The organism is Sinorhizobium sp. KGO-5 (assembly GCF_036245905.1).
In the GTDB taxonomy this organism is placed as follows: Bacteria; Pseudomonadota; Alphaproteobacteria; order Rhizobiales; family Rhizobiaceae; genus Sinorhizobium; species Sinorhizobium meliloti_A.
This window is the reverse complement of the sequence record NZ_BDIZ01000002.1, coordinates 109,386-222,361: the sequence shown is the minus strand read 5'-3', so window position 1 is coordinate 222,361 and position 112,976 is coordinate 109,386. Positions and strand designations below refer to the sequence as shown.

The 112,976-nt window shown below is 62.0% G+C and carries 108 protein-coding genes and 2 pseudogenes (2 of these 110 cut by a window edge); 73 read left to right on the top strand and 37 right to left on the bottom strand.

Annotation, left to right across the window (positions count from 1 at the left end; translation table 11 throughout):
• Positions 1-610, top strand: partial view of an NADH-quinone oxidoreductase subunit NuoG gene (gene nuoG / locus BHD07_RS10270; RefSeq protein ID WP_338279708.1) — the final stretch only. The gene continues 1,952 nt to the left of window position 1, outside the view; only the last 610 of its 2,562 coding nucleotides appear in the window; its start codon lies beyond the left edge, outside the window; it ends in the stop codon at positions 608-610.
• A gap of 90 nt (positions 611-700) precedes the next feature.
• On the opposite strand, the gene BHD07_RS10265 is transcribed toward nuoG, so the two are convergent.
• From BHD07_RS10265 to nuoH, 3 genes are all read right to left on the bottom strand, one after another.
• Positions 701-1,141: a CBS domain-containing protein gene (locus BHD07_RS10265; protein ID WP_338279706.1), complete on the bottom strand. Its 441-nt coding sequence runs from the start codon at positions 1,139-1,141 to the stop codon at positions 701-703.
• A 42-nt stretch (positions 1,142-1,183) separates the two neighbouring features.
• Positions 1,184-1,750 (bottom strand): NADH-quinone oxidoreductase subunit I, encoded by a 567-nt coding sequence (locus tag BHD07_RS10260; RefSeq protein ID WP_338279705.1) that lies wholly within the window; start codon positions 1,748-1,750, stop codon positions 1,184-1,186.
• A 68-nt stretch (positions 1,751-1,818) separates the two neighbouring features.
• Complete coding sequence (gene nuoH / locus BHD07_RS10255) at positions 1,819-2,805, bottom strand: NADH-quinone oxidoreductase subunit NuoH (protein ID WP_338279703.1); 987 nt, start codon at positions 2,803-2,805, stop codon at positions 1,819-1,821.
• A gap of 276 nt (positions 2,806-3,081) precedes the next feature.
• Here nuoH and BHD07_RS10250 point away from each other — a divergent pair, with 276 nt between their 5' ends.
• Positions 3,082-3,273 carry a DUF6494 family protein gene (locus BHD07_RS10250; RefSeq protein WP_275598251.1) on the top strand — a complete coding sequence of 64 codons (192 nt, stop codon included), beginning with the start codon at positions 3,082-3,084 and terminating at the stop codon, positions 3,271-3,273.
• Positions 3,274-3,319: 46 nt separating this feature from the next.
• Here BHD07_RS10250 and BHD07_RS10245 read toward each other — a convergent pair whose 3' ends face one another.
• The 5 genes from BHD07_RS10245 to BHD07_RS10225 form a co-directional block, all read right to left on the bottom strand.
• A complete protein-coding gene (locus tag BHD07_RS10245) occupies positions 3,320-4,240 on the bottom strand; it encodes an ABC transporter permease (RefSeq protein WP_338279701.1) in 921 nt (306 codons plus the stop codon).
• The gene (locus tag BHD07_RS10240) at positions 4,240-5,304 is read right to left on the bottom strand and encodes an ABC transporter permease (protein ID WP_275598253.1); all 1,065 of its coding nucleotides are present in this window, start codon (positions 5,302-5,304) and stop codon (positions 4,240-4,242) included. The genes BHD07_RS10245 and BHD07_RS10240 overlap by 1 nt, the downstream gene beginning before the upstream one ends.
• Positions 5,288-6,823, bottom strand: coding sequence for an ABC transporter ATP-binding protein (locus BHD07_RS10235; RefSeq protein ID WP_338279698.1), 1,536 nt, complete (start codon positions 6,821-6,823; stop codon positions 5,288-5,290). The genes BHD07_RS10240 and BHD07_RS10235 overlap by 17 nt, the downstream gene beginning before the upstream one ends.
• Positions 6,824-6,908: 85 nt before the next feature.
• The gene (locus BHD07_RS10230; protein ID WP_338279696.1) at positions 6,909-8,003 is read right to left on the bottom strand and encodes a BMP family ABC transporter substrate-binding protein; all 1,095 of its coding nucleotides are present in this window, start codon (positions 8,001-8,003) and stop codon (positions 6,909-6,911) included.
• Positions 8,004-8,057: 54 nt separating this feature from the next.
• Positions 8,058-8,828 (bottom strand): GntR family transcriptional regulator, encoded by a 771-nt coding sequence (locus tag BHD07_RS10225; protein ID WP_338279694.1) that lies wholly within the window; start codon positions 8,826-8,828, stop codon positions 8,058-8,060.
• A 475-nt stretch (positions 8,829-9,303) separates the two neighbouring features.
• Between BHD07_RS10225 and BHD07_RS10220 the strand changes: the two genes are divergently transcribed.
• From BHD07_RS10220 to BHD07_RS10210, 3 genes are read left to right on the top strand one after another with little or no spacing between them, the layout of a single operon-like run.
• Positions 9,304-10,209, top strand: a complete 906-nt coding sequence (locus tag BHD07_RS10220; protein WP_100673271.1) for an aromatic ring-hydroxylating oxygenase subunit alpha — start codon at positions 9,304-9,306, stop codon at positions 10,207-10,209.
• Positions 10,210-10,233: 24 nt separating this feature from the next.
• Positions 10,234-12,000, top strand: a complete 1,767-nt coding sequence (locus BHD07_RS10215) for a Rieske 2Fe-2S domain-containing protein (RefSeq protein ID WP_338279691.1) — start codon at positions 10,234-10,236, stop codon at positions 11,998-12,000.
• A gap of 10 nt (positions 12,001-12,010) precedes the next feature.
• Complete coding sequence (locus BHD07_RS10210) at positions 12,011-12,658, top strand: glutathione S-transferase family protein (protein WP_338279689.1); 648 nt, start codon at positions 12,011-12,013, stop codon at positions 12,656-12,658.
• Between the two features lie 78 nt (positions 12,659-12,736).
• Here BHD07_RS10210 and BHD07_RS10205 read toward each other — a convergent pair whose 3' ends face one another.
• The 3 genes from BHD07_RS10205 to BHD07_RS10195 form a co-directional block, all read right to left on the bottom strand.
• Entirely contained in the window at positions 12,737-13,849 is a 1,113-nt protein-coding gene (locus tag BHD07_RS10205; RefSeq protein ID WP_338279688.1) for a pyridoxal-phosphate-dependent aminotransferase family protein, read from the bottom strand.
• Positions 13,850-14,175: 326 nt separating this feature from the next.
• Positions 14,176-14,613, bottom strand: coding sequence for a type II toxin-antitoxin system VapC family toxin (locus BHD07_RS10200; protein ID WP_338279685.1), 438 nt, complete (start codon positions 14,611-14,613; stop codon positions 14,176-14,178).
• The gene (locus BHD07_RS10195; RefSeq protein WP_338279683.1) at positions 14,613-14,858 is read right to left on the bottom strand and encodes a type II toxin-antitoxin system VapB family antitoxin; all 246 of its coding nucleotides are present in this window, start codon (positions 14,856-14,858) and stop codon (positions 14,613-14,615) included. The genes BHD07_RS10200 and BHD07_RS10195 overlap by 1 nt, the downstream gene beginning before the upstream one ends.
• A gap of 360 nt (positions 14,859-15,218) precedes the next feature.
• Here BHD07_RS10195 and BHD07_RS10190 point away from each other — a divergent pair.
• Positions 15,219-15,290, top strand: a pseudogene (locus tag BHD07_RS10190) (VapC toxin family PIN domain ribonuclease); the annotation flags it as partial.
• A gap of 382 nt (positions 15,291-15,672) precedes the next feature.
• Positions 15,673-16,167, top strand: coding sequence for a cupin domain-containing protein (locus BHD07_RS10185; RefSeq protein ID WP_100673276.1), 495 nt, complete (start codon positions 15,673-15,675; stop codon positions 16,165-16,167).
• 82 nt (positions 16,168-16,249) lie between these two features.
• Here BHD07_RS10185 and BHD07_RS10180 read toward each other — a convergent pair whose 3' ends face one another.
• Complete coding sequence (locus BHD07_RS10180; protein ID WP_338279682.1) at positions 16,250-18,670, bottom strand: GcvT family protein; 2,421 nt, start codon at positions 18,668-18,670, stop codon at positions 16,250-16,252.
• A gap of 229 nt (positions 18,671-18,899) precedes the next feature.
• The gene (locus BHD07_RS10175) at positions 18,900-19,787 is read right to left on the bottom strand and encodes a LysR substrate-binding domain-containing protein (RefSeq protein WP_338279681.1); all 888 of its coding nucleotides are present in this window, start codon (positions 19,785-19,787) and stop codon (positions 18,900-18,902) included.
• Positions 19,788-20,014: 227 nt separating this feature from the next.
• Between BHD07_RS10175 and BHD07_RS10170 the strand changes: the two genes are divergently transcribed.
• The 12 genes from BHD07_RS10170 to BHD07_RS10115 all read left to right on the top strand — a co-directional run bounded on the left by BHD07_RS10170 (position 20,015) and on the right by BHD07_RS10115 (position 31,481).
• The gene (locus BHD07_RS10170; RefSeq protein ID WP_338279679.1) at positions 20,015-21,550 is read left to right on the top strand and encodes a trimethylamine methyltransferase family protein; all 1,536 of its coding nucleotides are present in this window, start codon (positions 20,015-20,017) and stop codon (positions 21,548-21,550) included.
• A gap of 7 nt (positions 21,551-21,557) precedes the next feature.
• Positions 21,558-22,550, top strand: coding sequence for a GlxA family transcriptional regulator (locus tag BHD07_RS10165; RefSeq protein ID WP_338279677.1), 993 nt, complete (start codon positions 21,558-21,560; stop codon positions 22,548-22,550).
• A 91-nt stretch (positions 22,551-22,641) separates the two neighbouring features.
• A complete protein-coding gene (locus BHD07_RS10160; RefSeq protein ID WP_026168740.1) occupies positions 22,642-23,946 on the top strand; it encodes a M24 family metallopeptidase in 1,305 nt (434 codons plus the stop codon).
• Positions 23,946-24,626 carry an isochorismatase family protein gene (locus tag BHD07_RS10155; protein WP_338279674.1) on the top strand — a complete coding sequence of 227 codons (681 nt, stop codon included), beginning with the start codon at positions 23,946-23,948 and terminating at the stop codon, positions 24,624-24,626. The genes BHD07_RS10160 and BHD07_RS10155 overlap by 1 nt, the downstream gene beginning before the upstream one ends.
• Positions 24,627-24,774: 148 nt before the next feature.
• Complete coding sequence (locus BHD07_RS10150; RefSeq protein ID WP_338279672.1) at positions 24,775-25,437, top strand: ABC transporter permease; 663 nt, start codon at positions 24,775-24,777, stop codon at positions 25,435-25,437.
• Positions 25,434-26,549 carry an ABC transporter ATP-binding protein gene (locus tag BHD07_RS10145; protein WP_338279669.1) on the top strand — a complete coding sequence of 372 codons (1,116 nt, stop codon included), beginning with the start codon at positions 25,434-25,436 and terminating at the stop codon, positions 26,547-26,549. Before BHD07_RS10150 ends, BHD07_RS10145 begins: the two co-directional genes overlap by 4 nt.
• Entirely contained in the window at positions 26,546-27,301 is a 756-nt protein-coding gene (locus tag BHD07_RS10140) for an ABC transporter permease (protein WP_338279667.1), read from the top strand. The genes BHD07_RS10145 and BHD07_RS10140 overlap by 4 nt, the downstream gene beginning before the upstream one ends.
• A 23-nt stretch (positions 27,302-27,324) precedes the next feature.
• Positions 27,325-28,215 carry a glycine betaine ABC transporter substrate-binding protein gene (locus BHD07_RS10135; RefSeq protein WP_102763212.1) on the top strand — a complete coding sequence of 297 codons (891 nt, stop codon included), beginning with the start codon at positions 27,325-27,327 and terminating at the stop codon, positions 28,213-28,215.
• Positions 28,216-28,352: 137 nt separating this feature from the next.
• Positions 28,353-29,477 carry a mandelate racemase/muconate lactonizing enzyme family protein gene (locus tag BHD07_RS10130; protein WP_338279664.1) on the top strand — a complete coding sequence of 375 codons (1,125 nt, stop codon included), beginning with the start codon at positions 28,353-28,355 and terminating at the stop codon, positions 29,475-29,477.
• Positions 29,474-30,478, top strand: a complete 1,005-nt coding sequence (locus BHD07_RS10125; RefSeq protein ID WP_338279663.1) for an Ldh family oxidoreductase — start codon at positions 29,474-29,476, stop codon at positions 30,476-30,478. Before BHD07_RS10130 ends, BHD07_RS10125 begins: the two co-directional genes overlap by 4 nt.
• A 98-nt stretch (positions 30,479-30,576) precedes the next feature.
• Entirely contained in the window at positions 30,577-30,966 is a 390-nt protein-coding gene (locus tag BHD07_RS10120) for an antitoxin Xre/MbcA/ParS toxin-binding domain-containing protein (protein ID WP_338279661.1), read from the top strand.
• Positions 30,963-31,481 (top strand): RES family NAD+ phosphorylase, encoded by a 519-nt coding sequence (locus BHD07_RS10115; protein WP_338279660.1) that lies wholly within the window; start codon positions 30,963-30,965, stop codon positions 31,479-31,481. The genes BHD07_RS10120 and BHD07_RS10115 overlap by 4 nt, the downstream gene beginning before the upstream one ends.
• On the opposite strand, the gene BHD07_RS10110 is transcribed toward BHD07_RS10115, so the two are convergent.
• A complete protein-coding gene (locus BHD07_RS10110) occupies positions 31,463-32,506 on the bottom strand; it encodes an AraC family transcriptional regulator (RefSeq protein WP_338279659.1) in 1,044 nt (347 codons plus the stop codon). The two genes, BHD07_RS10115 and BHD07_RS10110, sit on opposite strands and share 19 nt — an antisense overlap.
• 120 nt (positions 32,507-32,626) lie before the next feature.
• On the opposite strand from BHD07_RS10110, the gene BHD07_RS10105 reads away from it, so the two are divergent.
• From BHD07_RS10105 to BHD07_RS10095, 3 genes are all read left to right on the top strand, one after another.
• A complete protein-coding gene (locus BHD07_RS10105) occupies positions 32,627-33,394 on the top strand; it encodes an SDR family NAD(P)-dependent oxidoreductase (protein ID WP_338279655.1) in 768 nt (255 codons plus the stop codon).
• 24 nt (positions 33,395-33,418) lie between these two features.
• Positions 33,419-34,609, top strand: coding sequence for an acetyl-CoA C-acyltransferase (locus BHD07_RS10100; RefSeq protein WP_338279653.1), 1,191 nt, complete (start codon positions 33,419-33,421; stop codon positions 34,607-34,609).
• A 239-nt stretch (positions 34,610-34,848) separates the two neighbouring features.
• Positions 34,849-35,967, top strand: a complete 1,119-nt coding sequence (locus BHD07_RS10095) for a branched-chain amino acid ABC transporter substrate-binding protein (RefSeq protein WP_338279651.1) — start codon at positions 34,849-34,851, stop codon at positions 35,965-35,967.
• Positions 35,968-36,071: 104 nt separating this feature from the next.
• Here BHD07_RS10095 and BHD07_RS10090 read toward each other — a convergent pair whose 3' ends face one another.
• The gene (locus BHD07_RS10090) at positions 36,072-36,932 is read right to left on the bottom strand and encodes a LysR family transcriptional regulator (protein ID WP_338279649.1); all 861 of its coding nucleotides are present in this window, start codon (positions 36,930-36,932) and stop codon (positions 36,072-36,074) included.
• Between the two features lie 91 nt (positions 36,933-37,023).
• Here BHD07_RS10090 and BHD07_RS10085 point away from each other — a divergent pair, with 91 nt between their 5' ends.
• The 7 genes from BHD07_RS10085 (at position 37,024) to BHD07_RS10055 (ending at position 45,395) form a co-directional block, all read left to right on the top strand.
• Entirely contained in the window at positions 37,024-38,361 is a 1,338-nt protein-coding gene (locus tag BHD07_RS10085; protein ID WP_338279647.1) for an aspartate aminotransferase family protein, read from the top strand.
• A gap of 12 nt (positions 38,362-38,373) precedes the next feature.
• The gene (locus BHD07_RS10080; protein ID WP_338279645.1) at positions 38,374-38,841 is read left to right on the top strand and encodes a cobalamin B12-binding domain-containing protein; all 468 of its coding nucleotides are present in this window, start codon (positions 38,374-38,376) and stop codon (positions 38,839-38,841) included.
• Positions 38,838-39,839 carry a methylmalonyl Co-A mutase-associated GTPase MeaB gene (meaB, locus tag BHD07_RS10075; protein WP_338279643.1) on the top strand — a complete coding sequence of 334 codons (1,002 nt, stop codon included), beginning with the start codon at positions 38,838-38,840 and terminating at the stop codon, positions 39,837-39,839. Before BHD07_RS10080 ends, meaB begins: the two co-directional genes overlap by 4 nt.
• A complete protein-coding gene (locus BHD07_RS10070) occupies positions 39,827-41,527 on the top strand; it encodes a methylmalonyl-CoA mutase family protein (protein ID WP_338279642.1) in 1,701 nt (566 codons plus the stop codon). The genes meaB and BHD07_RS10070 overlap by 13 nt, the downstream gene beginning before the upstream one ends.
• Positions 41,528-41,538: 11 nt before the next feature.
• Positions 41,539-42,288 carry an enoyl-CoA hydratase/isomerase family protein gene (locus tag BHD07_RS10065; protein ID WP_100673294.1) on the top strand — a complete coding sequence of 250 codons (750 nt, stop codon included), beginning with the start codon at positions 41,539-41,541 and terminating at the stop codon, positions 42,286-42,288.
• A 2-nt stretch (positions 42,289-42,290) separates the two neighbouring features.
• Complete coding sequence (locus BHD07_RS10060) at positions 42,291-43,922, top strand: AMP-binding protein (protein ID WP_338279639.1); 1,632 nt, start codon at positions 42,291-42,293, stop codon at positions 43,920-43,922.
• Between the two features lie 159 nt (positions 43,923-44,081).
• Positions 44,082-45,395: an MFS transporter gene (locus BHD07_RS10055; protein WP_338279637.1), complete on the top strand. Its 1,314-nt coding sequence runs from the start codon at positions 44,082-44,084 to the stop codon at positions 45,393-45,395.
• Between the two features lie 57 nt (positions 45,396-45,452).
• On the opposite strand, the gene BHD07_RS10050 is transcribed toward BHD07_RS10055, so the two are convergent.
• Complete coding sequence (locus BHD07_RS10050) at positions 45,453-46,172, bottom strand: GntR family transcriptional regulator (RefSeq protein ID WP_338279636.1); 720 nt, start codon at positions 46,170-46,172, stop codon at positions 45,453-45,455.
• 200 nt (positions 46,173-46,372) lie between these two features.
• Between BHD07_RS10050 and BHD07_RS10045 the strand changes: the two genes are divergently transcribed.
• The 10 genes from BHD07_RS10045 to BHD07_RS10000 all read left to right on the top strand — a co-directional run bounded on the left by BHD07_RS10045 (position 46,373) and on the right by BHD07_RS10000 (position 55,791).
• A complete protein-coding gene (locus tag BHD07_RS10045; protein ID WP_338279634.1) occupies positions 46,373-47,206 on the top strand; it encodes a substrate-binding periplasmic protein in 834 nt (277 codons plus the stop codon).
• Positions 47,207-47,276: 70 nt separating this feature from the next.
• On the top strand, positions 47,277-48,056 hold the full coding sequence (locus tag BHD07_RS10040; protein WP_324765399.1) for an amino acid ABC transporter ATP-binding protein: 780 nt from the start codon (positions 47,277-47,279) through the stop codon (positions 48,054-48,056).
• A gap of 9 nt (positions 48,057-48,065) precedes the next feature.
• A complete protein-coding gene (locus BHD07_RS10035) occupies positions 48,066-48,728 on the top strand; it encodes an amino acid ABC transporter permease (protein WP_338279631.1) in 663 nt (220 codons plus the stop codon).
• Positions 48,729-48,739: 11 nt separating this feature from the next.
• The gene (locus tag BHD07_RS10030) at positions 48,740-49,405 is read left to right on the top strand and encodes an amino acid ABC transporter permease (RefSeq protein WP_338279628.1); all 666 of its coding nucleotides are present in this window, start codon (positions 48,740-48,742) and stop codon (positions 49,403-49,405) included.
• 28 nt (positions 49,406-49,433) lie between these two features.
• Positions 49,434-50,312 carry a dihydrodipicolinate synthase family protein gene (locus BHD07_RS10025; protein ID WP_338279627.1) on the top strand — a complete coding sequence of 293 codons (879 nt, stop codon included), beginning with the start codon at positions 49,434-49,436 and terminating at the stop codon, positions 50,310-50,312.
• A gap of 128 nt (positions 50,313-50,440) precedes the next feature.
• Entirely contained in the window at positions 50,441-51,676 is a 1,236-nt protein-coding gene (locus BHD07_RS10020) for an NAD(P)/FAD-dependent oxidoreductase (RefSeq protein WP_338279625.1), read from the top strand.
• Positions 51,677-51,715: 39 nt separating this feature from the next.
• The gene (locus BHD07_RS10015; RefSeq protein WP_338279624.1) at positions 51,716-53,191 is read left to right on the top strand and encodes an aldehyde dehydrogenase family protein; all 1,476 of its coding nucleotides are present in this window, start codon (positions 51,716-51,718) and stop codon (positions 53,189-53,191) included.
• A 14-nt stretch (positions 53,192-53,205) separates the two neighbouring features.
• Positions 53,206-54,249: a proline racemase family protein gene (locus BHD07_RS10010; protein WP_338280904.1), complete on the top strand. Its 1,044-nt coding sequence runs from the start codon at positions 53,206-53,208 to the stop codon at positions 54,247-54,249.
• Positions 54,249-55,016 carry an SDR family NAD(P)-dependent oxidoreductase gene (locus BHD07_RS10005; RefSeq protein WP_338279621.1) on the top strand — a complete coding sequence of 256 codons (768 nt, stop codon included), beginning with the start codon at positions 54,249-54,251 and terminating at the stop codon, positions 55,014-55,016. Before BHD07_RS10010 ends, BHD07_RS10005 begins: the two co-directional genes overlap by 1 nt.
• Positions 55,017-55,035: 19 nt before the next feature.
• Positions 55,036-55,791: an SDR family NAD(P)-dependent oxidoreductase gene (locus BHD07_RS10000; RefSeq protein ID WP_338279619.1), complete on the top strand. Its 756-nt coding sequence runs from the start codon at positions 55,036-55,038 to the stop codon at positions 55,789-55,791.
• Positions 55,792-55,960: 169 nt separating this feature from the next.
• On the opposite strand, the gene BHD07_RS09995 is transcribed toward BHD07_RS10000, so the two are convergent.
• Entirely contained in the window at positions 55,961-56,830 is an 870-nt protein-coding gene (locus BHD07_RS09995) for a ferritin-like domain-containing protein (protein WP_338279617.1), read from the bottom strand.
• Positions 56,831-57,081: 251 nt separating this feature from the next.
• Between BHD07_RS09995 and BHD07_RS09990 the strand changes: the two genes are divergently transcribed.
• The 6 genes from BHD07_RS09990 (at position 57,082) to BHD07_RS09965 (ending at position 63,966) form a co-directional block, all read left to right on the top strand.
• Positions 57,082-57,846 (top strand): FadR/GntR family transcriptional regulator, encoded by a 765-nt coding sequence (locus BHD07_RS09990; RefSeq protein ID WP_100673307.1) that lies wholly within the window; start codon positions 57,082-57,084, stop codon positions 57,844-57,846.
• 60 nt (positions 57,847-57,906) lie between these two features.
• Positions 57,907-58,812: a 5-dehydro-4-deoxyglucarate dehydratase gene (gene kdgD / locus BHD07_RS09985; RefSeq protein ID WP_102763196.1), complete on the top strand. Its 906-nt coding sequence runs from the start codon at positions 57,907-57,909 to the stop codon at positions 58,810-58,812.
• A gap of 75 nt (positions 58,813-58,887) precedes the next feature.
• Complete coding sequence (locus BHD07_RS09980; protein ID WP_338279615.1) at positions 58,888-60,396, top strand: ABC transporter substrate-binding protein; 1,509 nt, start codon at positions 58,888-58,890, stop codon at positions 60,394-60,396.
• Positions 60,397-60,472: 76 nt separating this feature from the next.
• Positions 60,473-61,387, top strand: a complete 915-nt coding sequence (locus BHD07_RS09975) for an ABC transporter permease (protein WP_338280902.1) — start codon at positions 60,473-60,475, stop codon at positions 61,385-61,387.
• Positions 61,388-61,399: 12 nt separating this feature from the next.
• Positions 61,400-62,317: an ABC transporter permease gene (locus BHD07_RS09970; protein WP_100673310.1), complete on the top strand. Its 918-nt coding sequence runs from the start codon at positions 61,400-61,402 to the stop codon at positions 62,315-62,317.
• Positions 62,314-63,966, top strand: coding sequence for an ABC transporter ATP-binding protein (locus BHD07_RS09965; protein ID WP_338279612.1), 1,653 nt, complete (start codon positions 62,314-62,316; stop codon positions 63,964-63,966). The genes BHD07_RS09970 and BHD07_RS09965 overlap by 4 nt, the downstream gene beginning before the upstream one ends.
• 306 nt (positions 63,967-64,272) lie before the next feature.
• On the opposite strand, the gene BHD07_RS09960 is transcribed toward BHD07_RS09965, so the two are convergent.
• A complete protein-coding gene (locus tag BHD07_RS09960) occupies positions 64,273-64,617 on the bottom strand; it encodes a hypothetical protein (protein WP_338279611.1) in 345 nt (114 codons plus the stop codon).
• A gap of 248 nt (positions 64,618-64,865) precedes the next feature.
• On the opposite strand from BHD07_RS09960, the gene BHD07_RS09955 reads away from it, so the two are divergent.
• From BHD07_RS09955 to BHD07_RS09935, 5 genes are all read left to right on the top strand, one after another.
• Entirely contained in the window at positions 64,866-66,083 is a 1,218-nt protein-coding gene (locus tag BHD07_RS09955; RefSeq protein ID WP_338279608.1) for an extracellular solute-binding protein, read from the top strand.
• A gap of 63 nt (positions 66,084-66,146) precedes the next feature.
• On the top strand, positions 66,147-67,235 hold the full coding sequence (locus tag BHD07_RS09950; protein ID WP_338279607.1) for a carbohydrate ABC transporter permease: 1,089 nt from the start codon (positions 66,147-66,149) through the stop codon (positions 67,233-67,235).
• On the top strand, positions 67,232-68,632 hold the full coding sequence (locus BHD07_RS09945) for a carbohydrate ABC transporter permease (protein ID WP_338279606.1): 1,401 nt from the start codon (positions 67,232-67,234) through the stop codon (positions 68,630-68,632). The genes BHD07_RS09950 and BHD07_RS09945 overlap by 4 nt, the downstream gene beginning before the upstream one ends.
• 394 nt (positions 68,633-69,026) lie before the next feature.
• Positions 69,027-69,209 (top strand): DUF3606 domain-containing protein, encoded by a 183-nt coding sequence (locus BHD07_RS09940; protein WP_027992259.1) that lies wholly within the window; start codon positions 69,027-69,029, stop codon positions 69,207-69,209.
• Positions 69,210-69,437: 228 nt separating this feature from the next.
• Positions 69,438-69,623 (top strand): hypothetical protein, encoded by a 186-nt coding sequence (locus tag BHD07_RS09935; RefSeq protein ID WP_100673314.1) that lies wholly within the window; start codon positions 69,438-69,440, stop codon positions 69,621-69,623.
• 407 nt (positions 69,624-70,030) lie between these two features.
• Here BHD07_RS09935 and BHD07_RS09930 read toward each other — a convergent pair whose 3' ends face one another.
• Positions 70,031-70,906, bottom strand: a complete 876-nt coding sequence (locus tag BHD07_RS09930) for an MBL fold metallo-hydrolase (protein WP_198516809.1) — start codon at positions 70,904-70,906, stop codon at positions 70,031-70,033.
• Between the two features lie 324 nt (positions 70,907-71,230).
• Here BHD07_RS09930 and BHD07_RS09925 point away from each other — a divergent pair, with 324 nt between their 5' ends.
• On the top strand, positions 71,231-72,034 hold the full coding sequence (locus BHD07_RS09925; protein ID WP_338279603.1) for a helix-turn-helix domain-containing protein: 804 nt from the start codon (positions 71,231-71,233) through the stop codon (positions 72,032-72,034).
• Between the two features lie 447 nt (positions 72,035-72,481).
• Here BHD07_RS09925 and BHD07_RS09920 read toward each other — a convergent pair whose 3' ends face one another.
• Positions 72,482-72,856, bottom strand: a complete 375-nt coding sequence (locus BHD07_RS09920) for a VOC family protein (protein WP_100673319.1) — start codon at positions 72,854-72,856, stop codon at positions 72,482-72,484.
• A 347-nt stretch (positions 72,857-73,203) separates the two neighbouring features.
• Here BHD07_RS09920 and BHD07_RS09915 point away from each other — a divergent pair, with 347 nt between their 5' ends.
• Positions 73,204-74,025 carry a DUF1206 domain-containing protein gene (locus BHD07_RS09915; protein WP_338279601.1) on the top strand — a complete coding sequence of 274 codons (822 nt, stop codon included), beginning with the start codon at positions 73,204-73,206 and terminating at the stop codon, positions 74,023-74,025.
• A gap of 577 nt (positions 74,026-74,602) precedes the next feature.
• The gene (locus BHD07_RS09910; protein ID WP_100673320.1) at positions 74,603-74,866 is read left to right on the top strand and encodes a hypothetical protein; all 264 of its coding nucleotides are present in this window, start codon (positions 74,603-74,605) and stop codon (positions 74,864-74,866) included.
• 189 nt (positions 74,867-75,055) lie between these two features.
• Here the strand turns inward: BHD07_RS09910 and BHD07_RS09905 are convergent, their stop codons facing one another.
• A complete protein-coding gene (locus tag BHD07_RS09905; protein ID WP_338279597.1) occupies positions 75,056-76,240 on the bottom strand; it encodes a LysR family transcriptional regulator in 1,185 nt (394 codons plus the stop codon).
• Here BHD07_RS09905 and bla point away from each other — a divergent pair.
• Both bla and BHD07_RS09895 read left to right on the top strand, forming a co-directional pair.
• Positions 76,154-77,158: a class A beta-lactamase gene (gene bla, locus BHD07_RS09900; RefSeq protein ID WP_338279595.1), complete on the top strand. Its 1,005-nt coding sequence runs from the start codon at positions 76,154-76,156 to the stop codon at positions 77,156-77,158. The two genes, BHD07_RS09905 and bla, sit on opposite strands and share 87 nt — an antisense overlap.
• 126 nt (positions 77,159-77,284) lie before the next feature.
• Positions 77,285-80,260 carry an NAD(P)-dependent oxidoreductase gene (locus BHD07_RS09895; RefSeq protein WP_338279593.1) on the top strand — a complete coding sequence of 992 codons (2,976 nt, stop codon included), beginning with the start codon at positions 77,285-77,287 and terminating at the stop codon, positions 80,258-80,260.
• A 68-nt stretch (positions 80,261-80,328) separates the two neighbouring features.
• Here the strand turns inward: BHD07_RS09895 and BHD07_RS09890 are convergent, their stop codons facing one another.
• The 3 genes from BHD07_RS09890 to BHD07_RS09880 all read right to left on the bottom strand — a co-directional run bounded on the left by BHD07_RS09890 (position 80,329) and on the right by BHD07_RS09880 (position 83,271).
• Complete coding sequence (locus BHD07_RS09890) at positions 80,329-81,555, bottom strand: MFS transporter (protein WP_324765374.1); 1,227 nt, start codon at positions 81,553-81,555, stop codon at positions 80,329-80,331.
• Between the two features lie 38 nt (positions 81,556-81,593).
• Positions 81,594-82,205: a TetR/AcrR family transcriptional regulator gene (locus BHD07_RS09885; RefSeq protein ID WP_100673323.1), complete on the bottom strand. Its 612-nt coding sequence runs from the start codon at positions 82,203-82,205 to the stop codon at positions 81,594-81,596.
• A gap of 178 nt (positions 82,206-82,383) precedes the next feature.
• The gene (locus tag BHD07_RS09880) at positions 82,384-83,271 is read right to left on the bottom strand and encodes a LysR family transcriptional regulator (RefSeq protein WP_324765372.1); all 888 of its coding nucleotides are present in this window, start codon (positions 83,269-83,271) and stop codon (positions 82,384-82,386) included.
• 189 nt (positions 83,272-83,460) lie between these two features.
• Here BHD07_RS09880 and BHD07_RS09875 point away from each other — a divergent pair, with 189 nt between their 5' ends.
• From BHD07_RS09875 to BHD07_RS09830, 10 genes are all read left to right on the top strand, one after another.
• A complete protein-coding gene (locus BHD07_RS09875; protein ID WP_324765371.1) occupies positions 83,461-84,633 on the top strand; it encodes an NAD(P)/FAD-dependent oxidoreductase in 1,173 nt (390 codons plus the stop codon).
• Positions 84,630-84,893, top strand: a complete 264-nt coding sequence (locus BHD07_RS09870; protein WP_324765370.1) for a 2Fe-2S iron-sulfur cluster-binding protein — start codon at positions 84,630-84,632, stop codon at positions 84,891-84,893. The genes BHD07_RS09875 and BHD07_RS09870 overlap by 4 nt, the downstream gene beginning before the upstream one ends.
• Positions 84,880-86,241 (top strand): FAD-dependent oxidoreductase, encoded by a 1,362-nt coding sequence (locus BHD07_RS09865; protein WP_338279589.1) that lies wholly within the window; start codon positions 84,880-84,882, stop codon positions 86,239-86,241. Before BHD07_RS09870 ends, BHD07_RS09865 begins: the two co-directional genes overlap by 14 nt.
• A gap of 22 nt (positions 86,242-86,263) precedes the next feature.
• Positions 86,264-87,748: an ABC transporter substrate-binding protein gene (locus BHD07_RS09860; protein ID WP_338279588.1), complete on the top strand. Its 1,485-nt coding sequence runs from the start codon at positions 86,264-86,266 to the stop codon at positions 87,746-87,748.
• A gap of 78 nt (positions 87,749-87,826) precedes the next feature.
• Positions 87,827-88,747 (top strand): ABC transporter permease, encoded by a 921-nt coding sequence (locus tag BHD07_RS09855; protein WP_338279586.1) that lies wholly within the window; start codon positions 87,827-87,829, stop codon positions 88,745-88,747.
• A complete protein-coding gene (locus tag BHD07_RS09850; protein ID WP_275598304.1) occupies positions 88,747-89,706 on the top strand; it encodes an ABC transporter permease in 960 nt (319 codons plus the stop codon). The genes BHD07_RS09855 and BHD07_RS09850 overlap by 1 nt, the downstream gene beginning before the upstream one ends.
• Positions 89,703-90,689 carry an ABC transporter ATP-binding protein gene (locus tag BHD07_RS09845; protein ID WP_338279582.1) on the top strand — a complete coding sequence of 329 codons (987 nt, stop codon included), beginning with the start codon at positions 89,703-89,705 and terminating at the stop codon, positions 90,687-90,689. Before BHD07_RS09850 ends, BHD07_RS09845 begins: the two co-directional genes overlap by 4 nt.
• Positions 90,686-91,669, top strand: coding sequence for an ABC transporter ATP-binding protein (locus BHD07_RS09840; protein WP_338279580.1), 984 nt, complete (start codon positions 90,686-90,688; stop codon positions 91,667-91,669). The genes BHD07_RS09845 and BHD07_RS09840 overlap by 4 nt, the downstream gene beginning before the upstream one ends.
• Positions 91,666-92,394 carry a sulfite exporter TauE/SafE family protein gene (locus BHD07_RS09835; protein WP_018096281.1) on the top strand — a complete coding sequence of 243 codons (729 nt, stop codon included), beginning with the start codon at positions 91,666-91,668 and terminating at the stop codon, positions 92,392-92,394. Before BHD07_RS09840 ends, BHD07_RS09835 begins: the two co-directional genes overlap by 4 nt.
• A 7-nt stretch (positions 92,395-92,401) precedes the next feature.
• Complete coding sequence (locus BHD07_RS09830; protein WP_338279577.1) at positions 92,402-93,160, top strand: SDR family NAD(P)-dependent oxidoreductase; 759 nt, start codon at positions 92,402-92,404, stop codon at positions 93,158-93,160.
• A 112-nt stretch (positions 93,161-93,272) separates the two neighbouring features.
• Here BHD07_RS09830 and BHD07_RS09825 read toward each other — a convergent pair whose 3' ends face one another.
• A complete protein-coding gene (locus BHD07_RS09825; protein ID WP_100673332.1) occupies positions 93,273-94,205 on the bottom strand; it encodes an arginase family protein in 933 nt (310 codons plus the stop codon).
• A gap of 327 nt (positions 94,206-94,532) precedes the next feature.
• Here BHD07_RS09825 and BHD07_RS09820 point away from each other — a divergent pair, with 327 nt between their 5' ends.
• Positions 94,533-95,093: a GNAT family N-acetyltransferase gene (locus BHD07_RS09820; RefSeq protein ID WP_338279574.1), complete on the top strand. Its 561-nt coding sequence runs from the start codon at positions 94,533-94,535 to the stop codon at positions 95,091-95,093.
• Positions 95,094-95,340: 247 nt separating this feature from the next.
• Here BHD07_RS09820 and BHD07_RS09815 read toward each other — a convergent pair whose 3' ends face one another.
• Complete coding sequence (locus BHD07_RS09815; protein WP_324765431.1) at positions 95,341-96,126, bottom strand: alpha/beta fold hydrolase; 786 nt, start codon at positions 96,124-96,126, stop codon at positions 95,341-95,343.
• A gap of 321 nt (positions 96,127-96,447) precedes the next feature.
• Positions 96,448-97,710, bottom strand: coding sequence for an epoxide hydrolase family protein (locus BHD07_RS09810; RefSeq protein ID WP_416385312.1), 1,263 nt, complete (start codon positions 97,708-97,710; stop codon positions 96,448-96,450).
• Positions 97,711-98,385: 675 nt separating this feature from the next.
• Between BHD07_RS09810 and BHD07_RS09805 the strand changes: the two are divergent.
• From BHD07_RS09805 to BHD07_RS09780, 6 genes and pseudogenes are all read left to right on the top strand, one after another.
• Positions 98,386-98,537, top strand: a pseudogene (locus tag BHD07_RS09805) (P-type conjugative transfer ATPase TrbB); the annotation flags it as partial.
• Between the two features lie 70 nt (positions 98,538-98,607).
• Entirely contained in the window at positions 98,608-99,480 is an 873-nt protein-coding gene (locus BHD07_RS09800) for a formate dehydrogenase accessory sulfurtransferase FdhD (RefSeq protein ID WP_338279570.1), read from the top strand.
• A 4-nt stretch (positions 99,481-99,484) separates the two neighbouring features.
• Positions 99,485-100,096: a molybdenum cofactor guanylyltransferase MobA gene (mobA, locus tag BHD07_RS09795; protein WP_180980862.1), complete on the top strand. Its 612-nt coding sequence runs from the start codon at positions 99,485-99,487 to the stop codon at positions 100,094-100,096.
• Between the two features lie 76 nt (positions 100,097-100,172).
• The gene (locus tag BHD07_RS09790; RefSeq protein WP_338279568.1) at positions 100,173-101,456 is read left to right on the top strand and encodes a molybdopterin-binding protein; all 1,284 of its coding nucleotides are present in this window, start codon (positions 100,173-100,175) and stop codon (positions 101,454-101,456) included.
• A gap of 170 nt (positions 101,457-101,626) precedes the next feature.
• Entirely contained in the window at positions 101,627-102,316 is a 690-nt protein-coding gene (locus tag BHD07_RS09785; protein WP_324765361.1) for a hypothetical protein, read from the top strand.
• 96 nt (positions 102,317-102,412) lie between these two features.
• On the top strand, positions 102,413-102,625 hold the full coding sequence (locus BHD07_RS09780; protein ID WP_018099287.1) for a hypothetical protein: 213 nt from the start codon (positions 102,413-102,415) through the stop codon (positions 102,623-102,625).
• A gap of 230 nt (positions 102,626-102,855) precedes the next feature.
• On the opposite strand, the gene BHD07_RS09775 is transcribed toward BHD07_RS09780, so the two are convergent.
• From BHD07_RS09775 to BHD07_RS09730, 10 genes are all read right to left on the bottom strand, one after another.
• The gene (locus BHD07_RS09775) at positions 102,856-103,881 is read right to left on the bottom strand and encodes a formate dehydrogenase subunit gamma (protein WP_338279565.1); all 1,026 of its coding nucleotides are present in this window, start codon (positions 103,879-103,881) and stop codon (positions 102,856-102,858) included.
• A 222-nt stretch (positions 103,882-104,103) separates the two neighbouring features.
• A complete protein-coding gene (fdh3B, locus tag BHD07_RS09770; protein ID WP_102763333.1) occupies positions 104,104-104,700 on the bottom strand; it encodes a formate dehydrogenase FDH3 subunit beta in 597 nt (198 codons plus the stop codon).
• A 13-nt stretch (positions 104,701-104,713) separates the two neighbouring features.
• The gene (locus BHD07_RS09765; RefSeq protein ID WP_102763334.1) at positions 104,714-107,635 is read right to left on the bottom strand and encodes a formate dehydrogenase subunit alpha; all 2,922 of its coding nucleotides are present in this window, start codon (positions 107,633-107,635) and stop codon (positions 104,714-104,716) included.
• A 7-nt stretch (positions 107,636-107,642) separates the two neighbouring features.
• Complete coding sequence (locus BHD07_RS09760; RefSeq protein ID WP_324765359.1) at positions 107,643-107,852, bottom strand: formate dehydrogenase; 210 nt, start codon at positions 107,850-107,852, stop codon at positions 107,643-107,645.
• A gap of 45 nt (positions 107,853-107,897) precedes the next feature.
• The gene (locus BHD07_RS09755) at positions 107,898-108,656 is read right to left on the bottom strand and encodes a TorD/DmsD family molecular chaperone (RefSeq protein ID WP_338279562.1); all 759 of its coding nucleotides are present in this window, start codon (positions 108,654-108,656) and stop codon (positions 107,898-107,900) included.
• Between the two features lie 23 nt (positions 108,657-108,679).
• Complete coding sequence (locus BHD07_RS09750; protein ID WP_338279560.1) at positions 108,680-109,408, bottom strand: DUF3306 domain-containing protein; 729 nt, start codon at positions 109,406-109,408, stop codon at positions 108,680-108,682.
• On the bottom strand, positions 109,401-109,919 hold the full coding sequence (locus BHD07_RS09745; RefSeq protein ID WP_338279558.1) for a DUF3305 domain-containing protein: 519 nt from the start codon (positions 109,917-109,919) through the stop codon (positions 109,401-109,403). The genes BHD07_RS09750 and BHD07_RS09745 overlap by 8 nt, the downstream gene beginning before the upstream one ends.
• Positions 109,920-109,929: 10 nt before the next feature.
• Complete coding sequence (locus BHD07_RS09740; RefSeq protein ID WP_338279556.1) at positions 109,930-110,946, bottom strand: DUF6352 family protein; 1,017 nt, start codon at positions 110,944-110,946, stop codon at positions 109,930-109,932.
• Positions 110,943-111,485 carry a DUF6505 family protein gene (locus BHD07_RS09735; protein ID WP_102763338.1) on the bottom strand — a complete coding sequence of 181 codons (543 nt, stop codon included), beginning with the start codon at positions 111,483-111,485 and terminating at the stop codon, positions 110,943-110,945. Before BHD07_RS09735 ends, BHD07_RS09740 begins: the two co-directional genes overlap by 4 nt.
• Entirely contained in the window at positions 111,476-112,222 is a 747-nt protein-coding gene (locus tag BHD07_RS09730; protein WP_338279553.1) for a biotin/lipoate--protein ligase family protein, read from the bottom strand. Before BHD07_RS09730 ends, BHD07_RS09735 begins: the two co-directional genes overlap by 10 nt.
• A 107-nt stretch (positions 112,223-112,329) precedes the next feature.
• Here BHD07_RS09730 and BHD07_RS09725 point away from each other — a divergent pair, with 107 nt between their 5' ends.
• Positions 112,330-112,976 carry the 5' end (the start) of a 4Fe-4S binding protein gene (locus BHD07_RS09725; RefSeq protein WP_338279552.1) on the top strand. 1,459 nt of this gene lie beyond the right edge of the window, so the window shows 647 of its 2,106 coding nt (coding positions 1-647); it begins with the start codon at positions 112,330-112,332; its stop codon lies off the right edge, out of view.

Genomic DNA, 112,976 nt, shown 5'->3' with positions numbered 1-112,976 from the left:
GGCGCTTCGAAAATTCCGCGAACCGGCTTTTGACGCCAGGAGCAATCTGGCGATCTTCGACTTTATCGCAGCGCTTCGGGAGCAGCCGCTGCAGCCATCGACCGAGACCGCCATCTTCGACGAGATGACCCGGTTGGTTCCCGCCTATGACGGCTTGACGCGGGAAGGGCTTGGTGCCGACGGTGCCTTCACCACGTCAGCCCCGCAGCCATGGGCAAGCGGGTTCTTCGCTCCTCCGTCTGCTCCTGGGGTGACGGACGTGCTCCAGCTGATCACCGGCAACTGCCTGTTCCACAATGGCTATGTTTCCGAGCGCTCGGAAACCCTGAATTCGGTTGCAGACGACCCGTTTATCGAAATGAGCGCTCAGGATGCCGCGCGACTCGGCCTTTCGGACGGGGATCAGATGCTCGTGCGGTCCGCCCGGGGCGAGCTGACGGCGAAGCTCAAGGTCAGCAGGCGCTTTCCGGACGGGCTCGTGTTCGTTCCCGAAAACTACCGCGCCCTGCGGCTCAACAGTCTGATGCGGCGGGGAGAGTATCCATGTCCGGTGGAGATTCGCGCCTGCGCGAGGCGCGCAGAATCCGCTCTGGAGGAAGACCGGGTCTGATTGCATCCGGATCTGCGGGGCAGAGTTGGTATTTGCTGCAGCCTTGCTGTTGATCGGATCCACTCAGGCAATCTGCGGCAGGCGTTTTCGTCAGCGATAGTTGGCTCCGCAAATGTAGTCGTGCATGTCCCGCTCCGCTTGCAATGCCTCTTCGAGCCGGTGTTTGACCACGTCGCCGATGCTGACCACGCCGACGGCATCGTTGCCGTCCATGACCAGCACATGGCGCGTGCGCCGCTCGGTCATGATCGACATCACGAAGGGCAGGAAATCCTCCGTCGAGCAGGTCGCGACAGTGCGGTTCATGATTTCTCCCACCCGCATCAGCGGTGCTTCGGTGCCGTACTCGGCCACGGCATGGCAGCAGTCCCGCTCCGAGAGCGTGCCCAGGCATTCTCCTGGCGAACGGCCGACGACGACGAAGCCGATATTCCTTTCGCGAAACAGCCGCAATACTTCGACCATCGTGTGGTCCGGCGTGACCGAGACGATTTCGGGAGACTTGCTTCCCAGGATTTGGCAGATGTGCATCTGAGCCTCCAGTCCCTGCTTCGACGCGACCCCGGCGCGCCTTCACTTTCGTCGAATATTCCGCCACCAATTGTACCCGCGCCGCTCGCTGGCCTGGACCAGAACATCCCGTTCGGTGTTCAGGCGCGCAGCGACGACACCGCCGCCGGTCATCGCCTTGCCCGGCTTGGCGAGCAGATCGTCACGGCCGATCACCAAGTCGCGCGAGGAGAAACTCGAAAATTCATATTGTTGGCCAAGAGCGATCGCATCCGCCGGGCAGGCGTCCTCGCAGAGCCCACAGAAGAGACAGCGGGCCGTGTCGATCTCGAATTTGGCCGGGCGCCGGTTGCCCTTTTCATCCTCGTAGGGGACCACTTCGATGCAGTCGCAAGGACAGATCCGCGCGCAGAGCTCGCAGGCGACGCATTTGATCTCTCCCTCGGCGTCACGTTTGAGGAAATGGTGCCCGCGATAACGCGAATAGGGCAGCCACTTCTCCTTGTCCGGATATTGCATGGTGACGGGTCTGGAGAACATGTAGCCGAAGGTCAAAGCCAAACCATTCGCCAGATCGGCGAAGAAGGCCCAGCCGATCCATCTTCCAGCTTTGTTCAGTGCGTGCGACATGGCCGCCTCGCTGCGGCTCCTGAGAGTCGTCTTGCATGTCCGTCCCCGAAGCTTCCGGGCGGCATGCATCAAGAGAAAACAACACCGCTGATGATTATGTTCGCCAAAGACAGGGGAAGCAAGACCTTCCAGCCGATCGCCATCAGTTGGTCATAACGGTAGCGGGGGAAGGTGAAGCGGAACCACATGAACAAATAGACGAAGAAGGCAACCTTCAGCAAAAACCAGAGGAGCGGCGGCAGCGGGATGAGCACGCCGTTCCACCCGCCGAAGAACAGGATCACGGTGAGGACCGACACCAGCACCATCACGACATATTCGCTGACCATGAACAAGGCGAAGCGGATGCCGCTATATTCGGTGTGGAAGCCGGCTCCCAGATCGCCTTCGGCTTCCGCGAGGTCGAAAGGAATTCGCTGCGCTTCTGCAAGTCCTGCGACGAAGAACACGAAAAATCCGATCGGCTGATAAACGATATTCCAGACGTCGGTTTGCGCCCGCACGATGTCGAGCAGGCTCATGGATTGCGCCAGCATGACGACGCCGATGACCGCGAAACCCATCGGAATTTCGTAGCTGATCATTTGCGCGCAGGTCCGCAGAGAACCAAGCACGGCATATTTGCTGTTGGCCGCCCAGCCGCCGAAGATGACGCCATAGACCTCCAGCCCGATCACCGCGAAGACGAAAAGCAGCGCTACGTTCAGGTTGGAAATGTAGAGCGTGATCTCGTTGCCGAGGACCGAAACGGTTTCGCCGAAGGGGATTGCGGCAAACACCACGAAGGGCGGGGCAAGCGCCAGGAGCGGAGCCAGTTTGAACAGGAAGCGGTCGGCTTCGGCCGGGATATGATCCTCTTTGGTCAGGAGCTTGATTCCGTCCGCGACCGGCTGCAGCAATCCGTGCCAGCCCACGCGCATCGGTCCCATCCTCTGCTGCATGTGCCCGGCGATCTTGCGTTCCAACCATGTCAGCGGCAGGGGCAGCAACAGCAGGATCGCGATCAGCAAGGCGACCTTGAAGACGATCACGCCGAGGGCGACGATAAGTTCCATGACTTTGCGTCCGTTGCCCAGCCCCGCGCGTGCTGTCGGACGCGCAAAGCACGTGGCACCTTGGATCGCTGCATGACATCATCCTTGGCTCGGCCAGGTACCTAAGGCAGCATGCAGCAGCGCGCTTTGCGCACCTGTCAGCCTCACGGTACAGCCGTCACGCTCCACTTGCAATGAGGCGGCAGGAACCGGCGCCGACAGCATCCGCGCGGTCGCTTGCTTCCTTGTTCACTCCCATTCTCCTACAATCACTTCCACACACAGAGGAGTCCTGCAATGAGCGAAGATGCCTTCAATATGTCGATCCGCAAGTTCCTGAAGGAAGTCGGAGTCACCTCGCAGCGAGAGATCGAGGAGACGGTGCGCAAGGGGCAGATCGCAGGCAAGACGTTGAAAGTCCGCATGACGCTGACGGCGGAAGGCACCGGCCTCAATCATGTAGTGGCGGGTGAAATCGAACTGCCATAACGCGAGAACGGGAAGCTCCGGCGTCCCCGCCACTTTGCCTTGAACGCTAGCTCGCCGCCCGGAATGGCTTTGCCAGCGACGCCGGGAAGTGCAGCGTCAGCAATTGGCGATTTTGCGAGATGATCACGAGGACTATGATAGTCGCGAGATAGGGAAGCGCCGAGAGCAGCTCCGAAGGGACCGCGATGCCGAGGGCCTGGCCCTGCAGCTGCAGGATCGTCATGCCGCCGAACAGCCAGGCGCCGATCAGGACGCGCAGCGGCCGCCATGTCGCAAAGACGACCAGTGCCAGCGAGATCCAGCCTTTGCCGGCCGTCATGTTTTCCACCCAGAGCGGCGTGTAGGCGATCGAGAGATATGCCCCGGCAAGGCCAGCCATCAGACCACCGAACAGCACCGCCAGATATCTGATCCTAATGACGGGATAGCCGATCGCGTGCGACGTTTCGGGCGACTCTCCGATGGTGCGCAAGATGAGGCCGCCCTTGGTGCGGTAAAGGAACCAGGTGATGAGGCCGAACATCGCGATTGCCAGATAGACCATCGGATCGAAGCGGAAGAACATCGGCCCGATCACCGGAATATCGGAGAGAAAGGGGATATGGACGCGCTTCAGCGCATCGATCGGCGCGCTGCCGAAACCGCGCCCGAGAAAGGCCGAAACCCCCGACCCGAATATGGCGAGCGCCAGGCCGGCAGCATATTGGTTGGTCAGGAACGTCAGCGCCAGCACCCCGAAGAGAAGCGAGGTGGCGGCACCGGCGAGTGCCCCGGCTGCGATGGCTACGGGCATCGGCAGGCCGGCGATCACCGCCCAGAAGGCGAAGGCCGCCCCCATCAGCATCATGCCCTCGAGGCCCAGGTTGAGCACGCCGGACTTCTCGACGACGAGCTCGCCAAGAGCTGCGAATATCAGTGGCGTCGCCGCGATAATGGTTCCGGTGAAAATGGCAATGAAAAGATCCATCAGGCGTGCTCCGGAAGGCGAAGACGGTAGTAGATGAAGAAATCGGCGGCCAGCAGGAAGAACAGGAGGATGCCCTGGAAGATGCGGGTGAGCGCCGCCGGCAGGCCGAGGGTCATCTGGACGGTCTCGCCGCCGAGGAAGAGGAGCGACATCAGCAGTCCCCCGAGCACGATGCCGAAGGCGTTCAGCCGTCCGATGAAGGCGACGATGATGGCGGCAAAGCCGTAACCGGGCGAGATCTGGGGCGACAATTGTCCGAGCGGACCGGCCACTTCCGCCATACCGGCGATGCCTGCCGCCGCGCCGCCCGCAAGCAGCCCTGTCCAGACTGCGGAGGATTCGCGAAAGCCCGCATAGCGTGCCGCTAGGGGGGCGGCGCCGCTCACCGACATCTTGTAGCCGAGGAAGCTGCGATCGGTGAAGAGCCACATCATGACGACCGCCACGACCGTGATGAAGATCGACGGATTGAGCCGGTAGGCATAATCGAAAGGTTCGAACATCGCCGCCGCCGGCAGGAGCGCCGTTTGCGGATAGTTGAACCCGGCCGGATCGCGCCACGGGCCGTGGACCAGAAAGGACAGCAACAGCGTCGCGATATAGGTCAGCATGAGCGTGACGAGGATCTCGTTGGTGTTCATGCGGGCTCTGAGAAATGCCGGGATCGCGGCCCATGCCATGCCGGCGCCTGCGCCTGCGAGAAACATCAGGGGAATGAGGAGCGGGCTCTCGGGATCGGGGTAGAAGAGGCCCACGCCACAGGCTGCGACAGCGCCGATAATGAGTTGCCCCTCGGCGCCGATGTTCCAGATGTTGGCACGGAATCCGACGGCCAGTCCGCAGGCGATCAGGATCAGAGGCGAGGCCTTGAGCAGCCACTCCGAAAGGCCGTTGATGGAATTGATGGGCGCGACGAAGAAGGCGTACAGCGTCGCCAGCGGATCATAGCCGAGGGCGGCAAACAGTACGGACCCCGCAAGGAAGGTCAGCGCCGTGGCGATCACCGGAGCGGCGATCCGCATCTGCGCGGATGGTTCCTGCCTTTGTTCAATCCTCAAGGGCAACTTCGGTTCTCCTCGTTTCGCAATGTCCGACCCGGGTCATCAAGAGGCCGATCTCTTCGCGATTGGTTTGCTTTCTGATCAGTGGCGGCGAAACGCGGCCGTTGGAAATGACCAGCAACCGGTCGCAGATCTCGAACAGCTCATCGAGCTCTTCCGATACGACCAGCACCGCTGCGCCGGCGCGGCTGAGATCGACGAGCGTCTGGCGGATGAAGGCGGCTGCACCGACATCCACGCCCCAGGTCGGCTGGGACACGAGAAGAATCTTCGGTTCCAGGGTGAGCTCGCGCCCGACGATGAATTTCTGCAGGTTGCCGCCGGAGAGGCTCTGCGCGCTCGCTTGCGGTCCATTCGCCTTTACCTTGAAGCGCTCGATAACGCGCCTCGCGAAATCGCCGGCCCTCCTGCGGTCGACAAGGGCGTTGCGTACGAGGCCAGCCCGGTGGGCCGTCAGCACGGCGTTCTCCCACAGGGCGTGGGGCGGCACCGCGCCACGGCCGAGGCGTTCCTCCGGGACGAAGGCCATGCCGAGCTTGCGTCGTTCGCCGGCGCTGAGATGGCCGGACGGTCTGCCGCCGATGAGGATCGTCTCCGCACGCGGATGGGTCCGCTCGCCGCTCAACAGCGCGATCAGCTCAGCCTGGCCGTTGCCCGACACACCGGCCAGTCCGACGATCTCGCCGCCATGCACTTCGAGGGATACATCCGTCAGCTCGGTGCCGTACTTGTCCCGGGCGGGAGCGGATAGCCCGCGGACTTCCAGCAGCGGCTTGGCGCTGGGGGCTGAAGGGCTCACATGCATTTGCGGAAGCTGCGAGCCGACCATCATCCGGGCGAGCTCCAGCGACGTCGATTCCTTGGGTTTTGCCGTGCCGGTCACCCTGCCGTTTCGCAGCACCGTGGCGGTGTCGCAAAGTTCCTGCACTTCATCGAGCTTGTGGCTGATATAGACGATGCTGCAGCCTTCGCTTGCCAGTTGGCGAAGCGTTTCGAAGAGCTTCACCACGGCTTGCGGCGTAAGCACCGAGGTCGGTTCGTCCAGGATCAGAAGCTTGGGTGACTGCAACAGGCAACGTACGATCTCCACGCGTTGCCGCTCGCCGACGGAGAGATCGTGCACCCTGCGGTGCGGATCGATGGGCATGCCGTAGCGCGCCGACAAGGCCTTGATCTCAGCCGCGAGCCGGTCGAGATCGAAAGTGCCTTTGACCGCCAGGGCGATATTCTCGACCACCGAGACCGATTCGAAGAGCGCGAAATGCTGGTAGACCATTTCGATCCCGAGCGAGCGCGAGATTGCGGGATTGTGCGCTTCGATCCGTCTGCCGTCGCAATAGATTTCGCCCGAGTCGGCTTGAGCTGCGCCATAGATGATCTTCATCAGCGTCGATTTGCCGGCGCCGTTCTCTCCGAGGACGGCGTGTATCTCTCCCGGCAGGATCGACAGCGAGACGGCGTCGTTCGCGACGGTGCCGGGATAGCTCTTGGTAATGCTGCGCAATTCGAGGCGGGGGATCATGGCCGCTCCTGCCGTGGTTGTGCGTTGGCGACGACGTGTCCGCGACGCGGATTCCGCCGCGGTCACACCGATTTCAGGACGCGGCTCAGCTGAGCTTGCCGATCATCCCCCTGACGAACCAGTTCATCCCTCGGATGTCGCTATCCGAAAGAACCGACCCGGCAGCGACCTTGACGTTGCCGTCCTGGTCCTTGAGCTCGCCGGCATAGGGATGGATCTTGCCCGCTGCGATATCGGCTTCGAGCTGCTTCAATTTGGCCTGGATGTCGGCAGGGATCGCCTCGTTATAGGGGGCCATCTTGACGACGCCGGCGGCAAGCCCGTCCCACCGCGCCTCAGCCTTCCAGCTGCCTTCCGCTACGCCCCTTGCGGCGCGCAGATACTCACTTGACCAGTCGAGGGTAAAGGCCGTGAGTTGCTTGCCGGAGCCGAACTTGGCCATGTCGCTGGCGTAGCCGATCGACCAGGCGCCGCCTTCACCGGCCACCTGTACGCCGGTTGCCGTATCCGTCATCGAACAGATCACGTCGCAACCTTGCGACAGGAGCGTGTTGGCTGCTTCCTTCTCCTTGCCCGGATCGAACCAGGAGTTGAGGAAGATGGCGTTGCAGGTGACCTCCGGATTGACGCTCTGCGCGCCGAGAAGAAGCGCGTTCGCCGGCCCGACAATGTCGGGGATCGGAAACCCGCCGATGAAGCCGATCTTGCCGGACTTGCTCATATGCCCGCCGGCCGCGCCCGCGACGAAGGTGCCCTCGTAATATTTGGCCTCGAAGGTGCCGAGGTTCGCGCGGTGCACGATGCCCGAACAGTGCTCGAACGCCGTCTTGGGGAAGCGCGGCGCCACCTTCTGCATGGGCGTGCCGTGCGAGAAGCTGGTCCCGAAAATCAGCTGATTTCCGGAGGCGGCGAGCTCGCGGAACACGCGTTCGGCATCCTGGGGCATGAAGATGTTGTCAATGACCGTTATGGCGACCTTGTCGCCGAATTCCTTCCTGATCGCGTCGACGGCCAGGCTGTGCTGTTTGGTCCAGCCGATCTCGGCGATCGGCGAGACGTAGACGACGCCGATCTTTAACGGCTCCTCTGCGCTCGCGAAGCTGGCAAGGCTTCCGGTTCCCAGTGCCACACCGGTCGCGCCGGAATATCGAAGGAATTGTCGTCTGGTCAGGTTGAACATGGCAGTAACCCCTTTGTCGGTTCGTGTCGTTTCTCCGGCTTGTGGCCGCCGGATCTATTTCGTGGCGTGGACGTGGCGGCTCGCGCCGGCCCCCCCGCTTTCTCCCGCTTTCTTGCGTGGCGCCGCCTTGGACGCCTCATCGGCTTTGCCGTCGAGATAGGGCTGAAGCGCCTCCCGCGGCGTCAGCTCCGGAAAGACCTGCCGATCCATGATATAGCCGCGCACGACGCTGCGGTGATGGGTGTCGATCAACTCCATGACAGGCTTCAGCCGGCCCTTTTCGAGCAGGTCGATCACGCGCTGGTGGTCGTCCAGCAGATTGCAATAGTCGAAATCGGCGGAGATCAACGAGCGCAGGAGCGTGGTGCGCCGCACGAGCTGCGCGTGAATTTCCTGCATGACCTTGTTACGGCTGAGGCGGACGAAGAGAGTGTGAAACTCCTGGCCGAGAACGTCGGCAAGCGCGTCGTTGCCGGAAGCGACGGCCTGGCGCTGCCGCTCGACGTGCTGGCGCAACTCGGCGAAGCCGGCGGGCCCCAGGCGGTCGCAGAGCTGGGCGGCGACGCCCTGTTCCACGAGCGTCAGCGCGTCGTAGATCTCCATCGCTTCTTGCATGCTCGGGCGTGCGACGAAGGCGCCGCGATTGCGTTCGATCTGCGCCAGCCCGTCGTCGGCAAGCCTGATCAGCGCCTGGCGGATGACGATGCGGCTGACCTCGAAGATTTCGGCCAGTTCGCGCTCACCGAGCTTGCATCCGGGTACGAGCCGGTGATCGATGATCGCCCGGGTCAGGATGTCGGCAATCGCCTGCGAACGGCTGCTCATGACAGGTCTCTCCATCTCCCGCAGAAAAATCTGCGGGATGGTCGCACCGGAGCATTGCACGGCCGCATATCCGGCGTTACGAATTCCATATCGGTATTCAATCAAATCAAGCTGTCAATCAAAAAACGCATTTTGCCATGCAATTTTTTGTTGATTGGTATCCAATCTTGTGGTTCCAATGAGTCCATCACGGAGCTAGGTTCATAGGGAAGTGCTAGCCAGGGAGGATGCGATGAGCAGAACTGCCCTTTGTAGCGATCGAGTTCTTCTTAGTGACTGCGATGTCGCCGCGGACCTGACGTCGTCGGCCGCGCCCCTTCACCCGCGCCTGATCGCTGTTGACCTCGCCACCCAGTGCCGTGGGCGGCTATCGCCGGCAGGTGGTTCGCAGCGGTAGCGGCGAGCCGGTGAATTCCCACAGCCGTTACGGTTTCCAACCGCTTCATGACCAGACGCCATTCACGGAGATGAACGCATGAGCCCGACCAAATGCCAGGACCAGGTGGTTCTCGATCTGTGGCACCCGCTGGCGGCGGTGGACGAGGTGCCGGCGGGGACGGTTCAGGACACGGTGCTGCTCGAGGAGCGCATCAGCTATGTTTCGGATGGCGAAGGCAAGGCGGCCGTCTGGCGTTCGCGCCCGGAGCTCCCTGCCGGCAGTCCGGTCGATATCGGTACGCTCGGCGGCTGTCTACCGATCAAACTTGCCTATGGCTATATCTGGACCTCGCTGGGGACGCCGCCCGCCGAGCTGTTTCCCATTCCCGAATATGCGGAGGCCGATCGGCGCAGGCTCAATGCCGCCACCATCGGAGTCAATGTTTCGGCACCCCGCGCTATCGAGAATTTCCTCGACATGGGCCACTTTCCTTATGTCCATACCGATATTCTGGGAGCAGAACCCCATACAGAGGTCAAGGAATACGACGTCGAGCTTTCGGTCGAGCGCGACGAGATCGTCGCCACGCGCTGTCGCTTCTTCCAACCGATGGCCTCGACCGCTTCGACCGGGGGCGCCGATGTCGAATATATCTATCGGGTGCCGCATCCCTATTGTTCGGTGCTGTACAAATCCAGCCCCATCGACGAGAGCCGCCTCGACGTCATTGCCGTTTTCCTTCAGCCGGTCGATCAGGAGCATGTCCGCGCGCATATGATGCTCTGTGTCCTCGACGAAGAGAACGAAGACAAGGTGATCAAGCGCTTCCAGCAAACGATTTTCGGCCAGGACAAGCCGATCCTGGAGAACCAGTTTCCGAAGCGTTTGCCGCTCGACCCGCGGGCCGAGACGCCGATCCGCGCCGACAAGTCGGCGATCGCCTACCGCCGTTGGCTCAGCCAGAAGGGCGTGACCTACGGGGTCATCCCGGCCGCCACCTGACGTTTCAGAATTCTGGAGAGAACGATGCTCGATACCGCCAAGACCAGATGGCATCCCGTTGCCGCGTCCTATGATCTGCCGTTCCGCCACGTCTTCCACGCCCAGTTGCTCGGCCGCGAGTTCGCCGTCTGGCGTGCCGACGACGGCTACGTCAATATCTGGGAGAACCGATGCCTGCACCGCGGCGTCCGCCTCTCGATCGGCATCAACGATGGACGCGAGTTGAAGTGTCAGTATCACGGCTGGCGGTATTCCAACCGCACCGCCGGCTGTACCTATATTCCGGCACATCCGGCCGACGCGCCGGCCCGCACCATTACCAACCGTACCTTTGCGGGCGTCGAGCGCTATGGCCTCGTCTGGTCGGCGGAGGAGCCTCAAGGGGACGTGCCGGACGTTGCGGGCCTCGCCGAAGGCGATCTTCTCACCCTTCGCGGCATTCCGGTCAATGCGCCGGCCGATGTCGTGGTGGCGGCGCTGACGGGCTATCGCTTTCAGCCGAACGGCTGCCTCGAAGGCACAGCGGCAGATATGTCGCTTAAGGCGAGCGACGGCTTCTCGGTGGCGCTCACGGCCCGCGAAGACGGCACCGAGACGCTGGCCGTCTTCTTCGTCCAGCCGGTCGACTCCAACCGTTCGGTTATCCGCGGCGTACTCGACGGCTCGCCGCGCGGCGCCAAACGGATCCCCGTTCTGCGCCATCACAACGAGCGGCTTTCGAAGCTGCGTGAGATCGTCGAGCGCGAGGCGGCCGCCGCACCGCAGCCGGCGCCGCTCGAGCCGGTGATCGAGCGCGTCTCGCCGGAACTTGCAGAGATGCCGGAACTGACCGCTCACGGCCGCAAGGCGACGGTCCGTGTAACGGTCGCGCGGAAGTGGATGGCTGCCGAGGGCATCGCGGCGTTCGAGCTTCGCCCGGTCAAGGGCCTGCTGCCGACTTTCCAGCCCGGCGCCCATATCGACGTTCACTTGCCGAATGGCCTCATCCGGCAATATTCGATCACCAATGGCCCGGGCGAAAGCGACAGCTACGTCATCGGCGTCAAGCTGGAGCGGGATTCGAAGGGCGGCTCGCTCTGCATGCACGAGACGCTTCGCGAGGGCGACGTCCTGGCGATTTCGGAGCCGCGCAACAATTTCCCGCTGCGCCGCGATGCCGAGAAGACGATTTTCGTCGCCGGCGGCATCGGCGTCACGCCGCTGATTGCCATGGCACAGGCCCTTAAGAACCAGAACCTGGACTTCGCCTTCCACTACTTCGCCCAGAACCAGGAACAGCTCGCCTTTCCGGAAAAGACCGCTCTCCTCGGCGAGGCGCTGAAGCCTCACCTCGGACTCCGTCCGGACGCGACTGCCGCCGAGCTCAAGGGCATTCTTTCCGGGTATCGGCCCGGCATGCACCTCTATCTCTGCGGTCCGGGGCCAATGCTCGAGGCGGCGCGCCGGATCGCGGCGGATCGCGGCTGGCCGGAAACGGCGGTGCATTTCGAATATTTCAAGAACACTAACACGATCGACGACAGTTCGAGCTTCGAGGTGGCGCTTGCGCGCTCCTGCGTGACGTTGAAGGTCCCCGCCGGCAGGACCATCCTGGAGGTGATGCGCGAAGCCGGCATCGACATGCCGTCATCCTGCGAGCAGGGCGCCTGCGGCACCTGTCTTGCGACCGTGATCGAGGGTGAGCCCGATCACCAGGACGTCTACCTCAACGATGCCGAGCGCAGGTCCGGCACCAAGATCATGACCTGCGTGTCGCGCGCCAAATCCGCGCGCCTCGTCCTCGATCTCTAGGAGCTGCCGGATGATTACCCTCTACGATTACGAACTCTCGGGCAATTGCTACAAGCTCAGACTTCTGATGAGCATGCTCGCCATCGAGTACAAGACGGTACCGGTCGACTTCTATCCCGGCCGCGAACACAAGTCGGATTGGTTCCTGAAGCTCAATCCGCTTGGACAGCTGCCGGTGATCGAGGATGACGGACTGGTGCTGCGCGACGCGCAGGCGATCCTCGTCTATCTCGCCTCCAAATATGATCCCTCCGGCACCTGGTACCCGCGCAACGATCCGGCGCTTCTCGGCGAGATCGGCCAGTGGCTCGCCTTTGCGGACGGCATCACCGGCACGGCTTCAGCCGCGCGTCTCCATGACGGCCTGTTCTACGATCTGGACGTCGAGGCGGCTCGGGCCGGCGCTCACAGGCTGTTTCGCATCCTCGACGAGCATCTCTGGTTCGGCGAGCAGGAAGGGCGTGACTGGATATGCTCGGCGCCGCACGCGACCGTGGCCGATATCGCCTGTTTCCCCTACATCATGCTTTCGGAAGAGGGGGGCATTCCCCGGCAGGATTATCCGGCAATCCGTCGTTGGTGCGATCGCCTCAAGCGGATCAAGGGCTTCACGGTCATGTCGGGTGTGTTCCCGGCCGGGCCGGCGCGTGCCGCCTAGGGGGCAAGCGACCGGATCACAGCAGTCGGCACTCTTACGGCGCTCTTCTTGGCGGAGTGGGAACTCAGGGCCAGGAGGCTACGGCAGAACTGCCGCGATCGCCTCGGCCAGACGGTCGACATTCTCGATCCGACAAGTCTCGCCCATCAGTCCGATGCGCCAGATACGGCCGGCGAGCGGCCCGAGTCCTCCGCCGATCTCTATCCCGAACTCGTCAAGCAGGCGTCTGCGCGCGGGCGCGTCCTCCACGCCTTCCGGGAGCCAAACCGTATTCAGCTGCGGTAGCCGGTGCTCCTTGTCGACGACGAAGCCGACGCCCAGCCCTTCTAACCGTTCGACCAGCCGATCATGGGCGGAGCGGTGGCGCGCACAAGCGGTCTCCAAGCCTTCGCCAAGCAGGCGGGTAAGGCTCTCGTGCAGGCCGTAAAGCGCATTGACCGGCGCGGTGTGGTGATAGGAGCGGGCACCTTCCCCATCCCAGTACCCAAGCATAAGACCGAGATCGAGGAACCAGCTCTGGATCGGCGCCTTGCGCGCCTTGACTGCCGCGACGGCGCGATCGGAAAAGGTGATCGGCGCAAGGCCTGGCGGCGCGGACAGACATTTCTGCGTGCCGGCATAGACGGCGTCCGCCTGCCATTCGTCGACCGACACCGGAATTCCGCCGAGGCCCGTCACGGTATCCACGACCGACAGCAACCCCGCTTCGCGCGCCAGGGCGCACAGCGCGGCCGCATCCGACCGTACGCCGGTCGAAGTCTCCGCGTGCACGAAAGCGAGCAGCTTGGCCTGCGGTGCCTCCAGGATCGACGCGCGAACCGCCTCGGGATCAATAGGTTCGCCCCATTCGACGGAAACCAGCCGTACCTCCGCGCCCGCGCGCCGGGCAATTTCGGCCATGCGTCCGCCGAACACGCCGTTTTGCGCGATGATGGCGGTGTCGCCTGGCTCGAGCAGCGTCACCAACGCCATCTCCATGGCGAGCGAGGCGGGGGCCGATAGGGGGAAAGTCACACGGTTATCTGTTCGGAACGCGAGGCGGAGTTGGTCCTTGATGCGGTCCATCAATCCGACGAAGCTGGGGTCCAGATGACCGATCGTCGGTCGCGCCTGTGCCGCGAGCACTTCCGGCGCGACGTTGGACGGACCGGGGCCCATCAGGAGGCGGGGCGGCGGCGAAAAAGCATTCATTCGAGCATTCCTCTGCCGGCGGTCCCCGGCGCGTTTGTTTCCGGGAGCACGATGCAGGCACAGGCGGCGATAAGTAAAGTTTAGTTTATTTAGGAGTTCGGTAATAATAATTTACCTACAGGTGCACCTCTTGTGCCTGCGTTGTGTCCGACTTGGCGGCCCGGGCGCGGGCGCTGCGGCAGTGGTTGGGACGCGGCGTCCGGCGCATCGATCTCGCCGCCCTCGAGAAAATGCTCCACCTGTGATCCACATCCCGCGATCACTGCCAACCCGGCAGCCTTGCCGCGAGCAAGCCATTGCCCGCAAACCTGCGAAGGTGCGCACTTTTAAGCAGCGTCGATATCCGTTTTTGAGAAATCGTCGCCTTTGAACAGAAGGGGAAGGCGATATTCCTTGGCGCAGGCATAGGAGAAGCAGTCACCAAAATTCAGCCGCGCCGGGTGCCCGACAAAACGGCCATAGTTGCGAGCCGCTTCAATTGCATTGCGGTGTAGGGAGCCGCTCACGGACACTTCGCGCGCGCCGATCGTCTCCAGGAACTTCGCTACGTCCTCTTGCACCTCATCGATCAACTCGGGCGGAGTAGGGACCTGATCGCCGAACTGCGAGATCGAGACTATACGGGCTAAACTGATCACGGCCTCGAACATCGAGAGCGGCGAGTAGATCTTAAGACCTTCCGACATCTCAATCTTGGCGAGAAGGTAACCTGCATCCTCTTCACCAGCCAAGATGGCGACGATCGCCGACGCATCCAAGAACATTAGATCTCCCACATTTCGTCAGTAAATTTTTTCATGTCGAAGCCCGGCTTGTTTGGTCCCATCTTGGCTCGAACACTGTTCTGAATCTTTTCGACTCGCTCTTTTAGCGGCACAGCTTGTTCCACTCGCGCCAACTCATTTTCTAGAGCGCGTCTGACCGCCTCGGTCTTCGTCGGGGCTTTGGTGACCTGCTGAACCTTCTTTGCCAGGGCATCAACATCGTCGTCGCGAATGTAGAGAGACATGACCGTTTCCTCATGTATATCCAGCATGGAATATACGGATATATTAGCTTGAATATACACCAATCGCAAGGGTCAGGGCGCATCCGCCTCTCCAGACGGCTTTCGCTCAGGGCAGAAGAGAAACGGTAGGGAGCGTCGCTGCCTGAGGGCATTATGCGCCACGACGGCAAGAGCACTGGCTGGCTTGTAACCGACCGGGACCCGCGTGTGGCATGCCGGACGCAGTTTCCAGGAAGGCAGCGACGCGCTCTCCAACGAAGCTCCGGGTGATCTCTGCTACTGTGCTCCCTGGGGCTATCTGGATGGCGGCGTCGAACCTTTGCTCAGACGCGGAAAGTTTCCGCGCGACGTGGACTTGTCTTGGGATACGTGCTCGATACCAATGTAGTTTCCGAACTGCGCAAGGTCGGTGACGGCAAAGCCGATGCCAATGAACCCCAGCGCGTGCAATAGAGATTTGAACATGGAAGCCTCTCGTTAGAATGAGCACGGCTTTCATGTGCTAAAATCAGCGTCCAAAAGACCTAGAACACGATTGAGTACGCCAAAAGTACCGCATTTCCGGTTCGTTCTGCGTTAGCGTACGACTTCGAGCAGCTCTTGTTCCGACCCCTAGAGAGGAAACCGGCACCGCCGCCGTTCCGGTATCGCCGTCGCTTCCGGCATGTCGCTTGGAATGCGATGGCTTTTGTTGGCGCGAACCTGCCATAAGTGGCGGCGCGGTGTCGATATCGATCACCTTCATGTTTTCGGTCGACCCGACCTAACTCATCGTGATCTAGTGCGGAACTGTGCCTAAAGCAGGAGACGGAGAATGCCCGAGAAGCACGATCACGATCATCACGGAGAGGACCACTGGAGGAACAACGGCGTTCGCGTCATCAAGGGTGACCAACTCGACGCCAACACGGCTCAGACGCCAGGCATGTATCGGCAGGCGGCAATCAACCATGCCCGCGTCGGCGCCCAGAAGATCTGGGCCGGGACCGTTGCGATCGAGCCCAATGCCAAGACCGGGGTGCATCATCACGGGCCGCTTGAAAGCGTGATCTTCGTGCTTCGCGGCAAGGCGCGCATGCGTTGGGGCGACAGGCTCGAATATGTCGCCGAAGCCGGACCCGGTGACTTCATCTACGTGCCGCCTTTCGTGCCGCACCAGGAAATCAACGCGGATCCGGAAAATCCGCTCGAATGCGTGCTGGTCCGATCCGATAATGAGGCGGTCGTTGTGAACATTACCGATGTCGATCCGGTCGAAAAGCCAGAGGAAGTCTACTGGGTGGATCCGATCCACAAACATCCTGGCTGACCCGGCGTTCTTCCAGAGCACGAGATCTTCCGGCGGATACCGCTGCGGTGTCGGCTTCAGAGGGACGGCATAGATTTGTTCGTCACATTCGAAGCCTTTCGCCTGCCGGGTCGAAGGGCGGCCGTTCCAGGATGACGGCGTCATGAGGGCGGCCGAGGATTGCGACACTCACCGTGTCACCCGGTTTCGCCGTTCCAGCCTTGATGTAACAGAGCGCCAGCGACATGCCGACGGTATAGCCGTAGGCGCCGGACGAAACATGGCCGATCGGGGTGCCGTCACGGAGAAAGATCGGCTCGCCGCCGGTGGCGTCCGCATCCGTGGCGTCGATCGATATCATGGCGAGCTTCTGCCTCGGACGCTTCCCGGCGATTTCCTGGTAGGAGGCCTTGTTCAGGAACCCGTCCTTGTCGAGCTTGATCAGCCGGTCGAGAGCGCATTCCTGCGGCCAGTATTCGGGCGAATACTCGCGGCTCCAGCTGCCATAGCCCTTTTCGATGCGTAGCGAGGCGAGTGCGCGTGAGCCGACCGGGCCCGCGCCGAGATCCGCACCGGCCTTCAGCAAGGCATCGTAAAGCGCGAGCTGCCGGTCGGCGTCGCAGTAGAGTTCCCAGCCGAGATCGCCGGTGAAGGAGACGCGCAGTGCGACGACCTCGACGCCGGCTACGCGCATCCTGCGCGACCGCATGAAGGGGAAGCTCTCGTTGGAGAGGTCGTCGTTCGTCAGGCGCATCAGCAACTCGCGCGATTTCGGCCCGGCGATGTTGAAGGCGCAAAGGCGCTCCGTCATCGAGGTAAGGGTCGTGCCCTCGGGCAGCGGAACCGCATTGAAGAAGCGCTGGTGGTAGCGTTCCGCCATGCCGGAGCCGAAGATCATGAAGTCGTCGTCGCCGAGCTTCGTCACGGTGAAATCGCCCGCAATGCCTCCCCGCTTTCCGATGAGAGGCGTCAGGCACGAGCGGCCGACCGTCGTGGGCATGCGATTGGCGAAAAGCGCGTTCAGCCAGTCCGAGGCACCCGGTCCCTTCACCGCGTATTTCGCAAAGTTGGAAATGTCGATGATGCCGGCGCTTTCGCGCAGCATTCGGGCCTCGCGGCCGACGGGCGCCCACCAGTTCTGGCGGGTAAAGCCGGTCGTCTCTTCCTTGGGCTCGCCATCGGCGGAAAACCAGAGGGGATGTTCCCAGCCGAAATTCAGGCCGAAGACGGCGCCCATCGCCTTCTGCTTCTCATAGGCCGGCCGGGTGCGTACCGGGCGTCCGGCCGCCCGCTCCTCATTGGGGAAGTGGATCTTGAAGCGGTGGCTGTACTGGTCCTGCACGCGCGCCTTGGTGAAGGCCTTGTTCGCCCACTGGCCAAAGCGCGCCATGTCCCAGCCGAACATGTCGAGCGACGGTTCGCCCTCGATCATCCATTCCGCCGCAAGCTTGCCCATGCCGCCCGACTGCGAGAAGCCGGGGATGATGCCGTTGCAGCAGAAGTAGTTCGTCATTTCCGGCACGGGGCCGAAGAGGACCGCGCTATCGGGCGACCAGATCATCGGCCCGTTGATCACGCGTTTGATGCCCGCCGTTCCGACCACCGGCACGCGGTCGATCGCGCGCATCATGTTTTCCTCGATGCGTTCGAGGTCGTCGGGGAAAAGTTCGTGACCGAAGCCGAGCGGCGTGCCCTCCTCGGCCCAGAAGCGCATGTCGCGCTCATAGGCACCGATCAGCAGGCCCAGGCCCTCCTGCCGGAGGTAATATTCGCCGTCGCGGTCCGCGACGGAGGGAAGCCGCCGGTCGAGGGCGGCGATCTCCGCTATGGTCTCGGTCACGAAATACTGGTGTTCCGTCGGCATCAGCGGAAGTTCGAGCCCCGCCATGGCCGCGACTTCGCGGCCCCAGAGCCCGGCGGCGTTGACCACCCACCGGGTGCGGATGTCGCCCTTCGGCGTGCGCACGATCCAGCTGCCGTCCGCTTGCGCCTCCGTACCGGTGACGGCCGTGAAGCGGTGGATTTCGGCGCCACGCTTGCGCGCGCCTGCGGCATAGGCCATCGTCACGCCGGAGGGGTCGACATTGCCGCCCTCCGGCTCGTACATGATGCAGCGGATGCCGTCGAAGTTGACGAGCGGATGCAGCCGCTCCGCTTCGTCACGGCCGATCTCGTAGAAGTTCATCTTGTAGCGGCGCGCCTTGGCCTCCTGGAGCCGGAGCTGGTGCTCGCGCGCCTCGGTCTGCGCAAGATAGAGCGAACCCGGCTGGAAGATGCCGCAGCCTTGCCCGGTCTCGACCTCCAGCTCCTTGTAGAGCGCCATCGTATAATGCTGAAGCAGACTGATGTTCGTGGAGTCGTGCAGGCCGTGGATGTTGGCGGCCGCATGCCAGGTCGATCCCGATGTCAATTCGCTGCGCTCGAGAAGCACGACGTCGGACCAGCCGAGCTTGGTGAGATGGTAGAGAATGGAGCAGCCGATGAGACCGCCGCCGATGACGACCGCTTGAGCGTGGGAGCGCATGAAAATCCAGCCTTGAAACGATGACCTCTGCCGCCGGCAAATCTCTGCCGTCGCGGCTTCAGTTTAGGGACGAGCCGTTTTTTGCAAAGCGGCCCAGAGCGGGAAATCGGCGCCTATTGTCATCGAATGGACAAATAAAACGAGGTCATTGATCTCGCAATTTTCGTTTGTTGCCGGATGGGCTCGGGCTAGTCTGAGATCGGCCCTTCCGGTATCGGGGGTGAACCGGTCAGCCGATCACCTTCTGAGCCTCGGCGATGATCCAGTCGCGCACCTTCGAGACGGTCGTTCCTTTCGACGCCTGCCCTTCGGCGAGGTAGTAGTTCCACGCGCTCTTGGTGCGGATCTGGAACGGCTCGACAAGCAGGCCGCGATCCACATAGGTCCGCGCCAGCGACTGGGTGGTCACGATGCAGCCGGCGCCGCTCGCCGCCATTTCCAGCGCGATATTGGTGGAATTGGTGGAAAGCCGCTTGTCGTTCGCGGAGGCGTCTATGCCGAGCGCATCGGCCATTTCCTGCCAGAACTCCTGCCGCCCGTGCACCGCGATCCAGTTCGATTTCAGAACGTCGGCCGGCGTCCTGATCGCATTCTGCCCGTGGACGAGCTGGGGCGCGCATAGAAGCACAAGCCGATCGTTCCACAATTGCATGCCGCTTGCCGGCATGTTGTCGAAGCGGCGGATCGAAATGAGGATATCGGCGATCTGCTCGGTCGAATCCTCCCAGATCGTACCGTGCAGAAGGATTTCAACCTCGGGATGTTTCCTGCTGAACCCGGCGACGCACCTTGCCAGCCAGTTTTCGGCAAGGCTCGTCGGGCAGGAGATGACGACGGTTTTGTTGCGCGCCGACGCAAGTACCGCTTCCGTGGCGAAGTCTATCTGGTTCAGAGCCTGGCGCAGGGTGGGAAGAAAGGCCTCTCCCATTTCGGTCAGCTTGAGGCTGCGCGGATAGCGGATGAAGAGCTGACGCCCGAGATATTGCTCGAGCGCCCGCACATGATTGCTGATAGCGGCCTGCGTATAGCCCAGTTCGTTGGCCGCCTCGGTGAAGCTGAGATGCCGGGCGGAGCATTCGAAGGAGCGGATGTAGTTCAATGGCGGCGGCGGCTTCATCTGAAAGTTCCCCTTTTGCTCCATGCTAGTCAGGCCCGTCCGGGACTTGCAAGGTGCACGCGTGCCATGACATGGTTTTTTTTGGCCATTGCCGCCGAACTTATCATGTGAAGACCGATGCATGATTGGCCATAGTTTCGGGGAGCGGAACAGAAAAAGCATAAGTATCCGGAGCAGGGCCTTCTATGGCGCAGCTGCGCGGATCAGGGGATGAAAGGCAGTTCTCGATGAGCGGCAGACGCGGCGGCGGAAGACGATCGCGGGCAATCCGGGGCGGCGACGGTATCTCGCAGCTGCCATGGCGGGAGGTCGTCAACACCTATTCCCCGATGCAGCTTCTCGACGAGGATCGTCTCGAGGCGCTTCATCGCAATTCGATGCGCATCCTCTCCGAAATCGGTATCCGTGTCATGAGCGAAAAGGCGATGGCGCTGTTCGAGAAGGCGGGCGCCATCGTCGACCGCGAGAACCTGATGATCCGCATCGACGAATCCATCGTCGAGGCGGCGCTCGCCACGACGCCGTCTTCCTTCACGCTGACCAGCCGCAATCCCGAAAAACGCCTGACGATCGGCGGCAATACGATCGCCTTCGGCCTCGTGGCAGGTCCTCCGAACGTGCACGACCGGATCAACGGCCGGCGGCAGGGAAATCTCGCCGATTACCAGAACTTCACCCGTCTCGCCCACCACTTCAACGCGATCCACATTCTCGGGAACCAGGTCTGCGCGCCGATGGAGCTGCCGGCCAATTCCCGGCACCTCGATACCTACAAGGCGAACATCACGCTCAGCGATCTCTCATTCCATTGCACCGCCATCGGGCGGGGGCGGGCCGTAGACGGCATCAACATGATGGCGATAGCGCGCGGCATCAGCGTCGAGGAGATGCGCCGATCCCCCGGCGTCATCACGATCATCTCGGTGAACTCGCCGCGGCTTTTCGACGATGCGATGGCGGACGGACTGATCGCCATGGCCGAGCACGGGCAGCCCGTGACCATCACGCCCTTCACGCTAATGGGCGCCATGACGCCGGTGACGCTTGCGGCAGCACTCTGCCAGCAGAATGCCGAGGCGCTGTTCGGCGTCACGCTTGCGCAACTGGTCAATCCGGGTACGCCGGTCATGTATGGCGCATTCACGTCCAATGTGGACATGCGGTCCGGCGCCCCCGCCTTCGGCACGCCGGAAAACGCCAAGGCCAACATCATCGCGGGTCAGCTCGCGCGGCGCTACAAGCTTCCCTATCGCACGTCGAACGCCAATGCCTCCAACGCCGTCGACCTTCAGGCGGCCTACGAGACGGAGATGGCCACCTGGGGTGCGGTGCTCGGGGGTGCCAACCTTATCTATCACGCTGCCGGATGGCTCGAAGGTGGCCTGACGGCCTCCTATGAGAAGCTGGTGCTGGACGTGGAGATCCTGCAGAACATGATGGGCTTCCTCGAGCCCATGCCATTCTCCGAGGACGATCTCGGTTTCGACGCCATCAAATCGGTACCGGCCGGAGGACACTTCTTCGGTTCCGAACATACGATGGCGCGATACGAAACTGCTTTCTACCAGCCGATGCTGTCCAACTGGCAGAATTACGGCAGCTGGCAGGAGGCCGGCGGGCACGACGCGCTGGAGCGCGCGACCGGCATTTGGCAGCAAGCCCTGAGCGAATACGAGGAACCGGTCCTCGACCCGGCGATCCGGGAAGAGCTCGATGCCTACATGATCCAGCGACGAGCGGAGATCGGGGCGGGCGAACCTTGAGGGGCAGATGAGGGATACGCAGGAAATCCGCTTCGCGGTTTTGATGTTTCCGAACTTTCCGCTAATGGCCTTCAGTTCGGTCATCGAGCCGCTGCGCGCAGCCAATACGCTCTCCGGCAAGCGCTGCTATTCCTGGATTACCGTGGCGGCCGGCGAGAAGATCACGGCATCGAACGGCATCAGTATCGAGCCGGACTTTCATGTGCGCAACGCACCGGAGGTCGACCGGATTGTCGTGTGTTCGGGCGGTGACGCAGAGCATCTCGTTGCGGACGAGGAGATGGCCTGGATCCGCAAGAATCTCCGATCCGGTGCGCAACTCGGTGCGGTAGCCGATGCTGCCTTCTTCCTGGCGCGCAAAGGGTTGCTCGACGGCCATTCCTGCACGCTCCACTGGACCAGCCAGCCGGCCTTCAAGGAAGCGTTCCCGCAGCTCGACATGCGCTCGGACCTCTATGTGATCGACCGCCGCCGCTTCACTTCCGTCGGCGGCATCGGCAGCCTCGACATGATGCTGGACATGATCGGACGGGACTATGGCGCCGAGCTCGCCGACGGCGTCGCCGGCTGGTTCATGCACAGCCCGCTGCGACCCGACGCCGATCGTCGGAAGCTGACCTTGCGTATCCGGAGCGGGATCGCCGACGACCTCGTCCTTTCCGCTGTGGCGATGATGGAGAATGCGATCGAGGATCTATTGCGGATCGGGGATCTGGCCGACCGGCTGAATGTCTCGCCCGATAAGCTCGAACGCGCCTTCAAGGCCGAACTTGGCGTGTCGCCCAACAGCTATTACCGCAATCTGAGGCTTGGGCACGCGGCAGACATGCTGACGCATTCCAGTCTCAAGGTGAATGAAGTCGCGGTCGCCTGCGGTTTCGGGAATGCCGCCAACTTCTCCCGCGCCTTCAAAGAGCAGTTCGGATATGTCCCGCACAGCGTTCGCCGCCGCGTTTCGCGAGCGGGCGAGGCGCCTCGCGCAGTCGCGGGGCTGAAATAATGAAACTCTGCGGATTCCGGCATAGATACCGCGGAATCCGCGCAAATGCGCGCTCCGACTCTTCTCCATCCTGCTGGAAAAGGAGAATGTCATGAGCATTGTTGTATTCGATCCCGACAGCGTGGATGACGTGGACTTCAAGGACCGGATGCGCCATCCGGAGGCAGCCGATCCGGCCGGCGGCATGTGGCTTTCGGACACGGAACCGTCCTTCATCGACGCCGACGCCCTGCGCAAGGGGAGGCTGAAGAAGCTTCGCGACTGGATGCGCGCGGCCGGCTACGGCGCGGTGGTCCTTTTCGATCCCTATAACCAGCGCTACGCGACGGGCTCCCGAAACATGTTCGGGTATTTCCTGCGCAACTCCACCCGCTATTTCTTCATCCCCACCGAAGGTCCGGTCGTCCTCTTCGAATATCCGCAGAGCTATCATGTCTCGATGGTCCTCGACACGATCGACGAGGCCCGCCCTTCCAAGCTTGTCTGGTCCTCCGTCTCCGGTAAGGACGACGAGACCGCCGGGCCCTTCGCGGACGAGATTACCGATTTGCTCAAGCAGCATGGCGGCGGGTCGATGAAGCTCGGCATGGACCGCTGCAGCCATCTGCAGGCACTGGCGCTCGAAAAGCGCGGGTGCGAGGTAAAGGACTGTCAGGGCGAAATTCTCGCCGTCAGGGCCGTCAAGACTCCCGAAGAGATCAAGTGCCTTCAGGTATCCATGGCCGGCGCCGAAGCTGCCGTGGCCGCCGTACGCGAAGCGATCAAGCCGGGCGTTTCCGAAAACGAGCTCTTCGCGATCATGTATCATGAAGTGATCCGGCAGGGCGGCGAGTTCATCGAGACCCGGCTGCTGAGTTCCGGCCAGCGAACCAATCCCTGGTTCAACGAGGCAAGCGGCCGCAAGATCAGACCCGGCGAACTCGTGGCCCTCGATACCGATACGATCGGCTGCTACGGCTACTATTCCGATTTCTCGCGAACCTTCCGCTGCGGTCCCGGCAAGCCGACCCCTTACCAGAAGTCGCTCTATCGAATGGCCTACGAACAGGTTCAGCACAATATCGACATCGTCAAGCCGGGCATGGCCTTCCGCGAGATCGCCGAAAAGGCCTGGAAGATACCGGACCGCTTCGTCGATCAGCGTTACACGTCCGTGATGCACGGCGTCGGCATGCACGGCGAGACGCCGTTCATCGCCCATGCGATGGACTACGAGACCTACGGTCGCGACGGATGTCTCGTGCCCGGAATGGTCGTCTCGGTCGAAAGCTACATCGGCGAAAAGGGCGGCCGCGAGGGCGTGAAACTCGAAGACGAGATCCTCATCACGGAGAACGGCACGGAACTCCTGTCGCGCTTTCCCTATGAGGACGAATTCCTGAGCGGGGAGACTTGATGAAGAAACCGTTGCGGATCGACCGCGCAAAAGCTGCCGCTCTCTTTATCGATCTCCAGGAGGAGCATCGCCACGACGAGCGCTATCTCGTAGACGGTTACGAGACGGTGCTCGGCAATGCCGCGCGCCTTCAGGAGGCGGCCCGCCGCAGCGGCATTCCCGTCTTTCATTGCGCCTATATCGTCGATCTCGCCGAGAATCTTCGCCCGTTCCATCCCATCGGACCGGATGGACGTTCCGCCTTCAGCGACAAGGACGATCCGCTCACGGAGATCTGCCCGGAGGTCGCTCCGCTTCCGACGGAGCGGCTGCTTGTCAAAAACGAAGCGAGCGCCTTCGGCAAGAGCCCCTTGATCGGCGAATTGCGGGACGCTGGCGTGGAATGGCTGGTGATCGCCGGCGTCTGGACCGAGGCTTGTGTCGATGCAACGGTCAAGGACGCGATCAACCTTGGCCTGCATGTCCTGCTCGTCAAGGACGCCTGCGGCAGCGGCGGCCTTGCGATGCACCAGACCGGCATTCTCAACCTGGCGAACCGCCTCTATGGCGGCGCGGTCGTCGATACCGAAGCCGCTTGCGCCCTTCTGCAAGGAGATACGGTCGAAGCATGGCGGGTCGAGGGATCGGTGCCCCTACGTTACACTTTCGGGAATGCCGCTAAACTGTACGGCGAGCTCTGACGAGCGTTTGACAGGGGCGCGCATCAGTGCGGAAGGCCGGGTGTCCCGCCTGCCGCCCGCTCTGATTTTTTGGAATCGGTCACGCACGGTTCAGGTCGAATCCGACCGAGACATCGTGACCCAGTTTAGGAAAGGCAGGCCGCAACGAATGGAGATCATACGGTTCATCATCGACAATCTGGACGTCATAGGCACGCGGACGATCGAGCACATTTCGATCGTCTTCCTGGCGGTCGGGATTGCGATCGCGACGGCCGTGCCGATCGGGATTGCGATCACGCAGTCGAAGAGCACGGCCGATACCGTCCTCTATCTCGCGTCGATGATGATCACCGTTCCCTCGATTGCGCTGTTCGGCCTGATGATCCCGCTGCTCTCGCCGATCGGCCACGGCATCGGCTATGTCCCGGCGGTCGTAGCCGTCATTCTCTATTCCCAGCTTCCCATCATCCGCAACACCTACACCGCCATCACCAATGTCGATCCGTCTCTTCGAGAGGCCGCGAAAGGCATGGGGATGAGCACCTGGCAACGTCTGCACCAGGTCGAAATCCCGCTTGCCATTCCCGTCATAATGGCCGGGGTCAGGACGGCCGTCGTCATGAACATCGGCGTGACGGCGATCGCGGCTTATATCGGCGCGGGCGGCCTCGGCACGTTCATCTCGCGCGGCATCAGCCAGTCCGATCCCCGACAGCTGGTGACCGGGGCGCTGGCGGTCTCGCTGCTTGCGATCGCAGCCGACCTGTTCCTCGCGCTCGTACAGCGCCTTCTCACGTCACGCGGTATCCAGGGGGAGGTCACGCCATGATCCGGCTCGAAAATCTGACGAAACACTACGGCCCGGCGCACGATCCCCTCATTGCCGTCGACAGTGTAAGTCTGGACTTACCAACCGGAGAGATCTGCGTGCTGCTCGGCCCTTCGGGGTGCGGCAAGACGACGACGATGAAGATGATCAACCGGCTGATCCAGCCCACCAGCGGCAAGGTCTTCATCAACGGCAAGGACACGAGCACCATCGATCCGATCAAGCTGCGGCGGAGCATCGGCTATGTGATCCAGCAGATCGGCCTTTTCCCGAACAAGACGATCGAGGAAAATATCTGTGTCGTGCCAGACCTCCTCGGCTGGGATCGCCGCAAGTCGCGCGACCGCGCCAAAGAGCTCCTCGAGCTTGTCGGTCTCCAGCCCGACCTTTTCCTCACGCGCTATCCGAAGGAACTTTCCGGCGGCCAGCAGCAGCGTGTCGGCGTCCTGCGCGCGCTGGCGGCCGATCCGCCGGTCATGCTGATGGACGAACCGTTCGGGGCGATCGATCCGATCAACCGCGAAGTCATCCAGGAAGAATTTCTGAAGATGCAGCGGGAGATCCGCAAGACGATCATCTTCGTCTCGCACGATCTCGACGAAGCGGTGAAGATGGCGGACAAGATCGCGATCTTCCGCAGCGGCAGGCTCGAACAATATGCCGCGCCCGACGAGTTGCTCGCCCGTCCCGCCAACAGCTTCATCGAAGACTTCCTGGGCTCCGACCGGGCACTCAAGCGGCTGAGGCTCGTCTCGGTGCGCGACGCCATGGAGACGGGTTTCATCACGGTCCGGAGCTCGGACTCGGTCGAACATGCGCTTGAGCGCATGCGATCGTCGCGCAGCGCTGCAGTCTTCGTTCTGAACGCCGACGGCGCACCGCAATCTCTCTTGAGCGAGCAGGTGGCGGAGCTGCGCTCCGGTACGGTGGGCGATCATGCGGAACCGGTAAAGTCCGCCGTCCCGACCACCGGCGATCTCAGGCAGGCCGTGTCGATGATGTTCGCACACGACATGGCGCTGCTGCCCTGCGTCGACGAGGGCGGACGGATGGCGGGCGTGATGAGCTACCGTTCCATCGTGCACAATCTCGGCCATGGAGGGAAGGCATGAGCGCTCTCGCCGGCCAGGCCGCACCGCAGCATCGCCGCCGGATCGAGACCGCACCGATGATCGTTCTCGTCGTGCTGGCCGCAACCGTCGCCTGGCTGTGGTGGAGCGGCATGGCGGAGGAAATCCTCGCCTATTCCGACGACATTTCCTATCTCGCCGTGCAGCATCTGGAGCTGGTCGCCTGGGCGGGAGGGCTCGCCATCCTTGTGGCCGTACCGGTCGGCATCGTCCTTTCACGGCCTGCCTTCCGCCTCGTTTCGGAAGCCGTGATGCAGATCTTCAATATCGGCAGCACCGTGCCGACGCTCGCGATCCTGGCGCTTTCGATGACGCTGCTCGGGATCGGTACGGTGCCCGCGGTGTTCGGCCTCTGGGCGGCCACCCTCCTGCCGATCGTGCGCAACACCTATGCCGGCCTGCGCGCCGTGCCGCCGCACCTTGTGGAGGCCGCAACCGGGATGGGCATGACGCCGCGGCAGGTTCTGTGGCGCGTCGAACTTCCAAACGCCCTCTTCGTGATCTTCGGCGGCATCCGCACGGCGCTCGCGATCTGCGTCGGCTCGGCGCCCCTGGTCTTTCTGATCGGCGCGGGCGGGCTTGGCGAACTGATCTTCACCGGGATCTCGCTGGACGAACTCCCGATGATGATGGCCGGGGCCATTCCCACGGCAATGCTCGCAGTCCTGGTCGATTTCATCGTCGGCCAGATTCAGTACTACCTCGTTCCACGGGGCATCAATCCGCTACGATAACAAAATGAGAGAGAGGAACTGAAATGAACTTCGCACCGAAACTTGCCAAGACCCTTCTGTCGGCGGCCGCCATTGCGCTCGTCACGACGACTGCCTGGGCCGCCAGCCTTACCGTCGGCGGCAAAAACTTCACCGAGCAGCTGATCATCGCAGAGATCACCAAGCAGCTCCTTCAGAGCAAGGGCCACACGGTCGACAAGAAAGACGGCATGGGCACGAAGATCGTTCGCGCCGCACTGGAGAACGGCGAGGTCGATCTCTACTGGGAGTATACGGGGACGTCGCTCATCACCTTCAACAAGGTGACGGAACGGCTTTCGCCGGAGGAGACCTACAACCGCGTCAAGGAACTCGACGGTGAGAAAGGCCTCGTCTGGCTGGCGCCGTCCGCGGCGAACAACACCTACGCCTATGTCATCAAGCCGGGCAACGCCAAGACGGACGGCATGGAGACGATCTCCGACCTCGCCAAGGCGTATAACGACGGCAAGGATGTCCTCATGGGCACGACGGCCGAATTTCCGAAGCGTCCGGACGGCCTGATCGGTTTGGAGAAGGTCTACGGTTTCGAAACCGGTCGGGCCAATATCAGGCCGATGGATCTTGGTCTCGCCTATAACGCTCTCGCCAATGGCGATCTCGACACGATCGCCGCGCAGGCGACCGACGGCCAGATCGCGGCGCTCGGATTGAAGACGCTGAAGGACGACAAGGGCTTCTTCCCCAACTATGCGCTGACCCCCGTCGTGCGCAAGGAAGTGCTCGACGCGAATCCGGATCTCAAGGAAACGCTCGAAGCGGTCTCGAAGAAGCTCGATGACGCCACGATGCAGCGTTTGAACAGCCAGGTCGATGTGGAGAAGAAGACCATCGAAACGGTCGCCGCCGACTATCTGAAGTCGCTCGGCATGTAAACGCGCCGCATCTATCGACGAACGTCTCGTCCCGCCTGCAGGTTTTCTGCCGGCGGGCGGGAAGGGTGCGTGCCGGAGAACCGGGCGCAGATATACGGGACCGGCCGTGCCGGCCGTCTTTTCGAGGAACTCCGAGAATGGTCAAGATATCAAACGTCCGCGTCCGCCCGCTGGTACTGCCGCTCAAACAGCCCTACCACTGGTCCTACGGCATCCGTGAATCCTTCGCGGTCAACCTCATCGAGATCGAGGCAGATGACGGCACGGTAGGGGTCGGCGAGTGCACGGTCGCGCCGGACCAGACCGGTACGGCGGCTATCCTATATCGCCTCGCCAAGCACCTCGTCGGCCATTCGCCCCATGATGTGGCGCCACTCCTCGCGCGCATCTTCCACCAGGAATATCTCGGACACGGCGCCAATATCATGCGGGCGGCCAATCAGATATTTTCCGGAATCGACATGGCCATGTGGGATCTGCAGGGCAAACTCGCCGGCCTGCCGGTCCACCAGCTGCTCGGGGGGGCTCACCGGAAGGTGGTCGGCTACTTCTATTTCCTGCAGGGGGAGACCGCCGAGGAGCTTGCGCGCGATGCCGCGGTGGGTCATGCCCAGGGCGAACGGGTCTTCTATCTCAAGGTCGGTCGCGGCGAAAAGCTCGACCTGGAGATCACCGCGGCGGTTCGCCGCGAGATCGGCGACGCGCGCCTGCGCCTCGATGCAAACGAAGGCTGGAGCGTCCATGACGCGATCAACATGTGCCGAAAGCTCGAAAAATTCGACATCGAGTTCATCGAGCAGCCAACGGTGAGCTGGAGCATTCCGGCCATGGCGCATGTCCGCGAGAAAGTCGGTATCCCGATCGTTGCGGATCAGGCCGCCTTTACGCTCTACGACGTCTATGAGATATGCCGCCAGCGTGCTGCGGACATGATCTGCATCGGCCCGCGTGAAATCGGCGGCATACAGCCGATGATGAAGGCGGCAGCCGTGGCGGAGGCCGCCGGACTGAAGATCTGCATCCATTCTTCCTTTACCACCGGCATCACCACCTGCGCGGAACACCACATAGGGCTCGCCATTCCCAATCTCGACGACGGTAACCAGATCATGTGGCAGCTCGTCCAGAAGGATATCGTCTCCTCGCCCGACCTGGCCCCCAAAAAAGGCTGGCTGGGCGCCTTCACGAAGCCTGGACTCGGTTTCCAGCTCGCCGAAGACCTGGTCGCCGAAGGCGAAAGACGCTACGCAGCAAGTCGATGACACCGGTCGAAACCTCCCGTGAAGAGATCGAGGCAGTTTGCCTCAAGGCGCTGGCGGCCCATGGTGCGGCAGCCGAAAACGCACGCGCCGTGGCGAGCGCGATCGCCACCGCGGAGGCCGACGGCAATCGCGTCTGCGGCCTTTACTACCTGCCGATCTTCTGCAGGCACCTGGCGATCGGAAAGGTCGCTGGAGAAGCCGTTCCCGAGGTGACGACGCGCGGTGTGACGGTCACGGTCGACGCGAGATCCGGCTTCGCACATCCCGCCATTGCCGCCGGTACGCCGGTCCTGATCGACCTCGCACGCCAAGCGGGCCTCGCGGCAATGGCGGTGCGCAACTCCTATAATTGCCTCGCCCTCGGTCATCACGTCCGGCCCCTTGCCGACGCCGGCCTGATCGGCATCTGCGTTTCGAATGCGCCTGCCTCCGTTGCGCCGCCGGGGGCGACGCGGGCGCTCTTCGGCACGAACCCGCTTGCCTTCGCCGTACCTTCGAAAGAAGGGGCTCCGGCAATCGTCGTCGACCAGAGCATGAGTGCCGTCACCAAGACCGAGATGATCCTGCGCCGCGATCGCGGCGAGGCAATCCCGATCGGCTGGGCGCAGGACGGGAACGGCCAGCCGACGACCGACGCGGCCATCGGGCTGGAAGGCTCGCTGCTGCCCGCCGGCGGTCGCAAGGGCGCCAATATCGCCCTTCTCGTGGAGATCCTTGCTGCCGCCCTGACCGGTTCTGCCCTCAGCACGGAGGCGAGCGCCTTCGGAAGCGACGAGGGTGGGCCGCCGCATGTCGGCCAATTCCTGATCGCCATCGACCCTGGCCACTTCGCCGCCGATCGCTTCTGCGAAGCGATGGATGATCTGGTCGCCTCCCATGGCGCCGCCGGCGTAAGGCTTCCCGGCCATTCCGGACGAAAGCAGCCCGTTTTCGTCGATGCCGATCTCTGGAAGAAGGCGGTTTCGCTTTCGGAATCGAAGGACGGTCGGAATCCTCGTTAGAGGTGAAAGCGATTATCGATGGATCGTGTCTATCTTGCGAAATCGCGTTCGCTGCCATATATTTTGCACAGGAAATGTGTTCTTGGATATGACGCAACATGGCTCAGTCTCATAAGACCCAAAGCGATGGCGGACCGCTGATACTGTCCTACATGGACAAGGGCGGAAAGATCGCGGTTCAGCAGGTCGCGGACGGCTTCGGCATGTCGAAAACGCAACTTGCGGAAACGGCCGGGCTTGCGCGTGAAACGCTCTACCGGCTGGAGCGCAGCCGGGCGACGAAGACGCAGAACCGCCTCCGCGAAATGCTCGAGATCATCAGCCGCGTCACCGACTGGGCGGGCGGCAAGGAGCAGGCAATGGCGTGGTATCGCGCCCAGCCCCTCCCGGCATTCGGCGGACGAACGGCCGAAGCTCTGGTGAAGGACGGCAAGGCAGCGGCCGTGCGTGATTATCTCGACCACATGGCCCTCGGGGGCTTTGCTTGAGGTTCACCGGAACCTGCTATCGCGCGCATGATCCACGTTGGGCTTTCAAACCTACATCCGGCGATGGCGCGGCAATAAAGGGCGCGCGCTTCAACCCGAAGGGCGTGAAGACGCTTTACCTTGCACTCAGCATCATGACAGCGGTCAAGGAGGCCAATCAGGGCTTCGCCCATCGTATCGATCCTTGCGTGCTTTGCTCCTACGACATCGATTGCGCCGACATCGCTGATCTGACGACGGAGAGGGGGAGGGCGGAACACGGGGTATCGCTGGAGGAGATGGCCTGCAGCTGGGCGGGCGCGCTTGCCGAGGGGAGGCGTCCGGCTTCCTGGGCCATTTACGACCGTCTTCATCCGCGCGGGACCGCCGGCATCCTGGTTCCGAGTTTCGCACCGGGGACCGAAGCGGGAGACCGGAATCTCGTACTTTGGACGTGGGGACCGGATCTGCCGCATCGCGTCGACGTGTACGATCCAAGTGGCCGGCTGCCTAAAGATCAGCTCTCCTGGGGCTGACTGCGTTTCCGTGGTGAAGTGCTTTCCGCGAAATCCGTCCGCGTCGCATTGCGCCGGAATTGCGCCGGGGACTTTCCGGTCCATTTCCGGAATGCGCGGTGAAAGGCGCTCGGCTCGGAAAAGCCGAGCTCGACGGCAAGCTGGGCCACATTCGTCCGGCCGTCGGCGAGGGCTTCCATCGCAAGCGCCCGGCGCAGGTCCTCCTTGATCGATCGATAGGTCTGGCCCTCCTGCTTCAATCTGCGTCGAAGGGTCGGCGCTGCAATCCGCATGCGCGCGGCAAGCGCCTCGAAACCCGGCCAGGCGGACGGAGCCGTGGCATGGAGCCGCTGGCGTATTGCCGCGGACAATCCTGCGTCGTGGCGATAGCGCACGAGAATATTTGCAGGCGCATGCCGGAGGAAGTGCTTCAGTGCCCGCTCGTCACGAATGGGCGCCAGTTTCAGGTACTCGGCATCGAAAACGAGCCGCGTCCGGGGCTGATCAAAGTGGACGGGCGCGCCGAAGAAGAGCCGATAATCGGTTCCGGCGGGGGGCGCACTGCAACGGAAGTCGACCCAGCGGATCGGAAGCCGGCGTCCGATCAGCCAGCAATTGACGCCATGCAGGATGATCCAGAAGGTACGATAGGCGAAGGCGGAGCGCGTCGCGCCGGCGTCCTTCAGGACAATCTGTGCCAGACCGTTTTCGACGACCAGCTCGCCATGCGGTTCCTCGAGGACCACCCTGAGGAAGCGCAGCGCTCGCCGCAGCGCATGTTCGAGCGTCACGGTCGAAAGAATGGCGTGGCACAGCAATGCGAAGCTCCCAGCGCGCATCGGCCGGGCGCCCTCGCCGAAAAACTCGTCATCCATCGCCTGTGCCACCGCATGCCAGAAGGCGCCGTATTGTTCGGCCGAAACCGGGCCGGTGACGACGGATGGCAGGCCGGCTTGTGCAAGGAGGGGTTCGGCATCCACTCCATGACGCCGCAGGCATTCGAGCGTATCGTCCATGAAACATGGGGCGATCATCCGGCGTTCCATGGGCGACGTCCCTCTCGTCGAACATTGCAAAAGCGATCACGTAATCTGAGTCATTCGGTCATTGCATACCATATTTCTCCTCTGCATCATCCCGGGTGGAAAAAGTTGGAGCCGGAGCCTATGCAACTCAAGGGCCGCGTCTTTATCGTCACGGGGGCCAGTTCCGGACTGGGCGCGGCTGTGACGCGCATGCTGGCTCAGGAGGGCGCGAGAGTGCTGGGGCTCGACCTGAAGCCTCAAGCGGGAGAGGCGCTTGCCGCCGAACTCGGCGCGGCGGTGTGCTTCCGAAATGCCGACGTGACGAGTGAGGCCGACGCCACCGCCGCTCTGGCGTTCGCGAAACAGGAATTAGGGCACGTCCACGGATTGGTGAATTGTGCCGGCACTGCGCCCGGCGAGAAGATTCTCGGCAGGAGCGGCCCGCACGCACTGGGCAGTTTCGCCCGCACGGTCGCCGTCAATCTGATCGGGACATTCAACATGATACGGCTTGCCGCCGAGGTCATGTCGCAGGGAGTGCCGGACACCGACGGAGAGCGGGGGGTGATCGTCAATACCGCCTCGATCGCCGCTTTCGACGGGCAAATCGGCCAGGCCGCCTACGCTGCGTCGAAAGGCGGCGTCGCCGCGCTGACGCTTCCGGCCGCGCGCGAGCTCGCGCGTTTTGGAATTCGCGTCGTCACCATTGCGCCTGGCATCTTCGATACGCCGATGATGGCCGGTATGCCTCAGGATGTTCAGGACGCGCTCGCGGCAAGTGTGCCCTTTCCTCCGCGTCTTGGTCGGGCCGAGGAATATGCCGCCCTCGTGAAGCATATTTGCGAGAATACGATGCTTAATGGCGAGGTCATCCGCCTCGACGGGGCTTTGCGCATGGCGCCCCGGTAAGCATGGCCATGCAGGGAGGTTCGAATGAACAAGCAGGATCCTGTGGTCATCGTCGGGCAGGCCCGAACCCCGCTTGGCAGTTTCCAAGGTGAGTTGAGGGACCTTTGCGCCGCCGAGTTAGGGGCGGCCGCGATTGCCGATGCTCTGAAACGCGCCGGACTTGCGCCGGATGCGGTCGATGAGGTGATGTTCGGTTGTGTCCTGACCGCGGGACAGGGACAGGCGCCAGCCCGTCAGGCTGCGCTCGCTGCGGGTGTTCCTCCCGGCGTCGGCGCGACCACCGTCAACAAGATGTGTGGTTCGGGCATGAAGGCGACGATGCTGGCACATGACCTGATCAAGGCAGATTCCGCCTCGATCGTGGTTGCGGGCGGCATGGAGAGCATGACCAATGCCCCCTATCTGCTCGACCGCGCGCGGCAGGGCTATCGCATCGGGCACCAGAAGGTACTGGACCACATGTTCCTCGATGGCCTCGAGGATGCCTATGACAAGGGGCGCCTGATGGGCACCTTTGCCGAGGATTGCGCCGAAGCCTACCAATTCACCCGCAGCGCCCAGGATGAGTATGCCATTGCGTCCCTTGAGAAGGCGCAAAAGGCAAGTGCCGACGGCAGCTTTGCGGAGGAGATCGTCCCCCTGAACATCGCCTCGGGCAAGGGGGAGCGAACCGTCAGCCTGGACGAGCAACCGCAAAAGGCGCGGCTCGACAAGATTCCCCTGTTGAAACCGGCTTTTCGCGACGGCGGCACGATCACGGCTGCCAATGCCTCTTCGATTTCGGACGGCGCGGCGGCGCTGGTGCTGATGCGCCGGTCGGCGGCGGATCAAAAGGGCATCGCGCCTCTGGCGACGATCTGCGGTCACTCCACCCATGCGGATGCCCCCAGTCTCTTTCCGACGGCGCCGATCGGAGCGATCAAGGCACTCTGCCTGCGCATCGGCTGGGACATCGGTGAGGTCGATCTCTTCGAAATCAACGAGGCCTTTGCCGTCGTGCCGATGGCGGCAATGCGCGAACTGGACCTTGCCGCGGAAAAGGTGAACGTCCACGGCGGCGCCTGCGCACTGGGCCATCCAATCGGCGCCTCGGGCGCCCGGGTGATCGTCACGCTCGTCAATGCGCTGCGCCGCCGGGGCCTCAGACGCGGCATAGCTTCCGTCTGTATCGGCGGCGGCGAGGCGACCGCAGTGGCGGTGGAGATATCAGGCTGAGGGAGGACAGCGCGCAGCACGCTACGGGCGGCGCGCTTAGCAGGTGGAGGGTGGCGGGCATTGGCGGGCGCCGATGCCTCGGAGAAATAGAAGAGGCCCGTCCAGGGAACGATACGATCCAAAGTCGCCGGTACGGAATGCCTGACGCGTATCTCTGCGCGCCAGACGGCTTTCTGCGTCACGAGTGGGCAGCGCAGGAGGCTTCATCGGGGGCCCGCAGCAGTACTGGGAGCGCAACAATGAAGAAACTACTCTTGTCCGCCGTGGTCGCGACGTCGATCGTCGCACCCGGAGGCACTGCCTGGGCCGACATCCTGATCGGTGTCGCCGGTCCGGTCACGGGTCCGAACGCTGCTTTCGGAGCGCAGTTCGTCAAGGGCGCGGAACGTGCCGTTGCCAATGTCAACGCCGCCGGCGGTGTGCTTGGCGAAAAGCTCAAGATCGTCATCGGAGACGACGTTTCGGACCCCAAGCAGGGCATTTCGGTTGCCAACAAGTTCGTCGCGGACGGCGTCCGCTACGTCGTGGGGCATTACAATTCCGGCGTATCGATCCCCGCTTCGGAAGTCTATGCGGAAAACGGTGTGCTCCAGATCACGCCCGCATCGACAAATCCGCAGTTCACCGAGCGCGGCCTTTGGAACACGTTCCGCACCTGCGGGCGTGACGACCAGCAGGGCAAGGTCGCGGGCGAGTACATCGCCGCCAATTTTCACGGGGACAAGATAGCGATCGTTCACGACAAGACGCCCTACGGGCAAGGTATCGTCGACGTGGCGAAGCAGGTGCTGAACGGCTCAGGCATCGAAGAAGTGCTTTACGAGGGAATTACCGCCGGAGAGAAAGACTTCTCGGCGCTGATCGCCAAGATGAAGAATGCCGGCGTGACGCTCATCTACTTCGGAGGACTGCATACCGAGGCCGGCCTGATCATGCGACAGTCCGCCGATCAGGGGCTCGGCGCCACCCTCTTTTCCGGCGACGGCATGGTTTCGAGCGAACTGGCATCGATCGCCGGCGACGCAGTCGTCGGGACGCTGAACACCTTCGCTCCCGATCCGCGGCGCAATCCGGCCGCCAACGAGGTGGTCGAAACCTTCCGAGCCGCCGGCTTCGAGCCGGAAGCCTATACGCTCTACGCCTATATCGCCGTGCAGATCGTTGCCGCGGCCATCGAGAAAACGGGTTCGGCCGACGACGCGCAGAAGGTCGCCGAAACCATCAAGGCGGGCGGACCGTGGTCGACCGTCCTGGGTGAGATCGGTTATGACGACAAGGGCGATATCACGCGTCCGGATTATGTGATCTACGAATGGAAAAAGGGCGAGGACGGAAGGCCGACCTATTTTCAGAAATAGAGCACCGGCGGTTGCATGAAGTGCGGCGTTCGTGAACATCATGGCTGCGGCAGGAGAGGGGCCTGCCGCAGCCATGATCCGGCGACGGAATTCAGATCCATATCTCAAAGCGTTGGCAAGACCGCCCGAACATGTTCGGCGAAGGCCGCGACCGCGGGAGATTGGTGGTCGGCGTCAGCGAACGCCAGCAAGATGCCCAGATGCGGCAGGTCCGGAAGCGGCGCATTCAGGATGTGGAGATCCGGCGGAACGGCTTCCTGCGTCATGACGCTGACGGCAAGTCCGGAGCGTGCAAGACCGATCAGACCAGCAAGACTGTTGCTCGCATAGGCTATCTTGTAGCGCAATCCGGCGCGCGCCATCGCCTCCCGGGCTGCGCGATGGTCCATGGCGTTCGACGCCGGCAGGGCCAGGGGCACCGTGTCGCCGAAATCATGCAGCTCCAGTGCCGGCTTGCTGCCGACCCAGGCGAGCGGCTCCGTTCTGATGATGGTTTCGACGTCGTTCAGGTTGGGTGTCGAAACGAGCGCGAGATCGACCTTGTGCGATTGCAGAAGCGCCCGCAATTCGGCCGTGGGAGCGGATACGACCTTGATTTCGACGTCGGGGTATTTTGTGCCGAAGCTACTCAGGAGCGCCGGAAAGAAGGATATCAGATAGTCCTCCGGACTGCCGAAAACCATGGAGCCGTGCAAACCCTTTTCGGAAAAGGCCGACACCGCCTCGTCGTGCATTTTCAGGATGCGTTCGGCATGAGCGAGGAAGCGTTCGCCGCTGCCGGTGAGCCGAACACCGCTGCCGCTGCGATGCAGCAGGCTCTGGCCGAGCATCTCCTCGAGCCTCTGCATCTGCATCGTGACCGCGGATTGCGTACGCCCGACCTGCACCGCCGTCGCGCTCAGCGACCCGGAATGGGCAGCATGCACGAAGGTGATCAGCAGGCGAAGGTCGAGCGGTCCGTGCATATCAGTTTTCCTTATATCTGAACCCCAATACTATCAATTTTACACAGAACTTGTCAGCCGCTATCGATTCCCAGGTGTTTGGAGGCTTACAATGTCGAACAATCAGGATCCCGCCTTCTGGGCGGCCGCGAGCAGGCATCTGATACGCTATGGCGGGAGCTTCGACCCGGCGATCATCGAGCGGGCCCGGGGCTCCTTCGTTTTCGATGCGGACGATCGGCCTATCCTCGACTTCACATCGGGACAGATGAGCGCGTTGGTCGGCCATTCCCATCCGCGGATCGTCGAAACCGTCCAGCGACAGATGGAAAAGGTCGCGCATTTGTTCAGCGGAATGCTGTCGCGGCCTGTCGTCGACCTGGCAGAGCGCCTGGCCGCGCTGGCGCCCGGCCTCGACCGGGTCATGCTGCTTTCGACCGGGGCCGAGTCCAACGAGGCGGCGATCCGCATGGCCAAGCTGGTCACCGGCAGGCATGAAATCGTCGCCTTCTCCAAAAGCTGGCACGGCATGACGGGCGCGGCGAGTTCCGCCACGTACAGTGCCGGCCGCAGGGGATATGGCCCCGCGATGGTCGGCTCGCTCACCATTCCCGCGCCCAACGCGTTCCGTCCGCGCTTTCGCCATCCGGACGGCAGCCTCGACTGGGAGACGGAACTGGAGGATGCCTTCGCGCTCATAGACAGCCAGTCGACCGGCAGCCTCGCCGCCTTCATAGCCGAGCCGATCCTGTCGAGCGGCGGAATGCTCGAATTGCCGCAGGGCTATCTCGCAGCGCTGAAGGAGAAATGCCACGCGCGCGGAATGCTGCTCATTCTGGACGAGGCGCAAACCGGGATCGGCCGGACCGGCAGCATGTTCGCATTCCAGCGCGATGGCGTCACGCCCGACATACTCACGCTTTCGAAGACGATCGGCGCCGGCTTGCCGCTTTCCGCCGTGATGACGACCGCCGAGATCGAAGACGCGGCACATGAGAAGGGTTTTCTCTTCTACACGACGCATGTCTCGGATCCCTTGCCGGCCGCGGTAGGGCTGGCCGTGCTCGATGTCGTTGCCGAGGAAGGGCTCGTCGACCGCGCCCGCCTGACAGGCGCGAAGCTCTTCGACGGACTGTCGCAACTGAAGCAGAGGTTCGAATGCGTCGGCGACGTTCGCGGCCGCGGCCTCATGCTCGGCGTCGAGATCGTTAAGCCGGGCCCGAGCAGGAGCGCCGATCACGAGCTTGGCGGCAGGATCGCCGCCGAGGCTTTCCGCCGGGGATTGAGCATGAACATCGTCAAGCTTCCCGGCATGGGCGGCGTGTTCCGCATCGCGCCGCCGTTGACGATTTCCGAGGAGGAGATCGACCTCGGGCTGGGCATCATCACGCAGTCCATCGAGGCGGCTCTGTCCCTCGGCGCGGGCCTTCCCGATCTTGCGGCAGAATAGGGAAGGCAGCCGATGACCGAAACGAATCGCACCGGCGGTGGCCTTGGCGACGGAGCCGGAACTCCGTCGCACGCGGCCGACACCATTCGTGTCCTTGTCGCCAAGCTGGGCCTCGATGGCCATGACCGCGGCGCCAAAGTGGTGGCCCGCATTCTGCGCGATGCCGGCATGGAAGTGGTCTATACGGGGCTCTACAAGTCGCCGAAGGACGTCGTCGCGGCGGCGATCCAGGAGGATGTCGACGTCATCGGCGTCAGCCTTCTTTCGGGGTCGCATGTCCCGCTGTTTCGCGAATTGTGCCGCTGCCTTCGCGAGGAGGGCGCCGAGCACGTTCTCGTGGTCGCCGGCGGCGTGATCCCCGAGCAGGACTATCCCGCCTTGCTGGAATGCGGCGTCGATGCGATCGTTCCGCAGGAGGCGCGTGCGGAGGTGATCGTCACGGCGATTGCCGACCTCGTTGCCGCCCGTGGCCGCATATGACCGTTGTCACGCAGCCCGGATCGGCGAAGCGCGGGGTCTACACGCCCTCCACGGAGTTGGCCGAGGACGTCCTGGCCGGGCGGCCGATCGCCATTGCCCGGATGATTTCCCGCGCCGAAGAGGGGCACAGGGAAGCGGCCTTTGCCCTGGGCGAACTCTACAAGCGCGGTGGAAGAGCTCATGTCGTCGGGATTACCGGCGTCCCGGGCGCAGGCAAGTCCACGCTCGTTTCCGCCCTGATCAAGGCCTATGCCGCCGAAGGCCACAAGGTCGGCGTCATTGCGGTCGATCCGAGCAGCCCGTTTTCGGGTGGCGCAATACTGGGCGATCGCGTCCGGATGAGCGATGCGGCCGCAGCGGGCAATGCCTTCGTGCGCAGCATGGCGACCCGAGGTCACCTCGGCGGACTGGCGCGCTCGACACTCCAGGCCGTCGATATCCTCGACGCGGCGGGTTATTCGCCGATCATCATCGAAACGGTCGGAGTGGGACAAGACGAGGTGGAGGTGGTCGCGGCGGCGCACACGATCCTCGTCCTGTCCGCGCCCGGCCTCGGTGACGACATACAGGCGATCAAGGCCGGCATCCTGGAAATCGCGGACATCCACGCCGTCAGCAAATGCGACAAGCCCGAGGCATCGGCAACGGTGTCGGCGCTTCGGGGGATGATGGCGCTTGGCGGAGACGGCACCGGTTCGGACTGGAAGCCGCCTGTCCTGCCGGTCAGCTCCGTTTCGGGCGAACGCATCCGCGAATTGAAGAACACCATCGGGGAGCACTGGGGGCATCTGAACGGAAGTGGCGAACTGGCCGACCGTCAGCGCAACATCTGCAGGACGCGCATTCTCGGAACGGCCAGGCACCTGTTTCAGCAGAAATTTCAGCGGGAGCCAGAGACGCTCGAGCGGCATGTTCGGGCCGTGGCGGACCGGCGGATCGATCCGTCCGTCGCCGCGCGCGCTCTGCTGGGTTGGGAGGATGACTCATGGACGACGTGAAACTGTTCTCGGGAGCGGCGATCGAAGACATCCGGCGAAGACAGACCGAATGGGAGGAGGGCGCTTTAGCCGCCGCTCTCGAAAGGCGGCCGGAGGAGAAGCCGGTGTTTGAGACGGAATGCGGCATCCCGCTGAAGCGGGTCTATACGGCGGCCGACATTGCCGATATTCCCGCAAGCGAGCTCGGTTTTCCGGGCGCCTATCCCTTCACGCGGGGCGTCTATCCGACCATGTATCGGGGCCGGACCTGGACCATCCGCCAGGTCGCCGGCTTCGGCAACCCCGAGGCGACCAACCAGCGCTACAAATACATGATCCAGACGGGTCAGACCGGTCTTTCGACCGATTTCGACCTTCCGACTTTGCTGGGGCTCGATTCCGACGACCCTATGGCCTTCGGCGAGGTCGGGCGTGTCGGCGTCGCCATCGACACGGTGGACGACGTCGACCGCCTGTTCGACGGCATCGACCTCGAGAAGATCTCGGTCTCTCTCACCATAAATCCCTCAGCCTGGGTCATCTACGCCATGTTCGTCACGGTGGCGGAACAGCGTGGTTGCGACCTGCATAAGCTCACCGGCACGCTGCAGGCCGACCCGCTCAAGGAATACGTTGCCCAGAAGGAATGGATCTACCCGGTCCGGCCGGCCGTCCGGCTGCTGCGCGACCTCATCATGCACAGCGCCTGCGCCACCCCGAAGATCAATCCCGTCAGCCTCAGCGGATATCACCTCTCGGATGTCGGCGGGAACGCGCTTCAGGAAATCGCTTTCATCATGGCTTTCACCATCGCCTATTGCGAAGAGGTGACCAAGGCCGGCATGGATATCGACGAGTTTGCCCCTCGCCTGTCGTTCTTCTTCATCAGTCATCAGGACTTCTTCGAGCAGATCTGCAAGTTCCGGGCCGCGCGGCGCGTCTATGCCAAGATCATGTCGGAGCGCTTCGGCGCACGCAGACCGGAGTCCATGCGTCTGCGCGTGCATGTGCAGACCGCTGCCATGAGCCTGACCAAGGTCGAGCACCACAACAACCTCATGCGAACCGCCATTCAGGCGCTCGGCGCCGTGCTCGGGGGATGCCAGAGCATGCATACCAACGGTCTGGACGAGGCTTTCGCCATCCCGACCGAGGAGGCGATGAAGCTCGCCATCCGAACCCAGCAGATCATCCGCGAAGAGATCAACGTGACCTCGGTGATCGATCCTCTCGGCGGCTCCTACTTCATCGAGCGGCTGACGAAGGACATGGAGGGCGAAGTCTGGAAGATGCTCGATGAAATCGACGAACGGGGCGGCGCGATCAAGCTGGTGGAGGAGGGGTGGTTCCAGCAGAAGCTCGCCGACTCCGCCTATGCGACCTTCAAGAAAATCGACTCGGGAGAAAAGATTTCGGTCGGCGTGAACAAATACGCCGATCCGGCGACCAGTACGGCGGATGTGCACATTCATCCTTATGACGAGCATTGCACGCAGCTGCAAATCGACCGTCTGAACGCCGTGAGGGCGAACCGTGACAACGGGCGCGTCCAGCGCCTCCTGAAGGAGCTTGCCGAGCAGGCGCAATACGAAGACGTCAATCTGCTGCCGAAAACGATCGAACTGGTGAAGGCCAAGGCGACGCTCGGTGAGATCTGCGGCGCTCTTCGGGAGGTCTGGGGCTCCTATGCCGAGCCGATGATCGTGTGAGGAGGGAGACGATGAACAACACTGTCATCTCCAAGAACGAGGGAGCGGTCGCCTGGGTAAGGCTGAATCGCCCGGAGCGGCTGAATGCGATGAATCGGCAGCTCGTTGACGGGCTCTCCCGGGCGCTCGCCGACGCGGAAGCGGACGAAGGCATACGCGCCGTGATTCTTCATGGCGAGGGCAGGGCGTTCTGTTCCGGCGACGACCTCAAGGATCTCGATGCGCAGACCGCTTGCGAGGCGGATACGCGAGCCTGGGTCGAGGCCATTCAGAACATCACGCTCCAGATCATGCAGTCGCGCAAGATCGTGATTGCGGCCGTGCACGGCTGGTGCGTCGGAGGCGCGCTGGAATGGGCCATCAACTGCGATTTCCGGCTGTTTTCCGAAAGTGCCCGCTGGTTCTTTCCCGAGGTGACCTACGGCTTGTTCGTGACGGGAGGCGTAACCGCATTGCTGACGAAGCAGGTCGGGCCACAAGTGACGAAGGAGCTTCTCATGCTCGGCGAGCGGCACGATGCGAGGAAGGCGCTGGACGTCGGCATCGCCTGGAAGGTCGTCCCGGACGATCGCCTGCTGGAGGAGGCGCGGGAACTGGCTCTGAGGATCGCGGAGCGTCCCGCAGACGCTGTCGCGGACGCCAAGCGCGCCATCAATGCCGGCCTTCACTCAACCCTTCAGGACGCTATGGCACGAGAGACCGCAGCCACGGTTCGTGGTTTCCTCTCTCCGCAGGCGCAGGCAAGAGCAAAAGAGTTTTGACCGTGTCGCAAACAACAGCCACCGTTTCCCGCTCGCCCGTTCCGGGCATGCACGACGACGAGATCGAAGACCGCGTCCTGCCGAAGATCCTTCTCCGTCAGGCCGAGCGTTTGGGATCGGCGCCCTTTCTCGATATTTGCGGGCGCCGGGCAAATTTCGAGGAGATGTTCGATGTCTCCTGGCGACTGGCGAGCGGTCTTCGCATGCTGGGCATCGGCAGGTCCGACCGGGTTGCGATGCTGCTTCCCAATTGCTTCGAACTCGTGGCGACCTGGTTTGCGGTTTCGAACCTCGGAGCCATCGAAGTCCCGAACAATCCCGGTCTGAAGGGCGAACTGCTCTGGCACAATCTGAACAATTGCGGGGCGGGGGTGCTGGTCACCGACGCGCGTGGCGTGATCGAGCTCGCAAGGTTGGAGCACAGGCTGCCGCACCTGCGTACTCTCGTCCTGGTCGGCGTCGATCCCGCCGAAGCGCGTGCGGCCGGCCTGCGGATCGACCGCATCCTCCGCTTCGAGGAATGCCTGGCCTCCCTGCCGGCCGTCGACCTTGCAGGGCTGCATTATTCCGACCCGATGGCGATCCTCTATACCTCCGGTACGACCGGCCCCGCCAAGGGCGCCCTGATGTCGCATCATCATTGCTATTCATGGGCGGCGGCCATGGCCGCCAATCTCGGATACAGCACCGACGACAGCTATTTTTCGGCATTGCCGCTGTTTCATACCGATGCCCAGATGTTCGGCGTCTACTTGCCTTTGATCTACGGCACCCGGGCGACGCTGGTCGAAGGGTTCAGCGCCTCGCGTTTCTGGGAGCAGGTTCGTGAAAGCGGTGCGAGCGCGACCAATCTCCTCGGAGCCATGGCCGTCATACTGATGCGGGCGGCGCCCTGCGAAGGCGACAAGGATAATCCGGTGCGGGTTTGCCAGTGCATTCCCATGGTGCCGGAAAAGGAGGCCTTCGAGCAGCGCTTCGGCATGCGCCTTGTCACTGGTTACGGCCAGACGGAAACCAGCTTCGTGACCCTCGACACGGTGGATGCCACGCGGCCGGGCTCTTGCGGAAAGCCGCACCCCGACTGGGAAGTGGCCGTCGTCGACGAAAAGGACAGGCCGCTGCCGCCGGGCACGGTCGGCGAAATCGTCTCGCGGCCGAAAAAGAGCTGGAGCATGTTTTCCGGCTACTACCGGGCAGACACCAAGACGGTGCAGACTCTGAGAAACCTCTGGTACCATTCCGGCGATGCGGGGGTGATGGACGAGGATGGCTGGCTCTACTTCAAGCACCGGCTGAACGAGGCCATCCGGCGCCGGGGCGAGAATATCTCTGCCTATGAAGTGGAAACGCTGGCCGAAGCGCATCCCGATGTCGTCGAGAGCGCCGCATTCGGCGTCGCGTCCGAGTTCACCGAGGAGGACATCATGGTGGTCGCTTCGCGCCGGCCGGGCTCGACGCTGACGCCGGCGGAACTGCTCGACCATTTCCGCGCGCTGGCGCCGCGCCATATGGTCCCTCGTTACCTCGAGATCACGGACGCGCCGCTTCCGCGCACCCCGACCGAGAAGATCGCCAGGAGCATCCTGCGGCAGCGCGGTGTCAGCCCGGGGACATTCGACCGGGGTTCACGCTGATCCCGCCTCACCGGCGCCCGCTCGGCTTGCCATCCTCCCTTCGATGCGAGAAGTAGGAGCGTATCGAATTGAGCTGCGGCAGCCGACGTCTGTAACCGGCAGCCGATCCACGCGGACTTCTCCGGATTGCGGCGGTCCGCCGAACCGGAGAAAGGGCGAATGACGACAATCACGATAGACGATGCGCTCGACCGCGCCGGAACCGGCGCCTACCAGCGCCGCCTCATCGCCATTTTCGGTCTGGTTTGGGCCGCCGACGCGATGCAGGTGCTGGCGGTCGGCTTCACGGCCGCATCGATCGCCGCCACTTTCGGGCTGTCGGTTCCGCAAGCGCTGCAGACGGGCACGCTGTTCTTTCTCGGAATGTTGTTCGGCGCCGCGGGTTTCGGCAGGCTTGCGGACCGTATCGGCCGCCGGCGCGTCCTGATTGCCACCGTCGCCTGCGACGCAGTCTTCGGCCTGCTGTCGGTCTTTGCACAGGATTTTTCTATCCTGCTTCTGCTGCGGTTCCTCACCGGCGCGGCGGTGGGGGGAACTCTGCCGGTCGACTATGCGATGATGGCGGAGTTTCTGCCTGCTCGCAATCGCGGCCGCTGGCTGGTGATGCTGGAGGGCTTCTGGGCCGTCGGCACGCTCATCGTTGCGCTCGCCGCATGGGGTGCGAGCCTCGCCGGGGTAGCGGACGCGTGGCGCTACATTTTCGCCGTGACTGCACTGCCGGCGCTGATCGGCGTGGGGCTGCGTTTCCTGGTGCCGGAATCGCCGCTCTATCTGCTTCGCCGCGGAAAGACCCCCGAGGCGAAGGCCATCGTCGATCGGATCCTCGTCGTCAACGGCAAGACGCAGCTTGGTGCCGATGCATCGCTGGTGCCGTCGCCGGTGGCGCAGAGCGCCGGCATTTTTTCGGTCGATCTTCGCAAGCGCAGCCTGATGATCCTGGCCATCTGGTTTCTGGTCTCGATATCATATTACGGCGTCTTTACCTGGATGCCTCCGCGGCTCGCGGGCGAAGGCTTCGGGTTCGTTCGGGGCTACGGTTTCCTCGTCGTCCTGGCGTTGGCGCAGATCCCCGGCTACGCGCTGGCCGCCTACGGGGTCGAGAAATGGGGCCGAAGACCTACCCTGATAGGCTTCTGCCTCCTCTCGGCACTTGGCTGCCTTCTCTTCGTGATTGCCGGCACTGCAACGCTGATCGGGGCTTCGCTCCTGATCATGAGCTTCGCCTTGCTCGGCACCTGGGGCGCCCTTTATGCCTATACGCCGGAACTCTATCCTACGGCATCGCGGGCGACGGGAATGGGTGCTGCCGGCGCCATGGCCCGGCTCGGCGGCTTGCTTGCTCCATCGCTGATGGGGCTGGTGGTGGCGCAGAGTTTCGGTCTCGCCATCGGCATCTTTGCCGGCCTTCTGCTCGTGGCTGCCGTTGCGGCCTTTCTGATCGACGCCGAGACGCGCCAGGTTTCGCTGGCCTGAGCTCTCCGCAATGATGTGAGCTCGCTGCGATTCCCGGCGGGTCGGCAGGCTCGTGTTCTACTCTGCCGCCTTACGCCGGCCGAGCGAGACGTCCGTCGTGTAGTTTTCGCGCATGAAGTCGATGAAATTCTGCTGGAACTGCCGCGTATGGGCATGCGCCAGCTCGTCGGCGAGGTCGACGTTCTTCACCCGGATCGCCTCGAGCATCAGATTGTGCTCGTCCGTCAGCAGATATCCTTCATGCGTTCGCTCCAGATACTCGAAATGGAGATGGAGCATCCGTTGCCCCTGGTTCAACAGCCGCTCGTAGAACGCGGCGAGATAAGGGTTCTTGCCGGCCGCGGCGATCGCAATGTGGAATTGCTTGTTCGCCTCCGACATCTGCAGATGATTGCCGGACTTCACCGCCGCTTCAAACTCCTTCTGCCGCCTGGCGATCGCCTTCAGGTCGGCCTCTGTCCGCAGCTCCGCGGCAAGGCGGGTGTTCATGCGTTGCGCGATATCAAGCGCTTCAACATATTTCGGGAAGGATCCGACCTCGATCGGCGCGACGATGGTGCTGCGGTTCGAAAGCGTGACGACGAGATCCTCGCCGGCAAGCCGGATCAACGCCTCGCGAACGGGTGAGCGCGACATGTCGAACCGCTCGGCGAGCGTGTTTTCGTCGAGAAGCTGGCCGGGAGGGATGGTCAGCGCCAGAATCTCGTTCCGCAACGTCTCGTAGACGCTTTTCCAGCCCGTACCCTTTGCCCGTTTCGTCTCTGTTTCCTCAGACACTTACGTCCCTTTCCCGTTGACCGGCTGCATAACGCCAGAACGCGCATCCCTAGACAATGTAATTTTTCCGCTTGACAATGTCGACACAGAGACGACATTAATTTGAATGTCGACACGAAGACGACACCAAAACTGAAGATCGGCTCCAAGCCGGCGAGAGGAACCGCGCGTCACGCGCACGTCAAACAGAGGAAACGACGATGCTTTCGAAGATGTTTTCGCCCGTGCTGCGGGTGCTGCCTGCGCTTGCCTTGATGACTGGACTTTCAACCGCTGCCGCCTCGGCCGAAACCGCCGAAGGCTACTGGCAAGGCGTACAGAAAGCCGGCGTTCTTCGTTGCGGCGCCGCGGTCGCACCGCCCTACGTCATGCGTGACCCGGCTTCCGGGGAATATTCCGGTTTCTTTGCCGATCTTTGCCGCGAGTTCGCCGATGCACTGAAAGTGAAGGCGGAATTCGTGGACACGAGCTGGGACAACATCGTCGCCGGACTCCAGGCGGGAAAATGGGACCTCTCCCTTGCGCTGAACAGGACGCCGGCCCGCGCTATGGCCGTGCAGTTCTCGATCCCCGCGATGGAATATCAGATCTCGCTCGCCTACAATAAGGAAAACCCCAAGGTCCCAAGCGGCGCGACGTCCGTTGCCGACGTCGACAAGAAGGACGTGACGCTGGCCGTCATGTCCGGGACTGCGCAGGACAAGGCGATTACCGCCGCGATCAAGAACGCGACGATTCTCCGGCTTCCCGGCAACGACGAGACACGACTCGCCCTCGTATCGCGGCGCGCAGATATCCTCGTCGATGCCTCCGACACCAATCAACTCTTCACCCAGTCCAATCCCGAGTGGGCGGTTGCGTTGAACCCGACGCCGGCACTGGCGAAGCAAGGCGTTGCATTCGGCATGCCGCATCGGTTGTCGGCGGCCGACGTCGAAGTGCTGAACATCTTTCTCGAGGAAAAGGTCGCGACCGGTCACGTGGATGAGCTGATCCGCAAGGCCGTCGACGAAGTGCTCAAGAGCGCTCAATGACGAGGGCCGGGCCGGGCACGCCACCGTTTGCCCGGCCTCTCATCCCTTCTTTTGACCAGCGAGATCGGCGATGACTATGTCCTTCAGTGCCCCCCTTGTCAAAATCCAGTCTCTCCACAAGAGCTATGGACCGCATATCCAGGTACTCAAGGGCTTGGACATCGAAATGAAGCCCGGCGAAAGGGTCGTAGTCATCGGCCCGAGCGGCGGCGGGAAGAGTACGCTGCTGCGCGTCATGATGGGCCTCGAGAAGATCGACAGCGGTGCGATCAGCTTCGGCGGCAAGCCATACATATCATCGCAGGGAGCCGACAAGAAAACCGTCATCGACACCGAGGTGCGGCGCTCGATCGGCATGGTGTTCCAGCATTACACGCTGTTCCCGCATCTGAACGTCACTCAGAACCTGATTCTCGCGCCGTGCAAGGTGCGCGGCGAGAACAAAGCCAGTGCCACTAAGCGTGCCCAGGCGCTGCTCGAGCGCTTTGGCCTTGGCGCAAAGGCCAATGCCTATCCGGCGCAGCTCTCCGGTGGCCAGAAACAGCGCGTGGCGATCGCCCGCGCTCTGATGCTCGACCCCAAGTTGATGTTGTTCGACGAGGTGACCTCGGCGCTCGATCCCGAACTCGTCGCCGAAGTCGAGCAGGTCATCCTGCAGCTTGCCGCCCAGGATATGCCGATGATGATCGTCACCCATGACATGTGGTTTGCGAAGAACATCGCCTCGCGCGTCATCTTCTGTGCCGGCGGCATCGTGGTTGAAGACGGGCCGCCGGAGCAGGTGCTTGGTTCTCCAAAGGAAGAGCGCACCCGCGAATTCATCGACCGCGTCTTCCATATCCGGCACTAGGAGCGAGCGATGGATTACACGTTCGACTTCCAGTCCATCTCCTTCGGGCCGCTATGGGAAGGGCTGATGGTCACGCTGCAATTGACAGCCGCTGCCAATCTCATCGGCGTCGTGCTCGGATTTCCGCTGGCACTCCTCATCATGAGCCGCTTTGCGCCGGTACGGGTGCCGGCGGTGCTTTTCGTCGAATTCTTCCGGTGTACGCCGGCGATCGTGCAGATCGTCTGGTTCTTCTATTGCGTGCCGATGCTGTTCAACGTCTTCCTCGGATCGATGACGATGGGCATCCTCGCACTCGGCCTCAATCTGATGGCCTTCAACGCCGAGGCATACCGCGCCGCGATCCAGGCGGTCCCACGCGAACAGCTCGATGCCGGCATCGCGCTCGGGCTCAATCCGCTCCAGCGCACCCTCCATATCGTCCTGCCGACCGCGGTTCGGGCTTCGATCCCGGTCCTGCTCACCAATGGTATCGGCATCTTCCAACAGAGCGCCCTGGTCGCGATCGTCGCAGTACAGGACCTCATGTATCAGGCGAAGACGCTCGCGACGGAGACCTATAGGCCGATCGAGACCTTCACGATCGTCGCGCTCGTCTATTTCGCCGTCTCGTTCCCAGTCTCGCAGATCGTCGGCTTTCTCGAACGTCGCCGTCAGCTGATGACGAGTTGAGGAGAATACTGATGGCTCTCGACTTCTCCATCGTCCTCCGCTTCCAGGAAGCCCTTGCGCTCGGTCTCTGGATGACCATCAAGCTGACGCTGATCTGCGTCGTCCTCGGATGCAGCCTCGGCTTCTTCATCGGTCTCGCCCGCGCATCGCGGAGCGGCATTCTGCGGGTCGTTGCCGGCATCTATGTCGAGTTCTTCCGCGGCACGCCGGTGCTGATCCAGCTCTTCTGGATATTCTTCTGCCTGCCATTGATCCTCGGCGTCGAGCTCTCCAATCTCGCCTCGGGAGTGATCGCACTCACCCTCTACATGGGCGCGATCACCAGCGAGACGTTCCGTGCATCGCTGAAATCCATCGGCCGCGAGCAACTCGATGCCTGCGTCGCGCTCGGCCTGCCGCGCCGGGTTCAGGTGACGAGCGTCATCCTGCCCCAGGCGGTGCTGCGCGCCGTCCCGACGCTGCTGTCGAATTGCGTCAGCCTGTTCAAGGAAAGCGCGCTCGTCTCGGCAGTCGGCATGGCCGACCTGATGTTCGTCGGACAGAACATTTCCAACAACACCGCGCGCCCGGTCGAGGTGCTGACGGTCGTCGCCCTCATCTACTTCGTCATTGCCTTCCCGCTGACGCGTGCAGTCACGCTCGTCGAGCGGCGCGTGCTCGCCAAGCTCGCCATCTGAACCGAATTCTTTCTAAAGGAGATATTCCATGAAACTGTCTGGCGTCATGCCCGCGCTCGTCACTCCGTTCGACGCGAACAACAGGGTCGACTTCAAGGCTTTTGAAAAGCTTCTGGCGCATCTGCGCGACGCCGGTGTCACAGGCTGGGTTCCGAACGGCTCGACCGGCGAGTATTTCAGCCAATCCACTGAAGAGCGCCGCGACGTGCTGCAATTGGTCAAGGATTTCGCCAGACCGGGGGAAATTCTGATCGCCGGCACCAACGCGTCGGCCACCCGCGAGGTCATAGAACAGACGGCGATCGCCAAAGAGATTGGCTACGATACTGTGCTGCTCGCTCCTCCGTTCTACACCCGGCCTACGCAAGCCGAACTGATCGGGCACTATGAAACCGTGCTCGGTGCCGTGGACGTAAACCTGGTCCTCTATTCCTATCCGGCCAAGGATGGGTCGGATATCGGTTACGAACTGATGGACCACTTCGCCGACAATCCGCGCGTGATCGGCATCAAGGAAAGCTCCGGGGTGCTGCAGCGCGCAATCGACATCGCCAGTCGCTACGACGGCCGCATTCAACTGGTTTCCGGCTCGGATGACATCGCGCTCGACTTCATGTTCTGGGGAGCAGAGAGCTGGATCTGCGGACCGTCGAACTGCATGGCCAAGGCCTGCTGTGACCTCGACCGGACCTTCAAATCCGGCGATCTGGATACGGCACGTCAGCAGATGAAGACGCTCTTCCGGGCGATGAACATCCTCGAAAGCGGCAAGTTCGTCCAGAAGATCAAATATGGTTGCGAACTTCAGGGTTTGCCCGTGGGTGAGTGCCGCGCGCCACTCGGTCCTCTGACCGAGGATGAAAAAGCCGAGTTCCGCGCCGCGATGGAGCCGATCCTGAACTGCTAGAGCGGGATGACGAAAAGCGTGCGGTTATCCGCCCGCATCCCGCGTCTCAAAGATCATCGTGACCTGAGAGCCGGGGGAGAAATGGAAGTTGCTCTTCGGTTCTCACGCTCAGGATTAGAGGATAGATCGTGTCTCCCATCGCAGTCGTCGGCGCCGGCATCATCGGTGTCACCATCGCCTTCGAGCTTCAGCGCCGCGGACTGAACGTGGTGCTGGTCGACCGCGACGGGCCTGGCAAAGGTGCCTCCTATGGCAATATGGCCTCGATCGCGATCACGGAGTTCATGCCCGCCTCGCGGCCTTCGGTCTGGGCGAAGATGCCGAAATGGCTTGTCGATCCGGAAGGACCGGTGCGCATCCGCCCCTCCTATCTGCCGAAACTCGCGCCCTGGTTTCTTCGGTTTGTCGAAGCGAGCCGTCCGTCGCGTGTGAGGGAGCTGGAGGCAGCAGGGGCCGTGCTGTGCAGCCGCGTCTACGAAGATCTTCTGCCTCTCCTCCGAAGGGCGGATCTTGAGGACATGTTGACCGAGGAGGGCTGCCTCAGCCTCTATGCGGACGAAGCCGAGTTTCGGGCGGACCGGGAGCATATAGAGGTTCTCGAACGCTTCGGCTTTCGTCACGAAATCCTGGACGCGTCCGGGATTCGCGACCTTGAACCCGCATTGACGTCGAAGATCGAGAAGGCGGTTCTTTTTCCCGACAATCGTTCCGTCGCCGACCCTTACAAGCTCGTGGTGAAACTGAGTGAGAAATTCCTGTCGCTGGGCGGCAGGATCGAGCAAGCGGAGGTCCTCGGCTTCAAGCATGCGGATGGTGTCAAAGGGCTGCGCCTCGACGAGGGTCGCTCGCTGGATGCATCCGCGATCGTGCTTTGCGCCGGCGCCTATACAGGCAGGTTGTCGCGACTTCTCGGCGAGCCGATCCCGCTCGAAACCGAACGCGGATACCACACCCAGATCATGGCTTCAGGCATTTCGATGCGCCATTCGGTGATCTGGCCGGCGCGTGCATTCATGGTCACTCCGACTGCCGGCGGCATCCGCGTCGGCGGCACGGTGGAGATGGCCGGCCTCGACGCCGCTCCGGACTATCGGCGGGCAAAGGTGCTCGTCAGGCGGGCGCAGGACGCCCTGCCGGATTTGCGACCTGAGAAGGCCACGGAGTGGATGGGCCATCGGCCGGCGCTCCCCGACACGGTGCCCATCATCGGCCCTTCGGCGAAGCATCCCGGCATCTTCTACGCCACGGGTCACGGGCATCTGGGGCTCACCTATGCGGCGACGACCGCGCGGCTCATCGCCGACCTCGTCACGGGCGCCCAACTCCCGATCGACATCAAACCATACCGCGTGAACCGGTTCTGATTTCAGAACGGGCGGCGACCAGAACGAATGGAGCGAAGAATGCGCAACGGCCTCTTTATCGACGGAAAATGGGTGGCACCGGTCAAAGGCGGAACTTTCGACATCGTCAATCCGGCCACGGAAGAGGTCATTCACAAGGCTGCCGCAGCGAGCGCCGAGGATGTGGACATTGCCGTCACGGCGGCACGCCGTGCTTTCGACAAGGACGGCTGGCCGAAGCTTTCCGGCCGAGAGCGCGCGCGCTACCTCCGGGCGATCGCCGACGGCATCCGGGCACGGCAGGGGGAGATCGCGAGGCTGGAGGTTATCGACAACGGCAAGCCGCTTCCGGAAGCGGATTGGGACGTCGCCGATGCCGCCGGCTGCTTCGATTTCTACGCCGGACTTGCCGAACAGCTCGACAACGATCCGCAGGAGCCCATCGCGCTCGCCGATGCCCGGTTCACCTCGAAGGCCGTCAGGGAGCCGATCGGTGTTGCCGGCGCCATCATCCCCTGGAACTACCCGCTTCTGATGGCCGCCTGGAAGGTTGCTCCGGCGCTCGCCGCCGGCTGCACGGTCGTGCTGAAACCGGCGGAGGTTACGTCTCTTACCGCACTGGAACTCGCGGCGGTGGCCGACGAGGCGGGCTTGCCGCCGGGGGTCCTCAACATCGTGACAGGGGCAGGCTCCGTTGCCGGGCAGGCGCTCATCGACCACAAGGCGGTCGACAAGCTGGCCTTCACCGGCTCCGGTCCGGTCGGTTCGAAAATCATGGCTGCTGCGGCTCGCGACATTAAGCGGGTGAGCCTGGAACTTGGCGGCAAGTCGCCTTTCGTCGTTTTCGACGATGCCGATATCGACGAGGCGGTCGAATGGATCATGTTCGGGATCTTCTGGAACCAGGGTCAGGTCTGCTCGGCCACGTCGCGCGTCCTCGTGCAGGAGCGGATCTATGATCGCCTGCTGTCGCGTCTGATCGAGGAGACGAAAAAGATCATGATCGGCAACGGCCTCGAGGAAGGCGTACTGCTCGGGCCGCTCGTCTCCAGGCGCCAGTACGAGCAGGTGCTCAGGGCGATCGAGGCGGCGAAAGCGGCCGGCGCGACCATCGCATGCGGCGGCAAGCGCCCTGAAGGTTTCGACAGGGGTTACTACCTCGAGCCGACGATTCTGACCGACGTGCCCTTGGAAAGCGACGCGTGGCGCGAGGAGATTTTCGGGCCGGTCCTCTGCATCCGCCCGTTCTTGACGGAAGACGAAGCAATCGAGCTTGCAAACGATTCCCGCTTCGGCCTCGCTGCGGCTGTCATGTCGAAGGACGATGTCCGCGCCGAACGGGTCGCCGCCGCCTTCCGCGCCGGCATCGTCTGGATCAACTGTTCGCAGCCGACCTTCACCGAGGCGCCCTGGGGCGGTTACAAGGAGTCGGGCATCGGCCGCGAGCTCGGCCGCTGGGGTCTCGAAAACTATCTCGAGACGAAGCAGATCACCCGTTTTGCCGCTGGCGAGAAATGGGGTTGGTACATCAGATGACCGGCAATATTTCGATGGATTGGGACAACTCGCTCGACCTACTTCTGGTTCATTGCCAGGGCGAGATCGGCAAGGTGATCGTGGGCGGTGCGCCGGAAATCCTGGGCGCGACCATGCTCGACAAAATGAACCACATCAACATGGTGGACGACAGCCTCCGCCGCTTCGTGACCTTCGAGCCGCGCGCCGGCGTTGCCATGTCGGTCAATCTGCTCGTCGCGCCGACGCGGCCCGACGCCGATGCGGGCTTCATCGTGCTGCAGGCCGACCGCGCTCACCCCATGTCCGGCAGCAATTGCATCTGCGTCGTGACCGCACTGCTTGAAAGCGGACGGGTTGCGATGCGCGAACCCGAAACGATCGTCCGGCTCGACACGCCTGCGGGATTGATCGTCGCACGGGCCGATTGCTTCCAAGGGCGCTGCCTCTCGGTCAGCCTCGACAATGTGCCAAGTTTCGCGGAAGCGTTGGACCGGGACATAGAGACGCCGCGCTGGGGCCGCATCAAAGTCGATGTGGCTTTCGGAGGCGTCTATTACGCGATCGTCGATGTCGACCAAATCGGCAGCGATATCGCACCGGCCAATGCGCGCTATCTGGCCGAGGCGGGCATCGAGCTGAAGTCGTTGCTTGCCGAGCAGGTGAAAGTAAAACATCCGGATCTCCTCGGGGTCGATGAGATCGCCTATGTGATGTTCCGCGGCCATGAGCCTGACGGGGTGGTTCGCACATGTACGACACTTAAACCGGGCCGCGTCGACCGGTCGCCGTGCGGCACGGGAAGCTCGGCAAACCTTGCGACGCTCTATGCGCGCGGTGAAGTTGTCGTGGGAGACCGGCGGACGTCCCGTTCGATCATCGGCGGCGAATTTGTTGCCGAAGCGATCGGCATCACGGAAGTGGGCGGGCATCCCGCGGTGCTGCCCCGGATCACGGGGCGCGGCTGGGTCTACGGTCGCGAACAGCTCCGTATTTCCGATGAGGACCCCTTCAAGAATGGTTTTGCACTCTCTGACAGTTGGGGACCACAGGTTCACTTGCTGACGGAGGAAGAATGATGGCCGACGAACCGGAGTCGCTCGACGGCCAGAGAGTGCTCGTGACCGGAGCCTCCGGTGGCATTGGCGCATCGATCGTCGAACGCCTCGCTGCCGAAGGCGCCCGGCCGTTGATCCACTACGGTAAAGACAAAGCCGCCGCCGAGGCGCTTCTTGCCCGCATTTCCGGGCGCGGCATCATCCTCCAGGCTGACCTGTCCCATTCCGAAGGCCCTTTCGAACTTTGGCGCAAGGCCGAAGAGGCGGTCGGGCGAATACACGCCCTGATCAACAATGCGGGCATCCGCACCGAGATATCGATCGACGCCGATCCCACAGCCTGGAAGGCGGCCTGGCAAAGGGAGTTTCAGGTGAACTTCTTCGCAGCCGCAGATCTCTGCAAGGAGGCGCTCAGGCATTTCAAGGCGAATGGAGGTGGCCGAATCATCAGCATGGCGAGCCGGGCAGGTCAGCGCGGCTACGCCGCCGACGCCATGCCGTATGGTACCACGAAAGCGGCACTCGTGAACCTCACAAAGTCGATTGCCCGCAGCTTCGGCCGGGACGGCGTCGTCGCCATCGCCGTCGCTCCCGGCTGGGTGCGTACCGGCATGGCCGAGGATTTCGTCGCCCAGTACGGCAAGCAGGCGGTGGTCGCCGACATTCCAATCGGCGAAATGGCGGAACCGACCGAAGTGGCCGAACTGGTCGCATTCCTGTTGCGCTCGTCGCAATCGTCGCTGAACGGGGCGACGCTCGACGTCAACGGCGGCAGCTACATCCGATAAGAGAGTTTAGGAGCTGGGCATGAAGAGGTTCCAAGGCAAAGTCGCCATTATCACGGGCGGAGGCGGCGGCATTGGCTCTGCGGTCTCGCGCAGGCTATCGGACGAAGGCGCATTGGTCGTCGTCTCCGACGTAAACGCCGATGCGGCGGACGACGTCGCGGCGGAGATCGTGGCGGCGGGCGGCTCCGCGATCGCAATCGCCGCCGACATCGCCCGGAAGGAGCCATGCTTCAGCCTCATTGCTCAGGCTTTCGATCAGAGGAAGCGCATCGACATTCTCGTCAACAACGCGGGCATCAACCGGCGCGGCAACCTCCTGTCGCTCACGGACGACGACTGGAATGCGAGCTTCGCGGTAAACCTCGATTCGATGTTCCACCTATGCCGCGCAACCATCCCGCACATGATCGATGCCGGCGGCGGCGCGATCGTCAACACCGCCTCGCAATGGGGCCTTTACCCGGCACCAGATCACATCGCCTACAACACGACCAAAGCGGCGGTCGCGGCGTTCACGCAGAATCTGGCCCGGGACTATGCTCCGCATAAGATCCGCGTCAACGCCGTGTGCCCCGGCGAGATCCACACGCCGATGCTCGAAGCGGGCGTGAAGCGATCAGGACGAACCATTGCCGACCTCGACAAACTCGTTCCCTTCGGGCGGATCGGAAAACCAGAAGAAGTGGCAGCCCTCGTCGCTTTCCTCGCATCAGACGAGGCCGCCTTCATGTGCGGCTCGCTCGTTGAACTAACGGGTGCGCAGGCCGTGGCATAGAGCACTTCCAGGAAGAGGGTGTAACGTCGATGGCCGGGCAATCACCTCGACCAACTCTCCGGCTTCCAAGTGCCGTTTGACCTCGTATGCGATGCACGCTTCGGCGCCGTTGGCGACAACGCGCGCAGCGTCCGGGAGTTCGGCGTCACACACAGACAATGCTACCGATTCAGGTGCTTTTTATCTTGCCGTTCATTCCATTGGGGTAAAAGCCACCCTTGCTGACGCCTTCCTTGTCGGAGAGATAAACGATGCGTAGCACCTCTTGCGGGGTTCGGGTGAACGCGATCGCATCCGGCGTCGAGGGAACGATGTTGGCCTTGCCATCCATCTGAATGCCCTGATCCTTGTCTTCCGCGCCATCAATTTTATCCCGTGCGTCGGATACCGCTTGCGCGGCCTTCCAGGCTTCTTCGCCCTTTCGGTAAAGGGTGGATCGCGCCATGCCCATGTGATAGGCCTCGACTGCCAGGATGCCGGCGGCGGCGGCGAGAAAGTCCTTGTTCTTGAGGACGGTGGCTGCTCCGGCATAGGCGGTAACGCCAACATCTTCGAATAGCATGCCGCCGAGCACGAAGTTCGTCTCATTACCGAACGGATCAAAGTCCTCGCCGAGCCCCGCCGCTTTCGCGACCGCGGCGAAGCCGGCGTCGAAATCAATGGCCGGCCTCGGCACAGCCTGATCTGCGAGCGTCTTGCGATAGAATCTGACGTGCGCAAGTTCGTTTTCCGCAACCTCCCGCATGAACGCGCCAATCGCAGGGGTAGCGAAGGAGACTTGCTTGCCGCCGGTCACCGGGCCGGCGTCAGAACCTGCATCGGAATCATCGACTTTGCCAGTCGTGCCACGCAGGTAGTACTCAGCTTCCATGTATTCGAGGTTGAGCGCAAATTGGAATATGTCCTCGTCCTCGACGTCACTCGGCTCGTCGGCCTGCGATATCGAGGGGAAGCCTGCGGTTGAAACGAGCGTCGCCCCGAGGCCAAGCTGCAAAAGGCGGCGGCGCGGAAGGAAAATTGATGGCAGTGCACGGATCATGGCTTCCTCCTTGAAGCCCGCCCGGCGTCAGTCTTGGCTCCTCAGGTGCGGGCCAACTCTATCGAACCTTGCACGAGGCGAAATGTTCCGGAACATGCTTGCTGTCGCCCCTTATCCGAATTCGTTTCAGGCTTGCTGCATCGCGTCCGCGCGTAACCGGTTCGAAATCTGCTGTACCGCCGCTCGATAATCCCATAAGATGTCTGCGACAACTAACAGTCGTAGTCATATGATGATTTTAGATGCGGGGTATGGGAATATTCATGCCGAGTACGAAAAAGGGAGGCGCTCGCCCGTCGCTGTCCTCGCAGGTGGCAGACGCCATAAAGGCGCAGATCGAGGCGGGATACTATGCGCCGGGCGACAAGTTGCCGACCGAGCCGGCTTTGATCGACAAGTTCGGCTTCAGTCGGACGGTGGTGAGGGAGGCGATCGCGGCGCTTAGGGCCGATGGCCTGGTGGAGTCGCGGCAGGGGTCGGGCGTCTTCGTGATAGGGCCGCGGCAGAGCGACCCGGGCCTCAGGCTTTTCACCGGCGAGACCGACAAGATTTCCGATATCATCGAGGAGCTCGAACTGCGCATCGGCATCGAAGTCGAGGCGGCAGGCCTGGCGGCGGCGCGCAGTTCCCCGGCGCAGGAGGCCGAAATCCAGACCCAGGTCGAGCGCTTTGCCCATCTCGTCGCCGAAGGAAAGCCCACGGATGAGGCCGATTTCCAGTTTCACATGGCTATAGCGACGGCCACCAACAACACCCGCTTCCGCACCTTTCTGGAGCATGTCGGGCGCCGCATGATCCCGCGCGTGAAGTTTCGCACGGTCATGGGCGGCGTGGATCCGTTGCCGAGCCGGGACGAGCCCATTCTCCTCGAACACCGCGAGATCGCCGAGGCGATCCTCGCACGGGATCCGGACCGGGCCCGGGAGGCCATGCGCCGCCATCTCGTCACCGGGATCAAGCGGTACCGCTCGCTGACGACCTGGCGCCCGAGTGAAAAATCCGGCGAGGTTGATTGACTCATCTCAAAAGTCATCATATGAATTTTCCATCTTAAGCTCGCAGTCGGAGGGAATTCATTGTCGCCTGAAGAAATCAAGTCGCGTGTCGGTTCGGGGCTCTTGTCCTTTCCGGTCACGCACTTCACGTCGGACTACAAGCTCAATCTGGAGAGCTACCGACGTCATGTGGAGTGGCTTTCCGGCTTTGAGGCCGCGGCCCTGTTCGCTGCCGGCGGCACCGGCGAGTTCTTTTCGCTCTCGCCGAACGAAGTGGGCCAAGTCACCCGTGCGGCCAAGGACGTATCGGGCGAGGTGCCGATCATTGCGGGTTGCGGCTACGGCACGTCCCTTGCCGTCGAGACGGCGAAGATCGTCGAGGAGGCGGGTGCCGACGGTATTCTCCTGCTGCCGCACTACCTGACGGAAGCGCCGCAGGAAGGCATCTATGCCCATGTGAAGGCCGTCTGCGATTCGACGGGCCTCGGCGTCATTCTCTACAACCGCGCCAATTCGGTCGCCAACGCCGACACGGTCGCGCGCCTTGCCGAGGCCTGCCCCAACCTGATCGGCTTCAAGGACGGCACCGGCAAGGTGGACCTCGTGCGTCATGTGACGGCGCGGCTCGGCGACCGGCTCTGCTATATCGGCGGCATGCCGACCCATGAGCTCTTCGCGGAAGGCTTCAACGGCGTCGGCGTCACGACCTATTCGTCGGCGGTTTTCAATTTCGTGCCGGAACTGGCGCAGCGCTTCTACCGGGCCATGCGTGCCGGTGACAAGGCGGTGATGGAAGGCATTCTTCATACGTTCTTTTTCCCCTTCGCGGCCCTGCGTGACCGCAAGGCCGGCTATCCGGTTTCGATCATCAAGGCGGGGGTGGAGCTTGCCGGTTTTGCGCCGGGCCCGGTTCGCCCGCCTCTGGTCGACCTGACCGGCGAGGAGCGGGAGATCTTGCAGGGGCTGATAGAGGCATCGCGCCGCTGAAAAGAAACATCGGGCCGGGCGCCAGGAGGATGGCGCCCGCCTTAAACGTCGTCGTTCCAACTGGGGAGGAGTGCAATGGGAAACAAATCTGTTCGCGTCATCGCGGGCGCAATGGTGGTGGCCGGCTGGGCCGGCTGCGCCGGCGCGCAGAGCGCCTCGGAAATCAAGATCGTCCTGCCTGAACAGCCGGCCAATCTTGAGCCCTGCGGCACCATCATCACCAATGTCGGTCAGATATTGAGCCGCAACGTCGTCGAGCCGCTGACCATCGTCGATCCGAAAAGCGGTCAGCCGACACCCGGTCTTGCGACCGAGTGGAAGCAGACCGATCCGAACACCTGGCAGCTCAAGCTGCGTCAAGGAGTCAAGTTCCAGGACGGAGCCGCTTTCAATGCCGAGGCGGTCAAATTCTCGATCGAGCGGATGACCGGCGGCAAGCTGACCTGCAGCAACATCGCCAAGTTCGGCGATGCCAAGCTGACGGTCACGCCGATCGATGACCTGACGGTCGAGATCAAATCGGACAAGCCGCAGCCGATTCTGCCGACGCTGCTCAGCGTGGTCATGATCGTCTCGCCGAACACGCCGGCGGACAAGGCTGTGAACGACCCGGTCGGAACCGGGCCGTTCAAGCTTTCGAGCTTCACCCCGCAGACGGTCGTGCTGGAAGCCTTCGACGGCTACTGGGGCGAGAAGCCGGCCATTGCCAAGGCCAGCTATGTCTGGCGCCCGGAATCCTCGATTCGCGCCGCCATGGTGGAGACCGGGGAGGCCGATCTGACACCGTCCATTGCGATCCAGGATGCTACCAATCCGGAAACGGACTTCGCCTATCTGAACTCCGAAACCACCGCGATCCGCATCGATGCCGGCTTTGCTCCGCTCGACGACATCCGAATCCGCAAGGCGCTGAACCTGGCGATCGACTGGGATGGTCTCGCGCAGCTTTTCGGCGAGGACGTACAGCGGGCTTCGCAGATGGTCGTCACCGGCATCAATGGCCACGACGACAAGCTGGCGCCCTGGGCCTTCGATGCCGAAAAGGCGCGCGCACTGATTGCCGAGGCCAAGGCCGCGGGCGTACCGGTCGATACCGAAATCGAACTGATCGGCCGCAACGGCATCTACCCCAACGGTACGGAAGCCATGGAAGCCATGATGGCCATGTGGCAGGATGTCGGCCTGAACGTCAAGCTGACGATGCTCGACGTGAACGATTGGCTGCGCTACCTGCAGAAGCCTTTCCCGGAGAGCCGCGGGCCGAACCTGCTACAGATGATGCACGACAACAACAAGGGTGATGCTGCCTTCACCGTTCCGATCTTCTACACCTCGGGCGGAAGCTATTCGACCTTCGAGGATGCGGGCCTCGACAAGGAGGTCGCCGATGCCATGGCTGCCACCGGCGAGGACCGTACGGCAAAGTTCAAGGCGATCTTTGCGAAGGTGCATGACGATCTCGCGGTCGACATCCCGATGTTCCACATGATCGGCTACACCCGGGTCGGCAGCCGCCTCGAGTGGAAGCCGGACATCACGACCAACAGCGAGATCCCGCTCGCCAATATCGCCCTCAAAGACTGAGTGCCACCATCCGGGCGAGCGCGCGGCACGTTCGCGCGCTCGCATGAACTGCAAGGGAATCCAGAGGCTCCGCATGATGCTCGGCTATATCGGCCGGCGGGCATATCACAGCGTAATTTCGGTGATCGGCCTGCTGACGCTCGTCTTCTTCCTCACGCGTTTGACCGGCGATCCGTCGGCCCTCTACCTGCCGCTCGATTCAAGTCTCGAGGCGCGCCAGGCCTTCGCCCGCCTGAACGGACTGGACCAGCCGATTTACGTGCAGTTCATCCAGTATCTGCACAACCTCCTGTCCCTGGATTTCGGCCAGTCCCTGCGACAGAACCGGTCGGCGATCGAGGTCGCTCTGGAGGCCTTTCCGGCCACGTTGAAGCTGGCTTTGGTCGCGATGACGCTCGCAACCGTTCTGGCCATCGTCGTCGGCGCGCTGGCCGCTGCCCGTCCCGGGAGCCTGTTCGACCGCGTCGCCGGCCTCGTTTCGCTGGCGGGTGCGAGCACCCCCGATTTCTGGATCGCGATCGTCGGCATTCTCGTGTTCGCGGTCGGGCTCGGCATGTTGCCGACGTCGGGTACGGGCACTGCCCTGCACTGGATCATGCCGATCGTCGTGCTGATGCTGCGTCCTTTCGGGCTCCTGGTCCAGGTTGTGCGTGGCACGATGATCTCTGCACTCGCCTCGCCCTTTATCAAGACCGCCCACGCCAAAGGCATGAAGCGTCGCAAGATCATCTTCGGTCACGCGCTCAGGAACTCGCTGCTGCCGGTGATCACCGTCGCTGGTGACCTGGCGACCGGGCTGATCAATGGCGCCGTCGTCGTCGAGACGATCTTCGGCTGGCCGGGCATCGGCAAGCTGATGATCGATTCGATCATTCAGCGCGATTTCGCCGTGGTGCAATCGACGATCCTCGTCACGGCAATCGCCATCTTCATCGTCAACATCGCGATCGATCTTCTTTACGCAGTGCTCGATCCGCGCATCCGCTACTGAGGGGAGGCGACAATGACCGACCTGGCATTGCCATCCGTAAGATCGCCCGGCGCCCTGCGGCAGCTCGCAATTTATCTCACCCGGGACAAGCTGGCGCTCTGCGCAGCCGTCTTTCTCTTCGTGCTCATCGTCTGCGTGCTTGTCGGACCGCTCTTCGTCGGCGAACTTGCGGGCAAGCTCGGGCTCAGGCAACGCAACCTGCCGCCCTTCGCACTGGAGCACGGGTTCATCTACATTCTGGGAGCCGATACGCTCGGGCGGCCGATCCTGGCGCGGCTGATCGTCGGAGCGCAGAACACCCTCGGCATCGCGGCCGCTGCCGTCTTCTGCTCCATGGCTTTAGGCGGCATTCTCGGCCTTGCCGCCGGCTATTCGGAGCGCTGGTACAGCCACGTAATACTGCGCCTGGCCGATGTGGTGATGAGCTTTCCCTCGCTGCTGCTTGCCCTGATCGTGCTCTATACGCTCGGTCCCAGCATGACGAACCTGGTGATCGTGCTGGCGATTACCCGCATGCCCATCTTCATCCGCACCGCACGGGCCGAAGTGCTCGAACTGCGCGAACGCATGTTCGTCAGTGCCGCGCGCTCCATGGGCGCGAGTACCGGACGCATCCTGTTCCGTCATATCGCACCGCTCGTGCTGCCGACGCTGGTAACGATAGCCGCAATCGATTTCGCTACCGTTATCCTGGCCGAATCCTCCTTGAGTTTCCTCGGGCTTGGCATTCAGCCTCCGGATTTCACCTGGGGCGCCATGGTGGCCAACGGCCGCGGTTATCTGAAGACGGCGTGGTGGATCGCTTTCTGGCCGGGACTCGCGATCCTGCTAACGACGCTTTCCCTGAACATTCTCGCCAGCTGGGCCCGGACCGTCGCCGATCCGCTGCAGCGCTGGCGTCTGCAATCGCTGCGAAAGGCTCCGCGATGAACGCGCCGGACAAACCCATACTGCGGATCGACAAACTCACGGTCGACTTCCTCTCCGAAGGCGATCCCGTGCGTGCCGTCGACGACGTCTCGTTCGACGTCTGCCCGGGGGAAACCCTCGTCATCCTGGGCGAGAGCGGATCGGGAAAGAGCGTCAGCACCGGAACGGTGATGGGGCTGATCGATTGCCCGCCGGGCGACATCGTCTCGGGCTCGCTGGTGTTCGACGGGACGGATCTTTCCCGCCTCGATGACGAAGGCCGGCGTGAACTGAACGGCCGCCGCATCGCCATGATCTTCCAGGATCCGCTGGCCTATCTCAACCCGGTCTATACTGTCGGCAGGCAGATCGCCGAGGTGTTCGAGAGCCATGGCGGAGGCGAGGGGGGTGCGGTGCGCGACAAGGTCGTTCGGCTGCTCGAACGGGTCGGAATTCCTGAAGCTGACGAGCGGATCGACTATTATCCGCACCAGTTCTCGGGCGGACAGAGGCAGCGCGTGATGATCGCCATGGCGATCGCGCTGAAGCCGGACATCCTGATCGCCGACGAGCCGACCACGGCACTCGACGTCAGCGTTCAGGCACAAATCCTCGAACTCCTGCGGGACCTGCAGCGCGAGACCGGCATGGCGCTGATCATGATCACCCATGATCTCGAGGTCGCCGCGGCCATGGCGGACCGGATCATCGTGATGAATGGCGGCAGGGTGGTGGAGAGCGGCAAGGCCCAGGACGTGTTCACCAATCCGAGCCACGCCTATACCCGCCGGCTGATGTCGGCCGTGCCCCATGCCGACGCGCCGAAAGCGCCTCGGAATGCCGCACAAGGCGAGGTCCTGCTGCAGGTCGCCCATTTAAGCAAGCATTACAAGCTTGGGTCCGGTCCGTTCTCGCCCAAGCGGGAGTTCAAGGCCGTGGACGACGTCAGTTTCACGCTTCGTCGCGGGGAAACGGTCGGTATCGTTGGCGAGTCCGGTTCGGGTAAATCGAGCATTGCACGCATGCTGCTGAGACTGAACGAGCCCACGTCGGGCGCGGCACTCTTTGCCGGCGAGGACATTTTCAAGCTCAAGGGCAGGGCGCTCAACGGTTTCCGCCGAAGGGTGCAGATGGTGTTCCAGGATCCATTCGGGTCGATGAATCCGCGCATGAACGTCCGCTCGATCATTTCCGAACCCTGGGCGATCCATGGGGATATCCTGCCGCGCGAACGCTGGAACGACCGTGTCGTGGAGCTGCTGGAGCTTGTCGGCCTGAAGCCAGAGCATGCCGAACGGCATCCGCATCAGTTTTCGGGCGGGCAGCGGCAACGCATCGCCATTGCCCGGGCACTCGCCAGTGAACCCGAGCTGATCGTCTGCGACGAGGCGGTTTCGGCGCTCGACGTGTCGATTCAGATGCAGGTCATCGAGCTTCTGGCCGATCTCCGCCAGCGCCTCGGCCTCTCCTACGTCTTCATTACCCACGATCTGCCCATCGTGCGCCAATTCGCCGACCGGATCCTGGTGATGCAGCGCGGCAGGATCGTCGAGGAAGGCGAGACGGAAGCCCTTTTTGTCTCGCCTCGGCATGAATACACGCAAGCTCTGCTGCGGGCCGTTCCGCAGCCGAAGTGGTTGCAGCGCGATCCGGCCGTGGTTGCCGAGTAGAAAGCTGGAGGCGGCGGGTATTCTTGTCAGTCTCTGTGGGGCTTGACTTCAGGGCTTAGACTGCGTCGCGCTTTAGTCGCTCAAAGACCTTCGGGCAGAACACCTACTGCCAAGCAGTTCCACGCCCTAACGAAGTCTTCACGATGTCTCCTGCCAAAAGGCGCCTAGCCGCGATGTTCGTTTCCCTTGTAAGCCGGTGGCACAGCTCTCGACCGCGCAGGAAACCGTCGTGCGCCTCCATGTTGCCCGTGCGCTAGGGCGCCAGCCGCTGCCGGTCGACCTTTGTCAGTTTTGATCGCCAGCGCGTCAACGAATTTTCTGCCTGACGTCCTGCACAGCGAATATGTCAGTCATGTCGCGATCGGACCGCTCCGCCCTCTGATGCCCGCCCGGGGTTGCGTCGATGAGCTGCGCAGTTATGCGCACCCTGTTTCCCGGTTTGCGGACGCTGCCTTCCAGCACGCAGTGCACGCCGAGTTTCACGCCCGCCTGCTGCACATGGACGTTCTTGCCCTCGAACGTGAACGATGAGTTTCGGGCGATCACAAAGAGCTGCGACAGCTTTGACAAGGCCCTGATAATGTCCTCTGAGATGCCATCGGCGAAATATCCCTGCTCGGCATCATGACTCATATTCGCGAAGGCCAGCACGACTATCGACCATTTCGGCGATGGTGCCGTCGCCGACCGGCTTGTCGCGGTTTCGGGGTGGCGTTTGCCTTGATCTCTGCGTTGCCGCCCGCAGCGAATATACTCGGATAGGCTCCGCGATGTTACAAGGAAGGGGCCGCCGCTCGACGTTTCCACATATGAAGCTATCTACCTGCTGAAAAAGCAGGACGCCTTTGTCCCGTACCTGCCGCTCTGTTACGTGGCCTTTGTTCGAAGGGAGGACCCATATGCTATTCCGTCCCGGAGCTCTCGTCGCAGCGACCATGCTCTGCCTGCCGGCGTCTGCCGAGGAGACAGTACGGATATCCGGCTGGGGTGGGTCCGAGGTCGCCATTGTCAACGGGCTATTGACGAACGTTGTTGCCGAAAAGCTCGCGAAAGAGGGAATCAGGGTAAAGTACGAGCCTGTTGATGGCGACTATTCGCAAATCATCATTAACGGCCTGTCGGCGGGCACCGCTCCAGACCTTTTTTACGTCGATACCTTTTGGGCGCGGTCAGTATTCAGCGCCGGTCAAGCCGCACCGGTAACAAGCGACGTTTCTGGTTTTGCAGCCAATCTCCTCACGGCCTTCACCTACGATGGGAAGCTTTACTCGATCCCCAAGGATTTCAATACGCTGGCCATACATTTCAACAAGGACATCTTCGATGACGCGGGCGTCGATTATCCGAGCAACGACGACACGTGGACGACGCTGCAAGAGAAATTGGTGGCCGTGCACAAGTCGCTTCCGGAGGTCGATGGTCTCTGTGTTGTTCCGGAATATGCCCGGTTCGGCGCCTTTGCATTATCGACAGGCTGGTCCCCCTTTGATACTCGGGGAAAAACCATCCTGGATGAGCGCTTTCGTCGGGCTTTCGGTTTCTATACCGGCCTCGTGAAGTCCGGGGCCGCCGTTATGGCCGCCGACGCCGGACACAGCTGGACTGGCGGTTGCTTGGCGTCCGAGCGGGCTGCCGTAGCGATAGAGGGTGCTTGGATACTCAGCGCGTTGCGCGATAGTGCTCCAAACATGAATCTCGGCACTGTCCGGATGCCGAAAGACCCTGAAAGCGGCAAACGAGGCAATATCGTCTTCTCCGTCGGTTGGAGCGTCAACGCGGCCTCGAAGGTCAGTAAGGCTGCTGCAAAAGTTGCCGAACTCCTAACCACCGAGGAGGCTCAGCAATGGGTTTTGGAGCAGGGGCTGGCCCTCCCGAGCCGGACTAGTCTGACTGACAACCCCTGGCTGCGGGGCGGCGAGCCTGAACAGATCGCAAGCCGAGTGGTCCTCGAAGGCCTCTCGGACGATCACGTTACACCGTATTTTTTCGGGGACGTCGGAGGGAGTTGGATGCAGCCGATCAATGCTGCGCTCAATTCTGTCATCCTCGGGGAGGAGGAGGCGAACAAAGCTTTGCAATCAGCGCAAAGCGCCTTTGATCGGATGCTCGCCAGGTAAATTGCTCTCGGGCTTGCCACGGTTAGAGAACGCACGAAGCAAGCGCCCGCGGGAGGAGCGTGCATGTCACGAACAAGGTCAGAAGAGAGGAGCGGCTGGCTCTTCGTATTGCCCTTTACAATCTCTATGATGCTGTTTTTCGTCTTTGCGATTGTTCGGACTGCTTACTACAGCTTTACCGATTTCGACTTGTTCGAGGCTCCAAGCTTTGTTGGAATGTCCAATTACACTGCACTGGTCTCCGACGAACTTTTCCTCCTCGCCTTGCGCAACACTATCGGCTTCTCGCTCATCGTCACAACGACCCAGACCGTGCTCGCACTTGCTCTGGCGGTCCTTGTGAACCATGCCGTCCGGGCCAGGGGACTCGTTCGGACGGTGTTTTACCTGCCATCGATCATGTCCAGTGCGGCCATGACGCTTATCTTCCTGTGGCTCTTCCAGAGAAATGGCTTCATGACCGCAATCGTCAGCGTCATGCTTGCCTATCGCCAGCACATCCTTTTGTTCCTCGTGGGCATGGCTGCTCTGCACGGCGCGCTGGTTCTCAACGCGCGACGCAGCTACGAGGGTGTGTCGATCTTCGATCCATTCTTTCTGCTCGTCGCCGCCGTCGGCGCGCTGGCGCTTGCTGTTTCCTGTGCCCTCGCGGGATTGCTGTCTGTTTTCGACAACAATCTGCCTATTTCCTGGCTAAATACGCAGCGCCATTTCCTTTTCATGCCGGTCACGCTGTGGTCCGTGGCGTTGATGAACGTTTTTACGACGGTCCCGACGCTGATGCTGTTGTTCCTGGCAGGCCTGCAGTCAATCCCGAGCAGCTTATACGATGCGGCTGAGGTCGACGGAGCCAACGCTTTCCAGCGATTTCGCCACATAACCGTGCCGGCGCTCAGGCCGGTAACCTTTGCCGTCGTGACGATGGGCGTCATTGGTACCCTACAAATGTTTGACCAGGTTGCGATTTTAGGAGATGCGGCTCCCCTCGCAAGTCGAGTAACGCTTGCCTACTACGTTTATGAGAACGCCTTTCCCGCAGGCGCCTCTTCGAGAATCGGTATGGCAAGTGCTGCGGCCCTCGTCCTTGGCATCCTTACAATCACAGCCGTCTACGTGCAAAAATCGCTCGGCGTGAAGGAAAAGGGCGAATGATGGCGAGCACGCCGGCTGCTAAAGTCCCTCCCTTACGCCGCCGTTTACCGGCCGGCGCGCTTCGTCGGCGGCAGCTTGCGGCGAGCGCCTGGGTATATCTGACCTTTCTTGTTGTCGCGATCATCATGGCGGGGACATTCGTTCTTGCCTTTATAGCGAGCTTGAAGGTCGATCCACTCGAGAGACCGTTTCGCATCTATTTCGATCAGCTCAATCCGGCCGCATGGATCGCCGCGGCTCGCTTGGGGCAGGAGGGTGCGGGTGACGCTTTGTGGGGAGGGCTTGCTCCTGGCGCGAAGGTTGATTTCAGCGTGACGTACGCGGCACCCGCCGATGCTACGATTGTTGAACCCAGAGCCGAGGTTCCTCGCCGCCGCCCGGGCTCGGGCATCGCCGCTGCGCTCATGCGGCATTATGCGGCGGATTATGCGTCAATTGCATTGAGAAGCTCCAGTGCGGCAACGATGCAGGCTCGTGACGAGAAGGGAATTCGGCAGGGTTGGCAGACGCGGACATTCGTCTATGAGATCACCTACCGCACCGACCGCCAGAATGGCCCCTGGATCGAACGTACGCCCCTCAATCTTACCGCCCCGACCTCTCAAATTCTTATCGACAGTCCGATTTCGCCATCCCGATCCGAGCGGCGCGGACGTTTGCTGAGCTGGGACAACATCACACCAGGCGCTCTTGGGTTGATCTTCAACAACTACCGGAGGGTGATAAACGAGACCGCTGACCTGCAGACTGGGAAGAGCCTGCTTGGAAGCTGGCTGGGCAATAGTCTTGTGATCGCAACTGGGCGCCTGGTCCTGACGCTCGTCGTCGCTAGCCTTGCGGGGTATGCGCTCGCGCGGCTTAAGTTCAGGGGCAGCCGCTTACTATTCGCTGCAGCACTCTTCTCAATGACAATCCCGGCGCAAGTGACCTTCGTGTCAAACTATCTGATTTTCAGGGATCTGTCGCTTCTGAACACACCCTGGAGCGTAATCGTCGTTTTCGTAGCTTCAGCTAACGTCCTCTTGATGAAACAGTTTTTCGAGGGGTTTCCAAGGGAGATAGAGGAAGCTGCAATCGTCGACGGCGCCAACCGTTTTCAAGTGTTCTGCAAGATCGTTCTGCCAAACGCCAAACCGGCCTTGTTGGTCAACGCGATTCTCGCGTTTCAAGGCGCCTGGAACGACTTCTTTTGGCCCCTCGTCCTCATCACCAGCCCTCCCGAGGCGCTGACGGTCCAAGTCGGGCTTCTCAGTCTACGTCGTTCGTTCGGGGGTGTGCAGGGTGATTGGGGACTCGTCTTGGCCGGTGCGTTCATCTCGATCGTGCCAGTCGTTATCCTTTTCGTGCTCTTCCAGCGGCACATTGTCTCCACTCAGTTCGCCAAGGGCACCACATAGTATTACCACCCAAAGCCGTCCATTGTGAGTGCCGGAGTGCGGATTGCTGGCCGCATCCATTTTTCATAACGCAGTGCTTCCAACGGCAACTTTTGCGATGCGCGGATCCCGGATAAAGGCCAAAACGAGTCCAACCCGTACCGAGAAAAAAGATAGCAGAACCGGGGCAGCCGAAAGCTCGACCCGCATTGCGAGCTGCTGTTCGACGAAGACTGCCCGCTGAAACGCTGAAACCGACCGCGGCACCTACTCCAACTCTCCTGTTTACACGCGTGCAAATGTCATGGCGCCAGCTCCCTATCGTGTGTTCGGGTCTAGTGGTCGTGATGGCAGGAGGCGCGGAACCTGCGATTCCCGTCTGCGTTGTTGGTTAGTCAACGGAAGGAGGCCTTAGATGGCGGACGACAAGACTAAGACGGCAGCTGACCGCCGACTGGTATCGGGCACCCAGAAATACGAGGTCGACTACTTCGCGCGAAAGCACGGCATCGCCGCAGCGGATGCACGCCGCATCATCAAACAGCACGGCAACGACCGCGACGCTGCCGATAAAGCGGCGAGCCGCCTCAAGGGCTAGAGGCAGGTGTGTTGCGACCAAGCTTAAAGCCCGCTTCTATCTATTTTACCGGGACGGCCCGGCCCCTGTCGCGGCCTTTGGCGTTATGCGAATGCTGGGACTGAGCGACTGCCGTTGTATTATGTCTGAAACCCGACTGCAGATAAAAAATCTCAGCACATGTCTTAGTTTATTTCTAGCTAAATTAGTCTTTGGTAGTGTGCTCGCGTCATGGGATGGAGGATTTCTATGGAGCTTCAGCCGCAAGCCGCAATAACAGAGGCTGCAACCAAAATGTTGTCAGTGCCGGAGTTTTGCCGACGGCAAAACTTGTGCGAAGAAGAAAAACGGCGCTTGACCCGCCTCTTCGGCCGGTTTGCCACGGCTCGCGAGTTGCTTCACAACGCAAAGCGCGCTCCTAAGTGGAGGTATTAAGGGTGGGGCGAGGGCATCCCTGGGCGCACACCGAACGAAAAAACGGCGCTAAGCCCGTCTATGTAGCGATAGGTTTAGCTCGACACGTCAGTTCGCACGTCGGTGCGGCCTCGACCGGGGCGGCCGAAAACGCCTTCGCTGCAGAAATGCATGCACACTGTGGGATGAGCGGCTCGCACCGCGCGTGACTACCAGTTAAAGTACGAAAAATTGTGAGAACGCTGCGCGCTACAGAAGAATCGGTATCCGGCGGGCGCGATATAAGAAGCCGCCGAGGCATTGTCGGCTGCCCTTGGACGGCCAATACGCCGCATCGTAGCCCTCACTGCACGGATCAGGGAATGGCTCCCGGCCGTAGGCTTGATGCGAGACAATCAGGTCACACTCTGACATTGTTGCAATGGGGCCTATAAACTGAACTGATAGGAAATCGGCAGCCAACGATAACCTCTATCCTTCCGCTCAACGAACCCGAGCGAGGGGAATGACGTATGGTATCCGGCGACTGGAAGCCGGTCGGTTGCAACCATGTCATAGATGTGCCGTCGGGTCTCCGCGCCTTTGGCCTTATCCATGTCGAAAAAAGCGTGCCACTCGGGATGCGCAAGCGATGCTACCTCGTGATGCGCGCAATCGCCCCAGACGAGCAGTTGTTTGCCCTCGCTTTCGATGTGAAACGCAAGGTGGCCAGGTGTATGCCCATAGGCCTCAACCGCACGAATGCCGGGAACTACGTCGCCACCCGGTTTGATAAAGCTTGTACGTTCGGCCAAGGGAATGACATTGCTGGCGAAGAGCTTTGCCGACACATACTCGTTGTCGCTGGGAGAAGCCGCGAGACGGTCCTCGGCCGACCAGAAATCGAACTCCGCATCCCCGATCGCATATCGCGCGTTCGGGAATAGTGGTCTTCCACCCTCGATAAGGCCGCCGATATGATCAGCATGGCCATGGGTCAGGACCACGACGTCGATCTGCTCCGGCGTAAAGCCGGCCGGGCCCAACAGGTTTGCTAGCCAGCCGCCATTGGGCCGCGGGACGAAACCGTTTTCGCCGTTGCCGGTATCGAAGAGCACGAGCTCTTTGCCCGTGTTCACGATTGTGGGGGTAAAGCCCGGCCGAAATTTCCTTTCGGGAAGCAGGCTTTGCCGCATCAACTCTTCGACCTCGGTCTGCGGGCGATCTTGCCCGACGATCGGCCACGGTCCATCGAGCACGGGGCCGGCATCGAGGATATTGGTCACTTCAAATCTTCCCAGCTTGAAACGGTAGTGCGTTGGCATAGACGGACCGAGTGGCATGCCAGCACCTTGTGCCGCCGAACCGCACAGGCCGGTTATGGCCGGAGCTGCTATCAACGAAGCGGCGGAGGTCAGAACCTGTCGTCGAGATAGGTGGGGTAGAAGCGTTATGCGGTATCCTCCACGTGGGTACTGATCTCTGCTGGAGCGCTCCCACTGCGCTCGAAGCAGTGAGCCGCGTTCGCCGCAGCCGATCTGACTGCGGAACGCTCCAGCACAGGTCGTTCCATTTCTGCGAGGTTCACCTACACTGCAGTCCCGCGATCGGGATGAGGTTAGGTGGTCTCAAGTATTGGGAGGTTAGCTATGTCGGCACCGGATAGCTTGTATGAACGTGCTGCTCCGGACGGCATCCCCCGCCCCTTTTGGCACGTGGATGAAGTGAATACGTTCTTTGTAGGTCCTCTCGAGTACAACAAGCTCCACCAGCATGGCGCTCCCGTCTTCCTGGCTGGAATCTACAGCGAATTCTGGCTGCGGATCCATGGGGGCCAATGGCACTCGTGCCGTACGGCGGTCATTCCCGCTGGTGTGCTTCACGAGCTTGATCTCGGCGGCTATCCACTGGCGGTATTTTACATCGAACCAAAGCAAGGCGGCACCGAAGCACTTGTGCCGCTGTCCGGCGACAGTTGGGAAGTGGACGGAGTTCTCATGGGGCGCAGTGGCGAGGTTTCCGTCATGCGCGAGCTGTGGGAGGATAGGGCCGCCGCCAGATGGGCCGGCTTGGCTTTGGAGGACTTGCTCGGCTTTTCCGCACGGCGGGCCTCGAGAAGCAGAGACACGCGCATAGCAGCGGCTATTGATTACCTGCGAACGCACTCGGACGAACTCACCTCGGTACCGCCGCTCGCAAAGAGCCTAGGCCTGTCACCGTCGCAGTTTCAGCGCGTATTCACCCGAGAGGTGGGTGTGCCTTTCCGTCGCTACCGCGCTTGGAACCGGATGCGTGTGGCCATAAGCGAGATCGTGAACGGCAGCAACTTTACGACGGCCGCCCACACCGCGGGCTTCGCGGATCAAGCGCATTTCAGCAATGATTTCCGCCGGACTTTTGGTGCGCCGCCTTCAGTCAGTCTTTTGGCTTTGAGGGAGCCTCCTTCCCGGTGAATTTAACAGTGGGTTACGGGGTTGGATCGAAGTTCGCCTCGAAGTCCGTCCAAAGGAGCGCGCTTGGGCCTTGAACGCCCGCCGTTGACGTCTCGCTGTGGTTCTTGGCCATCACTACACGGCGCCTGTCGAGCGGCGGCCACAACGCGGCACGAACATTGGTGGAGGCGGTATCGCTCAAGCCGGCAAAGCTTGTTCTAGACGCCGTCGCTGAGGTGCATTGATGCCTGCCAAAGCAAAGAGTTGCACAATGAGCGGGCCTGCGGTTCGGATCTGTTCAAGAGCTTTTACTTTGGGCCTCACTCGAGAGTTTGACCGAGGGTCTAACCGAGTCAGGGCATTCATCCAGCGTATCGGCATTGCGGGCCGGAAACCGATGCTCAATGTTTGGTATGCGGGCGGCCGCAGGTAGGCGATGCCTTTTGCCGATGCCTCTCGGTGGCAGGATTAGGCCTCAGGTTCGTGGCAAACGACTTCGATATTGTGCCCGTCCGGACCAATGACGAAAGCTGCATAGTAGTTCGCGTGGTAGTTCGGGCGCAGACCAGGGGCACCATTGTCTTTGCCACCCGCCTCGAGAGCCGCGCGATAGAAAGCTTCGACTTGCTGGCGATTCTCGGCTGTGAACGCCAAGTGGAGATGCGCTGGCTTCTCCTCGGTTTGGTACAGGCACAATGAAGCCTTGCCCTTTGGGCTAAGCTCGACACCGTACGTCGGCAGTCCCTCCGAGACTACGGCCACGCCGAGTGGTTCGAGTGCCTTGAGGAAGAACGCTTTGCTCGCTGCGTAGTCGCTGACGCCGAATTTGACATGGTCAAACATGAGTTCTCCTGAAGTGTGTGGGCCTGCCTGACGAAAGTGCGCCCGAGCGTACCTCTGCTGTGCGCCTTGCAATGTCTGTTGAGCTGCAAAGGTCTTCGCGGCCGCTTGCGTCTCACACTTGATGGCATGTCTCAGCCATTGATGGCAAGGAACAGAGAGTGGGGAGGGCCGCACGGCAACACCCTTAGAATTCACAAGACAAGCGGCTGTTCGGGCAAGGCCCGGGCATCGAAAGCATCTTGTAACGGGTGCTTGTCTGTGCCGGCCGAGAGCTTGGGTCGAACCGCGACAACCTTCCGGCAGGTCGTGCGTTAGTAGACGAAATAAATTAGAGCCCGGAGAGCACGATGCCCTCAAGATTTCGTTTCGGCCTACTTGCGAAAGCAGGCTACACGGCCCGTGGTGTAGTGTTCCTTCTCGTTGCCGGACTCGCTCTTTTCTCCGGAGTGACAGGCGGTCGGCCCGAAATGAAGTCAGCGCTCTTGACGCTGCTCGGACAGCCCTTCGGCCGGATCTGGGTCGGATTGATCGGGCTCGGCCTGCTCGGGTTCGTCGCCTGGAGACTGGCCCAGTCCCTTGCGGATAGTGACGGCCACGGATCCGATCGCAAGGGTCTCACTGTGCGCAGTGCATTGTTCGGCAGCGCCGTAGTATACCTTGGGCTGGCCGGCTACTCCCTCGGACATGCACTATTTCTTGCGGGTGGAAACCAGGAATCTGGCGAGAAAGGGCTGGCGGAATGGATTCTGTCGAAGCCGTTCGGCTCGTACCTGGCGATCGCGGTCGGGATCGGCTTCGTCGTCGGTGGGGTCGTCACCGCGTACAAAGGCCTCACACGAAAGTTCGAGCGATATGTCCGCATTCCCGACCGGAACCGCGTCCTTACCTCAATCTGCATTTACGGCCTCGTCGCGCGTGGCGCTGTCTTCGTGATTATCGGCATCCTGTTCGCGTATGCCGGATTCCGGGTTGACCCGGAACAGGCTGGCAGCATGAGCGATGCCCTGGAGTGGCTTCGACAACTGCCGTTCGGCTCGATCCTGTACATCGCCGTGGCTGCCGGTATTGCTGCTTTCGGCATCTATAACCTTATTGAAGCGCGGTATCGGGTCGTCCGCGGCCCTGATCTGGCAACGGTGAAGCAGCCGATCTCGCTGCAGAAAACCTGACCCAACGCAGCCGGGTTGATTGAGCTGGTGAAAGCGTGGGGGGTGGAAGGCAGAGTGGCAATTACGGTGTGCGATGCCGAGCCGCTGAGCTGAGTTTACGAAGCTTTTCTCGGCAGTCTGCCGGCCATTGTCGCCTCCTTAGGGGACCATGAGGCCCCGGAACTGCCTTCAAGGACGACATGACTAGTTCCGGAGCCTCAAACGCAATAGCAGGTGACGAGATCCGCCATGGCGTTCATCGGGATATGTGTCGGGTAAAATCTTCGGCAACCGCCGTAAGACTTTTGTCAGGGTCCATGGGACTAAGGTCCGATATATACTACTGCCATTTCCCGTCGATATATGAGGATCACACTGGTTTCTCGGAGACATTACTGACTCAATGCACCTGCGAAGGTGTCTTTAAGTAGATATCTCGCGACAAACCTGCGCCATCCGACTGTTGGCTCCGAGGCGAACGCGATCACCGATTCCTTGTCGGAACTGTTGTCGCCGTCTTCTTCTTTTACCTAGCTTCAGGGAACTTAAATCTTTTGTGATGGTTTCGATGAAGGAAAGTACGACAAGGAGAAACAACATGGCTGATAGAGGACCAACAGTTGTGAATACCGGAGGCAACGGTGCTGGTTGGGCCGTCGCAGTGATCGTGGTTCTGCTGATCGTCGGAGCCTTGTTCCTGTTCGGCGGCGACCTGTTCAACGGCGGCGGAGGCGGCGGGAATACCGATGTCGACGTGAACGTGCCGAACGTCGAAGCGCCTCAGGCACCGTCTGGTGGAGAAACATCGGCGCCTTCAGGCGGCACGGCGACGCCAGCTCCCTCGGGCGGCGGACAGCAATAGCTCCTGCAGAATGCAGACGGAGTTCCTGCACAGAAGTGGCGGCGTCGACGGAGGGTGCGGCGCTGCCACTCTTTTCGAGATCTCGCCTTTGAGTGCAAGCGCGGAAGACGCTTCGGCCCTCGTTGGGTCTTCAACGAATGCGCAGACTCGGATGCAAACCCGATGAAACGACAGGCCTATCGAATAGGCCTAAGCGACGGTCGGCCGGCTGGGGCGCCGGTCACCGGCAACACGTTTGTCCGGGAAGCTCTCTAGCTCGCCCGCGGCACGTTGAATGATGTCCCGTACCCACGCGATCGCCGGTTCTTGAGCAGCCGCGATCCCCCAGAGGAGCGAGAGCTCCGATCGTCGCGCTGGTTCAAGGCGAAGCAGTTTTAGATCCGGATGGCTGCGCATCAGCGCGCGGGCGGAACGGTCCGGCAGCGACGAAACCAGGTCGGTGGTTTCCAGCAGATGGCCAAGTGCGGCATAGCTCGGTAGCGAGACGGCAATGTTGCGGTGCTGCCCGCGCCGCGCCAACTCCACATCAAGGTAGTTCTGGGAAATTGGCCACGGAAGCGGATAAACATGCCGATGGGCTAGAAAAAGCTCGGTCGAAATCCGATCGGCACAATCGTAGAGATCCGAACGCGGACCGGCGAGGACAACGAGTTCGTCCTCCCACAAGGTGATTCCGTCCACCAATGCTCCGACAGGCGTGGTTCCACCGATGGAAAACACGAAGTCGACGCGACCGGTCGCGAGATCTGATTCATAGCTGCGCCGTTCAAACGGCTCCACTGTCAGTGTCCAGTTTGGAGCTTGCTCGTGCAATATGGCTATAACAGCCGGCACCAGCGTAAGCTCCAATGCCCCGGGTGAAACGATCTTAACATCTCTCACCGACTCGGCCGGATGGAACGCCGTGGTGCATTGGCTCCCTCGCGTCTTTTCGAGCTCGGCGTTCAAAACCGTACTCAGGAGCGAAAGCGAGCGTTCCAGGCTCTGCGCACGAATTGTAGGCAACATCGCCCCGCCGCTGCGTACAAAGAGAGGATCCGAGAACATTGTTCTCAGCCGGGCGAGTGCATGGCTGACTGCAGAGGGAGAGACAAAAAGACGATCGGCGCAGCGGGCAACGCTCCGCTCTTCCAACATGACCGCCAGCACCTTCAAGAGGTTAAGGTCGACCTTGCACCAGTTCATAAAGTGAATCTCATTCAGGTTACGCTGAGATTCTATCATTTGGCTCAGTTTGCGTCCTATGGCAACAATTTGCTCGAAGCACATCCTTTGATTGGTGAGAGCATGCCAAGAAACATCTACATGACCGCTGCGGTCGCAATTCTCATAAACCTCTTTTCTTCTCGAATATTCGCAGGCGAGATCACTCAACCGGACCGTCTTCGTCTGGAGCTCGAGACACTCGCCGACGCGCATCCCGGCCGCGTCGGCATTTGCGTGCAGGACCAGCCTAAGTCGCCTGTTTGTGTGAACGGCGCTCAACGCTTCTCTCTGCAGAGTGTCATGAAATTGGTCGTCGCTGCAGCCGTCATGCAGGCGGTCGACGAGCAGCGTATCCGGTTGGACGACCAAATCACCATCAGGCGCGAAGACCTGAGCGTAAACATCCAGCCCATCGCCGATATCGTCGCCAGGCATGGCTCCTTTGAGACGAGTGTTCGGGATCTTGTGCGCCGGGCGGTCGTCGCAAGTGACAGTGCGGCTACGGACGTGTTGATCGCCCGCCTGGGTGGGCCGAAGGCGATACAGGCCTTCCTCGAAAAGGCGGGACTGACGGGCGTCAGAATCGACCGAACCGAGCGCGAGCTTCAAACTGAGACCGATGGGTTGATGTGGCAGCCAGAGTTCGTCTTTCCGCAGAGGCTGGAGCAGGCGCGCAGGGAAGTTCCCGCGGCAGTCCGCCAAACCGCCTTCGAGGCCTACATCAAGGACCCGCGCGACACCGCGACGCCCCGCGGCATGGCCGCTTTCCTGTACAGCCTTGCGTCAGGCAGCCTCCTCACTGCGGGCTCGACGGAATTCCTTTTGACGGTCATGAGCCAAACGACCACCTTTCCCGATCGGCTGCGCGCGGGCATCCCTCCAGAATGGGGTATCGGGCACAAGACAGGCACGAGCCAGACCCGTGGGGGCATCAATGGTGTGACCAATGATGTCGGTATTCTGACGGCGCCGGACGGGAGGCGCATTGCCGTGGCCGCGTTCGTTGCAGAGTCTCGCGCCGGTCAGGCCGAACGTGCTGCCGTCATCGCGGCCGCGGCTCGAGCCATCACCGCAGCCTACGAATAGCAGTACGGGTACTCGCGAGCACGGCATGGCGCATTCCGCGTGCTGATCGGCGCAGATGAGGTCTTGTTTATGCTCCGTTCGATCCACTATCGCGCATCCTCAGGCCTCGACAATGGATGGCAGATCATGACGAACAGCGCGCAGATGCAGGAACAGCGATTGAAGGCACTCGGACTGACGAGGAATGGCGCGCCGAAGCTGCCGTCCAATCCTTTCTTCGGCGTCGGCCCGATCACTGACGCGACCACCGATGAGGTGGACAGCCGCTTGCGGCGGATCGCCTTCGACGCCTGGATCGAGAAGACCTATCGCAAGTTCGACGACAGCGGCAATGATATCGGCGGCTTTACCACGGCGGAAATCTCCCGCAGCATGCATCGCGGCTATCCGGCCGACAAGATTTTGACCGACATGATGCGGGCGATCCATCGCTATTTCGGTTTTCCGAAGACGAACCGTATGGCAGTGGGTCTCGGCGGCGGCCACAGCGGCTTCACTGTCTGCGTCCAGCACCTGATGAACGCCAACGACGCCTCCCAACACGTCTATGTCGATACGCCGCGGCCAGAGAGCGATCCTTCGAGAGCCGCGGGCTTCTTCCGCCAGTCCTGGGCGACCCAGCTCGTCGAAATGCAGCGATTCGCCGAGAAGGGCTGCGAGAGCCGAATTCATTTCGCAGCCTCCGAAGGCGTGATTCCGACGGCAGAAGAGCTTTCCGCCCACGGCGTGTCGATCTTCGTCGGCGTCGGCCACGAGACGACCGGCGCCAATGCCTATACCAGCGGGGAAATCTGCGAACTGTTGAAGTGGATCGACGGTGATCCGGCCAACCGGCATGCGGTTTTCGATGCCACCTCGATGCTCGGCGCCATGCCGTGGGAGCCGGAACTGGTCAGCGCCGTGATGGCGAAGTGCTGCCTGTTCATGCCCTTCCAGAAGGCGATCGGCGGGGTCTCCGGTTATTTCGTCGCCTCCTTCACGCCGCATGCCCTGACGTTGATCGAGAAGAACCAGCAAGACCCTGCCTGGGCTATCCCGCGCCAGCTGAAGATCGCGCCGCCGGTCGACCCGAGGCAGCCATTTTCGGCCAAGCGCTCTGTCGACGCCGGCCCGTTCTATGATGCCGCCGAAGACCGCATGCTCGGCGGCGTCATAAATACTTACAGCGCGCTCGCGTTCGCCGAGACCACCTTCGGTCTCTTGCAGTCCGAGGCGCGCGTCGGCTCCGTTGTCGAGCTCAACCGGCGCTCCGCCGCCAATCGCAAGGTGATCGACGAGTGGGTGGAGACGCATCCGCTCCTGAAGCTGACCGTTGCCGATCCGGAGCGCCGCGGTGCGGCAGTGACGCTCCTGAAGGTGGTCGACGAAGACATCACAGATACAGACATCCACGCCCGCATCATTGCACGTTCGAAGCAGCTGCTCGGCTATGAGGGCATCACCCATCCGAATGGCCAATACGAGCCCGGCCTCGACGCGGCCCGCTATGTCAATGCCTTCCCCGGCACACCCGGGGACTATCGCGCCTGGGTCGGCGGCATCCGCGAGCCAGACGACGTCGTCGCACTGCTGGAGAACCTGCAATACGCCTATCTGCGCGCCAAGATCGTCGTCCTCGAAGAGGAACTGGCGAAGAAGGGCGTCACGTTCGAAGCCCCTGCCAAAGCCGGCGAGGCCGTCCGCAAGGATGATCCCGACCGTGCCTACACCGTGCTGATCGCCGACCTGGTCGGACTGCGCTTCGGTGCCGATGGCCGGCCGGATCACGGCGAGGTGAAGGCCTATATCGAGGAAAAGGGCGGCGTGTTCCACCTGGGGCCGATCGGCGACCGGTCTGCCCTGGAGAAGGGCCGCATCCACTTCTTCTACCAGCCGGACCTGAGCACCGAGGCGGAAATTCTGCCGCAGACCGACAAGGGCCAGTACGACGCGCTGATTGCGGCGGCGACCTTCATTCCGAAAGCTTCCGTATTCCCGCTCGGCGGCGTGCGCATTGGCGCCGGCACCGGCAACATGGGCTCGGCCTCCTGGGGCGGCGGCAATGGCGAGGGCGGCCAGGCGCCGCTGATGAACACGCCGGGCATAAACAGCCGCGCGACCGCCCAGATGGCGATGAAGGCGATACTAAAGGTCGTTCCAGACCTGCCGGTGGACAGGCTGCACCGGATGGTCGCAGAGGGCGACTTCGATACCGGCCGTCAGCTCAAGGATTTCCCGACCGCCAAGCTCGAGGGCCGCAGGATCGCCATTCTCGGCTACGGCAATATCGGCCGTGAAGTCGCCAAGCTCGCCAAGGCCTTCGGTATGCATGTCGCGATCTACGCCCGCCACCACCACAAGCACTGGATCGAGACAGAGGGCTTCGAATATGCCGAAAGTGCCGTAGTCGCGGCAACCGGCGCCGACGTGCTCTCCATCCATATCGGTCTCGGACGCCTGGATCCGGTGACCGGTCTCTATTCCAACGCCGGGACCGTCGATCAGAAGGTGCTCGGCGCTATGAAGGATGGCGCCGTGCTGGTCAACTACGACCGGGGCGAGGTGGTCGATACCGCCGCGCTTGACGAGGCGCTGTCGACAGGCAAGATCGCGCATGCGGCGATCGATGCCGACCTCTTCAAGGACGTCGCAACCGGCAAGCTCAGCGGGCCGATGCTTCCTTACCTGGCACTCGAGGAACGCCATAAGGGCCGGCTGGAACTCCTGCCTCACGCGGCAGCCGACACGGATCATCCTTCGCGCGTGACCGGCGCGAAACAGGCGGTGGACCAGATCTTCGATGTCATCCGCTTCAAGTCGGTCACCAATCTCAAGGGGGATCTGCCCGAGGGCTACGTATCGGCCGGCAGCCGCACGCCCGCCGGCATCGGCCGCGTAACGAAGCGGCTGGTCGCCGAGGTCGGTGGCAAGGCGGAACTCCTGGTGGAGCTGCGGCAGACGTCGGAAAGGGTTGCGGCAATCCTGGGCGCGCTCGCCGCCGTTGCCGACCCGGATCACCGCGGCCGGATCGTCGATCGCTATACCGGCCTGCTCGTCGAAAGTGTCGATCGTCAGCGGGCGCTGCTCGACCGGCTCGGTCTCTACGGACCGGTGGAGGAGTAGACCGGTCGTCATCCGGCCACGCCGTTCGCGCTTGACGCCCAGGGCGTGGCCGTAAAATCTGAATTCGATCAGTGCTTCAGGGCTCTTTCCTGATCGATTTTCTCGGTCAGGAAGATGGCGAACGCCGTAGCGGGCAGCGCAAGCCCGATCATGGAGGCGAGCCACCACCCGCCAGAGGCAAATGCCCAGGCGCCCAGGGCAGAGCCGATAGCGCCGCCCGTGAAGAATATGGCCATGAACAGGCCGTTGAGCCGGCTACGCAACTCCGCGCCGAGTTCGTAGATCGAGCGCTGCCCGGTCACCAAGGTCATGGTCACGCCGAAGTCAAGCAGGATCGCCGCCAGCGTCAGAAGCGTGAGCGCGGCAGTGGACCCTTCGGTAGCGACCTGCGTCATCAGGAAAGCGGCTCCTACACCGACAAGGCCGAATGCCGTCGCCGGCCGGATCAAGCCCTTATCCGCGAGGCGCCCGGCGATGGGGGAAGCAATTGCGCCCGCGACACCGGCCAGGGCAAAAAGCGCAATGCCATTATGACCAAGCCCGAAGCGCGGGCCGGCAAGATAAAGCGGCGTGACGGTCCAGAAGAGGCTGAACGCAGCGAACTGACAGGCCTGATAGGCGGCGCGGCGCTGCAGGACCGGCTGCGTCGCGAGGAGCTTGCCCATCGACTTGATGAGCTGGCCGTAAGTCATCCGGGCCGCCGGTCGGCGGGTCGGCAGCTGCACCCACAGCAGGCTGCCCAGCCCGACCATGACGACGGCCGAAACATAGAAAACGGCATGCCAGGAGCTGAGGCCGGCGATCAGCCCGGAAATCGGCCGCGCCATCATGATCCCGACCATCAGCCCGCTCATGACATTGCCGACGACGCGGCCCCGAGCCGCATCCGGAGCAAGGTTGGCAGCGAAGGGTACGATCATCTGGACTGCGACGGAGCCTAGACCGATGGCAAGCGAAGCTGTGAGGAAAGGCCCGGGTGTGGTCGAGAGACCGGCCGCGATCAGGGCAAGAGTGACCAGTCCGATCATCGTCACGATCAGCCGACGATTTTCCAGGAGATCGCCCAGCGGCACGAGCAGCAGCAATCCGATGCCATAGCCGATCTGGGTCAGGGTAACGATCAGGCCGGTCGCCTCTGCCGGCAGGCCGATGTCGAGTGCGATCGGGCCGGCGAGCGGCTGGGTATAGTAAAGGTTGGCGGCAATCAGGCCGCAGGCGGCGGCCATCAGAAATGTCATGCCGGCAGAGAGCCCGGCCGGATGCTGCGTCTGGGCGATGGATACGGGAGCTGTCATTGAAGAGTTCCTTGGGAGGCAGGAGGCGGACGGTTCAATCAGTCGAGAATGCGCAGGACGGCTTCGGCGGAAGCGAGCATCTGGTTTTCCAGCTCTCCGGTTTTGCCGGCGATGCGGACGCCCTGAAGATAGGAAAACAGCGCAAGCGCGGTCCCCGCAGGATCGACGTTCTGGCGGATTGAACCGTCTTCGTGGCCTTCGCGGATGAAACCTTCGAGCCGGGAGACGAGATGGCGATTGTGTCCGGCCACCTTTTCGGCGATCTCGGCGTCCGACAGAACCAGTTCCACGGCAGCGCCAATGGCCAGGCATCCACGCCTGCCGGTTTCGCCGCAGGCGGAGATGGCATAGAAACCGACGACGCCGGCGATCTTTTCGCGACCGGTTGAGGCTGAGGACAGCGCCTCATCCAGAAGATCGGCCCGGATTTGCTTATAGCGGTCGTAGGCGGCTACGAAGACGTCACGCTTGTCACGAAACGCCTTGTATATGCTGCCGGCGGTCAGTCCCATTTCCGCCTTGAGCTCGGCGATCGAGGTCCCGTGATAGCCCTTCTCGGAAAATATGCGGATCGCCGCATCCAGAGCCTGGTGCATGTCGAATTCGCGCGGCCGCCCGACGGGGCGAGGAGAGATGCTTTCGAAACTCATCTGATCGACCTATTAGGAAACGTTCATTTCCTAATAGGTCGCGGAATCGATTTGGTCAAGCGCCTCCTTGAGTTCTCATGACGAGCAGTTGCAGTGCAGGGTACAACTTCTAGAAACGTCGCCGATCTCTTCGACGTCCTGCCGGAATTCGAAAGGCGCTTCGAGGCGAGCACGGCAATCAGGATCTGCCGGAGAGCTCGAACTGGCAGTGGCTGAAGAAGGCCCGGACCGTCTCGTTGTCCTTCAGGAAGTGCGCCGTCCCGAAATAGATGGGAACAGGCGTGAGGCTCAGCAGCTCCACCCGGGTTATCGTGTCATCGTCCGGTCCGACGGACCAGGTCGGCAAGATGGAAAAGCCGAGGCCTTCGCTGACGTAGCGCCTGATGCTGACGCTTGACGACACCGAGATCAGCGGCTCGACAACCGCACCCTTGCTGCTGAGGAAACCGGTGGCGATGTCCCTTATTATCTGTCCCGGTTCATGCGAAACGAAAGGACGGCCGCAGGCCCATTCGGGGATACTGCCCTCGGCGGGAGCGGGTCCCCAGGTTCGGGGATAGACGAGCGAAAGGCTGTAACGGCCGATCAACTGCTGGATCACGACGGAGTCGCCAAAGTGCCGCTCCGCAATGAATATGTCGAGGCTGCCCTGGCGGACGAGATCCGATAGGGCGGTGTCGCGCTCGTATACGACAAGCTCCACGTCAGGGCGGCTTTCATGGAATTTCCGGACGACCCGGGGAAAGAGATCATGGAAGATTCCCTGCGGCATGCCGATCCGCAGCACAGGACGCTGGCTCTCCATCAGTCGCGTCAGACGCGTCAGCATGATGTCGAATTCCGGACGGATCAGCTCGTAAAGCGCAAGTCCCCGAGGTGTCAGTCCCACACGCCGTGCCCCGCGCTCGGCGACGACCAGCCGCTCGCCGAGGAGGTGTTCCAGCCGCCGGATATGGTTCGCCACGGATGGATGGCTGAGATTGAGTTCCCTGGCCGCGGCGGAATAGGAGCCGGTCCGTCCGAGCTGGTAGAACGTCTGGACGAGTGAGAGGCTGATGCTGGGCAAGTGGCGGTTCCTGCGGCTCGTGGGCATTCGCGCCGAGGACGTTACGGTGAGCAGGGGCAGGGCCGCAAGGCGCAGAGCCGGCGAGTTGTAAGTTTTTTCATAACTCGTCCCCTTGTTCTTTTATCGACGCGGTTTTGCCGGGCGCGCTACGATCTGTCCCGAAACCTCCTTGCAAGGCGTTCGGATCAGGTGCGCGAGCAGCATTTTTCACCACCAGTCATCGTTATCGGAGCGGGCATTGTCGGCGCCTCTACCGCGTCGTTTCTCGCACTCGCGGGTACGCCCGTTCGGCTGCTCGACGCTTCGACGCCGGCCAGCGGGGCGACCGGCGCTGCGGATGGTGCCGTGTCGGTGGCGAGCAAGCGCCCGGGCCCGATGATGACCATGGCCCGGGCCGGAGCGGCGCTTTATCGCGAACTCGCGCAGGAGGGATTGTTCCAGGGCCTGTTCCACCGGCGGCCCACCTTCCTCGTTGCGACGAGCGACGCGGAGGCCGAGGTCCTTTCCGACCACTCGAAAGCTCTCGCCGAGGTCGGTGCGCCGGTGCGTTGGCTCACCCGGGATATGGTTGCAGACAGATTGGCCCTGCTCTCCCGAAAAACGGTGGCAGTGCTGGAAGTCGAAGACGAGGGGCACGCGATCGGCTACAGCATAGTCTCGCGTCTGATTTCCGCCGCAGGGTTGAAGGTGGAGCGCAATTCCCCCGTTGCGGCGCTGGAATACGACGGACGATCCGACCGGGTCAGCGGCGTTCGTGTCGGGGAAGCGGTGATCGAAGCCTCGGCGGTGGTCGTCGCCGCAGGTGGCGGCGCGGGCAAGCTCATAGGACTTCCCGATGTGTCGCGTCCACGCAGGGGGCAGCAACTGGTGACCGAGCGGGCACCCGCTCTCAATGCCGGCCTGCCGGGTTCGCTTCTCTCCTGCAGCTATCTCCTCAGCAAGAAGCACCAGGGCACGCAGGTGGATGCCCGGGGATACGGCGTCGTCATCGATCCGCTCGATACCGGCCAGTTCCTGATCGGCTCGACACGGGAGGAGGGCCGCACCATCCCTGAAAATGATATCGAAGCGGTTGCTCACCTGGCGGCCTCCGCCGGGGACATGGTGCCCGCGCTAGGGCGCTTGCGCATCCTTCGGTGCTTTGCCGGCATCCGCACTGCCATATGCGACGGCCTGCCGATGGTCGGCAGGATGCCGGGCGTCGACAATCTCTTCGTCGCAGCCGGGTTTGAAGGAGACGGTATCTGTCTTGGGCCGCTGACCGGCCGGATCGTTGCGGATCTTGTTCGAGGGGAGGAGCCGGAGGTCGATGTTTCGCCGTTCGATCCGGGGCGGTTCGCCGGTAGGAGCATTGCGGCATGACCACCGTCGGGATTTTCTTCTGGCGGGGCGCCGAGGTGCCGTTCCGAGCAGGCGAAAGCATTGCAGCCGCCCTTGCCGGTTCGAACATTCATGTATTCGGAAAGGATCCCGCCGGGTCACAAACCCGGTATTTCTGCGGCATCGGTGCCTGTCAGTGTTGCCTCGTCCGCGTGGATGGGCGCGCAACCGAGGCCTGCCTCGAACCGGTCTATGACGGTATGATCGTGATGGCGCTGGAGGATGACGATGCGAGAAGCTGACGTCATGGTCGTCGGCGGCGGACCGGCCGGCGTTTCGGCGGCGATCGAAGCTGCGAAATCGGGGCTTTCGGTGACGCTTTGCGAGCAGAGACCTGCGCTCGGCGGCGCTATCCATCGCCAGCCGGCCGAAGGCGCGGCCCCCATTGCCGTCTTACCGTCGCTTAGGGGCCGCTGGCAGGCCCTGTCTGCGGAGCTTTCCGCCTCGAGCGTGGATGTTCGGACCCGCCGGGCATTCGTCGGCATCGACAGCACAGGCGCCGTGTTGATCGAAGACCGGGCAGCCGGCAAGGTCGAAGTACGCCGGCCGCGCGCCTTGATTTTAAGCTGCGGGGCCGTGGAGCGGGTAAGACCGCGTCCGGGCTGGCATTTGCCTGGCGTCGCTGCAGCAGGCGGTCTCCAGGTGATGCTGAAGGAGGGCCGCGTGCCGGAGGGACGCATCCTGCTTGCGGGAAGCGGCCCGCTGCTGCTCGCTTTGGCCGCACAAATGACGGCAGCCGGCAATCCGCCGGTGGCCGTCATCGAGGAGGGAGATCCTGCTTCGCGGCCCCTGGCTGCTGTCCGTCTGCTGGCTCATCCGTCCATCCTTGCGGACATGGCTGCCTTGATGCTGCCTGTCCTGCTCCGCCGCGTCGTGTGGCGCCGCGGCACGCGTCTGACTGAGATCACCCGATCCGGCGATATGCTCACCGCATGCCTCATCGCGTCAAATGGGCGGGAGGAGCGGATCGAGGTAGACCGCATCGGTCTCCATGACGGGCTGCGTCCGAACGATTTCGGCCTGCCGACCAATGATGCGGCGGCAGGCCTGGTCATCCTGAGGGCCGGAGACGTTCGTGAAGTGCTCGGCGCGCACGCCGCCGAGGCGGATGGAGCCGAAGCGGGCCGCGAAGCTGCGGCCCGGCTCGCAGGGCGCGCGCCGCGCAGTGGCCGGAGCGGGATTCGACCGCTGCGCTCCCTGCAGACCAGCCTTTCCCGCCTTTTCGCACCCGTCCGCGATGCGCCGATCCTTGGCGATTGTCCGGACGAAACGGTGATCTGTCGTTGCGAGAACCGGACAATCGGCCATCTGAAGGCGCAAATGTCAGGGCTGGACACTGTTTCGGCACGAGAATTGCGGCTCAACGGACGGTTCGGCATGGGTGCCTGCCAGGGACGCTTCTGCACAGAATGGACGCTTTCACTGATGTCCGAACTGCGCCCCGCAGCCGCTCCGGCAAGCATTGCCGAAATGGGCGCTTGCCGGTGGCCGTTGCGGCCCGTACCCCTGTCGTCGCTCGCAAAGGCCGGCATGAGCGGCGACACCGGAATCCGGGAAAGGAAACTGCCGGCTGAAGCCATTGAGACCTGAAACAAAAAATAGGGGAACGTGAATGAGGAAGATACAGAGACTGTCTGCGGGTGCCCTGATGTTACTCGCGTCCACACTTGCCTGTTCGCCAGCATGGGCACAATCCATCACCATCGCCATCGGGTCGGAGCCTTCGACGCTCGATCCGCAGCTTAGGGATGACGGCGGCGAGCGACAGGTCAACGACAACATCTATGAGACGCTGATGGCAAGGACGCCGACCGGCGAACTCGTGCCGGGTCTGGCCGCGCAGCCTCCGAAGCAGATCGACGCCACGACCTGGCAGTTCAAATTGCGGGACGGCGTCAAGTTCCACAATGGCGAGCCTTTCAATGCCGATGCCGTGGTTGCATCCGTCTCGCGGGTCATCGATCCTGCCAACAATTCCGAGCAGATGGCGTATTTCGGTACGATCAAGGCGGCCGAAAAGGTCGATGACCTGACAGTCAACCTCATGACCACAGGCCCGGATCCGATCCTCCCTTCGCGCATGTACTGGATGAAGATGATCGCGCCCGGCTATGCCAAGGACGGCGATCTTGCCGGTGCGCCGGTCGGAACCGGTCCGTACAAGTTCGACAGCTGGAACCGCGGGACGGACCTGAAGCTCGTCGCAAACGCGGACTACTGGGGCGGGGAACCTGAGATCGACGACGTCACCTACCGCTTCGTGACGGAGCCGGGCACACGTCTTTCCGGCCTGCTTTCCGGCGAATTCGACGTGATCACAAACCTCCTGCCGGAGTTCACGACGAATGTGCCGAAGTTCGCTGCCGTTCCCGGCCTCGAGACGTCCGTCTTCGTCCTGGGTACGGACAATGAAGTTACAAAGGACCCGAAGGTGCGCGAGGCGCTCAACCTCGCCATCGACCGCAAGGCCATGGTCGAGGGCCTTTTCATGGGCTATGCGACGATCGCCAAGGGGTCGCACATCAATCCGGCCGCCTTCGGCTTCAACGAGAAGCTGGAGCACTATCCTTATGACATCGAGAAGGCGCGGGCTCTGATCAAGGAGGCAGGGGCCGAGGGCAAACCCCTCGTGGTCGTCGGCGAATCCGGCCGCTGGCTGAAGGACCGTGAGCAGATCGAGGCGGTCGCGGGTTACTGGGCCGAGACCGGGCTGAACGTCACGACCGACATCCAGGAATTCTCGCAGTATCTCGACAGCCTGATGGGCGACGGGCCGCGTCCCGACGCGATCTTCATCGCCAATTCCAACGAACTGCTCGATGCCGACCGGGAAATGTCCTTCATCTACCACAAGGACGGTGCAGCGGCATCGAACTCGGATGCCGAGATGGCCACCATGATCGAAGCGGCACGCGTCGAAACGGATACCGCAAAACGCAAGGCGCTGTATGACGATATCCAGAAAAAGGGGCACGACCTGAACTACACGGTGCCGCTGTTCAATCTCCAGGACATCTACGGAATGTCGGAACGCATGGAATGGCAGCCGCGTGTCGACGCGAAGTTGATGGTGAGCGAGATGAAGGTCACCGAATAGCGTCGTCCGCAGATGGCGTCACCCTTGCCGCGGACCAGTTCTGCGGCAAGAGTCGCCCCGACAACAGGAATGTCTCATATGCTGGAATTCATCCTCCGCCGCCTGTTCCAGGGGGTGCTCGTCGTCTTCGGGGTGACAGCGACCGTCTTCGTCGTGACCCGGCTGGTGGGCGATCCGGTTGCGCTGATGCTTCCGCTTAGCTCGACGGAGGCGCAAAGGGCTGCCTTTGCCCAGCAGATCGGCCTGGACCAGCCGATCGCCACGCAGTTCCTGCGTTTCGTTGGGGACATCGCCACTCTGGACTTCGGAAACAGCCTCTGGCAGCGGCGTCCTGCGATCGAAGTCGTGTTCGAGCGCTTGCCTAACACGCTGCTGTTGATCGCAGTGGGGCTTGGAGCCGCCGTCATGCTTTCGATACCGATGGGCGCCGTTTCGGCTCTGCGTCCGGGCGGACTGGTCGATCGGCTGACCATGTCGGTCGGCCTTCTCGGGCTCGCGATGCCGCAATTCTGGCTTGGTCTCGTCGCCATCATGATTTTTGCGGTGACGCTGAGATGGCTGCCGACCTCCGGCATGGGCACGGCCGCGCACCTTGTTCTTCCGGCCCTTACGCTCGCACTGACGCCGCTTGCGCGCTTCACGATGATGGTGCGCGCGTCAATGATCGACGAACTCAACAAGCCCTACGTCAAGACGGCAAGGGCAAAGGGCCTCGGACTAACGCGCATTCTGCGCGTCCATACCTTACGCAACATCCTGGTTCCCTTTCTCTCTATCTCCGGATGGGAACTGATCGCCACTCTTTCCGGCTATACGGTTGTAGTCGAAACGGTGTTCGCGTGGCCGGGGCTTGGCCTGACGGCCGTGCAGGCGATCCAGCGGGGCGACCTGTTTCTGATGCAGGCCATCGTCTTCGTCATCGCTTTCCTGATCGTCTTGATCGGGATCGTGCTCGACATCCTGTCGAAGGCGGTGGATCCGAGAATGGAATTGAACTGATGGCCGCTCCTGCTTCCGCCGCGTCATCCACTCCTGTCAGCACGCGCGTGCCGCGCGCGGGCATATCGGAACTCTGGCACGACAAGGCCGCTGCCATCGGGCTTGCCTTCATCCTGCTCATCGTTTTCCTGGCTCTGTTCGCTCCGCTTATCGCACCTTACGATCCGGCCGCGCAGTCGATCATGGCACGGCTGAAGCCGCCGGTCTGGATGGAGCGCGGCACTTGGGAACACTTGCTCGGAACCGACAATCTCGGCCGCGACGTCCTGTCCCGCATCATCTGGGGTGCGAGGGCGACGCTGACGATCGGCGCCGTCACCTGCCTTCTGGCGGCGACACTGGGGACGGTCATCGGCCTTTGGGCAGGCTTCATGGGAGGGCGCACGGACTCGATCTTGATGCGTCTGGTCGACATTCAGGTCAGCTTCCCCGGCATCCTTCTGATCCTCCTCGTCGTCGCGGTTCTGGGGCCCGGCGTCTGGACGCTTGTTGCGGTCCTGTCGGTGACGAACTGGATGGTCTATGCCCGGCTCGTGCGTGGCATCGTCTCGTCGACCCGTCAGACCCCTTACGTCGAAGCAGCCGAAGTGATCGGCTGTCGCCCTGCACGGGTCATCTTCAGGCATATCCTGCCGAACATCGTCTCGCCGCTGCTGACGCTGGCGATCCTGGAGTTCACCAATATCGTGCTGGCGGAAGCAGCGGTGTCGTTTCTGGGCTTCGGCGTTCAGCCTCCGGCGACGTCATGGGGGCTCGACGTCGCCTCGGGACGGGACTACCTGTTCATCGCGTGGTGGCTCGTGACCTTTCCGGGCCTTGCGATCGTCGTGACGGTGCTGTCCATCAATCTCTTCGCCAACTGGTTGCGGGTAACGACCGACCCCGAGGAACGGGAGAAACGCTTTGCGCGCGCCGAGGCGGTCAGGCGGCGGCGCGGGCGACGGACGGTGGATGCATGACCATGCCTCTGCTCGAGATCGACAACCTGCATGTCTGTTTCGATACGCGCGCCGGCACCGTCCAGGCCCTGCGCGGGGTATCCCTGACCGTCGCACCGGGCGAAACGCTCGGCATCGTCGGCGAATCCGGATCCGGGAAGAGCGTGACGGCACAGGCGGTAATGGGCCTGATCGACGTGCCGGGGCGCATCTCGGACGGTGAGATCCTCTGGGAGGGAAAGCCGCTCGCCGGGTTCGATGTCGCCAAGGCTGCACGCGATATCTGGGGCAGGGAGATCACGATGATCTTTCAGAACCCGATGACATCGCTTAATCCGCTGATGACCGTGGGGGCGCAAATCGCCGAGGTGATCGAGGTTCACATGGGATTCAGCAGGCGGGCGGCGCGGCAACGGGCGGCGGAACTGCTTTCGGCGGTCGGTATCTCCGGGGCGGAGCGGAGGCTCGATCAGTATCCGCACGAGTTTTCCGGCGGCATGCGACAGCGCGTCATGATTGCCATGGGCATTGCCTGCGAGCCCAAGCTTCTGATCGCCGACGAGCCGACAACGGCCCTGGACGTGACGATCCAGGCCCAGATTCTGGAGCTTCTGGCGGAGTTGCAGGAGAAGATGGGGCTGGCGATCGTTCTGATCACCCACGATCTCGGCATCGTCGCAGGCCTCTGTCACCGCGTCGCCGTCATGTATGCGGGGCAGATCGTCGAAACCGGTCCGGTGGATGCCATTTTCGAAAATCCATCGCATCCCTATACGCAGGGTCTGATCCGCTCGACCCCGGGCCTCGATGACGACGAGGAGCGGCTGGCGGCGATAGACGGAGCTCCGCCGGGGCTGTTGCAGCCGCCTTCCGGCTGCGCTTTCCTGCCTCGCTGCCCGATCGGCGACGAGGGTTGCCGGGTGCCTCAAATTCTCCGTGCAATGGGTGCGGGCACGGTGGCCTGCCGCAAGGCCGGCGAACAGGCATGGAGGGAGGCAGTATGACGGTCGCCCCCGTGCTGTCGGTTTCCGGCCTCGCCATCGATTACGAACTCTCGTCCGGCGGACTTTTCCGCAAACGCCGGAGCGTCACTGCCGTCAGTGATGTGAGCTTCGACCTGGCGCCGGGCGAAACGCTCGGTCTTGTCGGCGAGTCCGGCTCCGGCAAGACGACCGTCGGCCGCGCGGTGCTCCGCCGCATTCCCGTTGCGCAAGGCAGGATCGTCTTCGGCGGCGAGGACATTACCCATCTCGGTGGCGATCCGCTGCGACGCCTGCGGGCGCGCATGCAGATCGTCCTGCAGGACCCCTATACGTCGCTCAATCCGCGCATGAAGGTCTCGAGCATCGTCGCCGAACCGCTTATCGTCCACGGCCTCGCCGGTTCCGCAGAGGAAGCGCGTGCCGCCGTTGCCGAATTGCTGGAGCGCGTGGGACTGCCCAGCGATGCCGCGGACCGCTATCCGCACAGCTTTTCCGGCGGACAGCGCCAGCGGATCGGCATTGCCAGAGCCCTGGCGCTGAAGCCCGCGCTCATCGTGGCTGACGAGCCTGTCTCCGCCCTCGACGTCTCGGTGCGGGCTCAGGTCATCAACCTCATGCAGGACCTGCAGCGCGATCTAGGAATATCCTATCTCTTCATTGCCCACGACCTCGCCATCGTGCGGCACATCTCTCATCGGGTGGCGATCATGTATGCGGGGAGGATCGTCGAGGTCGCGCCGCGCGACGCCATCTACGAGCGGCCGATCCATCCCTATACAGAGGCATTGCTGTCTGCGGTTCCGGTCGCCAATCCGAAGCTCCAGCGCGCGCGGCGACGCATCGTGCCTCCGGGCGAGTCCGTCGATATCGCCAATCCGCCGACCGGCTGCCGCTTCCATCCGCGCTGTTCGCTTGCGACGGACCGGTGCCGCGAAGAGGCTCCGCAGCTCCTGCGCAAGACCGACGATCATTTTGCCGCCTGCTGGAATCGGCACTCATGATGGAATTGTTGCTCAGCCCCCAGGGGATAGCCGCGGCCGTCGCGCTCATCCTTGCCGGTGCGGTTCAGGGTTCCACCGGTTTCGGATTCAACATGCTCGCAGCGCCGATGCTCGCCATCATCGATCCCGCCTTCGTGCCTGGACCGATGCTGGCTATGGCCATAGCCGTGAGTGCCGGTGGTACGGTTCGGGAATGGAGCGACGTCAACCGGCAGGATCTGGCCTTCTCCCTGACCGGGCGCCTGCTGGCGGCAGGGGCGGCCGCATTCTGCCTGCAATTGCTAAGCCCGGATGCCTTTGCGGCCGTCTTCGGCTTCGGCGTGCTCTTCGCGGTGGCGCTCAGCCTTGCGGGGCTGAGGATCGAAACGACGCGCAGTTCGCTCTTCCTCGCGGGGGTTCTTTCCGGTTTCATGGGCACCCTGACCTCGATCGGGGCTCCGCCCATGGCCATGGTTTATCAAAATGCCGGCGGCGCACGCATGCGTGCGACCCTGAACGCCTTCTTCGTCGTCGGCGGCATCATCTCGATCGGAGCCCTTTTCGTCGTCGGCAGTTTCGGCCTCTCCGATCTCCTTCTTGCCGCCACCATGCTCCCCTTCGCCTTCCTCGGCTTTCTGCTGTCGGGCTGGGGACGACGGCTCGTCGACCGAGGGCATGTGAAGGCCATCGTCCTCATCGTGTCGGCGGCTTCAGCTCTTGTTCTGCTTTTGCGCGCATTTTCATGAGGATGCCATGACAGACGCACCAAGAATTCTCATTACCGGTGCTGGCAGCGGAATCGGCGCCGCAATCGCGCGGCGCATCGCGACGCCCGGCATGCGGCTTTTCCTGCACACGGGCGCCAATGCGGAGGGACTACGGGCAGTCGCGGAGGAGGTGAGCGCAAAAGGTGCCGAGGTTGTCACGGAACTCGGAGACCTGTCCGATCCGGCCGTTCCCGGACATCTCGTCCGGGCGGCGCGTGCAGCCTTCGGCGGGCTCGACCAGATCGTTTCGAATGCCGGCCGCGCGCAGCGATCGTCGTTCGGTCAACTGACGGACGAAGACCTGCAGACGGCGTTCGACATGATGCCGATGGCCTTTTTCCGGCTGGTCGACGCCGCTCTGCCGGAGCTGAGAACATCCACGCAGGGACGAGTGGTCGCCGTCAGTTCGTTCGTCGCCCACGGCTTCGGGACGAACGGCATGCATTTTCCCGCATCCGGTGCCGCCAAGGCTGCGCTGGAGGCTCTGGCCAAATCGCTTGCCGCCCAGCTCGCGCCTGAAGGTGTGACGGTAAACTGCGTGGCACCCGGCTTCACGCGCAAGGACAGCGGCGGCCATGCCGCCACGACATCAGCAGCGATGGAAAGCGCACGTGCGGTTACACCGAACGGCCGGCTCGGGGAGCCGATCGACGTGGCCGAATTGGTCGCCTTCCTTCTGTCACCCGGAGCACGCCATATCACAGGGCAGGTCATGCATGTGGACGGCGGACTGCTGCTGGCATGAGTTGTGCGGACAGCCGAAGTTCGACCCTCGGGGGCGGTCTGCTTCGGGCGAAACCGAGCCACTCATCGTCCGGATGGCGCTGGTCTGCAATAGGGCCGGTTGCGAAAGTCTCCTACAGGGTAAATTTATCGAACGGCCGCCCCTGGGCAACCGAGGGTGCTGCTGTTCCGAGCGCTGCGGCCAGTACGTCGGCCAGGCCGCGTCCGGCGCTGCCGTCCTCATCAAGGCGCGGATTGTAGATGGTAATCTCGATGCCGACTGCCTTGCCGCTCGCCAAGGCAACCCGAAGCGCGGTCCCCAGCTCGTCCCACGACAACCCGCCGGGCATGCGGAAATCGACAGCCGGCATGACGACATCGTCGAGGCAATCGGCGTCGAGGTGGATGAAGAAGCCATCCAGCTCCTCTCGCGTCAGGTGGTGAACCGCTTCGCGGGCGGCGGCCTCGACGCCCATCGCGCGCACGGCGGGAAGGTCAATCGCCTTGAGCTCTTTGGGGAGCGGTTGGCTTCCGTACTCCTCCTGGTCCTTGTGATCGCGATACGCGAACGCGACAGCATTTTTGGGAGGGACCAGAGGACCGCGACCTTCAATGTCAGCCAGTTTCGACGGGCCGTAGCCGGTGACCAGGGCAAGGTCCATTGAGGCGCCCTCACCATTGGGCTCCGCCTCGGGCTGGAAAAAATCGGCGTTGCCGTCGATGAAGAACAGGCCGTAGCTGCCGCGCCGTCGAAACGCGAGCATCGAGCCCAGCACGATCGTGCAATCGCCGCCGAGTACGACCGGAAATTCGCCGGCGTCAAGCACCGCTTCCACCGCGTCGGCGAGCTTGGGCGACCACGCGGCAATTGCACTGGCATTCAGGGTGCCGGTCTCCGGATCAGGCGTTGGGTCCTTCGGAAGCACCGTCAGCCGCTCGGCGCGGCGCGCTTGAATGCGCTCCGCGAGACCGAGGCTCAAGAGCTGGTCGGGCAAGTGCTCCACACCGTCGGTCGCGAGGCCTAGCGTAGAGGGGGCTTCGAGAATTGCGTAGGGAAGGGTCGGCATGGGCGCCTCCGTTGGCGGCTACTTTGCGGAGTAGGCATCGTAGAAGCGCTTCGAACGCCCGACATCATTCGTCCCTACCGAGACATGGTGGATCACAACTACCTCCGCTCCAGCTTTGTCCCCCTAACAGCCGCTTCTGGTCATTGTTCCCTCAAAGCCGACTGTCGTTTGTGGCCAGAATGGACCGAAGCGAATCCGGAACCGCTGAGCCGGCAGCAACCGGTATCGCTTCCACGCCATCCGGGTTACGATGCGTAGGTGAGAACGGGCGTCTCGTCGGACCACCTGCGTCAGGAGGGCAGTGTGAAATCGCCAACGGTGAGAGTTATGGCCGCGGCCGAGGAAGATCTGGCGATCGAAACGGTCATGCTGGCGTTTGCAGCGGATCCCATGGCGAGATGGACCTGGCCGCATGCATACCAGTACCTTGCGGCCATGCCGCGAATGATCCGGGCGTTCGGGAGCAGCGCATTCGCTAACGGAACCGCCTTTTGCACCGACGGCTGCGCCGGGGCGGCGCTGTGGCTATCGCCCGGGGTGCATTCCGACGAGGAGGGGCTTGGTGCGGTGCTCGAGAGCACGGTTGCGCGCTCTCTTGCCCCCGAAACCACGGCCATATTCGAGCAGATGGCCACGTACCACCCGACCGAACCCCATTGGTACCTGCCCCTGATCGGCGTCGATCCGGCGCATCAAGGCGAAGGTCACGGCGACGCCTTGATGGCGTACGCACTCGCACGGTGCGATCGCGATCACGCGCCAGCCTATTTGGAATCCTCGAACCCGCGCAACATTCCGTTCTATCGACGCTACGGCTTCGAACCGCTCGGCGCGATCCAGGCCGGTTCGTCGCCGACGCTCGTCCCGATGCTGCGGCCGCCGCGTTGAGCTTCAATCAATCGGTCGGAGAGTCGCCCGTCCCTTGCCAGAAGTGCCGTTTCCGGTGGTCTGCGGCACGATTCGCGACGACTTCGAAGCCACTGCTGCTTCGGCAAGGCGCGTCTTTCCTGCCTGCGCCGCTAGCTTCCCTACTACCAGGGCGTAGGGCGGGCGCCGGCTGACCATTTTGATGAACCGGACTAAGATGGTGGGTGTATTCTCCCGACGCGCGATAATGCCGTCGGGAGCTTTGCGACTACTTCTCGGCCGACGCTGCGGCCTTCTCGATAAGTTGGGAGACGGCTCCCGGATGGGAAACCATGAGGACGTGCGAAGCGCCCTTGACGACGACGGTCTCTTTGGACTTTGCGCGCTCAGCCATCCAAGACATCGCGGCGGGCGGAATGTTCTTGTCAGCGTCGCCGTAAACAAACCAGGACGGGATTTTCTTCCAGGCAGGCGCGCCAGCCGGCTCCTTCAACGCGGCTTCGGCGACAGGGCGTTGCCCCGCTGCCATGAGCTTGGCTTCAACGAGCGGAACGTCTGCGGCGAACTGATCGTGAAACTTGTTCTGGTCGATGTACAGATCATGACCACCATCCGGCAGGGTGACCGGCGGGGCGAGGGTAGGGCCCAGGGTACTGCCGGGGAACTTTCCGGTGAGATCGATGGCCGTTTCTCCCGCTTCCGGCGCAAACGCCGCGACGAAGACCAGAGCCTTGACGTTCTCGTGACCGTTCGCGGCGCTGGAGATGACGCTGCCGCCGTAGGAATGGCCGACAAGAACAATCGGCCCCTTGATCCCGGAGAGAATGGCCGAAACATAATCAGCATCGCCCTTGACGCTTCTGAGCGGATTGGCGGCCCCTACGACAGGATAGCCGTCTTTTTCCAGCTCCCGCACGACACCGTTCCAGCTGTTCGATTCTGCGAACGCACCATGCACGAGTACGACAGTGGGCTTCTGACCGGCAAAAGCCGGCCCAGCAAGGGCCAGAGCACTCGCTGCCAGGGCCGCGAGGATATGCGTGTAGCGGGACATGTGATCTCCTTTCGCTTGAAGTGACCCGCGAATAAGAGCTTTCGGGTGTATCCGCGATATGTTCGAAACGCGCGGCGGTGTAACGAAGTTTGTCGCGAGAACGCAGCGTACATCTGCTTACAAATTTCATATGGAGAGCGTCGCCGCAGAAGGGGCGCGGACGCTGGCAAATCGATCCCCGCGGCGATGCCGGAGCCGGCGAGAAGCGCGGGGATGAGGCTATAGTATATCCTATGGGCATCATCGCTGAAGGGCAAGACGAAGCCCGCAAAGCGAAGGCGCGGCCTCCGGAAGGAAGCCGCAGCGATGTGGAATTGGAGTCTAACGCATCGACTTAAAAGCGGCCCGCAATTCCTCGGCAAACAGCTGCGGCTGTTCCCAGGCAGCGAAATGGCCACCCTTTTCGACCTGGTTGTAGTAGACCAGAGACGGGTATGCCTGCTTGCTCCAGCTTTCCGGTGCCTTGTAGATTTCCTTCGGGAACACCGTGATTGCCACGGGCACCTTGATGTCTTTGGTCTTCTGGGCGTCGGAGCTGAAGTTGTTGTTGTTGTTCTCCCAGTAGAAGCGCGACGACGACGCACCGACGTTCGTCAGCCAATAAAGGGTGATGTCGTTGAGCATCTCGTTCCGGGAGAGGACATTTTCAGGCACGCCGTTGCTGTCGCTCCATTGAACGAATTTCTCATAGATCCACGCCGCTAGACCGGATGGCGAGTCCGCTAGCGAGTAGCCGATGGTCTGCGGGCGGGTCACCATCATTGCGCCATAGGCGGCGTTCCTGCCGAAGAACGTGCTAAGCGACCTATAGGCTTCCCTTTCGGGCTGCGATAAGCTCACCGGTGCCGGATCGCCTGCATTGATGCCCCTCATCAGCTCCCCTGGAACAGTCGCGGGCATGTTGAGGTGAATGCCGAGCAAGCCCTTCGGAGCTTGCCGCGCCAGCGCATCAGAGATCACCGAACCGTGGTCGCCACCTTGGGAAACATAGGTCGAATATCCCAGACGTTTCATGAGCACGTCCCAAGCTTTCGCGACCCGCTCCGGTCCCCATCCGAGTTCGGTAGGCTTGCCGGAGAATCCATGACCGGGAATCGACGGGATCACGACGTCGAACGCATCTTCCGCGCGACCACCGTAGGCGGTTGGATCGGTAAGTGGACCAATTGTCTTGATGAACTCGAACTGCGATCCCGGCCAGCCGTGCGTTAAAATGACGGGGAGGGCGTTTGGGTGACGCGACCGGACGTGGATGAACTGGATATCGACCCCGTCAATCGTGGTAATGAATTCCGGCAGGGCATTCAGTTCCTGCTCGGCCTTACGCCAATCATACTCGCTTCCCCAGTAGCGAATCAGTTCCTGAACACGTTGGAGCTGGATGCCCTGGGAGATATCGCCGACAGTCTCCTTATCCGGCCAACGCGTGTTCGCGATCCGCTTGCGAAGATCGTCGAGCTGAGACTGCGGGACATGAATTTCAAACGGGCGAATGCTTTCATCCGCCTGCTGGTTCTTGGAACTGACTAAGGTGGTTTCAGCGGCACTTGCCTCTCGCAGGGCTGTGACCGGCAGCAGCATCATGGACCCAATAGCAAGCGCGATGGCGCGGTCAGCAATATGATTCCGGCGGGAAAATGTGTCGATAGCAGTCATGTGGCCTCTCCTTGTCTGTGTCGATTGACGACAATCAGTGCGGAGCGGGATCTACGAACCTGACGTGTCTGCCCTGTTTCAGGATTTTATGAAGTTGTATCAAAGCGTTTACTGAGCGGCTTTGACACGATTCCATACGAAGAATTCCGGAGTTAAAGCGGCGCGTCGCCCGAATGGGGGCTGTCGATAACCCCGAGCAAAGGTGTTCACCATCAACTAAGACCTTGCAGTTGAAGACGCCGCATCCGGATCGGGCGTGTCCTGCTAGATGGCTTTTCGCATAATGCCGAACAGCGTTACCATCGAGATTTCTTTCAGCACCGTCCGGGCCGGAATCGGTTGATTGGGCCATTCTTTGTTGCGTTTTCGCCGCATTATTACTACGCAAAATCAATTACTTTTCTACAATTGTTAATGTACGAGTCTCACCGGCTGACAAGGAATATAGAGTCGCCCGCCTACTTCCTGCTCTTGGGTCCTCGCCGACACCAGCACATTCAAGAAGCTCCGGCCCGCCAACTATCGCGCTCAAATCGCTGGCCACCGTAGTGAAGCAGCTTAAAGGAGACATCCGCGACAAAGCTTCGATCCCATCCTCGACTCGTGCGCAAGCTTCAAGAAGCGCTTGGCGATCAGCTCTGCGTTGCATTGGATGATCCGAGCGTCACCGAGATCGTGCTGAAACCGGACGGAAAACTGTTCATTGAACGCTTGGCCCCGGCGTCGCACCGGCAGGCGAGATGTCGTCGGCTGCTTGACGGACATCACCTGCTACTGCACTTTATTTACAGACCCATAACGGCAACCCTCTTTTGATGGTGACCAATGGCGGCTGACTACATCATAGGACCGAACACAGAGAATCCACGGCTGACGCGATCTGTCATGGGCGTGGATCATCTTGGCGAAAAGTTCGAACTTTCGGTTATCGAGGAGCGGCCCCTCACCATCTTCCTCAACTCGCAGGAGATCGTCACGGCTATGACGATCGGCGACTACCCGGAATACCTCGCGCTCGGGTTCCTGCGTAATCAGGGGATGCTAGATCCTGCAGAAACGGTTACCGATGTTGAATATGATGAGGAACTTGAGGTGGTTGTCGTCCGGACCGAGAGCCGCACGACGTACGAAGAAAAGGTCAAGAAGAAGACCCGCACGAGTGGCTGTGCTGTAGGTACGGTGTTTGGCGATATGATGGAGGGCCTGGTGGGGCTGACCTTGCCGGCCGCGCCAATGCGGACGTCGTGGCTCTACACGCTGGCCCGCACGATCAACACTACGCCGAGCCTGTATCTTGAAGCTGGCGCGATCCATGGAACGGTGCTGTGCAAGGAGGACCGACCGCTGGTCTATATGGAAGATGTCGGTCGTCACAACGCGGTCGACAAGATCGCCGGCTGGATGCTCTTCGAGAAAGTGGGAGCTGAAGACAAGATTCTCTACACCACCGGGCGGCTTACGTCCGAAATGGTCATTAAGACCGCCATGATGGGGATTCCGGTGCTCGCGTCGCGCTCAGGCTTCACGGCCTGGGGCGTGGAGATTGCGCGCCAGGTAGGGCTGACACTGATTGGACGCATGCGCGGTAAACGCTTCGTCTGTCTAACGGGAGAGGAGAGGCTGATCTGGGATGCTGATCCCGAAACCGTACCTGAGGATGAGAAACATCACCGCCGCAAAGGCGCACTAATTGACTAAAATTATGGGTGTCATACTGGCCGGAGGCCGTTCCACTCGTATGGGTGGCGGCGACAAGGGCTTGCTGCGGCTCGGCGATGTAACGCTGCTCGGTCATGTACATGCACGGCTTGCGCCGCAATGCGCGGAGCTTGCGATCAACGCCAATGGGGATCCAGCGCGCTTTTCAGATTTCGGGCTTCCTGTGCTTGCCGATACGCTGCCGGATTATCTTGGGCCCCTGGCGGGTGTTCTCGCGGGCCTCGAGTGGGCGGCCGAAGAGGGCGCGGATGCGATCGTGACTGCGGCGGCCGATACGCCTTTCCTCCCCCGTGACCTGGTGGCCAGGCTCAGCGACGCGGCGGCACAGAAGAAGGTTCCAATAGCGCTGGCCGCCTCTCCGGACGAGGCGGGATCGCTGCGCCACCATCCCACCTTCGGTTTGTGGCCTGTCGGTTTGCGCGAGGACCTCCACGCCGAACTTTCAGGCGGGCTTCGCAAGATCATGCTTTGGGCCGAACGGCATGGCACCGCGACTGCGCTGTTTGCGTCGGCGCCGTTCGATCCGTTTTTCAATGTCAACACGCCGCAGGACATGGTGCGCGCCAATGCGATTCTGCACGGAGATTTGACATGACCTTCTACGACGCGGTCGACTGTGCCAGCACACGAAAGATCGGCGCCGTCGGTCTCGTTTTTCATTGGGCTTGCTGATGTCGATGACGCCTCCTCCGCTTACGCCACCACGCTTGAAGAACGATTGTTTCGCCCTGCCGCCGGGCGTCGATTGGACCCCTGTGGATACTGCGCTCGGCCTGCTACGGGCAAACCTGTCTCCTGTTGTGGATATCCAGGAACTCGACGTCTCTGATGCGCTCGGCCGCGTTTTGGCGCACCATGCAGTTGCACGTCGCTCCAATCCGCCCGCCGCCAACTCAGCCGTCGATGGATACGGTTTTGCTCATGCGGCTACCGGCGAGGGACTCCAGACGCTGCCGCTGATCGAAGGCCGTGCGGCGGCGGGTGTGCCATTTTTAGGCCCTGTGCCGGAGGGAATGGCGGTCCGCATCCTGACCGGAGCAATTCTTCCCGTAGGGGTCGACACGGTGGTTCTGGAGGAGGATACCGCCACCGATGGCCACCGCATAGCCTTCCACGGTCCGATCAAGATGCGAGCAAATACCCGTAAGGCCGGCGAGGACGTGATCGCCGGCGATGTCGCATTGCCGGCCGGGCATCGCCTGCGCCCGCCAGATCTGGCGCTGCTGTCTGCCGTTGGCGCCACAAGGGTTTCGGTTTTCCGTCCGCTGCGCTTGGGTGTGCTGTCCACCGGTGACGAGATCGCCGCGGATGCTGGCGGAGCCCTTCTGGAAGTCGGCCGCATCTATGACGCCAATCGGCCGATGCTTCTGGCAATGGCTCGGCGCTGGGACCATGTGCCTGTAGACCTTGGTCATGTCGGCGATGACCGAGCAGCACTGGCCGCCCGGCTTGACCGAGGGGCAACAGAGGCAGATGTAATCTTCACCTCCGGCGGGGCCTCGGCGGGAGACGAGGATCATGTCTCGGCGCTGTTACAGGAGGCCGGTGTGATGCAAAGCTGGCGTATCGCCGTCAAGCCGGGCCGCCCGTTGGCGCTTGGCTTGTGGAGGGGTGTTCCGGTGTTCGGCCTGCCGGGAAATCCGGTCGCGGCCTTCATCTGCGCTCTAATATTCGGCCGCCCGGCCGTCTCCGTGTTGGCCGGCGAGGGATGGGAGGAGCCAATGAGTTTCACGGTTCCGGCCGCTTTCGAAAAGAACAAGCACGCAGGCCGGCGCGAGTATCTGCGGGCGCGATTGACGCCGGAAGGTCACGCTGAGGTTTTCCGGTCGGAAGGTTCGGGGCGGGTCAGCGGGCTTTCCTGGGCCACCGGACTTGTCGAACTTGCCGATGGCGCCCGCCGGGTCGCACCGGGCGATCCCGTTCGTTTCCTTCCCTACTGCTCTTTTGGATTGTAGTCCATCAAAACGGACGAGGACAACGCTACCGCAAGGGCTCGGAGTGCCAACGATGGAACCTAAAATCGGTGCCAGCGGTTACCGTTGAACTTGCAAGTTAAGCGATGATCCCGCATGTTAAGCAAGAATTTCCATAGTCGCTGCCTGATCAACAAGACAAGGAGCTGGCGATGAGAGAAATCATTCTCGCGGGAGCGTTCGCACTCTCAACTTCGACTTGCCTGGCGCAGACTGCGACGCCACCGGCGCCCCTATCTCCCCAATCGGCCTCGCCAATAGAGGCGGCTGCCTCGCCACCAGGCGGTCCGGCCAACCTGTGTCAGGAGATTCTTGGCTTCATGAAGGCTCCCCCTCCAGACGCGCCTCAAGCTGCCGATGCGAAGAAAACTGCCGTGACGGCCGCTCAGCAGGCAAAGCCTCCGCAGCCCGCCTTGAGCCAGCAAGGCTCGGCCGGTTTGGCTGGCACGGCCACCACCGGCAAAGACCCCTCGGGGGGCGGCGGGAGTAATTCGGCGCAGGCCGTTACCGGACAGGACGGCGTCGCAACCGATGCACCTGAGCCGGGCAAGGATCAGGCGAATGCCGGATCGGTTGCAAACGCACCGCAGAAAGAGTCACGGGCAGCGCCGCTCCCGCCCGCCGATGTGATGAGCACGCCCAAGGAATCCGTGCTGAGCATGGAAGCGGCCCAGCAACTCGCCGACGCGAACGATATCGCGGAATGCCAAAAGACGGCCCGGAAGATGAGAGTTGCCGGCGTTGCCATGCCACCGCCGCTGATTGCATTGGCAGCATTGGATATCCGGTATCAGCAGAATTCAGGCGCAGCTCAAAATCCCCCTGGGACTAGCGGCCCGTAGGAGAACGATAAGATGCCGGAATTGTGCCCAGACGAATAGCCCGTTGGCACCTGGTCGCGGCTGCATCGAGTGGCAACGGAAGCGAAGGAGTCCGCAATGGGGATAATCGTGACGGGAGTAGTCGTTGTAGGAGCGATCGCGTTTGGTACCGGCTATTATTTTACGAACGTACAGCCGGCAGAGCCTGCTTGGGAGGTCTACAGGACCGAGGGCGCCCGGGTTGGGGATCCAGGTCACAATCTCGTCGGAAAGAACTGGTCGGGCGAACCCGGCAGCGTTTCTGCGGACAACGAGGAGAAACCTTCGTAGGAGGCTCCGAGCGTCTTTTGCACAGGTGACATTCAAACCCTCTGATCACCCTCTGATCGAACATCCGAGCGGTCTCAAAATTTGGCCCTTTCGTCCTCGGATGCCTCGCCTTTCAGCAATCCAGAACTGCTTTGCATTAGGTTCTGCCAGAGTATTTCGCGGCACAGGTGGCGCAACTCTGCCACGACGCGCGATACGCAGATCGCCGTTCGGGTGCGAATATGGCTGGTCTATTCCGCCGGCTCAGCGGCAGTATGCGGCGGTGTCCGGGCACCGGTCTTGCCTTGCTGCTCTTCCACCCAGGCGCTGTGATGTTCCTTGGCCCAGTTCAGGTCCACCGAACCAGAGCCCATTGCCTGCCAGGCACCTTCCATACCGAGCGTGCCGATATAGATATGCCCAATGATCACAGCGATCATGATGAGGCCCACGATGGCATGGACATATTGGGCCATCTGCATGCCGTTGACGTCAGTGAAGGAGAACGGAAACAGCATGAACACGCCTGAGACCGACAACGCAGTCCCCCCCACCACGACAGACCAGAAGATGAGTTTCTGCCCGGTGTTGAAACGTCCCGCCGGTATATGCGTTTGGTTCGACCGGTCGAAGAATCCGCCGGCGGACTTAAGCCATTTTGCGTCGTAGCGGTCCGGGAGATTGTGTCGGATCCACGTCAACAACATCAATACGACGCCGAGCATGAACGCCCAGGATACGAAATGATGCGCGTACTTGGCCCAGATCGACCAGGTCGAGAACGCCTCCGGCCCGATCAGCGGCATCAACAGGCGCTTTCCGAAGATCAAGTTCAAACCGGTGATCGCGAGGACGATGAAGGCCGTTGCGGTTGTCCAATGGAGCAGGCGTTCCAGCGCGTTGAACCGGAGAATTTTTTGACCTGATTCGCCTGCCTGTGTCCGAATACGGCCCCGGATGAGATAAAACAGCGCGATGGAGAGCAGCGTGCCGATAATGATGAACGCACCAACCCAGGGTAGAGCAGTCCGCTCGAAGGTTTGATAGTCCCGACCTTGAGGTTGTTGCAGCGTTGTGGCCTTGCGGTCGGGTATCGTGACCCGACCCTGGATCTTGCCGAGCTCATCAAGAAGCTGCTGCTCGCTCACCCCTTGCGCACCGGGGTTGTTGACCGGTGCGCGCTCCTGCGCCCCGGCGGGCGCCATCCATAGGACGAAAGCCAGTATGAATGCCGCAACCGCCGCCGAGACCAGTCGATAAAGGCTCCAGATCCGCATTTGCTCCGTCCTCCCAACTTCGCTGCGACGCCAAGCAGCACCCGCTATCTCGATTTTCCCGGACCATCGTACCGAAACGGAACCCGTTTCCGGCTATCCCGATGTTCGACCGAAGCGCCGAAGCGTCCTTCCTGAGCGTGAAAGGATGATGCATGGCGCTCCATCCTCAGGTTCCAGATCATCTTATCTGCATTCAGATCACTTTATCGGCTGCAGGATGCCCTAGGCGTCCACTGTCTCCCGATAGGCGGTATGCCAGCCCCATGCGCCCGAGCCATAGCCTCTCTGCGTCACACGCTCCTTGTAGATCGCGGCAATGATCACTCCGTCGCCAGCCAGCAGCGATTTCGTCGAGCACATCTCCGCACATAGTGGCAGCTTGCCTTCGGCCAGCCGGTTGGCTCCATATTTCGCATACTCGACCTCCGTCGAGTCGGCCTCCGGTCCTGCCGCACAAAACGTGCATTTGTCCATCTTGCCGCGTGAGCCGAAGTTGCCGACGCGTGGATATTGCGGCGCGCCGAACGGACAGGCGTAGAAACAGTAGCCGCAGCCGATGCACAGGTCCTTGGAATGCAGCACCACGGCATCCGCAGTGGTGTAAAAACAGTCAACGGGACAAACTGCCGCGCAGGGTGCGTCCGTACAGTGCATGCAGGCCATCGAGACGGAGCGTTCGCCCGGCTTGCCGTCATTGATGGTGACGACACGCCGCCGATTGATACCCCACGGAACGTCGTGCTCGTTCTTGCAGGCGGTAACGCAGGCATTGCACTCGATACAACGTTCGGCGTCACAAAGGAATTTCATCCGTGCCATCTTCGTTCCTCCGCTACACCGCAACGATCTGGCAAAGCGTAACCTTCGGTTCCTGCATACCCGTTACGGGATCGTAGCCGTAGGTGGTGATACTGTTGGCGCTTTCGCCGAGAACGTAAGGGTCGGTCCCTTCGGGATAATTGGCTCGCAAGTCCTCGCCCCGGAACCAGCCGCCGAAGTGGAAGGGCATGAATGCGACACCCTTGCCGACACGCTCGGTGACCAGAGCCTTTACCTTTGCCTTCACGTCGTTCTCCGCTCCGTTGACCCAGACCCAACCTCCGTCACTGATGCCGCGCTCGGCTGCATCGTCGACGTTGATCTCGACAAACATGTCCTGCTGCAACTCGGCAAGCCACCGGTTCGAGCGGGTTTCCTCACCGCCACCCTCGTATTCGACGAGGCGTCCGGTCGTCAGAATGATCGGGAACGATTTCGCGGTGCCATTGTCCACAGCCGCCTTCTGCACACTGAAGCCGATATTGGGCAGGCGGAACTGCTTGGCGTCTGGATAGGTCGGATACTTGGCTACAAGATCCACCCTGGGCGTATAGATCGGCTCGCGGTGGATCGGCACCGGATCCGGCAAATTCCAGGCAAGCGCCCTGGCCTTGCCATTCCCGTAGGGGTGGCAGCCATGGCTGAGCGCCACGCGTTGGATGCCGCCAGACAGGTCGGTCGACCACGACACCTTGCCGATGTCGCCCATATCATCGCCGATCGTCTGGATGATGCCTAGTTCTTCCGGGGTGAGATCCCGATCCCAGCCGAGTTTCTGGAGCACGGCCATGGTGAACTCCGGATAACCGTCGGTGAGTTCGGAACCTTCCGTGTAAGAACCCTCGGCAAGAAGCGTTTCGCCGTTGCGTTCCACGCCAAAGCGGGCGCGGAATGGGCTGCCCCCGTCCATGACATGCAGGCCGGTGCTGTAGAGGTTTGCAGTTCCCGGGTGACGGAGTTCCGGTTTTCCCCAGCATGGCCAGGGCAGACCGTAATAATCGCCGCCGACCTCCGGGTCGTCCTTCGGCGCGCGCAGGGTGAGCAGATCGAATTTGTGCTGGTTGCGCATATGCGCCTTGAGCCGCTCGGGCGACTGGCCACAATAGCCGGTCGACCAGCCGCCGCGGTTCATTTCACGCAGCACGTCCTCGGGTACCGGCCGATCACCTTCGACGGCGATGTTCTTGAACATCCATTCGGCGAGGCCAAGCTTCTGTGAAAGCAGGTACAGGACCTGATAATCGTCCTTCTGCTCGAAGCTTGGGGGGACGATCTGCTCGCCCCACTGGAGCGCTCGGTTGGAGGCGACCCGCGATCCCGAGGTTTCGAACTGCGTGCAAACCGGCAGGAGATAGGTGTTGTCCTTGCGCCCCGCCTGCACCGCGAGCGAGGCCCAGGTCGTGGGGTGAGGATCGGCCACGACAAGCAGCTCAAGTCCGGCAAGCCCCTTCATCGACTCGGGGATGCGCGTGATGCTGTTGCTGGCGTGGCCCTGTACGAACATCGACCGCATGATGTCGGGTTGCTCGACGTCTTCCTTTGGCAGTGAAACCGAATCGAACCATCGGGTCAACGGAATGCCGGGTGTTTCCATCAGTTCCTTGGAAGAGAACTGGCCCAACAGGTCGTCATAGGGGATCTCCCACACCCGCCCCCAATGCTTCCAGGCCCCTTCCGTCAGACCGTAGTAGAAGGGCAGGGTGACCACGTCGAGCCCGATGTCCGTCGCGCCTTGAACGTTGTCGTGGCCGCGGAAGATATTGGCGCCGGTGCCCGGCTTGCCGATGTTGCCGGTAGCGAGACACAGGATGCAGCTCGCCCGCGTATTCGCGGTCCCAACAGTGTGGTGCGTCTGGCCCATGCACCAGATGATCGTCGATGGCTTCTGGGTCGCGAACGTCTCGGCGATGCGCTTCAACTGCTCGCCGGGCACGCCGGTGATCGTTTCCACCTCGTCCGGGGTGTACTTGGCGACCTCCTTTCGAACCTCATCCATTCCGTAGACGCGTTGCGCGATAAATTCCTTGTCCTCCCAGCCATTCTCGAAAATATGCCAAAGCATGCCCCAGATCAGCGCAATGTCGGTGCCGGACCTGAAGCGGACGTATTCGGTGGCGTGGGCAGCCGTGCGCGTGAAGCGCGGGTCCATGACGATGAAATTGGCGTTGTTGAGTTCCTTTCCCTCAAGCAGATGTTGCATCGCGACCGGATGCGCCTCGGCCGGATTGCCGCCAAGAACGAGCATCGTCTTGGAATTTCTGATGTCGTTGTACGAGTTGGTCATCGCGCCGTAGCCCCAGGTGTTGGCTACGCCGGCAACCGTCGTCGAATGACAGATACGGGCCTGGTGATCCTGATTGTTGGTTCCCCACAGAGCGGCGAGCTTGCGGAAGAGATAGGTGCCTTCGTTGGAGAATTTCGCCGACCCCATCCAATAGGTGGATTCCGGCCCCGACTTCTCGCGGATCTCGAGAAGCTTGTCGCCGATGCCGTTGATCGCATCCTCCCAGGTGGTACGCTCCCATTGGCCGTCGACGAGCTTCATCGGGTACTTCAGACGACGGTCGCTGTGCACGAGTTCGCGTACGCTGGCGCCTTTGGCGCAATGCGAGCCGCGATTGAAGGGGCTGTCCCAGGAGGGTTCCTGCCCCGTCCACACGCCGTTCTGGACCTCCGCAGTTACGGTGCACCCGACAGAACAGTGGGTACAGATGCTCTTTTTGAGTTCAATCGGCACGCCCGGTTGGGGGGGGCTGATCGCGGCGGCCTTTTTGACTGTGCCGAGTTGGAACGAACCGAGTGCCGCCAGGCCGCCGGCGACAAGGCCGGAGCGCCGGAGGAATGTCCGCCGGTCCAAGGGGGCCGCTGCCATGCCGCCGGTCAGGGTTTGCAGATGCGTGCGGCTTGCCTGCCGATCCTTGCGCTTCGTAAGCATGGCACCCTCACTTCTGCGTAGGATAGCGATTGACGCGATAGTAGGCCTTGACGTGGTCCGTTTCGCGGTAGCGGCCCCGCATCTCCTCTTCGCCCGGGTCGTAGGCCTCAGCATCGGTGGGACAGAGCGCCGCGGCCGCGACGACGGTCGTCGTTGCGCCGCCGAATGCCTTAAGGAAGTAGCGCCGGCCCAATGCCGTTTGTCGCTCGTCTTGCATCTTGGCATCCTCCTCCTTTAGTGGGCTTGGCGCCCGGGCATGCGCCTATGCGTTTTGCCGTGCCGCCATGGCGAAGGCTTCGCTGTCGATCTCGATGAAAAGCCGACCGACCGTGCCGACCGACCGGTAGAATTTGGCGGCCTTAGCGTGTTCCAGGTCGCTGAAGAAACGCCCGGCCCACGGCTCGACGTGGCGTTTGAAGAAATCCTGCTCCTCGTCGTGGGAGACGGCAAAGTGATTGCAGGCAAAGCCGCTCATCATCTCGCATATGCTGGCCAGATGATCCTCGGGTTCGCAATTGCCCTCGGCGCGCTCGATACCGAAACGGGCCATGTCTGCCCGCAGGCGCGCAAGCGGGCGTTCGTTGAGGAAGCCGGTGAGATAATAGGATGCGTAGGGAAGGAGTTCGCCGCGTCCCACGCCAATGAATAGCTCGGAATATTCGCGACAGATCGCATCGTGCGAATACGACGCTGCCGCTTGAGCAAGTGCTATGTGGGCACGGCCGAGCGGTGCATCGCTGTTGTCCTGCAAGTATGAAAGCCTGGCGAGCGATTCCCTGTCCGGCGGGGTGATCAATAGTGAGGCGAGGAGTGCGTATTCGTCCGCTCGGGCCTGGTCGATGTCATCGAGAACATCTGTTCCTGCACCGAAGATTGAAGCATCCGCTCCATCTGGCTGTTCCCAGGCCTGATCTGAAAGCAAGTCGGGGTTCATCATACCTTGACCGTGCTGCCTGAATGGGTTGCTCATAGTAACCCGATACCGAACGAATGCAACAGCCTGACCTTGACAGGCTACCACATAAGATCCCGGCGAATACCAGATCAGCGTGGCATCGCTCCGCCATGTCGGGGCCCGAAGTAAGCCTCGCGAAGCTGAGAAGGACTCATCTTGTCCGGCGAATGCGTGTGAGATTTGAATTCAACCGATGCGCTCACATTGGTTGACGTCTCGAGAGCTGGTGGCTCTATCGCCGGCGGCTCGTCGGTGGCTGGCTTTTCCGTCGCTAAATTCTCTGGATCCTCGACAGGAAGGGCCGCATCCGGCATGGCATCGCCGCGTTGTTCATGTGACGGAACGGCCTCCGGTTTCGTAAGGGTGTCAACGGCACGCGCCGCTTTCGACAGGAAGCCCACGACGGTTTCCTTTGCGTCGAGCGGACCGAACCCCCCCATCGAGCCTGGTTTGTTGAAGTCCCAAGCATATTCCGAAGGGCCGACGAAGTCGCGGATTCCGTGGTCCAGTGACCATGCCTTGCGTAACGCCGCATGCTTCAGCGCCAACGGAACGCCTTTCTTCAAGAAAGCCGCAACGTCACTTTCGGCAGTCAGGTCCTCGAGGTGCGGGAGGGGCTCGACCACCCCAACATCCTCAAGCTCCGCTGCTTTCGCCTCTGGCAGGTTGCGCTCAGGACAGGAGGCCACCGGATCGTTATTCTCGGCGACCTCGCCTGATGCCTGGTCCAATTCAGGGGCCGCCGGCTTTTGTTCTCGCCGTGAGGCCAGCTTGCGGCGCGACCAGCGGGCAAGATGATTGTCGCTGCCGTCACTCATCCCTTGTCGTCCTGCTTTGTGAGCCACCATGAATCCGACTTGCCATGGCTTCGGGATCTGTCCGATCACGCTTGCGTTTGACGAACGCACGCTCGACATGATGAGCTTCCACGAATGCGGCAAGGCGCTCCTGTATTTCAATCGGCATCGAAACGGCTTCGATGATGTCTGTGTTGGTTTCCGTCAGAGATTCGGCCTCAGCCGGATCCGCTGTAACCAGATGGACTACGATTCCCGGAGCTGAATCCGTGAGTCGGAGGGCGATCCAAAGGCTAGGCCGCTGTGAACGCAGGTTCTCCCGGTACATCGCCGTATCCGTTCTGAAAAATTCAATGTCGGATGTCCCTGCATAATAGCGCGTAAGCCTCGTCGTCTGTTCGAGCACCGTCCATGGTGTCGCGACCGGTGCGCCCGCGAGCGCGGCGACCGGCACCCAGGAATGATCCGCCCATGGGCTATCCAGGTCTCGCCTCTCCACGATCACACCGACTTTTTCCGTTTCCCGCACCATGACTGCGCTCCTAGGTCGCTTGCGCCGTAGCGCACAACGGCAGACCGGCAATAAGATTTTGCGGCTTCATGCGGATCATTCGATCGGGCGTCATCGCCATGATCAGCCAGATCGGTTGAGCACCCACTTGGGGCCTGACCTCGCCAATGTCGGAAAAGCGGAGGCGGAACAACGCAACGATACGCTCCGCCGTTTCGGGGTCGAGGTCCTCGCCTCGCCACAGTGCATTACCGATGCGTGTCGCCTCGGCGTCAAGGCCGACGAACCATGCCCAGTTGTCGTCTTCGATCCGCTCGACCGGTTCGATCGTTACCGCGACGGCGACCAGATGGCGGATCCAGGCTTCCATTGCGTCGGCAAGGCCGCGACGCGCGGGGCTGTGGGCGCCACCCAGACGGAGCACCATGTCAAAGGCATCGCTCCTGTCAAAATAGCTATCGGCGTTCGTCTCGTCCAGGATTTCGAGTTCGGTGACGGCTGGCCCGCCGAGCATGCTCAAGAGCGGTGAAGTGTGGCGGTTCTGCTCGTGAACTTCTATTGTTTCCGCGTCGGCAAGCAGCAGCGCTCCTTCATGGAAGCTTACCCGCTGTGGGCGATAGAACAGCTCGGCGGCGCGCAACACCGCGGGCTCGGTCTCGCCGTCGAGCGCATTGCGCAGCACGACCTGCGCGAGCTGGTTCATGAACAGCGGAGGCGTGTCGGCTGCCGAACCGAGCGCCAGTTGCAGATAAGCGGCCTCAAGCGAGGGCGTGGCAAGAAGCCGGTCGCGGAAGGAGATCATGAACGCCCAGTTTTCGCGGGCATCCGGGTCGCCCATGACGGCGATCTCGTCCAGAGTGACCGGACGGCGCGGATGATGCATCAGAAGCTCATGGTGCAGACGCAATTCTACCTCACACGCCCCTTCCGGCGGAAGCAGTTCGGGGCGAGCGAGATAAGCCTTGAGGAACGCGTCGGTCACTATAAGCCGGTCTGCCTCGTCCCGATCGAGGAGATGGTGACCCGAAGATACCCAGAAATCCTTCACGTGTGCCTTCCCGCCAACGTCCGGATATCGAGCTCTTCCATCCGGTCGTTTTCCTCGTCAATCTCTATAGCGTTGAAGGCCGTTGCCATATCCAGTCGACCCACCTTCGGGTGAAGGGTACGGAACGCCTCCCGGATCCCAGTCTGCTCGCTGGCGCGGTGGAGGGCAAGTATGGTGTTTGGCGGGTGATCGCAAAGCGATTGCGCAAACGCGATTTCTTCTTCGGCGGCCGGCCGCGCTGTTTCAAGATCGGGGGCGCCGCAATGCGCGACCAACTGTTCGGCCAGGCGCTCAACGGCCGCAGCGCGTTCTTCCGCCTTCACCTCCGTCACGACAACGAGGGTGGACCAGCCAAAACTTTCGATGCCCAGGAAGCCGGCTCGAAAAGCCTGCCGTTTCTTGCCGGCGAGGGTTTCGGGGTCGATGCCGAAGAAAAGGAATGTACCCGGTACCGCCCATTCGCCGGGCTCGGCGGCGCGCGAATAGACGAACGTATCGGACGGATCGAGGCGGATGGTGCGCGGCAGGTTCAAAGCCATGGCATTCCCGTTGCGGGATCGAGCCAGGAACAGGATGCAAGCGCCTGCGCCAGGCTCCGCCTCGTAAGGGAAGTCTGGCCGGGTTCGGCCTGAACCAGCAGATCCCCGTTGTCGGCGATCCGTCCATTGTGGCCTCCGGGCGACACGCGGTCCAGCCATCGCCTAGCCAACCGCGCAAAGCCGGTGTCGTGCCATTCGTCCAAGCCGACCATCAGGTGACGTGAAAAGCTGGCGATGATCTCGCCGGTATTGACGGCTTCGAAACCCACTTCGTCCAGTGCGCCGAACAGCGGCTGCAGACCCGGTTCGTGGACGCGCACGATCGTGGTGCGGATCATTGTCGAGAAGATAAGCCAGGCCGGCGTCTCGGTCTCGCCCGTTTCCGCCGGCCAACTCAGTTGTCCGCCGCCGACCAAGACCCCGTCGACACGGATCGCGTCTGGCCAGTCGAAGGTGATGGGTCGTGACGGCGGCGCATGTGTGGCAAGCGCATCGGCCAGTGCGTTCATCCCAGCATAGATGGCCAGGCGTGCATGCACGAGCGGCATTTCCGGTTCCAGCACGACGGCGAACTCTGCCAGATCGTCACGTCGTGCCCAGACCAGCGTCCCTGCTCCCCATTCGGCGGCAATGGCGCGAGCGTGTGCAAAAGCGTCGCCGGTCTCGCGCATCATGACGAGGTTGTAGGGCGGGGGCAGTTCGATGGCGTGGTCCATCACCGAAGCGTGCTGAAACATGATGCCGGTCCCATTTCTGATGACGGCGAGCCTAATGTCTTTATAATGCATCCGAAGTGGAGGCGCCACCGTTGTTGGGCGGTGCCGTGATGCGGGGGGAGAAGAGCATGATCCCAGACAGACCACGCACCGTCTTTGTTTGTTCCTGTGAACGCAGCATGCCGGACTTTGGCCAGAGTGTCGCCCGTGGATGCTCAAGCGACCAAATCCAATCTGGAAATCAACTCTGCGGCGCCGAACTCGACCGCGTCCGCAACGCATTGAATGGAGGCGACGACATCACGATAGCCTGCACACAGCAGGAACGGCTTTTCCGTGAAGTCGCGCAGGAACGTGGCTTTGCGGGCGAACTCGCTTTCGTCAACATCCGCGAGACGTCAGGCTGGTCGGCACAAGGGGCATCCGCCGGGCCGAAAGCCGCGGCACTCGTGGCGATGGCGGCGGAAACGGTCACTTCGCCGACCAGCGTTACGCTCGCGAGCAAGGGCGTGGTGCTCGTCTATGGCCGGAACGAAGCGGCGATCGAGGCTGGACGGCAGCTTGCCGACGAGATGGACGTCACGGTTCTTTTGACGCGGCCGGACGATGTCACGCCCCATCGCGTCTGGGATTTCCCCGTTGTGCAGGGCACGATCCGCAACGCGCGCGGTCATCTCGGCGCGTTTGAACTGACGATCGACGATTTCGCGATCCCATCGCCATCGTCGCGCAAGCGTCTGCGTTTTGGCGCGCCGCGGGATGGCGCACTATCGAA

What these genes read in the sequence shown, in the direction of transcription:
- BHD07_RS10265 (WP_338279706.1), bottom strand. Translation starts at nt 1,141, where the DNA reads ATGCACATCTGCCAAATCCTGGGAAGCAAGTCTCCCGAAATCGTCTCG.
- BHD07_RS10260 (WP_338279705.1), bottom strand. Translation starts at nt 1,750, where the DNA reads ATGTCGCACGCACTGAACAAAGCTGGAAGATGGATCGGCTGGGCCTTC.
- nuoH (WP_338279703.1), bottom strand. Translation starts at nt 2,805, where the DNA reads ATGGAACTTATCGTCGCCCTCGGCGTGATCGTCTTCAAGGTCGCCTTG.
- BHD07_RS10250 (WP_275598251.1), top strand. Translation starts at nt 3,082, where the DNA reads ATGAGCGAAGATGCCTTCAATATGTCGATCCGCAAGTTCCTGAAGGAA.
- BHD07_RS10245 (WP_338279701.1), bottom strand. Translation starts at nt 4,240, where the DNA reads ATGGATCTTTTCATTGCCATTTTCACCGGAACCATTATCGCGGCGACG.
- BHD07_RS10235 (WP_338279698.1), bottom strand. Translation starts at nt 6,823, where the DNA reads ATGATCCCCCGCCTCGAATTGCGCAGCATTACCAAGAGCTATCCCGGC.
- BHD07_RS10230 (WP_338279696.1), bottom strand. Translation starts at nt 8,003, where the DNA reads ATGTTCAACCTGACCAGACGACAATTCCTTCGATATTCCGGCGCGACC.
- BHD07_RS10225 (WP_338279694.1), bottom strand. Translation starts at nt 8,828, where the DNA reads ATGAGCAGCCGTTCGCAGGCGATTGCCGACATCCTGACCCGGGCGATC.
- BHD07_RS10220 (WP_100673271.1), top strand. Translation starts at nt 9,304, where the DNA reads ATGAGCCCGACCAAATGCCAGGACCAGGTGGTTCTCGATCTGTGGCAC.
- BHD07_RS10215 (WP_338279691.1), top strand. Translation starts at nt 10,234, where the DNA reads ATGCTCGATACCGCCAAGACCAGATGGCATCCCGTTGCCGCGTCCTAT.
- BHD07_RS10210 (WP_338279689.1), top strand. Translation starts at nt 12,011, where the DNA reads ATGATTACCCTCTACGATTACGAACTCTCGGGCAATTGCTACAAGCTC.
- BHD07_RS10205 (WP_338279688.1), bottom strand. Translation starts at nt 13,849, where the DNA reads ATGAATGCTTTTTCGCCGCCGCCCCGCCTCCTGATGGGCCCCGGTCCG.
- BHD07_RS10200 (WP_338279685.1), bottom strand. Translation starts at nt 14,613, where the DNA reads ATGTTCTTGGATGCGTCGGCGATCGTCGCCATCTTGGCTGGTGAAGAG.
- BHD07_RS10195 (WP_338279683.1), bottom strand. Translation starts at nt 14,858, where the DNA reads ATGTCTCTCTACATTCGCGACGACGATGTTGATGCCCTGGCAAAGAAG.
- BHD07_RS10185 (WP_100673276.1), top strand. Translation starts at nt 15,673, where the DNA reads ATGCCCGAGAAGCACGATCACGATCATCACGGAGAGGACCACTGGAGG.
- BHD07_RS10180 (WP_338279682.1), bottom strand. Translation starts at nt 18,670, where the DNA reads ATGCGCTCCCACGCTCAAGCGGTCGTCATCGGCGGCGGTCTCATCGGC.
- BHD07_RS10175 (WP_338279681.1), bottom strand. Translation starts at nt 19,787, where the DNA reads ATGAAGCCGCCGCCGCCATTGAACTACATCCGCTCCTTCGAATGCTCC.
- BHD07_RS10170 (WP_338279679.1), top strand. Translation starts at nt 20,015, where the DNA reads ATGAGCGGCAGACGCGGCGGCGGAAGACGATCGCGGGCAATCCGGGGC.
- BHD07_RS10165 (WP_338279677.1), top strand. Translation starts at nt 21,558, where the DNA reads ATGAGGGATACGCAGGAAATCCGCTTCGCGGTTTTGATGTTTCCGAAC.
- BHD07_RS10160 (WP_026168740.1), top strand. Translation starts at nt 22,642, where the DNA reads ATGAGCATTGTTGTATTCGATCCCGACAGCGTGGATGACGTGGACTTC.
- BHD07_RS10155 (WP_338279674.1), top strand. Translation starts at nt 23,946, where the DNA reads ATGAAGAAACCGTTGCGGATCGACCGCGCAAAAGCTGCCGCTCTCTTT.
- BHD07_RS10150 (WP_338279672.1), top strand. Translation starts at nt 24,775, where the DNA reads ATGGAGATCATACGGTTCATCATCGACAATCTGGACGTCATAGGCACG.
- BHD07_RS10145 (WP_338279669.1), top strand. Translation starts at nt 25,434, where the DNA reads ATGATCCGGCTCGAAAATCTGACGAAACACTACGGCCCGGCGCACGAT.
- BHD07_RS10140 (WP_338279667.1), top strand. Translation starts at nt 26,546, where the DNA reads ATGAGCGCTCTCGCCGGCCAGGCCGCACCGCAGCATCGCCGCCGGATC.
- BHD07_RS10135 (WP_102763212.1), top strand. Translation starts at nt 27,325, where the DNA reads ATGAACTTCGCACCGAAACTTGCCAAGACCCTTCTGTCGGCGGCCGCC.
- BHD07_RS10130 (WP_338279664.1), top strand. Translation starts at nt 28,353, where the DNA reads ATGGTCAAGATATCAAACGTCCGCGTCCGCCCGCTGGTACTGCCGCTC.
- BHD07_RS10125 (WP_338279663.1), top strand. Translation starts at nt 29,474, where the DNA reads ATGACACCGGTCGAAACCTCCCGTGAAGAGATCGAGGCAGTTTGCCTC.
- BHD07_RS10120 (WP_338279661.1), top strand. Translation starts at nt 30,577, where the DNA reads ATGGCTCAGTCTCATAAGACCCAAAGCGATGGCGGACCGCTGATACTG.
- BHD07_RS10110 (WP_338279659.1), bottom strand. Translation starts at nt 32,506, where the DNA reads ATGGAACGCCGGATGATCGCCCCATGTTTCATGGACGATACGCTCGAA.
- BHD07_RS10105 (WP_338279655.1), top strand. Translation starts at nt 32,627, where the DNA reads ATGCAACTCAAGGGCCGCGTCTTTATCGTCACGGGGGCCAGTTCCGGA.
- BHD07_RS10100 (WP_338279653.1), top strand. Translation starts at nt 33,419, where the DNA reads ATGAACAAGCAGGATCCTGTGGTCATCGTCGGGCAGGCCCGAACCCCG.
- BHD07_RS10095 (WP_338279651.1), top strand. Translation starts at nt 34,849, where the DNA reads ATGAAGAAACTACTCTTGTCCGCCGTGGTCGCGACGTCGATCGTCGCA.
- BHD07_RS10090 (WP_338279649.1), bottom strand. Translation starts at nt 36,932, where the DNA reads ATGCACGGACCGCTCGACCTTCGCCTGCTGATCACCTTCGTGCATGCT.
- BHD07_RS10085 (WP_338279647.1), top strand. Translation starts at nt 37,024, where the DNA reads ATGTCGAACAATCAGGATCCCGCCTTCTGGGCGGCCGCGAGCAGGCAT.
- BHD07_RS10080 (WP_338279645.1), top strand. Translation starts at nt 38,374, where the DNA reads ATGACCGAAACGAATCGCACCGGCGGTGGCCTTGGCGACGGAGCCGGA.
- meaB (WP_338279643.1), top strand. Translation starts at nt 38,838, where the DNA reads ATGACCGTTGTCACGCAGCCCGGATCGGCGAAGCGCGGGGTCTACACG.
- BHD07_RS10070 (WP_338279642.1), top strand. Translation starts at nt 39,827, where the DNA reads ATGGACGACGTGAAACTGTTCTCGGGAGCGGCGATCGAAGACATCCGG.
- BHD07_RS10065 (WP_100673294.1), top strand. Translation starts at nt 41,539, where the DNA reads ATGAACAACACTGTCATCTCCAAGAACGAGGGAGCGGTCGCCTGGGTA.
- BHD07_RS10055 (WP_338279637.1), top strand. Translation starts at nt 44,082, where the DNA reads ATGACGACAATCACGATAGACGATGCGCTCGACCGCGCCGGAACCGGC.
- BHD07_RS10045 (WP_338279634.1), top strand. Translation starts at nt 46,373, where the DNA reads ATGCTTTCGAAGATGTTTTCGCCCGTGCTGCGGGTGCTGCCTGCGCTT.
- BHD07_RS10040 (WP_324765399.1), top strand. Translation starts at nt 47,277, where the DNA reads ATGACTATGTCCTTCAGTGCCCCCCTTGTCAAAATCCAGTCTCTCCAC.
- BHD07_RS10035 (WP_338279631.1), top strand. Translation starts at nt 48,066, where the DNA reads ATGGATTACACGTTCGACTTCCAGTCCATCTCCTTCGGGCCGCTATGG.
- BHD07_RS10030 (WP_338279628.1), top strand. Translation starts at nt 48,740, where the DNA reads ATGGCTCTCGACTTCTCCATCGTCCTCCGCTTCCAGGAAGCCCTTGCG.
- BHD07_RS10025 (WP_338279627.1), top strand. Translation starts at nt 49,434, where the DNA reads ATGAAACTGTCTGGCGTCATGCCCGCGCTCGTCACTCCGTTCGACGCG.
- BHD07_RS10015 (WP_338279624.1), top strand. Translation starts at nt 51,716, where the DNA reads ATGCGCAACGGCCTCTTTATCGACGGAAAATGGGTGGCACCGGTCAAA.
- BHD07_RS10010 (WP_338280904.1), top strand. Translation starts at nt 53,206, where the DNA reads ATGGATTGGGACAACTCGCTCGACCTACTTCTGGTTCATTGCCAGGGC.
- BHD07_RS10005 (WP_338279621.1), top strand. Translation starts at nt 54,249, where the DNA reads ATGGCCGACGAACCGGAGTCGCTCGACGGCCAGAGAGTGCTCGTGACC.
- BHD07_RS10000 (WP_338279619.1), top strand. Translation starts at nt 55,036, where the DNA reads ATGAAGAGGTTCCAAGGCAAAGTCGCCATTATCACGGGCGGAGGCGGC.
- BHD07_RS09995 (WP_338279617.1), bottom strand. Translation starts at nt 56,830, where the DNA reads ATGATCCGTGCACTGCCATCAATTTTCCTTCCGCGCCGCCGCCTTTTG.
- BHD07_RS09990 (WP_100673307.1), top strand. Translation starts at nt 57,082, where the DNA reads ATGGGAATATTCATGCCGAGTACGAAAAAGGGAGGCGCTCGCCCGTCG.
- BHD07_RS09980 (WP_338279615.1), top strand. Translation starts at nt 58,888, where the DNA reads ATGGGAAACAAATCTGTTCGCGTCATCGCGGGCGCAATGGTGGTGGCC.
- BHD07_RS09975 (WP_338280902.1), top strand. Translation starts at nt 60,473, where the DNA reads ATGCTCGGCTATATCGGCCGGCGGGCATATCACAGCGTAATTTCGGTG.
- BHD07_RS09970 (WP_100673310.1), top strand. Translation starts at nt 61,400, where the DNA reads ATGACCGACCTGGCATTGCCATCCGTAAGATCGCCCGGCGCCCTGCGG.
- BHD07_RS09965 (WP_338279612.1), top strand. Translation starts at nt 62,314, where the DNA reads ATGAACGCGCCGGACAAACCCATACTGCGGATCGACAAACTCACGGTC.
- BHD07_RS09955 (WP_338279608.1), top strand. Translation starts at nt 64,866, where the DNA reads ATGCTATTCCGTCCCGGAGCTCTCGTCGCAGCGACCATGCTCTGCCTG.
- BHD07_RS09950 (WP_338279607.1), top strand. Translation starts at nt 66,147, where the DNA reads ATGTCACGAACAAGGTCAGAAGAGAGGAGCGGCTGGCTCTTCGTATTG.
- BHD07_RS09945 (WP_338279606.1), top strand. Translation starts at nt 67,232, where the DNA reads ATGATGGCGAGCACGCCGGCTGCTAAAGTCCCTCCCTTACGCCGCCGT.
- BHD07_RS09940 (WP_027992259.1), top strand. Translation starts at nt 69,027, where the DNA reads ATGGCGGACGACAAGACTAAGACGGCAGCTGACCGCCGACTGGTATCG.
- BHD07_RS09935 (WP_100673314.1), top strand. Translation starts at nt 69,438, where the DNA reads ATGGAGCTTCAGCCGCAAGCCGCAATAACAGAGGCTGCAACCAAAATG.
- BHD07_RS09930 (WP_198516809.1), bottom strand. Translation starts at nt 70,906, where the DNA reads ATGCCAACGCACTACCGTTTCAAGCTGGGAAGATTTGAAGTGACCAAT.
- BHD07_RS09925 (WP_338279603.1), top strand. Translation starts at nt 71,231, where the DNA reads ATGTCGGCACCGGATAGCTTGTATGAACGTGCTGCTCCGGACGGCATC.
- BHD07_RS09920 (WP_100673319.1), bottom strand. Translation starts at nt 72,856, where the DNA reads ATGTTTGACCATGTCAAATTCGGCGTCAGCGACTACGCAGCGAGCAAA.
- BHD07_RS09915 (WP_338279601.1), top strand. Translation starts at nt 73,204, where the DNA reads ATGCCCTCAAGATTTCGTTTCGGCCTACTTGCGAAAGCAGGCTACACG.
- BHD07_RS09910 (WP_100673320.1), top strand. Translation starts at nt 74,603, where the DNA reads ATGGCTGATAGAGGACCAACAGTTGTGAATACCGGAGGCAACGGTGCT.
- bla (WP_338279595.1), top strand. Translation starts at nt 76,154, where the DNA reads ATGCCAAGAAACATCTACATGACCGCTGCGGTCGCAATTCTCATAAAC.
- BHD07_RS09895 (WP_338279593.1), top strand. Translation starts at nt 77,285, where the DNA reads ATGACGAACAGCGCGCAGATGCAGGAACAGCGATTGAAGGCACTCGGA.
- BHD07_RS09890 (WP_324765374.1), bottom strand. Translation starts at nt 81,555, where the DNA reads ATGACAGCTCCCGTATCCATCGCCCAGACGCAGCATCCGGCCGGGCTC.
- BHD07_RS09885 (WP_100673323.1), bottom strand. Translation starts at nt 82,205, where the DNA reads ATGAGTTTCGAAAGCATCTCTCCTCGCCCCGTCGGGCGGCCGCGCGAA.
- BHD07_RS09870 (WP_324765370.1), top strand. Translation starts at nt 84,630, where the DNA reads ATGACCACCGTCGGGATTTTCTTCTGGCGGGGCGCCGAGGTGCCGTTC.
- BHD07_RS09865 (WP_338279589.1), top strand. Translation starts at nt 84,880, where the DNA reads ATGCGAGAAGCTGACGTCATGGTCGTCGGCGGCGGACCGGCCGGCGTT.
- BHD07_RS09860 (WP_338279588.1), top strand. Translation starts at nt 86,264, where the DNA reads ATGAGGAAGATACAGAGACTGTCTGCGGGTGCCCTGATGTTACTCGCG.
- BHD07_RS09855 (WP_338279586.1), top strand. Translation starts at nt 87,827, where the DNA reads ATGCTGGAATTCATCCTCCGCCGCCTGTTCCAGGGGGTGCTCGTCGTC.
- BHD07_RS09850 (WP_275598304.1), top strand. Translation starts at nt 88,747, where the DNA reads ATGGCCGCTCCTGCTTCCGCCGCGTCATCCACTCCTGTCAGCACGCGC.
- BHD07_RS09845 (WP_338279582.1), top strand. Translation starts at nt 89,703, where the DNA reads ATGACCATGCCTCTGCTCGAGATCGACAACCTGCATGTCTGTTTCGAT.
- BHD07_RS09840 (WP_338279580.1), top strand. Translation starts at nt 90,686, where the DNA reads ATGACGGTCGCCCCCGTGCTGTCGGTTTCCGGCCTCGCCATCGATTAC.
- BHD07_RS09835 (WP_018096281.1), top strand. Translation starts at nt 91,666, where the DNA reads ATGATGGAATTGTTGCTCAGCCCCCAGGGGATAGCCGCGGCCGTCGCG.
- BHD07_RS09830 (WP_338279577.1), top strand. Translation starts at nt 92,402, where the DNA reads ATGACAGACGCACCAAGAATTCTCATTACCGGTGCTGGCAGCGGAATC.
- BHD07_RS09825 (WP_100673332.1), bottom strand. Translation starts at nt 94,205, where the DNA reads ATGCCGACCCTTCCCTACGCAATTCTCGAAGCCCCCTCTACGCTAGGC.
- BHD07_RS09820 (WP_338279574.1), top strand. Translation starts at nt 94,533, where the DNA reads ATGGCCGCGGCCGAGGAAGATCTGGCGATCGAAACGGTCATGCTGGCG.
- BHD07_RS09815 (WP_324765431.1), bottom strand. Translation starts at nt 96,126, where the DNA reads ATGTCCCGCTACACGCATATCCTCGCGGCCCTGGCAGCGAGTGCTCTG.
- BHD07_RS09810 (WP_416385312.1), bottom strand. Translation starts at nt 97,710, where the DNA reads ATGATGCTGCTGCCGGTCACAGCCCTGCGAGAGGCAAGTGCCGCTGAA.
- BHD07_RS09800 (WP_338279570.1), top strand. Translation starts at nt 98,608, where the DNA reads ATGGCGGCTGACTACATCATAGGACCGAACACAGAGAATCCACGGCTG.
- mobA (WP_180980862.1), top strand. Translation starts at nt 99,485, where the DNA reads ATGGGTGTCATACTGGCCGGAGGCCGTTCCACTCGTATGGGTGGCGGC.
- BHD07_RS09790 (WP_338279568.1), top strand. Translation starts at nt 100,173, where the DNA reads ATGTCGATGACGCCTCCTCCGCTTACGCCACCACGCTTGAAGAACGAT.
- BHD07_RS09785 (WP_324765361.1), top strand. Translation starts at nt 101,627, where the DNA reads ATGAGAGAAATCATTCTCGCGGGAGCGTTCGCACTCTCAACTTCGACT.
- BHD07_RS09780 (WP_018099287.1), top strand. Translation starts at nt 102,413, where the DNA reads ATGGGGATAATCGTGACGGGAGTAGTCGTTGTAGGAGCGATCGCGTTT.
- BHD07_RS09775 (WP_338279565.1), bottom strand. Translation starts at nt 103,881, where the DNA reads ATGCGGATCTGGAGCCTTTATCGACTGGTCTCGGCGGCGGTTGCGGCA.
- fdh3B (WP_102763333.1), bottom strand. Translation starts at nt 104,700, where the DNA reads ATGGCACGGATGAAATTCCTTTGTGACGCCGAACGTTGTATCGAGTGC.
- BHD07_RS09765 (WP_102763334.1), bottom strand. Translation starts at nt 107,635, where the DNA reads ATGCTTACGAAGCGCAAGGATCGGCAGGCAAGCCGCACGCATCTGCAA.
- BHD07_RS09760 (WP_324765359.1), bottom strand. Translation starts at nt 107,852, where the DNA reads ATGCAAGACGAGCGACAAACGGCATTGGGCCGGCGCTACTTCCTTAAG.
- BHD07_RS09750 (WP_338279560.1), bottom strand. Translation starts at nt 109,408, where the DNA reads ATGAGTGACGGCAGCGACAATCATCTTGCCCGCTGGTCGCGCCGCAAG.
- BHD07_RS09745 (WP_338279558.1), bottom strand. Translation starts at nt 109,919, where the DNA reads ATGGTGCGGGAAACGGAAAAAGTCGGTGTGATCGTGGAGAGGCGAGAC.
- BHD07_RS09735 (WP_102763338.1), bottom strand. Translation starts at nt 111,485, where the DNA reads ATGGCTTTGAACCTGCCGCGCACCATCCGCCTCGATCCGTCCGATACG.
- BHD07_RS09730 (WP_338279553.1), bottom strand. Translation starts at nt 112,222, where the DNA reads ATGTTTCAGCACGCTTCGGTGATGGACCACGCCATCGAACTGCCCCCG.